Here is a 115,343-nt window from a genome sequence, read left to right as displayed (position 1 = left end):
GTATTTTTCCATCATGGACTGGCACAATCCAGATTGGCGCTATGATCTGAAAACAAAGGAAGACAGTGTTGCATTTGAACGTTTTAAATTATTTACGAAAAAACAGCTAACGGAATTGCTTCAACAGTATCCGCAAACAAAAGGACTTTGGTTTGATGGTACATGGGATAACAGCTGGAAAAAAAGTGGTGCATTTACAGACACACTGGAGCAATATTTAAAAACGCTGCATCCGGGATTGATCATTGGAAGTCGTTTTCGTGCAGATGAATTTGGCAACCGGCATGTGGATGCAACCGGTGTGCTGATGGGCGATTACGAGCAGGGCTGGGAAAGGAAGATTCCAAAAACTTATGCAGACGTACATGGCAATGACTGGGATTGTGTGATGACCATTCCGGAAAATGGCTGGGGCTACCAGAAAAAATGGCTCGGTCATTGGAAGACAACAAATGAAATATTGGAGATGACCGCACAGTGTGTTTCACTCGGCGGAAATTTTGTACTCAACTTCGGACCTAAGCCAGACGGCACTTTCAGACCGGAAGAAGTAGAGATTGCAAAAGAAGCCGGAGAGTGGATGAAGATCAATAACGCAGCGATTTACAATTGCGAATACGCCGGATGGGAGAAACAGGATTGGGGTTATTATACAAAGAAGACAAACGAAAACAAAGTGTACATGATCGTTTTCAATGTGCCGGTTTCAAGAAGTTTGAAAGTCAAACCTTCAAAGAACACATTGGTTGACAAAGCATATTTGCTGACAGCGCCGGGCAAAACTTTGTCGCTTGAGAAATTGGATTACGATGCATCATTTATTCAGTTACCTTCAGCACAGTACAAGCAACCTTTTGTGATTGTTTTGGAAACAAAAGAAGGCGGTGAAAAGAGCGACGAGCAAAAAGCAAAAACCTAAAATGAGTTGTTAGTTGATAGTTTTTAGTTGTCGGGCTTTCTGTGATACTGGCGGATAATTTCGTTCCTATCAATTACAAGAGATTCCAATAAGACTTCTAACAACTGTCAACGAACAACGAACAACTTATAAAAAAATGCAAAGAAGAAATTTCCTCAAATGGTCCTCGTTGCTGGGTTTTGGCGGCTTTATTCCGGGACAAAAAGTTTTGGCAAATGATAAAATTGATTTTGCTGCACCTGCAAAACAAAACGACAGAGAATACTGGGTATGCCTGCTGGATAAAATAGCAACGCCGGTTTTAAGCAATATGAGTAAAGGAGAGCTGAGAAAAAATATGCCGGTGGTGTATAGTCCTATTTGGGATAACAGAAACAAGCAGGTGGCATACATGGAAGCATTTGGACGTTTGATTGCAGGCATTGCTCCGTTTCTTGCCTTGCCAAATGATAACACTCCTGAAAACAAAACAAGAGAGCGTTTGCGAGAGCAAACATTGAAAAGCCTTGCGCATGCTGTGAATCCCCAAAGCCCTGACTATTTATTTTGGGGAGATGGCAAAACCGCGCAGCCGATAGTAGATGCCGCTCATATCGCACAGGCATTGCTGTATGCGCCGGATGCTTTGTGGAAGCCGTTGAGTGAAGAAACCAAACAACAGTTTATTCATGAATTTAAAGCGATACGCAGTATCAAGCCATTTAATAATAACTGGGTATTGTTTGCGGCAATGATTGAAAGCTTTTTGTTAAGCATCGGTGAAGAAATTGACGCAGCAAGAATTGATACGGCGATTGATAAGGTTAACAAATGGTATGTAGGAGACGGCTGGTATAGTGATGGCGACAAATTTCACTTTGATCACTACAACGGTTATGTAATGCATCCAATGATGGTGGAAGTATTGAAGGCGAATGTTGAAAAGGGTAGAAGACCTAAGAAAGAGTACGATGTAGCTTATAAGAGAATGCAACGTTATGCATCTTTCCAGGAGCGATACATTTCCCCGGAAGGCACCTATCTTGTTGTAGGCCGTTCTTCTACTTATCGCGTTGGAGCTTTTCAACCATTGGTAAAACTCGCGCTTGAAAATAGCCTCCCGGAAGGCATTGCGCCTGCGCAGGTGCGTTGCGCACTTACAGCGGTAATGAAAAATATGTTCATCTCTTCTACGTTTACAAAAGACGGCTGGCTAAGATTAGGATTGATTGGTGACCAGCAGGAGAATCTTGCAGATTATTATTCCAATACAGGAAGCATGTATGTAACATCGCTTGTGTTTCTTGCGTTGGGTTTGCAATCGTCGCATGAATTTTGGTCGGCGCCATTTACGGAATGGACGCAGCGAAAAGCCTGGAGTGGAAAACCGTTTCCAAAAGATTATGCAGTGGATTACTAGGTCCGCAAAGAATTTTAAAAAGCTCGCAATTTTGCGGGCTTTTTTTGTCGCCCACATTATCGTGGCAGATTTTCCAAAATAACCATATTGGAAAAGATATAACGAAATTGCTGAGCGTCCGGGCAGAGCAAAAGAAAAATTACCTTCCTGGCCACACCTACTGTTTGCAAATCCGAATTTTTATATATTTGATCCGATTTGGATTACATACTTGCCATAATAAACGGAGATGAAACTGCTTTCCGGGAGGTATTCAATGGGTACCACGAGAAGCTTTATTTCTATATTTTCACCAAAACGAAATCTGCATACCTTGCGGAAGAAGTGGTGCAGCTATCCTTTATAAAACTTTGGAAATACAGAAAATCACTCAATCCGTCTCTGGCTTTTTCCACCCAATTGTACAGAATTGCCACTACAACTTTGATCGATCTGCTTCGCAAACAAAGTCTTTCGCAGGACCTAACAGTTGGTCTTGAGAAAACAGATATTCCTTCGGACGAAGATTTTTATGCAAACAACGGTGCCAAAGAAATGCAGGCCCAGCTGCAGACAGCTATGCTAAGCTTGCCGCCGGTAAGGAGGAAGGTGTTTGAAATGAGCAGGATGGAAGGCTTGTCATACAAGGAAATAGCACAGCGGTTGTCCATTTCCACCAAAACCGTAGAACACCATATTTCAAAAGCACTAAAAGCGCTAAGAATTCATTTTCCTACACTCACACTAATTTTTCTTTGTGGCAATTCCATTTTCAGATAGGGGTAGTGAGATAAATAAACGTATAATAATGGTAAATATCCATTTAGGCAGCCATGATTACAAAGACGATGATTGACAGATTTCTTAAAGGGCAGTGCAGTAAGGACGAAGCTGCGGAAGTATTGCGACATTTCGAGCGATACCCCGACTCCGTATTCGAGCACCTAGATGAAAAAGAGTGGAACGATTTCAAGGCGCAGCAATCACTTTCTGGTGAACAAAGCGCTAAAATGTGGGACGCTGTACAAAATAAAAGCCGCAAGTCTCCATCAATAATTTATTACTTAAGAAAACCGGCCGCGGCCGCTGCTATTGTTATTGCCATAGCAGGCTCGTGGTTTTTACTTTCAAAACAAAAGGGTAGCGTAATTCAAACCGGGACGAAAAATATACAACAGGAAATTGCCCTTAAGACAACTAGCAACAGTTCTGCAAAAGAAATGCTCGTTGTGTTAAGCGATTCTACTGTTGTTGAATTGATGCCTGGAAGTTCTATTTCCTACTACGATGCTTTTTCGTCAGATAAACGAGATATAGAACTAAGCGGAGGCGCAAGTTTTTCCGTAGCAAAAGATAGTCACAGACCATTTACTGTTCACTCCGACGATATCGCCACAACTGTGCTCGGGACAAGATTTTCAGTGAAATCATTTGCGGGAGAAGACAACATCCGTGTATCATTATTTGAAGGGAAGGTTGTTGTGAAGCCCTCTGCCACAGCACCAAAGAGCGAAATGAAAGATGTTTACATGGCGCCGGGAGATATACTGCTTTACTCAAAAAATAATAGAGTTGCCACACTCAAACACAAGCCTGGTTATTTGTTGCCAAATGTTTTAGCGGTTAAACCCCACCATGGATCGCAAACCATGCAGGGCAACAACTGGTACATGTTTAACAACCAGTCGCTGGCCGAAGTATTTGATCAGCTTGAAATACTGTACAATCAAAGGATCGTTTATTCAAATGCAGATATAAAGGGCATCACCTTTATCGGCAAACTGGATAACACAGACTCTTTGGATAATATACTTTCTTCCATTGGCTTGATTAATAACCTTAAGATTGAGAAACGTGCAAATGGATATTTAATAAAAAAGAAGTAGAAAAACTCAGTACACACCACAACACCATTTACCTTATTGCTCACTACGACGGAGCTTCTTAGAAGGCCCGCTGACAGCGCCTTTGACAAGCCTGTTGAAATAGTTTGCTATTTCTCATCCTGAATGTTTTTTTCAAAATTTTCCAATATAAAATTTTCGTTAAAAAAAAATAAGACTTGATGGGGGTAGGTTGAATTATAAACGTATAAGTAATATGAAAACGCCAAAACTGATTTGTAAATCTTAATTGATTAATTATGATTGTTTGCTTTATTAACTCCAAAAAGCGATTGTCAATTTGGATGTTGACAATGCTTTGCCTGCTAACCATTTCAGCCCAATCACAACAGGTCAACTCTGTGAGGGGCCAGGTTAAAGATGAAAAAGACAACCCTATTGCCGGTGCATCTATTGTCGCGAAGAACGACAAGACCAGCTTCACTGCCGGCGCCCAGTCTGACACTTCGGGTATTTTCCAATTTTTAAAACTTCCTGCCGGCGGCCCATACACTTTTACAGTGTCTGCTATTGGCTACGAGACGCAAACGCTCTCTGGGTACATCGTTCAGCAGGATGCAAAAATGTCATTGCTTGTAAAACTTGTATCAAAAGCCACTGCGCTCGAACAAATAGTTGTAGTGGGTTATGGTACGCAAAAGAAAGTTGATTTGACGGGTGCCGTTGCTGTGGTTGACAAAGCCGATATTGTGAACAAGCCTGTGCCCAACATAATGGCATCCATGCAAGGATTGTTGCCCGGCGTACAAATCACACGCAGCAATGGTAAGCCTGGTGATGAAGGTTACGATATCCGCATTCGCGGCTTCTCTTCTGCCAATGATACCAAAGCCCTGATATTGGTAGATGGTATGGAGATGGATATGAACCTGCTTAATCCTGACGACATTGAATCTATCTCTATTCTCAAAGATGCTGCCGCTGCATCCATTTATGGTGCAAGAGCTGCAGCCGGCGTGGTGTTGGTTACTACAAAAAAAGGATCGGGAGGCAGAACAAATATCAACTTCAATTCTTACTATGGATTGAATATTACAGCGAGACAACCTCAGCGTTTAAGTTCTTGGGATGAGCAAACGCTGATCAATGAAAGCCGCGTAAATTCAGGTGCTGCGCCAGAGTTTACGGATGAACAAATTCAGTGGTTGAGAAATCGCAACTTCGATTACAGACCCAATATGAGTAACAACCCAACAGGAAGCCCTAATGCTCTTCGCTGGGATTATTACGATAACATTAACTGGGTGAAAGAAGGTATGAAGCAGCAGAGTTCAATGCAGAACTATTCACTGTCAATCAGCGGTGGAAAAAAGGAACTCAACTATTTGCTTTCCGGTGGATATTACACTCGTGAAGGTGTTATTAAATACGGCCCCGATCAAAACGACCGTTACAACCTTCGCCTGAATGTGAATGGTGAGCTGAATAAGTACATGAGCCTCTCTGTAAACGCCAGCTATGCGGGCTCTTTTATTGCAGAAAACTCTTATGGTGTAGGCAACGTGATTGAGCGTCTTTACCGCATTCGTACACGTCAACCTATTTACGTGCCTGCTGAAGATAAAACAGGATCTATTTACAACGGTGATTTGCAAGTAAACCCGATTGATCTTGAAAAGAACTCAGGTGTTACAAATAAAAATTACCAGGCGTTCACCGGGATTGGTAACCTTGCTATAAAAAATCTTGCGAAAGGCTTGGTGATTAACGTAGTCGGTTCACGTCTGATGGATAACTACGATGAACGTTCTGAAAAACGAAGTTTGTACTGGTATGGTATGACCACATCGAATGTGCGCTTCAACGCCAACGTGCCAAATAGTCTTAGCAAGAAAAAGAACAATGGCTGGCACAATAATCTACAGGCATATGCTACATACAATGCGAGCATAAAGAACGACCATCACTTTAAATTAATGGGTGGTTATTCATACGAAGAATACCGCAAAGATGAAATGTCTGCCGGCGCCAACACAATGCCTACCAACGATTTCTATAGTTTAAATTATGGCGATCTTACTACGAAAACCAATAGTGACCTTGTAGAAACATGGGCAATGGAATCATACTTCGGAAGATTCAATTATGATTTCAGAGACAAGTATTTATTTGAAGCAAACCTGCGCTATGATGGTAGTACAAGGCTTGATCCTTCCAATCGCTGGGGCGCATTTCCTTCCTTCTCTGCAGGATGGAAAATCTCCAATGAAAACTTTATGAGGAACGTTTCATTCATTGATAATCTAAAACTGCGTGCTTCATGGGGACAATTGGGAAATGGCGCTGTTCTTGGTTTGTACGATTATGTGGCATTGCTTAACAGTGGTAATAGTTTGTCATTTAATGATCAGAAAACGCCTTACTACTATCAATCTACCATGCCTTCAAAAAATAAAACATGGGAGATCGTTCAGACATCCGATGTCGGACTGGATGTGGCTTTTCTGAGAAATCGCCTGAACGTGACAGCTGACTATTATATCAAACGCAACAAAAATATGCTGGCTACTTTACAGTTGCCTTCATTGATCGGTGTTGATGTTTCAAGCAGCAATGTAGGAGAATTGAAAAGCTGGGGTTGGGAGTTTGATATCAGATGGAAAGACCAGTTTAGAAATGGTTCATACTCGATCGGTTTCAATATAGCTGATAACGAAAATGAGCTTGCAAAGTACGATGGCAAAAATTCAATAGGCAATGGTGGTGTTGTAAACCTCTTACAAGGTTACGCATTGAACACTATCTGGGGATACAAAACAGATGGATATTTCCAACAACCTGAGGACTATGCAAAATATGGTATTACCAAAACCGGACAGCCTGCAAACGTAGGTCCCGGTGATGTAAAGTACCTTGATCTGAACGGTGACAAAGTAGTAAACGCTGGCGGCGGTACTCCTCAAAATCCAGGCGACCTCGTTTATCTCGGCACTACAAATGCACGTTACACATTTGGTTTCAATCTTGGTGCAACATGGAAGAATTTTGATTTCTCCTGCTTCTTCCAAGGCGTAGGAAAACGCAACTTCCTCATTGATGCCAACACATTGAATCCATTGAATGCAAGCTCCAACATGCCATGGACGATCATGATGGACAGGTGGACGCCTGATAACAGGAATGCATTGTTCCCGCGCACTTATGCGAGCAACAACTTCAACTTTGATCCTTCTGATAAATGGGTGCAAAACGGAAGTTACATCCGTCTGAAAAATATTCAGATCGGCTACAATGTGCCTGTTAAAAGAAAGTTCTTCCAAAGCATACGTGCCTATGTTTCCGGTCAGGATTTGTGGGAGTATACGAAAGTGTTGAATGTGTTCGATCCTGAAGTGAGTAACAATGTAAATGCAAATACGTATCCTTTCTACAGAGTTGTATCATTTGGATTGAACGTTGGTTTTTAATGCTGATTCTTTTTGGAGTCAGCTGAAGAACCTTGGTTAAGCTTCGGTTGCGACGCTCCGTTCAACTGTAGAATAGGAATTGAACAATGAAAATTTTACTAAAACGATTGAAATGAAAAGAAGATTCAAACTTCAATATATCATACTGGCTTCGCTCACTTTTTTATGCGCCTGTCTTAAGAGCAAGGAGCCTGAAACTACTTTTACTGATGCGGCTTTCTGGAACACTGAAAGTGATTTAAAAGTAGCGTGTAACAGGCTATACGCTTTGCTTGAGGGTTTCAATGTAATTTCAGACGAAACAAAAACGCCGCCCACTTTCACTAATATTTTTGATAACAGAGGTGATGATGTAGTGGGTACAGCTGCTGACGCTACCAGTAACGGAAGCAGAAACATACCAAGTACAAGCGATGATTGGAGCCGTCCTTACAAAACGATCTTTACTTCAAATAATATTCTCGAAAAAGGACAGCAAGCAAACGTAACAGACGCGACAAAAAATCGCTATTTCGCAGAAGCAAAATTCTTCCGCGCTTATGCTTATTTCCAATTATTAAAAAAATACGGCGACATTCCACTTGTAATGAAGGTGCTTGATATCGGTAGTCCTGAACTAACGATGGCAAGAACACCAAGAGCAACAGTAGTAGATACTATGTATGCAGACCTTGATTTTGCTGCACAATGGCTTCCAACAAGACTTACGATGCCCGCCGCTGATTATGGCAGAGTAACAAAGGGTGCTGCATTAGCGTTTAAGGCACGCGTAGCTTTGTATGAAGGAACCCGTTCGAAATACCATAACTATGGTGATCCGAAAAAGCACCTTAACATCGCCGTAGATGCCGCAAGCAAAGTAATGGACCCGGCGCAAGGTTACGGATTGCTGGCAAGCTATGAGAACAACTTTCAGTATGCCGGAGAAGGCAACGTAAATACAGAAAACGTTTTTGTAAAAATATATGGCGCCAGCTATCTTAATACGATTGTTGTGCATGACAACTCAAGAAGAATTGAAGGAGGAAACGTAACGCCAACACGCAATCTCGTTGATAATTATTTGTGTACAGACGGCTTGCCTTGGGGCAAATCTCCGCTGACCGTATCTCCTGAAAAAAGCTACAACGATGTGTTCAGCAACAGGGATCCACGATTGAACAAAACAATATACAAGATGGGAGAGCAGTCGTACAAAGGACTTTGGCTACCTGCCGTTGGTGCACAAAGATCTGGTTATGCCTGCAAGAAAGGCTATATACAAGCAGACTGGGATAATCTTGGAAAAGCCAATGTTGACAAGCAATTGATACGCTATGCGGAAGTATTGCTCACATACGCCGAAGCCAAGTTTGAGTTGAATGATGCGATCACTGATGCAGATCTTAACGCTTCCATCAATAAGCTGCGAACAAGAGTTGGAATGCCCGCGGCAGTTAATCTTACCAATGCTTTTGTTACAGCAAACGGTTTAAATATGAGAGATGAGATAAGGAGAGAAAGAACGGTAGAACTTGCTTTGGAGGGTTTCAGATATGATGACCTGATGAGGTGGAAGCTTGCTGAAACATTATTGCCAAAAGCAATTTTAGGTGGAAGATATGCGCAAGCTGAATGGACAAGTACGCCGGTGGCAAATGTTAAAAACACATTGACAGCCGATAGTTTAATAATAGTAGAACCCGCTGGCAACAGACGTTTTGATCCAGCCAGAGATTATTTATATCCTGTGCCGCTTAATGAAATAACATTGAGTGGAGGAAGTGTGACGCAGAATCCAAACTGGAAATAATCTTCATGAACTTTAAACTGAAAAGCAATGAATTTCAAAATATCAATATTATCAACAATAACGCTTTTGCTGGCTATAGCTTCTCTTTCTTCATGCCATAAAGAAGACTATCCTAAAAGCGATCCGATATACGATAATTATTATTACATAGGCTATGAGTCGCCATATCAATATCCCTGGAACAATACAAAGGTATCTGTTGCAAAAACGCAGCCGGACCTTGTAAAATTTCCGGTGCAGTTTCACTCCGCATTTGTACGCAACTACGATGCTGTAGTGAAGTATGTTGTAAGTGTGTACGGCTATACAACACCTGCCGTTGCCGGAGTAGATTATAACATTGTAGACAAAAATGGTAACAAGATCACCGTGGCAGATACTGTTTATACAATGACATTTCCGCAGGCGAAAAATGCATACGATACGATTTACGTAAAGCTCCTGAATAATCCTGCGAGCGGCACCAGAACAGTGAACATTGATCTTATAAAAAATGTAACCGATCAGTACACCGTAGGAACTTTTAGTCAAGCCTATAGAAGGCCATTGGAGATCAAATAACTTTCCCTGGAAAACCAGCCAAAACAAAGGGTCGCTTCATTCATTTTGAAGCGACCCTTTTTGACTTTTGATTTGTATTGAGGCTATTTCACATAAAAAGGAAAATTCGCAGTAGCTACTTTGTTCTTGCCGTCACTTGCATAAATGAATAAACGATAAGCGCCTTGTGTAGCCGGAGCTTTAAATGTAATGTTGCTTTGGTTCGATTCTCCAACAACAAAATTGTCGATTGGTTTGGGACGTCCCTCAAAGTCGCCGCCCTCGCTGAGTTTGGTTGGCTCAGGCAACATTTCCCAGCGATAAGTTATTTTATTATTGTCAGGATCAAATGCAGCAACCGCAGCCTTGTAATTAGCGCCGCCCGTTAAGTATAAATAATCTACAGATTTTTTACCATCTATTTGCAATGAATAAATATGCGGTGCCCTGTTGGCAGGCCATGTTCCCGACCATAAGTATTGCATTACATCTATCACTTCCGTCTCTTCTCCTTTTTCAGTAAACAAACCATACCATGTAGGAGTGCGTTCCTGTTTTTGCCCCCATAAAAAAACATAGGAGCCGAGACATTTTTCTTTGTCGCGCCCGATTGAATATTCATATCGTGTTTTATAAACCGCAGCCTTCTCACTGCTGGTTTCTTCTATCGCAGATTTCCACGGAGTGCTCAGGCTTTCCCAATGTCCCGTTGGTCCCCATTCTGTTACCATGTAAGCACCGGCCCATCCTGTGTTGCGAATAGTTTTCGGCAAACCTGCCAAGTCGCCGTAGGTATTAATACCAAGGAAATCAAGATCGGGGCACGATGTGTTAATGAGGCCGATAACGTCCTTGTTTGCACCCGCGAGAACTGTGCAAACAGGGTGATTAGCGTCGAGTGAGTGGATCATTTTGGCGATGTCGTTCACTGCGTTCCACACTTTGGGATTTTTATAGTTAAGATTAAGCTCATTGCCAATGCCCCATGCCAACAATGCAGGATGGTCCTTGTATTTTAAAACCTCGCCACGCAATTTTTCCAACTGCTTACGTACGGCAGCCGTGTCATCATAATTAAAACCATGACGGTCTGCAGTAACGCTTAGTCCCATTAAAACAGTAAGACCATATTTTTGAGCTGAGTCCAGCACCTTTTGGCCCTTGTCGCTTCCCCATGTGCGTATCGAGTTGCCACCATAAGCTGCTATACGTTCAGGATAGGTCGACCCACCCGCGCCTTTAACAAAATAAGCTTTGCCCCCGCGCAAAAGTTGGAAGCCGTCATTGCTTTTGATGATTTCAACTTTTACAGGTTTTTGAGAAAGCGTTTGTGCGATGGATTTTATGGCAAGAGCATTTATCACACAAAAGATGGTCAGCAGAAATGGTTTCATGGAGTGAAATTTTCGGAAGTCAAATGTAAGCAACATTCCCTTCTGTCATTTTATTTATAGGTACTACTTTGATACGCCTTCAACTAATAAGCATCCATTTTACATTAACAATCGTCTAACGTCAATAAATAATTGCTAAACTAGTAATATGCAAATCATTCAAAGTATTCAAAACAGGATTTATGAAATAAGAGGCGAGCGTGTGATGCTGGATTATGATCTGGCAGTGTTATACGAAGTTGATACCAAGGTACTTAATCAAGCAGTAAAAAGAAACATAAAGCGTTTTTCGGAAGATTTTATGTTTCGGCTTAGTGTTGATGAATGGGAAAGTATGCGGTCACAAATTGTGACCGCATATTCAAACGGAACATCAAAAGTTCAGATTTTATCTTTTAACCAGGGGAAAAGAAATAGTTCTATGACTCCGTTCGCCTTTACGGAGCAGGGGATTGCTATGCTGAGCAGCGTACTGCACAGTGACAAAGCGATCAATATGAACATTGCCATCATGCGGGCCTTTGTCGAAATAAGAAAAGTCTTGTTGCAGCAAAACGACTTGAAAGAGCAGTTAAGATTGATTAAAGACAAAATAGGCGAGCACGACGCCCAACTTAACCAGATTTACGACGCACTAGAAAACATACTGGACGAAAAGGCCGCGCAACGAAAATGGGAAGATCGCGACCGGATTGGATTTAGTAGATAAAAATCGCTACAAAGCACACCTTCTAGATTTGAGGTCGCAAATTGCAGCCTCAAATTCTGGAGCTTAGCCAATATTCACACCTGCCGCATTTAATTTGATTTTCTTAATTTTGAAAAATGGCAAAGAATGTTGTGCGTTCGGTATCCGCTTTTAATAATGAGCTAAAGCTTAAAGGATTTAATGCCTTTCAGATAGGAGACGCCTGTAATACAACCGGTAGTTACAGCAGAAAAGATTTTTACAAAATTTGTCTTTCCACAGGCAAAAGCCTGATCAATTACGCGGACCGCAGCTTTGAAATGGATGGCACCATTTTGTTTTTTGGCAATCCGCACATTCCTTATTCATGGGAAACAATTTCAACGACATACGCCGGCTATGCGTGTCTTTTTTCAGAAGATTTCCTGCAACTGGCTGACAGATCTGAAAGCTTGCAGCAATCACCTTTCTTTAAACTAGGCGGAACGCCCATTTTGACCATTGATGAAGAACGGCGTGATTTTCTCAATACCATTTTCCGCAAAATGATTGAGGAGCAAAAGACAGACTACGCCTACAAAGATGAACTGATCCGCAATTATATAAACCTCATCATTCATGAGGCGCTTAAGATGCAGCCGTCAGAGAATTTCGATAAACATTCCAACGCTCTTTCGAGAGTGACATCTGTTTTTCTGGAATTACTCGAAAGACAGTTTCCCATTGAAAGCATAGAAAGGCCGCTTTCGCTGAAGTCTGCTCAGGATTATGCAAAGGCGCTTTCCCTTCATGTAAATTATCTCAATCGCGCAGTGAAGGATATTACAGGTAAATCCACCACAACCCATATTTCTGAACGCATCATCTCGGAAGCAAGGGCACTTTTGCAGCATACAGACTGGAACATTGCAGACATTGCGTATTCCCTTGGTTTTGAGTATCCTACCTACTTCAATAATTTTTTCAAGCGACTGACCGGAACCAATCCAAAGTCGTTGAGAGTGCAGGAGGTTTGAAATTCTTAATAATTGGTTTGATTGTCTTTACTCTCGGTATGTTTTGATTTCGAACTTTGTTGGCGAAAGAAATGTTCATCTTCCACAAACCGCGATGAACTTCAAAGTCGCATTAAAAACAACAACATATATGAGTACTGTACAGGTAAAAGCATACGGCACAGAAGCCGCCAAGGCATCATTAAATCAAATGGCGATTGACCGCAGAAAGCCATTGCCGCACGATGTGGAAATAGATATCCTTTATTGCGGCGTTTGTCACTCCGATTTACACACCGCAAGAAATGAATGGCACGGCACGATTTATCCTTGTGTGCCCGGACACGAGATCGTTGGAAGAATCGTGAACGTGGGCGATCATGTGCACAAATTCAAAGTAGGAGACATGGTAGGTGTTGGTTGCATTGTTGACTCATGCCGTGAGTGCCAATACTGTAAAGATGGATTGGAGCAGTTCTGCGAGCCTGGAATGACAGGTACATACAACTCGCCCGACAAGCATCTGCAAAATGTTCAAACGTACGGTGGTTACTCAGAGCGCATTGTAGTAGATGAAAACTACGTTTTAAGTATACCGGCAAATCTTGATCTTGCTGCAACTGCACCGCTTTTATGCGCTGGCATTACGACCTATTCTCCATTAAAGCATTGGAACGTTGGGCCCGGTAAAACAGTGGGCATCGTAGGCATTGGCGGTTTGGGTCACATGGGTATCAAAATCGCAAAAGCAATGGGTGCGCATGTGATAGCATTTACTACATCACAAAGTAAGTTTGAAGAAGCGCAACGCCTCGGAGCAGATGAAGTAGTGTTATCGAAAGATCCGGAACAAATGAAAAAGTACAGGGGCAAAATTCATTTTATTTTGGATGCGGTATCTGCTGAACACGACATTAACGCGTATCTTTCTTTGCTTCGTGTAGACGGCTCGCTTGCATTGGTAGGAGCTCCTGAGCAACCATTGCCAGTTGCAGCATTCAGCGTGATTGTGGGTCGTAAAAGTTTTGCCGGATCAATGATCGGCGGCATTGCAGAAACACAGGAAATGTTGGATTTTTGTGGCGAGCACAATATTGTTGCCGATATTGAAATGATCAATATAGACAGCATAAACGACGCTTACGAACGTTTGCTGAAAGGTGATGTGAAGTACCGTTTTGTTATTGATATGGCGTCATTGAAAAACAAGGCTAATTAAATACTTCAAAAATTAGAGAAATGAACATTACAAGAATAGGTTCAAAGCCTTCAGTGAAAGGGCCTGCGGACTGGTTCACCGGTTCCGTAAGAATCGACTCTTTGTTTGATCCTAATGAATCACGGCGTGCCGCCTCAGCCAGTGTTACATTTGAGCCTGGTGCAAGGACTGCATGGCATACACATCCGCTGGGCCAGACATTGATCATTACATCTGGTTGTGGATGGGTACAAAGAGAAGGCGGACCCATTGAAGAGGTGTTTCCCGGTGATATCGTTTGGTTTGAAGCAAATGAAAAACACTGGCACGGAGCTACCGCAACAAACGGCATGACACACATTGCGATCCAGGAAAGTTTGAATGGAAAAGTGGTGGAATGGATGGAACATGTAACCGACGCTCAATACACAGCAAAAGATTAACAACGCATCTACACAAGCTGTGGTCAAACTTGTAGTCAAACGAAAGAGGCTGATTCTTATGAACCGGCCTCTTTCATTTTTTATTTATTTGTTGCTTACTGGCTAAACACCTTTCTATCGTTGATCGCCTGCACGTGCCGGGCATTGTTGCCTTCCATTTTTTCAAGCGTCATGATCTGTTCTTCTGATGCCTCAATAACATGTTTCATAACGATCCACTGAACGGTTTCGGTAAATGGCGGCGTGGTTAAGGAGCCTTTGTACGTGTAGTAAGATTTGAGATTTTTATTTCTAAATTCAGCAATCAGATCGTCAAGCTTCACCTCGCCGGTGTGCAGTTCGGTTTTTCCTCCCTCTTTGTTTGGAATCTTATTTAGAAACTCTTTAACGAATTTGTTTTCAGCTCCTATTTTAAAAAGCACCGCCACCACCAGGTAATCGTTCTTGTTTGGGTTTGCTGAATCGCGTAACACATTTACGATGTGCATTTCCATGGGAAAGGTCATGCCATCTACAAGGTGTTCGGATGGTGTATGAAAGTGAAATTGTTTGGACATATAGTCTTTGCCATTCACGGTGCATTTGCTTCCTTCCTTGAATTCCAGCTCAATAGTGTGGCCAAGGTTTTCTGCAGCTTCAATATCTGAATGAAAGTTGAGTGTAATTCTTTCGTTGCCGGGATTGTCTGTTTTTGAGGAAATGATGTTAATAGGCGATTGTGCGAGATGTTCAGTATGCCTCGGCAGCGCATAGCCCTGCTCTGTTTTACCGGCAGCATCCGGTGCTTCGGCTTTTACCTCATTATCGCTTAGCAAAGTGTCGGCATGCGGATGATCAGTCGAAGCGGTCGAGTCGGGCGTTTCTTTTTTATCGTTGTGCGTATTGTTGCATGCAAACATTGTAAGCATTAACAAGTAAAACACGATTGATGGTAGATTAAGGTGCCGTGTTCGTTTCATAATAGAATTTTTGAGAAAAATTAAATTTGAATGAAAATTGAATTCTTGGATCGGTGGTTGTCCATCCATCACCGTAGTTTTTACGTTTGAGATATTGGAGTTCTATTTCCAGGAAAACGTCTTTTATGGGAGAATAGATCAGGTCCGTTATTGCATATTCTCCCTTTTTGAAAGCACTGGGTAACTGGCCATTTGAATTATCGATCTTAACGGACGAATAGCCGATCGTGCTGCTCAGTTTTTTGTTCCAGTAATGATCATAAAAACCTACAAAGCCGGTAACAGGCAGCGCAACACCCTCGATAGGATTGTTGCCCTCTTTTTTAACCCCAACATCTGACGGTGCATCTCGCACATAACTCTCAATGCCTTTTCCATAAAGCAATTGCAAGTGAATTGCGTCCTGCTTAAACAGTTTTATTTTTGAACTTAAATTAAGTCCCCAGCCAGTTCGTTTGCCACTGTAGTCAATTCCCGAAGTATCGAGGTCTTTCCATTGGAGTAACTTCAAAATACCGGCCAGTTCTACATATCCCCAGGGCCTGCCGTAGCGATATTCTGCAGTTAAATCCGGCAAACGAAATACCGGCTTAACATTCTTGAGCTCTACCATATCTGCATACACTCCTTCGTCTGCGGTTCCACCGGGTTTTTCCAATGCGATCGTCAATTTTGTATCGCCCTGTATGGGCATATAACGGACTTGAAGACTACGAATAACAGCCATCCCATTTGGTCCCCAAAGTTCCAGATCATTGGGAAAAACGTCTGTATCCACAAAAGGGCTCCACGTTTGACCAACGCCAACTTTTCCCAGCTCACCATATGCATGACGAAGATGAAAGGTGGTTTGTCCTGCATCTACACCTGACCCAAACAAATCAAATTCAAACAAAGTGCTCAACGGACCCAAAGGTGTTGGTACATAACTTTTCAATCCAAACCTCGTTTGACGCATACTGAAATAAAGTTGTCCATCAGGCCCAAATTGATTTTTGTAGGCGGGCAATTTTGTTGGTCTTGGTACATCATACCATTTAGGATCCATTTGCTTGAAATCATAAATGACATCAGTGAGAATGAAGCCATAGATTTCAAGGTTGGTATTCTTTTGAACAGCCTGTATTGCAGGCGTTTTATTTTTCGTTGAATCTGCTGAACGGGATTGCGCAATTGCCGTTATACTCAGCGGCATTAATACTGATAAATAAATTATTTTCAGTAGGAATAAGATGCACGACTGGTGCTTGCTGATGTATTTAAAACGCGCTTGCATAAGCGGCTATTATCAATTGTAAAATCGAGACTTAATTGTAGTAAGAGAGTGGCTGTTAAAGCGCTACACAGTTTTGCCACAAAATCTATTATTAATCGTTAGCCGGTTTAGTTCCGTTTGCTGCACATTGCTCAATAGAATTCAACTGTTGAATGGAGCGTCGCAACGGCCGTTCAATAGTAGCAATACTGCTTGTGGTATAAAAAAGATTTAGAACTAAATACAGCTCTGATTAATAGCACGTTCACATTTGCAATATCAACAAGCAGATGGTTGTAATGTTCATCATCAAAAAACTTTCAGGCTTGTTTATTTAAGCTTTTAGAGAAAGCCCGTAATTCATACACAAAGGCTGCTTTTAATTTTGGGGACAGCTTACCTGATATGGGATTTCGAATTTCTATACCCGGGTATCATCGGCAGAAAAACGCGTCTTTTTTGCAGGAACCTATTTTTTATTGCATTTTTTTACGGTTTTTATATATATTTAAGTACAAGTAGCCACGGCTAACATGCTTAAACCAGAACGACACGCTTTGATCCTGCATCAGGTGAATCTGCACAATAAAGTGCTTTCGACAAACCTTAGCGAATTGCTGAAGGTTTCGGAAGACACTATACGTCGCGACCTTATGGAGCTTTCGCGGGATGGAAAAGTTATCAAAGTTCATGGAGGAGCATTGTCCCGGTCGTTTCATCACAATGTAAAAGATAAAGAGGTATATGCTTTGGAAAGTAAAAGATCGATTGCCGCTAAGGCGTTGCATCTTATACGGGATGGCATGTTGATCTTTACATCAGGTGGAACAACTATACTGGAGCTGGCACGCATGCTACCGGAAGGTTTACAGGCTACGTTCGTTACAGGCAGCATACCTGCTGCCCTGGAATATATGTATCACCCAAATATAGAAGTGGTCCTGCTGGGCGGCAGAGGATCCAGGAATTCAAAAATAACCGTAGGGGGTACTGCGATCTCGGCAATCCGGCAAATAAATGCGGATTTGTGCCTGATTGGTATTAATGCGATAGACCCTTACGCAGGTATAACGGATAACGATTGGGAAATAGTGGAAGTGAAACGTGCGATGATACAACAAGCAAAAAAAACAGTGGCTTTATCTATTTCGGAAAAAGTAAATAGTAAAGATCAATTACTCATTTGCGATGCAGCTTCGATTGATGTGCTCATTACCGAACTGGATCCAAATGACGAAAGGCTTGCGGCATACAGAAGCAAAGGCGTTCAACTTTTATAAACACACAATAATTCCGAATAACACATGAGAAAACAACTGTTGACAACAGGGGTGGTTGCGCGGATGCGTATTTTACCGCAGCAGCCACCGCTATACCTGGCGCTCAAAACCTTTACTACAAACAACTACACCGCACCCTCAATTCAAATCGTCGTCACTTAAAGATATACAGTGACGAGCGTCCGACCCAGTTCATAAAGTTACTACACTGAACGTAAACAAGTACTTTAAAGAAAAATCATTCATTTAATTCGAGCCCAATCCTGTCCGTGAACTACTAATGCACGTAGTGCAGGTAAATGGGTATGCAAATTTTGTAAAAACCAAAATGTAAAAACTATGAGAAAATGGAAGTTTTTTAGTTTGATCATGTTTGCAATGTTTTACATGATCACAAACAACCTGATCGCTCAAACGGTTCCCATTACGGGAACAGTGCTTTCAGATGATGGCACACCACTCGCAGGTGTTACTGTGGTGATAGGCGGCACAAATAAGGCTGTTGCCACCGACAATGCCGGTAAATTTTCAATCACTGCAAATGCAAACGCCATGTTGCAATTCAGCTATGTAGGCTTTGCAACGCAAAAAGTAAAGGCTTCGCCCGGCATGGTGGTGCGTCTTGTAAAAGATGAAGGCCACCAAATGGAAGATGTCGTTGTAACAGCCATGGGCGTTAAAAAAGAACGTAAAGCTTTAGGTTATTCAGTAACTGACATCAATGCCGGTGAACTGATGAAGAATAAAAATACTAACCTCGTGAACTCTTTAACCGGTAAGGTGCCTGGTGTAAACATTACACAATTCAGTGGTTCTGCAGGTGCAGGCGCTTCTATCACTATTCGCGGTGGTAACTCTACATCGGATAGCAGACAGAACCAGCCATTGTTTGTTATCGATGGTATTATATACGACAACTCAACTACCGTTACTGGCAACACCGGTACTGATGGTTTATCGCGCAGCAATACTACTTACTCAAACCGTATCATGGACGTTAACCCCGAAGACATTGAAAACTTATCAGTACTGAAAGGTGCGGCCGCTGCTGCGTTGTACGGATCAAGAGCTGCTGATGGTGTGATCATCATCACTACAAAAAAAGGATCGGAAGGAAATGTGAAAGTGAATGTAAGCAGTAAGATCAGCACCTCATGGGCAAATAAACTACCGGACGCCCAAACAACTTTTGGTAACGGGTCTTACACCAGCAATGGAGTGTTTAACAATAACACTTATGCCAGCAACCCTCTTTCCGGTACAACATTGCTGATGTATAACTCATGGGGACAAAAGATTGCTACTGATTCTATATACGATAACATTGGCAGTTTCTTTCAACATGGTACTATTTATGATAATAACGTAAGTGTATCCGGTGGCTCGAAGAACGGTTCTTTTTATTTGTCTGGTTCTAACTTTAACCAAACAGGTATAGTGCCGGCTACAGGCTTTAGGAAAACTACTTTCCGTTTTAATGGCGAGCAAAAATATGGTCGTCTTACTGTAAGCGCGAATGCAGCTTACTCAAATGCCAATACAGACAGAACCCTGACTACTGCCGGTTTGTATGCCGGTGGTGGTGGTGGTGCAATGGGCGGTGTGTATAGCTTTCCGCAGGTGTTCAACATGAAGAACTATATAAATCCGGATGGAACGCAGCATCGTATTTATGCAGGGACTGTGCCTCTGGAGAATGATATTGATAACCCATACTGGATAGTCAACATGGATGATTTAACATCGCAGACAAAACGTTTCACCGGGGGAGTTAATGCCACATTTAAACTTGCAAGCTGGTGGGATGTTATTGGTCGCGTGGGTTACGACCAGTATAGCACCAATGACTATACATACATTGCTCCGGGATCTGCTGTAAGCCCGACGTATCAAAACGGACGCCTGAGCAAGAACCAGGTTAATTACACTTATGTGACAACAACTGTGATGAGTAATTTCCATAAATCATTTGGCGATTTTGATACACACCTGATGTTGGGAACGACTTCAGAAAAAACAGATGTGGCGAATCAGAATCACTGGGGCTATAATTTCATTACAGCCAATTCAATCAACTTCAATAATATTGCAACAACCACTCAATTCTTCAAAGACGGAGTAACGCAGAAACGCCTGGTAGGGGCTTACGGCGAAGTTGGTTTGTCTTATAAAGATATCGCCTACATTACCGCAACAGGTCGTAACGACTGGACGTCTACCTTGCCTTTGGACAATAGGTCATATTTCTATCCATCAGTAAGTGGCTCATTTGTATTTACTTCATTGTTGCCTAAAAATTCAATTCTTTCATTTGGTAAAGTGCGTGGAAGCTGGGCGCAAGTTGGTAAAGATGCAAACCCTTACGCTACGCTTACTTACTTGAATAGCCCCATAACCATTAGTTCGTTTACCGGAGTGGGTAATCAGTACACGAGTGGTAATCCCTTGCTGCTGCCTGAAATTCAAAAGTCATGGGAAATTGGTGGTGAGTTCAGATTCTTAAATGGCCGCATTGGTTTGGACTATACCTACTATCACAGCGAAACAAGCAATCAGATTGCTCAACCACGTTTGTCTAATGCTTCCGGATATATCTTTAAGTCCATAAACTCCGGTTCTGTACTCAATACGGGAATGGAAATTTCACTTACAGGCAAGCCGGTTGTCAAAAAAGATTTTGGATGGGATGTTACACTGAACTGGTCCTACAACAAAGGCAGGCTGGGAACCTTCCTTCCCGGTGTGAGTTATTTTTATCCAACCGATGCACAGTTCGGAACTGTAAAAGCTGCTTCTGTTCCAAATGGTGGCTATTTCCTTGGAATGACCGGTACAACATGGTTACGCGAACTGGATGCGAACAAAGTTGAAATGCCAAACGGCCGCTACCAGGTGGATCCTACAAGTGGATTGTATAAAGTAAATACAACCAGCCCGGTGGTGGGTAATCGTGAACCGGACTTCATTGGCGGCCTGAACAACACATTGAGATACAAAAGATTTTTGTTGTCATTCCTTCTTGACTTCCGCAGAGGAGGAGCCGTTTATAACGGTACCGAGTATGCGATGATTACAAATGGGTTAAGTAAGCAGACTTTGCAGAACGATCGTCAATCGGTAACTGTAACCGGTGTTAACAGCCAGACAGGCACTGACTTTACCCAGACATATACAGCGGGCCAAACTTATACTATTAATGGTGTCAACTTCGCGGGCACCTATATGATCCAGCAATACTGGTTAAACTACGCTGCCAATTCAATGAATTTTATTCAGTCAGTAAACTGGCTGAAACTGCGCTCCCTGTCGTTAACGTATGATTTTGGCGGCATTATCAGGAGCAAGAAGATCATCAAAGATCTTTCGGCAACAGCAGTGGGTACCAACTTGTTTACGTGGACAAACTACAAAGGAATGGATCCTGAAGTGAGCGCAGCGGGTGGAACAGGAGGGTCTGGCTCCACTGGCATAGATTATCTCGGAGTGCCTGCAGTTGCTAGTTTCACGTTCGGAGTAAATGTTACCTTTTAACCAATGAAAAAAAGCAAATTATGAGAACCTCAAAATATATAATACTTGGTTGTCTGCTCCTCGTGGGTGCAACTTCATGTAAAAAATGGTTGGATGTAAATACAGATCCGAGCAGCCCGAATAATGAAAGTGCTGCACTTCAAAACAGGCTTCCGTGGATTGAACACTTTTATCAATACACCTCGGGTGTTTCCAATTATCGAGCCGCGGCCCAGGCAGGTGTCTACTACAGTACCAATGGTACCAGTGGAAATCAGCTCAGTACGACCTGGACGGTAAACACCGGTAACACTACGCCTTACCAGACATGGTTTGTAGAAGTGGCCTCCAATCTTAATGATCTGTATGATGCTGCAAAAAAACAAAATGCCTATCATTATATGGCCGCCGCAGATGTGTTCCATGCTCTCGGTTTTATGGAGATGCTTGATCTTTACGGTGAAATGCCTTATACACAGGCGCTCACGAAAAATCCTAGTCCCGGTTTTGATGATGGCAAAGCAATATATAACGGATGTATGGCAAAATTAAATGAAGCCATCAGTCTCTTTAATAAACCGCAGGATGCTACTGTTACAGCACTTGCCACAGGAGATTTGTGGAGTGCAGGTAATGTGGACAAATGGATAAAACTGTGTTGGGGGTTGAAAGCACGTTATATGCTTAAACTTTCAAAGAAGGCTGACCTGTATAATCCTGATTCAATTTTGTATTGTTTGTCAAAAGGTCCGCAGTCAAATGCTGACAATACCGTGGGGCCGGGCTTCAACAACAGTACCGTAGTAGACTATTTAATTAGCGATCCGGTCGTAACAAATGGCAACTTTGACTATGCTGCATTTGGTAGCACGCAACGCCTCACGCAGTATTATGTTGACAAGCTTACGAACATGCGCGGCTCCGGTGTGGTTGATCCACGGATGACTAAGATTGTGCCTGCCTCAATGGCAAATGTTAAGCTGGATGGCAGTGGCAGAATATCGTCTTATACATGGCTACGGGGCATTGGAGTGGATGTGCATGGTACAGCAACAAGACTGGTAAAAGGTGGCTCCGCTTCTATTACATCGGTTACGTATTCGACAAAGAACGATTCTATTAGATACAAGATTACCAATGCAACGGATCGTCAGAATTTTATCAACGACCAGATGGCATACGGTCGCACTTTCAGAGTAAGAAACGATACCGTGGTCGTAATTTATCCAACAGGAACTTATTATATTAATAGCCCTAACTATCTGCTTGCCGGCGATACCGTATATGTAAACCTTCGCAGCAGTGCAATTGCAACATCAGGCATCACGGCGCAAGGACCACTGGATGTTAGCTGGTATCAACAAACAGCCGCATTTAATGCTGGTGTTGTTGCTTCGACTGGATCATTCCAGGTTCGTCCGGTTTCCGATCAGGAAATTTTGACTTATCATGAAATGTGTTTCATAAAAGCCGAAGTGTATTTGCGTAAAAATGATGGGGCAAATGCTAAAACCGCATACCTCGCAGGCATTCAGGCGCACATGGATATGATGCAGGCAAAGCTGACCTCATGGCAGGCTGCAGGTTACACTGCTACCAATCCTGATATGGCTCCGATGAAAGCAAGTGATATTAGTGCATACATGACAAGTGCAGCAGTGGCACAAGGCAACCCGACAATGTCGGATGTCATGTTGCAAAAATATCTCGCAATGGGCTGTAGCATTGAGAACTGGAACGACATGCGTCGTTTCAATTATAGTGTAGGAAACGTAGGAAGCTTTGGTGTGGTGTATCCCGCATTTCAGAGAAGTCCGTTGTTCTCTGGTACTGCGCTATATACAGGTTCCGGAGCTTCAGACCCAAGGTATTGGCCACGTCGCTGGAGTTTACCAAACACACTTGAATTGAATTACAACATAACAAATGCCCTCGCACTAAATCCACACGCAACAGATCCAAACATATGGAGCATGCCTGTGTGGTGGGATTGTGCGACCGACGCAGAATACAACGGATACCTGTCGAAATAATAAACGATTTTGATATAGTGTAGAAATAAACAAGCAGCAATGGCCCGGTATAGTTCCGGGCCATTTTTTATTGAACGGATTTTAGTTACCTAAAATGTTTCGACAAATTCAGCGAGACATTTTGCTCACGCTGTCATCCCGCGCTTGTCGAAGCATTCTCAGCTATCGAAAATGTTTCTCTATCAGTTTGCCAATCTCTCCGGCAAGTGCCTGGTTGCCTTCTGGCACAGAGTTCCATACTGTGCCCATGAAAGTTTGAATTCGCCTTATAAACAAAGGAGGGCGGTTCTCAAATACTGCTTTGTAAAGATTTTCCCCCGGATTGCCAACCTTTTCGACAGATACAGGTTTTCCTTTGTACGCTACTTTAATTGTATTTGCCATAGGTAAATGTAAAGTGTTGCGCTATTGAAGTTAGAAAATGTTTTTGTTGAAGATAAGGCTTAAATTTCCAGACCGTTCATATTAATAGTATCTGTTACACAGGGGGAGGCGCTGGCAAGGTAAAAGGACGTAGAAAAATAGAGATTACGATTCGATACAGAAATTTAGAAATAGAAATTGATTCTAAATTATTTAAAGTTCCAGTAGCACAAGAGGTTAGATCCGAACCGTCCTGCACCGTCCTGCTTAGATGCAGATTGCATCAGCTTTGTGCTAAAAAATTACAGGACTAAATCAAAAGTGTATAAATGACAATTATTATATTTGAAATTAATTCTGAAGAATTGTTGAGTAATCCATCAACTTTGCAAAATTGAAAACTTGCTAATGAGAAACCTATTTCAAAGTTCGCTCCGTTCTACTGTTTATTTGAACCTTGTTTGCATTTGTATTGCAGGGTTGATTTCCTGCCAGGAAAATAGCCAGTCTGTATCTTCATCATCTACTATCGGTAATATAAAATCAACTACTCAAACTCCTGTACTTATTGAAGTAATTGATACTGCCGGCAAGGAACTACATCCTGATTCTTTGATTACCATTGGTAAAAAAAAAGAACCCTCTGTTTCAGAGGTATATCAATGGAAAAATCATCTTGTGTTGTACGGTGCAATAGATGATTTGGAGGGCGTTCAACAACGAATTCGTACGGTATATCCAAAGGCAGAGATTAAGGTGTATCAAAATCCTTTTTACAATTTTAACCGCAAGCATTGCAGCGATACAACAACAGCAAAAGAGTGGGATAATATTATTCTGACTGCTAACCTGGTAAACGATACCTCTTTACAATGTGAATATCTTGACTATCATGCCACGCAATTTGAAAAATGGCCCGAGGTTTCCAAAGGCTTTTGCAACGCCAGTTTTCAGCAATTGTTGGTATATAAAAATGGCAGGCAGTTGATGCTTGTCATCAGCATTCCGAAAGGAGCGAGTCTCGACGAATTAAATCCAAAAACGACAGAAAACAACCCGAGAGTGGATGAATGGAACCAACGGATGAAAAAATACCAGGAAGGAATTGAGGGGACGACGAAAGGGGAGACGTGGGTGTTTTTAAAACAATTAAGAATTAACAATTAAGAATTAATAGGTGCGAAATTCTTTATTGGAATGAAACACATGAATGCCGAACAGAAGGCTCATCACTCAAAACTCATCACTCAAAACTCATAGCTCATAACATGTTACAACTTGGCATACTTGGACTCGGAGAGGGCAGAAGCACGATGTCTGCGGCGCTGCATAGTAAGAAATATAAATTGAAGACCATTTGCGATGCAAAGGAAGAGCTTTGCAAACAACGTGCAAAAGAATTTGACTTTCATCAATACACCACCAATTACCAGGACATGTTGAATGATCCGGAAATTGATGTGATTGCAATTTATACCCCCGATCATTTACATGCCCAACATGTGAAGCTGGCGTTGCAACATGGTAAGCACGTAATTTGTACAAAGCCTTTTATAGACAATCTCGCAGATGCAAAAGAGTTGCTCAAACTAAGTGAGCAAACAAAGAAGAAAGTATTTGTAGGCCAGAGCTCCCGCTTTTTTGAGCCTGCAAAAAGACAAAGAAAAGATTTTGAAGCTGGATTACTTGGCGAACTGATCACCATTGAAAGTCACTACCATGCTGATCACCGTTGGTTTTTGGAAAAAAGTTGGTCGCTGCAGGAGTCATTCAAATGGTTGTATGGCGGCTTAAGTCATCCGGCAGACTTTATTCGCTGGTATCTGCCGGACATTGAAGAAGTGATGGGCTACGGCATGATCAGTAGCAACGGAAAAAAAGCCGGCTTGAAAAATGAAGACACCATGCATTTTATTTTTAAAGCTGCGGATGGACGCATAGCCCGCGTAAGTGGCGCGTACACTGGACCTACACAACCCGCACAGCGTGATAGTGGCATGAGCTGCATACTGCGCTGCACAGAAGGCGCCAGCCAGGCCGATTATCATGAATTACGCTATAGTGTAACAGACAAAACAGGTGAGGAAAAAATTGTAGTGTGGGGCGACTCAACACTCAAACATTATTTTCGTTTTGAGGGCCAAAGTCACCACGCAGGAGAGTATCAAAATTACCTCGAATACTTCGCTGATTCCATCGAACAGGATTTTGTAGCATATCCAGACATAAAAGAAGGCATTGGCACGATTGCATTATTACAGGCAATGGACCGCACGTTGAAAACAGGTCAGCCGGTAAAGATAAAGGATGTGTTGAATGAGTATGGCCTTTGATTGCTCAACGCCTAACGCTGGGAGCTGAATTTTCTGCAACTGCGTTAAGCGTTTAGGATTAGGCCACTTATCAAACTAATAAATGACAACTAACTAAAGCTTGCTGTGAATAACATTGTAGAACGCTTAACATCGCTGGATTACGCCATTGTAGTGACTTACCTGATCATCTTGATAGTGATTGGTTACAGAGCCAGTTTTGGTAAAAAGAAGAAAACAGGAGAATCGCTTTTCCTTGCAAATAAATCGCTTGATTGGCCGAGCATTGGCTTCAATATGTGGGGCACGAACGTGGGACCATCAATGTTGCTGGCGTTTGCGAGTATTGGCTACAGCACCGGTATTGTGGCGGTGAATTTCGATTGGTATGCGTTTGTGTTTTTGCTGTTGCTGGCAATGGTATTTGCGCCTCGTTATCTCTTGGCCAACGTAACCACGATGCCCGAATTTATGGGAAATCGTTATGGTGATTCTACACGTAATATTTTAGCATGGTATGCACTCATTAAAATATTGATCTCATGGCTTTCGCTTGGTTTGTTTGCCGGAGGTTTTCTGGTTAGGCAAATATTGGGTATTCCTATGTGGGAATCCGTTATCGTGTTGGTGTTATTTGCGGGTTTGTTTGCATTTGCCGGAGGCTTAAAAGCCATTGCCAAAGTGAATGTCTTCCAAATGATTTTGTTGATCTGCGTTTCACTCACACTTACAGTAATGGGTGTTTCGAAAGTAGGTGGCTTGTCAAAAGTATTTAGCAGCGTGCCGGGGCATTACTGGAATTTGATTCGTCCTGCTTCTGATCCTAAATATCCATGGTATGCAATATTATTCGGCTATCCGGTAGCAGCTGTTGCTTTCTTCTGTACAGATCAGGCGATGGTACAGTCGGTGCTGGGCGCAAGGAATTTGGAGCAGGGGCAATTGGGTGTGAACTTCATTGGCTGGCTGAAAATATTGTCGCTTCCGTTGTTCATCCTTACAGGCATTTTGTGTTTTATTTTATTTCCGCATTTGAAAGATCCTGCCGAAGCTTACATGACCATGGTTACGAATCTCTTTCCGCCAGGCATGAATGGTTTGGTGATCGTTGTGTTGATAGCGGTGTTGGTAGGAACCATCGGTTCTTCGCTTAATTCACTCAGTACAGTTTTTACAATGGATGTGTATGCAAAGAAGATCAATCCAAACGCTACAAATGAGCAAATCATAAAAGTGGGAAGAATGACCGTAATAGGAGGTTGTCTTTTTGCTATTATGATGGCCCTGGCCATTGACAGCATCAAAGGTCTGAATTTGTTTGATGTGTTTCAATCCGTACTTGGTTTCATTGCGCCGCCTTTGTCTGTGGTGTTTTTGCTTACTGTTTTCTGGCAGCGTACAACACGTAAGGCAGTGAATGTAATCCTTTCAATTGGCTCTGCTTTTAGTCTTGGCGTTGGCGTATTGTATCTGTGGGTGTTTACGCCCGATAAATATCACTTCTGGCCGCACTACTTGTTATTGTCATTCTTCATTTTTTTATTTCTCCTTATTGCAGCCATCATCATTTCGTTGCTCGATCCGTCACCGGTTGTGATGGATAAAGATGCACATGCAACACATGATCTGCCAAAACCAACCAAAAGGGTTTGGAGAGCGTGGATATTACTGATCATTACGATGGTAGTGTTGTATGTTATTTTTAACGGGCATTGATAAACTAAAACGATTTTCTTTATATTACAACCTTAACCCTAATCTCTAAACAAATGAAACCTGTTCTATTGGCTGTGGCACTTTTGTACACAGTATCGTCGTTCGCTCAAAAGAGTGATGAACTGAAATTGCCCATTACTTATGTTTCCGGCTTTGGGCCATTTGAACACGGATATGGAGGCTTGAATTTTACTGAGCCACCAGAAGGTCATCCGTTTTACAAGTCCATTAAAGCCCTTCAATATAACGGCATTCCCTCCGGCTTAAAAAACGTCAAAAAGGGTTTTATATTTATTGATGGTGAGCAATGGGTTTATCAAAACTACCGCTCAGGGTACCTTTCGAAGGAAGGATTTGAAGAATGTGTGGCGGAAAAGCAAATAAATCTTTCTCTCAGAAATTTGACCCCGGATTCTATAGCTTGTATCGTTTTGTTTGTAAAAGGTACTAACGAAAAAGGAGACGAGATACTACTGGTGGACTACAACAATAATGGCGATTTTAGCGACGAAGAACCTGTTGTTACTCCACAAACGACATCGCTTTCGAATGTGGACAGTCTTGTTAAATATTCAAAAAATGTAAGGTACCAGATTGGTAAAACAGTTTCAAAACAAATACCGTTGTTGATTTTCAAGGATGAGAGTAATTATTGTTACTGTTTTTCTCAGTATGCAGTAGCGAGTTTGAAACAAGGGGGCACTACATATAAAATCGCCATAAGTCATGGGTTTGTTAATCCGTCTTTTTGGGTTTTTCAAGCCGGCTTATACTCGGGTGGTAAGCTTGATAAAAATGCACTGGTTAAAAGAAACGAGTTTCTTAAAGTAGGCGAAAATTTTTACAGTATAACAGGAGTAAACATAAACGATGGGATGCTACTATTGAAAAAAACTCTTGTTGATGGTAAAAATATTGAAAGCTCACAGGTTGGCTATCGCGCAATACAATTTACAGGAAATGATATCTTGAGTGATAAAACTATTGCACTGGGTAACTATACTGGCAAATATGTGTTTGTTGATTTCTGGGGCAGTTGGTGCGGTCCTTGTTTGAGCCAAATTCCTGCACTGAAAGAAATGTATGCTAAGATGGATTCTTCAAAAATTGCATTCATTGGCATCGTTGGAGAGGATACTCTTCAAAAAGCCAGGAGAGCAATTCTAGAGAAAGAAATACCTTGGCCCAATATCTTATCTGATAAGGAAAATTTAATTGTCGAAAAGTATCACAACCTCGCATACCCCACAGGTATATTAATTGGTCCCGATGGTAAAATAGTTGCAACTGACTTGTGGTCCTATACACTTAAACTAAAACTAAAAGAGGTGGGTCTGTTGAATTAGAGGAAAACTTTTTCTTTTGCTGTTCAGGATGCTCGTTGGAACATCCTGAATAGCAAAAAGACAGTATAAAATATTACGAAGCCAATCTCCTCGTCCTCTCACGCATCAATTGAATTGCTTGTTCTCGCGAGTCAAACATCCCATTAATGTTTACAAGATTGTCGGCAAGTTTGTTGTACTGTTTCGTCATCAAATAAAAGAAGACGTGCAAATAGTGGATGCCGTCAAATACAATCGCTTTCTTTTCTGCAAATTCGTCTTTGCGTTTCCAAAACTCATTCGGCATTTCGGTATAGTGCATGCCCGGGCGAAGGTGATGAATAATGTGATAACCGTCGTTCCAGCAAATATGGTTGTATTTGGTATTGATACAATTGATGGAGTTGGTAAAAATATCGTCAGGATTTGTATGATCAATAAACGAATGTTGCGTCCAGTTTCCCAGCATCATTACGAAACGTGCAAATGCCAGTGGGATCACAAAAACAACCAGCGCCGCTTTTAGATTTACAAAGCACATGCCTATGCAAAACAAAATATACAACCATTCACCAAACGTGAATCTTGTATACAATGTTTTTCTTTTGCGTACATACAAGTATTGAAAAGTTTCTTTGAAGCCCAACAAAATAAAATTTGAAAAATAAGCTAGAAAACTTCGAAAACTATCCCGCTGATAAAACATCGTGCTGCTGGAATCTTCTTCTGTATTATTTTCGACGTGGTGCATGCCAAGGTGATGGCTAAAGTATCCTTCCGGTGCGTGACCAAAAAAAGGACATACGAGCCAGGTGATATAAAAATGAAATTTGCTTTGGTAGGATGTTTTGAATGTTTTGCGATGACAAAGGCAATGAAACATCAAGCCAAACCGGCCCTTAAAATAAAATTGGGAAATGTAAAAATAACCGGCGGCAACCAGCCACCACGCCCAACCCGTCAGCACATTGGTGAATAACAAAATAGCAATTGGAGCTACTGTAAGATGTATTAGCGTCAACAAATGAATAAAAGGAAGGTCACGTTTGTCATTCATAAATCTGAGCCAGAATCCATCGTATGCAGTTTCCTCATAAGCATGATCGTAAATAGGGTCGGTAACGGCCTGTAATAGCTTCATTATTATTTTTTAGGATTGAACAATTATCTAGTGTGAAAGGAGAAGGCGTTTGTGAATGGTGTAAGATAAGCTTAATAATTGTCATCTGAACACGCCCAATGTTAAAAGAATGATTTAGTCTGTTAAAGTCATGGACGTGATTGAAATTCCTGTTATTCGCCGTTTGTGATGTCTTGCGGAACAGGATAGCGGCTTTTACTTCGTTGTTTCAGCGCCCATTTGTTTTCCTAACTTTTCATACTCAACATCATTTGGTTCCCACAATTCTATTTTGTTGTTCTCCGGGTCAAGAATATGCACGAATTTTCCGTATGCCGCCGTTTCAATAGTGTCCGTAATTGTAACGCCGTTTTTCCTCAATTCTTCTAAAAGCGCCGTCAAATTTTCCACTCTGTAATTGATCATGAACTCCTTTGTAGAAGGCTCGAAGTATTTCGTTGTTTCCTTAAAAGGGCTCCATTGCGTAAAGCCTTTCTTTGTGCTGTCTGCGCCCTGATGCCATTCAAACACAGCGCCATATTGGTTTGTGTTCAGTCCAAGATTTGTTTTGTACCATTCTCTTATTTTCTTAGGATCTTTGCACTTGAAAAAAATGCCACCGATGCCTGTCGCTTTTTTTATAGCCGCTGGCTTATCCGGTTGCTTTGAAATGATTGTCTTGAAAGCGAAACCAAAACAAAATGATGTCGCCATAATCAAAATCAACAATGGTGTCTTTTTCATTTGTTTGCCTGCATTTATTTACGCAATATTTTTTCCATCGTCTTGCCCTTTGCCAGTTCATCGATCAGCTTATCTAAATAGCGAACCTGCTGCATCAGTCTGTCTTCAATTTCTTCTACACGATAACCGCATATCACACCGGTAATTTTTGATGCATTTGGATTCAATTTTGCTTTGGCAAAAAAGGTTTCAAAATCAGTTTTGTTGTCAATGATCTTTTGCAAAGCTTTTTCATCATATCCCGTTAGCCAGAATATAATGTGATCAACTTCTTCCTTTGTTCTGCCTTTTCTTTCCGCTTTGTTTATGTAGAGCGGGTAAACGCTGGCGAAAGACATTTTATATACCCGAGTATTGTCCATGGTTTTTTAGTTGAAAATTGAAAATTGAAAGTTGAAAATGAAAGTTAAGAGTTGAACAATAATTGAAAATTGAAAGTTGAAAATGAAGTTTTTTGAAAAACTCTGTTGTTATTTTACTTGGCATACAATGAATGTCTATTTGATCAAAACAAACTTCCAGCTAAAGCATTTTCAACTTTCAATTTCCAATTCACTCAATTGCCTCAATGCCCTCTTCCTTCGCCCTCTGCACGCCCTCCTTCATCGCTTTTAGTTGCTCAGGAGAATGTCCCTGCCAAATGGTAACTTCTCCCACCACTTTAAACGGGTGTTGGGATCGGTACGACTTTGTTGGATTGCCAGGGAATTTTTTATCAGTTAAATTCGGATCATCTTCGATAGGACCTGTTGCTTCTACCAAATATATTCTTCCACGTTCGTTGCCGGCAGCCAACTCTGCTCCCCAAACGGCAGCGTCCAGCGTTGCTGAAAGATAAATGTATTTTGCTTTTTTCTGTTGCCCGAAATTCGAGTTAAAATTAATATCGATCAGGTCGCCAATTTTAAGGTCTGCCTTTGTGCCGTGGAAATATGTTTGGGTAAAAGGCGTATGACCTGCCTGCGCTGGTTTTACTTCATTTTTATTATCCATGTCATTATTTTATTTGTTGATTTTTTCGGCAGGTGGCAGATTTCAGTAACTGCAAAAATAGCCAATTAACTTAAGCTTGTCGGTTACCAACTAACAGCTTTTTTTATGGGAATTGTATTACACACTTGCTGCCGGCGCGGCCTAGCACGCACAATGTAGAGTTTGCCTGTGTTGCCGTCTTTTGCCCATTCTATGTCCATTGATTTTCCATAGTGTTCGCATATAATGCTTGCCCATTTTGCAAGCATTGCTATTTCATCATCGGTTAATATGTAGTTTGGAAATTCGGGAAGTACAGGTTCGGCGACAAATACTTCCTTGTCCACTTGAGAAGGTTGTTCTTTTTTTCTGCCCGATCGTTTTCTAAGAATAGGATTTTTGCCAAGCTCCAATGCGGGTTTAAAAACGAGGTAATGATCAGGCCGCGTCATTTTTACAATGTCTTTGCAAAATCCTTTTACAGCGCTTACGTCAAGCATGTCGCCGGTACCATCCAGCTCAATGATCATCCCGGAAGCGCCGCAGCGTGACTGTACCATTTTTTGAACACCGACCGAGAAGAATAATTTTGCGTGCGTAAAATGATTGTCTTCCCTGTATTTTATGGCACGGTCTGTATAAAGTGAAGCGAAACATTTTTTGATGGAATCGAGCAGAGTGTCTGCATCGTCAATATTCAGAAAGCTTTCATGCAAACCCACAAAGCTTGCGAGCGGAAGATTTTCTGCCGATGCACTGCTGCGCACAGCAACGCTTACCTGTTCACCTTCACTATGGCACAATTCGTCGTAAGCTTCTCTTATGGCCACTATCATATAATAGGGGATCGTGCCTGCGAGGATCATAGCCCTTGCTGCTGCACCAATTTCTTTCAGGTTAGAAAAGGTCTCGCGGTCCAACTGATGCATTAGTTCGTGCAATCGCTGATGCAATACATTGGCGGTCAGGAAATGTTCGAATGCAAACGAGGTGACAGCAAAACCATCCGGCACATTTATGCCCAGAGGTGAAAGTTTTGAGTACATATCGCCAAGTATTGCATTCTTGCCTCCCACAGAAATTATATCGCAGGCGTGGATGTCGCCAAGCTTCCGGGTATATGCACTGTTAACCATGGTAGTGTTTTTTAGTGGACGGCCATTACAGGCACGTGAGTATGAAGCACCAGGTTTTGTGAATGGCTGTGTCCGAACAGATCTCTCAATAGGTTGTATTTCCTGGGAATTACAATCATGAGGTCTATTTTATTTTTTTCAGCAAATTCCGTCAGGCATTCTTCAACATGTTCACCGTGCAGGACATGATATTTAGAGCAAGTCCCTTTTAGTACGTTCTTCAGCCATTCAAACTCTTTTTCATAGCGTAGTGTGTTAGGGTCGTGGTCATGTTTTGCAATATGCACCACTTGCAATTGCGCATGCAGATCGGTAACCAGCGTTTTTATGTAGGTGAGAGGAAGTGTAGAAATCGCGTCCTTGCAGTCACAGGCGAGCGCCACTTTGCGAATGTTGGAAAACTTCACAGTAGGTGGCACAACGATTAAGGGCCATGCAAGCTGTCTTAATGCAGATATTGCTTTTCCGGCAAATAAAAATTTCTCAAACGCATTGGCGCTTTCCGCTCCGATTATGACGATATAAGGTTTAGCGGCATTGCAGTAATCGTTTATTTCAGAAACGGCGTCGCCAATCCTCATATCTGTTTCTACACAGAGTAATCCACCGGTTTCATCTATAATACTTTCTTTAAGCCTCGCCAGCTCGATTTCTGCGTCAGATTGCATTTCGATAAGATCAAAAATGGGGGATGGCACCTCGCTGAAAGAAAGTGGTATGGAGGCTACATGCAGAATCGATAGTTTCATTTGCAGGAATAGAGCCAGTTCTGTAGCATAGTCCACGGCATTCTGAGAAATAGGTGTAAAGTCTGTAGTGACAACAATTGTTTTCATATGCTTTCCTTTTTCTATTACAAAACGTTAGAGATATCAGCTACTTGAACAAAGTATCCGTATTTGTTTTCAACACCAGGGCCGGGGGGTAAAGAAGGTTGTTGAAACCTGATACGAAAATATCAAATGGAATAGCCGGATCAAATGACCATTGTCACAGGAAAATATGATTTGAGAGAGGATTGTGAGCACGCAGATGACGTTGATTGAACTGATTTCATCTGCGTGCTCACTAAAATAAACGTCAACAATACAATTAAAATGTTTATTTTAACATTGGTCACTTTAATACTATTAGCTTCCATGAAACGATTACTTTGTCTTCTTTTTCTTTATTCATCCGCATTTGCTCAAACAGCCACGATTAAAGTAGATCTCCGGAAAGAACTCGGCGACATGAAACCCGTATGGGCCTGGTTTGGCTATGATGAGCCGAACTACTCATACATGAAAGATGGTAAGAAATTGCTTTCAGAAATTGCTGCGTTAAGCCCGGTGCCTGTGTATGTAAGGGCGCATAATCTGCTTACTAGTGGAAACGGAGATGCCGCATTGAAATGGGGTTCTACGAATATTTATACGGAAGATTCACTGGGAAGACCTGTTTACTATTGGAAAATTGTAGACAGCATTTTCGATACCTACGTGCAAAGAGGCATGAAGCCATTGGCACAAATCGGTTTCATGCCTGAAGCGCTGTCCGTAAAGCCGCAGCCATACAGGCATTACTGGAAACCCGGTGATCCATATAAGGACATTATAACCGGCTGGGCATATCCCCCAAAAGATTATCATAAGTGGGCAGATCTTGTGTACGCATGGGTAACGCATTGTGTATCGCGCTATGGACAAAAGGAAGTAGAGAGTTGGTATTGGGAACTTTGGAACGAGCCGAACGGCGATTATTGGAAAGGCACCATGGATGAATTTTTTAAGTTGTATGATTATACCGTAGAGGCATTCAAAAAAGCATTACCAAATGGGAAGATCGGTGGCATCAACGTTGCCGGAACAAGAAGCGCAGGAGCGCAAAAATGGTTGAGTGCATTTGTAGCGCATTGCTTCGAAGGAAAAAATTATGTTACAGGAAAAATCGGAACTCCTGTTGATGCAATATTGTTTCATGCAAAAGGGGCGCCCCGTCTTGTTAATGGGCACGTTGTGATGGATATGAGACCGCAACTGCGCGATATAGAAACGGGTTTCAAATTCGTTGCGTCAGATCCGCGGATAAAAGATCTTCCCATCATCATCGGTGAATCTGATCCCGAAGGTTGCGCTGCGTGTGGAATGGCGACAAACCCTGAAAATGCATATCGCAACGGAACAATGTATTCGAGCTATACTGCCGCTTCGTTTGCACGCGAATATCTTTTAGCGGATCAATACAAAGTGAACTTTAAAGGCGCTGTTTCATGGTCGTTTGAATTTGAGGACCAGCCGTGGTTTTACGGTTTTCGCGACCTCGCAACCAATGGTGTAGATAAGCCGGTGTTGAATGTATTCAGGATGTTTGGAAAGATGAAGGGAAAACGAGTTACTGTTGAATCTACACGTATGTATGAATTGCGAAACGTCGTGGACTCGAGTGTTCGCAGCTCAACGGATATCGGCGCTATAGCCTCAGCAGATAAAAAGTCTGCTGCAATTATGGTTTGGAACTATCATGATGTTGACAGTACTGACAACGGAGAACTTATTACAATTCTTTTAGACGGTCTGGAAAGCAAACGCGTTGAAATTTCGGAATATAGAATTGACAGCGAACACAGCAATTCTTATGAGGCCTGGAAAAAAATGGGCTCTCCGCAGAATCCTACGACGACACAAATTGACGAACTACAAAAAGCCGGCCAATTGCAAAAGGCCAGAGATTTTGTAATCGAAAAAAAGTCAAAGTCTCCCCTGGAAACAAAAATCACACTGCCTCGACAGGGTGTTTCTTTGATTTGTTTGAAATGGTAAGCGTTCCAATTCCTAACTTCCAATTTCTAATTCCTAACTTCACACCATGCCTATCAAACGAAGCGAGCACCTCGTGCGCCTTTCACGCGAGCATCATTCAGGACTTTTGTTTTGTTGGAAAATAAGACAGGGACTAAAGAAGAATGTCGACACAGAACGTATCAGGAAATATGTTGGATATTTCTGGCAAAACGATCTCGAAGAACATTTTCGTGAGGAGGAAAATATCCTGTTTGCGTTAAAGAGCGACGATGATAAAGTTAAAAAAGCATTGCATGAACATGTGCAAATAAAAGCGTTGATTGATTCAATAACTGAGAGTAATTCGCCGGAAGCAAGCCAATTAACAAGTCTTGCAGACGCAATTGATAACCACATCCGATTCGAGGAAAGAGAATTGTTTCCCTATCTTGAAACGAGTTTTACACCGGAGCAACTGCTGAAAATGGGAGAGCAGCTGAATGCCGGGCCCTCGTCTGTTGATAACTATGAGGATGTATTTTGGTAGTGCACCACTTCAGTGACTTTCGCACATCGTACTTTGCAGATGACGCTCATCCCGCTCAACGTTTTTTCAAAAACATATCAGCTGTTTTTAATTCAGACCTGGTTGAATGAGGATCGGCAATTGCCAGCAGCTGTTTGTAATATTTAGTTGCATTTGCATGATCTGCAAGTAACTCAGCGCTTCTTCCTGCACGAAAGAGGCTGTTGAATCGATTGGGTGATTTTTTTAGCACCAAAATATATTGCCCGAATGCTGCATCATATTGATGTGTTTCAAACAACATATCCGCATATAGCTCCCTTGCGGGCAAAACTTCTCCTGGTGTTACCGGTGACTTCGAAACGCTGTCTTCCTGGCTGGCGGCTGCTTCCATGAGCGATAAGGCTTGAGTATGTTCTTTATTTGTGAAAGCGATCCATGCTTTACCGGCATTCATTTGTATTTCGACCTGTCTCGCTTTGTAAGTGTCGTTTTGCTTAACGAGACCTGCATGCAGCGCCTCCAATGTTGTCAATTCAGTTTCGGCTGCGTGAACATTGCCGGTATGTACAAGCCCCAAAAGTTTTCCGAAATGTACAATCGCTTCCTGCCACGGATAGTTTTCCCATGGTGCATTTGCGGGCTGAAGAGCCAGCTGTGCTGCGGCTTTCCAGTCTTTGTTTTCGAGCGCTACGCGACATGGCACCGCGGCGAAAGTATAGACTCCTTTAAAGTTAGAAGGCGATACTTCTTTGATCGTCGATAGATATTGTAGTTGTTTTTCTGCTGCACTATTATCGCCCTTTTGCAAATACGCATACACTAAATAATCGATTCCGTGCAGCTCCTCATCCCAATGGCCTTTTAGTCCTGCTGCCTGTGCGTAGCATTGCGCCGCTTCTACAGAGCGTGTATTCATTCGAATGCTTTCATCCCATAATCCAAGCCTCGTAAAAATGTGTGACGGCATATGCAAGGCATGGGCAGAAGAAGGTGCCACGTCTGCATATCTTCGGGCGGCATTTAGTGCAAGATGGGCAATACCGGGATAATCGTAAGTATGAATAATGTAGTGAACAATGCCCGGATGATTTGGCGCCACAGCATACAGGCTGTCTAATATTTTTCCCGCCTTTATTTGATGAGTATATGACTTGTCCGTCGGAGCTGAAGAAGCATCCAGCGATAGTGCATAGAAAATTGCGGCCTCTCTGTCATCAGGGTATGCCTGGTGCAACTGCTGCATCGCATCTTCAAAACGAACTGCGCGGCTATGTGGATCAGTGGCACTCCAGTCTTTATAATACAGAGCGATTGCGTTGATAAAAGCGGTTTCTTTTGGTGATCGTTGTTTGATAGAATTGGCTATCTCTATGGCTTTCGAACCTTTCTTAAGATTGGCTTCTGTTGGAGGTTCCCATAGAGGATGAAAATTGCACATTGCCACGCCCCAATATGCCATTGCACAACCGGGAGATTCATCAATTATTTTTGCAAATGCCTTTTCCGCATCATCGTATTCGAAGGAATGAAGCAGTGCAACAGCTGTGTTGAAATCTTCCTGAACATTTTTGCTGGCAGTGATGCGAAAGTCTACTGTTCCGAATTCTTTGTCAGGCGGACCACAAGCAATAATTTGTCCCCGTTTCAACTGCAACTCATCAAGCATTTTTGCGGATGGCGTTGTATGATCTGCGCATGCCATCAGCAGTACAGCCTGAACCAAAAGACACACATATTCTTTGGTGTTATTCATTATAGACGATTAAACAATGCTACGGCAATGTAAGAAAAACAGGTTGCTTTGTCAATGCTTATCTCTTTTCCACTAAAAACGTCATCTCCCTGAGCCATGCTTCAAACAATGTTGTCCATTGCTCAACTGAGCCGGGATTGTTGTGTAGTATAATGGCGTGGGCTCCTTGTGGAAATATATGTATGGATGCAGGTACTTGTTTATCGAGCAATGCTTCGTAAAACAACAAACTGTTTTTCACAGGAACAGCATTGTCGTTGTATGCATGCACCATGAATACGGGCGGACAGGTGGACGTTACTTGCAGGTAAGTAGAATATTGTTCGATGCGAGCCTTTGAGGTATCTGTGCCTAAAAGATTGTTGCGGCTGCCCTTGTGTGCATATTTTCCAAGATCGATAACGGGAGACAGGAGCATGGCGAAGTTGGGCCTCGAAGAAACTTTATCCAGCGAATCGCCAATGTTCGCGATTTCTTTTTCTGTCACGGCAGTGAGCGATGCAAGATGGCCGCCTGCAGATGTTCCCTGTATACCGATTTTATTTGGTTGAAAGTTCCACTTTACTGCATTTGCTCTGATAATCTTCATTGCACGTTGTGCGTCGATTAATGGTCCCGTTTCTCTTTGAACAAGATCAGGAGAGTTGGGTAGTCTATAGTTAAGCACGAATGCAGTAACGCCAATAGAGTTGAACCATTTTGCGAGTTGCCATCCACTTGTAATGTAGGCCAGTCTTTCATAGCCGCCACCGGGACAAATCAACACTGCAGCGCCTCTGTTCTCTTGTGAAGATGGAAAGAATGCATACATTCCCGGATTGCCTACTCTGTATATTCTTTCATTGGCTATGCTGTCTGTAAGGCGTATGCCCTTTGTGTTGGGCATTTTGCCTGTCGGCCATAAAGGAATGAATTCCTGCGCCTGCGCGAAAAGCGAGAAAAATAGTGCTATTGAAAAAAGTGTTTTTTGCATAGAAGTAAAAAGTCAAAAGTAAAAAAGTTTTGAAAACCGTTTTGACTGAATAGCTGGAGCGCCCTTGCCGTGATTGCGAGACCGGGGGAGAACGCATTTTTCAAGAACAGGAGTAATGTTGAAAATCGACGAGCGGTCGAAGCAATCCCCGCCGGAGTTCAGGAGATTGCCTCGGCCGATCACCGATATTTTGAGTTTGTTTTTGTAACGCAGATTTTTTTTCTCCGCAGGCCTCGCAATGACGTTGCGACATTTACTTTATCGTTCTGTCATTGAATTATTCAACAACTCAGTTATTCAGTCATTTGCCCTTCCCCGGCCATTCAAATGGTTTCGACTCAAACTTGTACCAGCTTATTTCTATGTTGAAATTTTTATCGTTGATGCCGAGAATATTTTCCAATGTATACTCTTTACTTTCTTTGTCAGTCAACTGATGCGTCCACGCAGATCTTGTTGACGGACTGTAGCCTTCTCCGCTGTTGTTATACTCTGCATAGAAAACAGTCTTTTCATTTTGTGGATTGTCCCAATTGTGCCAGCCCTGGGGTGCTATAGCTTTTGGCAAAGAGCAATTCATGAAGACGGTTTTAGCATTTGCCCGCCATGGTCTGCCAAGCAGTAATTTCTTCACCGAAGTGTCTGCTGTTATTTTACAATTCAAAAATACATAACCAAACTTTTTTCCTTTGGTTGTACTTGCAGCGGTGATGAATGAGTTGGCCTTGCAACGAATAGTACAGTTTGTGAACACTGCTGTGGCAGGGCCAAATATGAAATCAGTCGTGCCTTCAATGTAGCAGTCTGTAAATAGTTGTCGCGACATTTCACCACCGGTAAAAATAGTGTCCTGGTTGCCAAGAAAGCGGCAGTTTTTAAACACTACCTGGTCTGCATCTACGTGCAGGGCAACGGCTTGTCCGACAGGTCCTGCAGCGTTTGCGAATGTAATGTTCTCTGCAATGAATCTGTTACCAGAGATTTTTGCAGTATACGAAGTAAAGGTTGTGTTTTTTCCTCTTCCTGAATAGTCATTGAAGGTGATAATGGTGCTGTCTGCGCTCTGCCCGATGAAATGCACATCTGTATTGGTATTGGGTAAATCTATCTTTTCATTGTACACACCATTTTTTATGTAAAGTACAATCGGCATTAAAGGATACACCCGCATGGCGTCAATGGCATCCTGGATGTATTTGAAATCTCCGGAACCATCTTTCGCTACAGTGAAGACGTATTTGTATTGCTGCGGATTGGCGGTTTGCGCGAAAATGTTGGTGAAAAAACAAAATGTAAAAAGAACGCTAAGGGAAAAGATCTTGAAATTCATCTGGCTGTTATTTATTCGTAAAAACTTTTTGCAAAAATCCGTCGATATAATTTACCATGGGCGTGAACCATGGATTGAATATCGGAAATGAATGCGGTGCATTATCAAATGTATGTACTTCTGAATAAATACCGTTGTCATTCAGCACTTTAATAAAATCGTTTCTGCCTGCATGCATACGATCAACTGAGCTGTTGAGAAAAAGGGTAGGAGGCGTTCTGGTGCCAACATAACTCAATGGCGATGCGGCGTTCCACAATCCTGTGTTTTCTTTTTTGCTATAGCCAAACCAGTAAGTGCCCGCGGAAGTGCTTTTGCTGTCATCGCCTTCGCCAGTCTCGGGATGCGTGAAAGATAACGTGCCATCCATATCTACAATTGCATTCACGCTGGAATTAATTCCATCGTTGCAACCTGCTCCTTCAAACAATGGCATGTTGCCTGTAGTGCCAAGAAAAGCTGCTAACTCACCGCCTGCAGAAAAGCCTGCGATAACAATTTTAGATGTATCAACTTTGTACTTTGCGGCGTTTGTTTTTACCCATCTGATAGCTGCTTTGAGGTCATAAACTGCTGCAGGAAAAAGCGCCTCGGTTGAAAGCCTGTATTCAGGAGTGAAACAAACATATCCCTTTGCCGCAAGCGCCTGTGCCAAAGGATAATGCTGCGTTCTGTTGCCCGATCTCCAGCCTCCGCCATGAATCATGATGAATGCAATGCGATTTGTTTTTGTATCTTTTGGAACAAATGCATCAAGCGCAAGTTTACGTTTGCCGATCGTGCAATAGGTTATGTCTTTCGTAGTCTGGATGTTTTTATCATCGAATTCAGGTACCAATGAAATTTCAGGATTTCCTTTCAGGCTGTGTTTGTAAGCGCTGTAATTTGTATAGCTCGTGTCGCGAATACCGTTAACGCCTTTGAGCGATTGTGCGAATGATACTACAGCAGTAGTTGTAAGTAGTAATGTGGCAGCACTGGTTTTCAATAATTGTTTCATTGTGGCGAATTCTGTAGTTGTTATTTGCTGAATAAAGATTTATTGCACAAGTTCCGATTACACTTCGTATCGGAATCCCGATGAGAATCGAATCGGGATGCGACGCAAGAATGTTCAATTTTATTCAAATGTTGGGACCATAAATATAGAAGAAATTTGGAGATAACGAAGTTTGAAAATGCAGACAGGCACATAATCAGAGTACGAGACCTGAAGGTTTTTAAAACCTGTCAGGTCTCGTACTTGCATTTCATCACATTTTCAAATTAGCTTCTCCCGAAGAACGGACTACCGGCGATATAACGTTTGCTTTGTGAGGAAACCGGGTCGCCCGCTCTTCGGGGATGAAGAATGTTTTGTCTGTATGCGTGTCTGTTCCCGCAAATATCTACCACCGTCAAAGCAGTATTTTTTTGTCGAGGACTCGCACATTGTAATTTTCAAATTTTCAAATTGCCATATTGCCAAATTATTTGTATCCAGTGTTTTGTTTTAAGTTTGGATTTGCGGTTATTTGCTCGTTAGGAATTGGCATTAGGCCGCGATATTTTTCGGTTTGCGTTGTTTTGAATGCCCATGTGCCTGTGAAGAAATCACCAAAGCGGATCATGTCTCTTCTTCTGGAACCTTCCCACAGCAATTCTCTTGAACGTTCATCTTCGATGTTCTGAATCGTAAGGCTAGTCAAACTGCTGGCTTTACTTCTTGTTCTTACTTTATTGATGAGCGTTAATGCATCTGTAGTATTACCCAGCTTGAACAATGCTTCTGCTTTTGTAAGAAATATTTCAGAATATCTTACCATAACAAGATCGTTGTCGCCGTTATAACCTGACCATGTTGTTCCAACCGGCGTATATTTCAAAACCTTGTAGCCTTCATTATCCTGCGCACTGATGATGTCTTTTACAGGTACCAGTACGAGCTGAGTGCCATTTGCATATTTCAAAGGACTGCCATCGAGATATGTTTGCGGGCCATATTCTATCAATGTTTTTCTTACGTCCTGGTTCTCGTATCTGTCCAGCACCGCTTGCGTTGTGCTGTAACCGTTGGCCGGGGCAAACGGCAGATTGTATTTTAATTGGTCAAGTGCATTTTGTGTGTACAAGATGAACTGGTTGTTGCCAGCGGTTTTTACGGGATCAACGGTGAACGCGGAAATGATTTCCTTTGAGTTGGCTTGCAAGTTTGATTTGAAGTTGTTCAACACTTCGGTTTCTAAATCATATGCGCCGGAGCTGATTACTTTATCGCACATGTCACTTGCTTTCTGCCACTGGGGAGTGCCTGTGTAGACTTCCGCATTCAGGTACAAGATTGCCAGTATAGAGTAAATTGATTCTTTTGTAAACCTTGGATAGTAAGACGTTCTGTTCACTTTTGTAACGGAAGGAATGTCATTCACGGCAGCCAGTAATTCTGATTCTATAAACTTATAGATATCTGCTCTTGGCGTATTTGTTGGCAGGTTATTTGGGTCAATCCTTGCAACAGTTACCAATGGTATGTTTCCCCAATAATCCATGCAATAAAAATAGCCGTAGGCCCTGAGTGCCCTTGTTTCCGCGATAAGTGGTTTCATCGCATCCTGGTTGGGCGATTTTTGCAAACTTTCCAGCACGGCGTTTGCTGTTCCAATTTCCTGGAACATATATTTCCATGCTCTTGCGTTGGTTGCATTGTTTGCATCCTGCTGGTGTTTGGTTAGATCAATATTGTTTTGATCAAACCATCCTCCACTTGCTCTGCCCGGAACAATGAATTCATCAGTCATGAATTCTCCCATTCTCCATGGATCGTTTATGTCAACGTTGTACGATAACAATTGGTACACACCTGCAACGGACGACAATCCCTCTGCTTCTGTTTTGTAATAAGTATCGGGAGATAAGCTTCCATACATTTCTTCATCCAGCTTTGTGCATCCCGCAAGGCTGCTGAAGGTAGCGAAGCAAATAATGAGTTTTTTTATATTAGCGTTCATAGCAATCAAAAGTTAGTTTTAATAAAATGGCTTAGAAAGAAAGGTTTACTCCTGCGCTTATTGCTTTAGCTCTTGGATAAGCCAGGTAGTCTATACCCAATGGCGCAACACCTGTGCCTGACACTTCTGAATTTACCTCGGGATCAAGTCCTGTGTAATGTGTAAACATCAGCAAATTCGTGCCTGTAACAAATGCACGTGCATTTGAAATGAATGTTCCTTTCACAGGTATGTTGTAGCTAAGTGTTACATTATCCAATCTGCAGAATGAACCATTCTCGATCCAGCGGGAAGAATATTTCTTTGGCTGGTCACGTGCCACACCACTTGTTACCGCAATGTCCATTACGTTTCTTCCGGGTAGGTTATTTAAGTAAGCCAAATTATTCGCAGTCATATTGTACACGTCATTGCCAACAGATCCGCGGAACGTAAAGTTCAATGCAAATCTTTTGTAGGAAAGCGTGTTGGAGAATCCATAGATATAATTTGGCTGCGCATTGCCTATCACTGTATCATTTGCGCTCAATTGTTCTACGCCTCCTTTGATGCCATAAAATTGTTTGCCGTAGAAGGTTCCTAAAGGTTGGCCCGGCATGATCAATTGCGCATAAATGCCTGCAAGCCCTGCGCCTTGTATTGGTGCGATCTGGATGTTGTTTCCTTTGTACTGATCATTGGAGAGGCTCAACACTTTGTTCCTGTTGAATGAAATATTGAAACTGCTTTCCCATCTGAAGTTGTTGCCGTCAATTACAGTTCCATCCAGGGCAATTTCAACGCCTCTGTTTTGTACACTACCTACGTTGGCAAGCTGGGTGCTGACAGCAGTCGGAGAAGGTACAGGCAGCCTCAGCAAAAGGTCTGATGTCTTCTTGTTATAAAAATCAATGCTACCACGTAGTCTGTTGTTAACTATAGCGAAGTCGATACCAGCATTGAATTGCGCTGTTTGTTCCCATCTTAAATTTGGGTTCGCATATTGTTGTGGTAGTACAACTGTAACACGTTCTCCACCCACAATATAACCTGTAGTAGTTGCTCCAAGAGTTGTTACAGAGTTCAGGTTGCCAATTTCCTGGTTACCCGTAACGCCATAGCTGGCACGTACTTTCAGGTCATTGAATATTTTGGCAGGGAAAAACTTCTCACGCGAAATTCTCCATGCTACTGAACCTGAAGGGAAAGTTCCCCATTTGTTACCCTCACCAAATCTGCTTGACCCGTCTCTTCTGATAGTTCCTGTAACAAGGAAGCGATCATCATAGTTATAATTTACTCTTGCATAAAAGGAGATAAGCGTATTGCTTTGTTTGAATGTACTTACGCCCTGTATTGTTTTTGCCGCTTGCAAACTATACCATCTGAATTCATCGGACAAAAATCCTGAAGCTGAAGTTCTGTCGCCTTCATTAACGAAATACTGCCAGGAGTAACCGCCGATCGCATCCACTGTATGTTTGCCAAATACGTTATTATAGCGTAATACAGTTTCGAGCAATTTGCTATAGTCCTGCAATTTCTGCACACTTGCATAGCCGCCAAGTCCAGCGCCCAGAAGGTTTGACTTCTTGATGTAAGAATTACGATCGATGTCTTGTTTGGTATAACCTAGGTTGAGGTTGATACTTAACGGACGTAATATTTTGTAGGTCGTAGAAAGGTTTCCCAGGAACCTGCTGTTGGTAAGTTCATCAATAACATCTGTTGAAAATGAAACCGGGTTTACGCGGTACGGTGGAACGAAAGTGTAGTTGCCGTTAGAATCGTACACCGGATAAGTTGGGTTGAAAACGTATGCCTCGTAGTTCATGCTGGTGCCGGATTCGCTACCCACCGTGTTTGATACCGGCGCAGATTTTGAAAATGTTGTACCGTAGTTTACACGCATGTCAAACGTAAGCCTGTCGTTTAATGCAGAGTGGTTGATGTTAATTCTGGCATTGGCTCTTTTCAAATCTGAACCAAGCATCACTCCCTGCTGATCACCGTAGCCAAGTGATGCGCGATAAGTGGTTTTGCTGTTGCCGCCAGACATTGCCAGATTGTAGTCCTGCAAGTAAGCAGGTCTGTAAATTTCGTCTTGCCAGTTGGTATTGGCACCTTTGTCATCTAATGGTAAATTAAGATCCTTCACTGTTTTTCTGTATTGATCCGCAGATAGAACAGGCAATGTTTTCGAAACTTTGGAAACGCCGCCGGTTGCACCAAGACTTACTTTCGGGCTTCCTGCCTGACCTTTCTTTGTGGTAATAACAATTACTCCATTTGCACCGCGTGAACCATAAATTGCAGTTGCAGAGGCATCTTTCAAAACTGTTACAGATTCGATATCATCAGGATTCAACGTCATCAATGGATTGGTTGGTTCCTGGTCAAAAACATCTGTGCCATTGCCGCGGATATTTGCCTGTGCCACACCTGCAGAAGTAGAGATGGGTACTCCGTCAATTACATACAAAGGATCGTTAGAGCCAGTCAATGACGTACCTCCACGAATGCGTATGGTATTGGAGCCGCCTGGCTTTCCGCTGTTCTGCGAAATGTTTACGCCAGGCAACTTGCCTTGTATCGCTTGCTGCGGGCTGAGTACAGCGCCCTGGTTAAAATTCTTGTTAGTAACTGCAGATACAGAACCTGTCAGGTCCTTTTGTTTTTGCGTACCATAGCCAACTACCATGATCTGCTCGAGCGTAGCCGCAGTTTCTTTCATGGTAACAGATAGTGAAAACGTAGTCCCTTCTTTTACGGAATATCCTGACAGCGTTTGGCTTTCATAACCAATCATTGAAAGGTTGAAGTTATAAGGCCCGCCAGATGGTACATGCAGGAATGTAAACACGCCTGTAGTATCTGTTTTGGTGCCTGAAGTAAAATTCGTTTTTGCATTGCGGACAACAACGGATACTCCCGCAAGTGGTTCATTTTTGGCACCACGAACAATTCCCTTCACTTCTCCTGAAGCATCCTGTGCGCTTGCAAACAAAGGATGAAAAATTTGCAAAATAAATAGCAGTGGAAGAAAAGCCTTCGGTGGCTTAAGCAGTTGTAATCTCATATGGCTTTGCAGTTTAAAATGAACAAAATGATTCCCTTTAGCCGATGTCTTGCATCGACCTCACATCTCGTAAAAGATGAATGGTTTAAAATTTTAAGGTTGAATTACTTTTTTGTAATGATGAACGTGCTATCGTCCAGTTTGTTAATCGTTAGTTTGTGCAGAATTCCAATGTCTTTTAAAATTGTTTCCAGCGAGTCTGTTCTATTGTATTTTCCGGTGAAATAAATATTCCTGACATCCTGTTGCTGATATTGAATATTCACGTCAAACATTTCGGACAATTGATCAAGCACCTGCGCAAGTGTTTGATTATTGAACATGTACCATGATCCCTGGTTGTTTTGTGGTATTGACGGATTCTCTTTTTGTTCGTTCGTCATGATCTCTGCCGGTGTGCCACTTGTGTTGAGTTTGAAGCTTTTTACTTTTGTAAAATTCTTATCGTACACAAACTCCTGGCCAGGTAGCAGATACACATCTTTCTTCATTCTTTTGTTGGTCGCCTGCACCGGTTTCACAACTACCTTTCCCTCATACAATCGAACTACAATTTGACTGAGGTGTGAATAAGCAGTTACTGTAAACTCCGTACCCAATGCGGTTGTGGCAATATCGCCGCTGATTACTGTAAAGGGCTTCGCATCATCTTTCGCTACTTTGAAATAGGCTTTTCCAACCAATGTAATATCTCTCTTTGTTTGGAAAGGTTCTTCATAAGTCACTTCGCTCTTATCCGCCAGTGTGATCGAAGAACCATCCATCAGTTGCAGCACTTCTTCATGTCCGGTTTTGTTCATCCTATGCTGTACAACTGGTGAGTTATTATTGTTCCTGATGTTATCTTTTTGTGCGACAGTCGGTTTACTGTCGTTGTTATTGCCTGTTAAAAATTTGATGCCGATTCCCGCGAGTGCGATAAGCAACGCCGCTACAGCAACACGTTGTACGATCTTTCTTTTATACCACGGCAACACGATGACCGGTGTTTCAATGCCTGTTTCTGCCTGCACATTGTTCCAAATGATCTCTTTAAGTCTTTGTTCGTTCTCAATATCCGGGAAAACAGTGTCTGTGGACTCCAGTCTTGTCATATATTCCTCCATCAACCGACGCTCTGCGTCGGTGGCGGTACCTGTCAAATATTTGTCAACCAGTTGTATAAAATGTTCTTTGATCATGCGCTTCAATATATAAGTACCAAAATGAAAACGGTACCCTACGGAAAATGGAAAATATTTTTAAACTTTTTTTCGACCGCTATTTTGCAAGGCTGATTACCAGCACCATCATCAGTAAAATATGTTTGTTTTCCTGTAGTACCTGGCGGAAGTGTTTCAGGCAGAGTGTCATTTTTTTCTCTACGGTTTTCTCGGAAATGTTTAATTGCAGGGCTATTTGTTTGTAGGTCATTTGTTCTTCCCGGCTCATCTGGAAAATGAGTCTGCAATCTTCGGGAAGGGTATCTAGTATGTCTTTCAGCAAAGACTCCTGTTCTTTAAATAATAACGGATTTTCGTAAACGATGTTGGCGGTAATGTTAACCAGACGGCTGTAAAACTGCTCGTCCGCCTTTTGTTTTTTTATCGCCTTTAGTATTTGAAAACGAACGGCCTGGTGCAGGTATGCATTTAAAGCCTGGATATCAGCTTCCGTATTTCGCTGCCACAGGGCAATGAAAACTTCCTGAACGGCATCCTGGGCCACAGACTCGTTTTTGATGATATTGTAAGCCGACCAATACAGGCTGTTCCAATACCGGTTGTAGATTTCGGCAAAGGCATCCTTGTTCGCTTCCCTAAGAAACGCAAGCAGTTGCTGGTCAGTCAGAGCGGAATACTTCATCTCAAAAAAGCAATCGTTTTATCAAATATAAATAATTGCAGGCACCATGTAAAGAGGATTAGGCCCGTTTATATTTCAAACTCAATAATAACAAGAAATGAAATGCCGCAAATGATTGTCCTTCATTCTTTTGAAAATATTTTTTACGGTAGCTTCTTTTTTATCGCTTTAATTGTCACATTTACAATTTATTTTGATTATCAGTTGGTAACGTTTTATTTTTAGGAGCAAAATAATTTCTTTAGGAAAATTAACACCAAACGAATCGGAACAACGCTAAGCTTATGAAAAATGTTCTTACGGTATTTTTTGCCGCTGCCTTGACGGTATGTTTTTCGGGCACGCGGGCGCAGGAAAAGCAAATTCAATATTTGTCAGGCACTGCCAATAATCACACAGTAACATGGGATTTCTGCTGCACAGGCGGAAGGAACAGCAGTAAGTGGACCACTATACAAGTGCCGTCCTGCTGGGAGCAGCAAGGGTTTGGCAGTTACAACTATGGAAGGGATTACAAAACCTATGGCAGCAATTTCAGGTTTGCAGACGAAAAAGGAATGTACAAATATTCTTTTACCGTGCCGAAATCATGGTCCGGCAAAGTAGTGCGGATCGTGTTTGAAGGAAGCATGACGGATACAGAAGTAAAGATCAATGGAGTGAGTGCCGGTAGTAAACATCGTGGCGCTTTCTACGAGTTCAAATATGATATCACGGATAAAATAAAAATAGGCAGCGCAAACTTATTGGAAGTTACGGTAAGCAAGATGTCTGACGACGCATCGGTAAATAATGCTGAGCGATTAGCAGACTACTGGGTATTTGGCGGCATTTTTAGGCCCGTGTATTTAGAGGCAGTTGAGCAGCAACACATCGATCGCATGGCTATAGATGCAAAAGCAAATGGCGATTTGACCATGCAGGTTTTTACCAAAAATATTAAGAAGGCAAATAAGATTGTTGCAGACATTGTCGATAAAAAAGGAAATAAAGTAGCGACCGTTACAAAAACAATTTCTCCTAACGACACCACTACACTTTTGCAAACCAAAGTAAAATCTCCTTTAACGTGGACAAGTGAAACACCGGAATTATACAGCGTAAATTTTTATTTAAAAGAAGGCGATAAGACAGTCTTTCACGCAAAAGAAAAATTTGGATTCAGAACCATTGAGGTGCGGCACGGTGATGGTATTTACATAAATGGTGTACAAGTAAAAATGAAAGGCGTAAACCGCCATTGCTGGTGGCCGGAAACCGCACGCACATTGAATGACAGTATTCAATTAATGGACGTTCGGCTACTCAAAGATATGAACATGAATGCCGTTCGTTGCTCGCATTATCCTCCCGATAAAAGATTTCTTGAATTGTGTGACTCACTTGGATTGTATGTGTTAGATGAACTGGCCGGATGGCAAAAAGCATACAGCACAAAAGTGGGGGAGCCGCTTGTAAGAGAGATGGTTGTAAGGGATGTTAATCATCCTTCCATTATTTTCTGGGACAACGGTAATGAAGGCGGAACCAACAAAGAACTCGATGATGACTTTGATAAGTGGGATGTTTCGCATCGTCCTGTTATTCATCCGCATCACAGGCCGGGCAATCAATTCAATGGTATTGATTGTAATCACTACGAAGATTATTACAGTACGAAAAATATTTTGAATGACAGCCTCATCTACATGCCAACTGAATTCCTGCATTCACAGGATGATGGTGGTGGAGGTGCAGCTATGGATGATTTCTGGGAGCTGCACTGGCACGCAAAAAGAAGCGGTGGTGGTTTTATTTGGGCAATGCTCGACGAAGGCGTTGTTCGTACAGACATGAACAACATTATTGATGCGAACGGACTCAACGCAAATGATGGCATCCTGGGACCTCACAGGGAAAAAGAAGGAAGCTTCTATGCATTGAAAGAAATCTTTTGCCCGGTACACCTGGAAATGAAAAACATTCCCGACAATTTCAATGGCAATATTGAAGTGGAGAACCGTTATCATTTTACCAATCTCAATGAATGCAAGTATCAATGGGCTCTCGTGAATTTTGCGAAGCCATTCGATTTGCAATCACGCGGCTACCAGGTTGCAAAGCAGGGTGTGGCAACCGTTCCATCTATTTTGCCACTGCAAAAAGGAAACATAGCATTGAATCTTCCTGCAGACTTTAAACAATATGAGGGATTGGTGCTTCGTATAACTGATAGGTTCGGCAATGTGTTGAATGAATGGACGTGGAAATTGAAATCCAACAGCCAGATGTCGCCGGCGTTTATTTCTGCAAGCGACAAGGCTGCATTCTTTATACAAACTGATTCAGTGATAACACTGAAAGGCGGAGACGTTACTGTGGAGATAGATACTAAGACAGGACTGTTGAAGAAAGTGACGAATAGCAAAGCATCGGCTCTTTCATTCAACAACGGACCAGTAATGGTACAGGGTAAAGGAACGCTTACAGGAGTGAAAGTATATCAAGACGGAACCAATAGCATTGCTGAATTCAAGTATGATGGCGATATACAATCAGTAAAATGGAAAATGAGTGGTAGTGGCTGGTTGACACTTGATTACACTTATTCGCTGAAGGGAAAATATGATTTTGCAGGGATAAGTTTCTCTTATCCTGAAAATTATGTGCTGGGAACAAGATGGCTGGGTAAGGGCCCTTACAGGCAGTGGAAGAATAGAATGAAAGGCACGCCGGTAAACGTTTGGCAGAATTTTTATAACAATACGCAAACCTCTTACTCGCCGCTCGTATATCCTGAGTTTAAAGGATACTATGGCGATATTTCATGGATGGAATTCAACACCATCGAAGGACGTTTTTATGTGGCCAGCCAGGAAGAAAATTTGTTTGTACGTCTCTTTGATTTTTACGGAATCACCGGGCCGGAATTTTATCCAAAGCTTCCTGTTGGCAATATTTCATTTTTGGATTGCATTCCTCCAATCGGTACCAAGCTGGCAACCAACATTACTAAGAACGCAGCAGTATATGGCCCTCAGAGCGAATTGACAGAGATTAACAAACCGGTTACACGAACACTTTATTTTTATTTTGGTTTGCCATCTATTTCTAAAAGCAACGAAAATTATAGCAGGCCATCAGTTGATAATGTTTTTTAAACGACGATTTAATTGCAATGAAAAAAATATTAACCTTTCCCTTATTACTAATAGCGTCTTTAATTGTGAATGCACAAGCACCCTCATGGGTAAGTGAAGTTGGGTGCAAGAAAATTGATGTTGCTGATAAAGAATACAGCGTTGCGAAATATGGTGCGAAACCCGGCTCTGCAAGCAGTGTTGCAAAGCAGGTGCAAAAAGCCATTGATGCCTGTTCGAAAGCAGGCGGCGGTAAAGTTTTTTTTCCTGCCGGTACATATGTGATGGGAGCGATCTTTCTCAAGTCAAATGTTCAATTGGTTATCGGCAAGGATGTTTTAATACTCGGCAGCGAATCGCTCACTGATTATCCTGACATAGATACAAGGGTTGCAGGTATCGAAATGAAATGGCCCGCAGCACTAATTAATGTTATTGACGCAAAAAATGCTTCTGTAACAGGAAACGGGGTGATTGATGCAAGAGGAAAATTCAACTGGGATCTTTACTGGAAGATGCGCAAAGAATACGATGCAAAAGACTTAAGATGGATCGTTGATTACGATGTGAAAAGAGTTCGCACTATTCTTATACAAAATTCAGATAACGTAGCCGTAAAAGGCCTGACGTTAAAGAGTGCAGGATTTTGGACCGTGCAGATTTTGTATTCGCAGTACGTGACAGCAAGCGGGCTTGTAATTAAAAACAATGAAAACGGTAGCGGCCCTAGTACAGACGGCATCGATGTTGACTCCTCTTCATGGGTGTTGATCGATGATTGTGATATAGATTGCAATGATGATAATTTTTGTTTGAAGGCCGGTAGAGATTGGGATGGGTTGCGTGTTAACAAACCGACTGAGTATGTAGTGATACAAAACAGCATTGCCCGTCGCGGCGCGGGATTGATTACGTTGGGCAGTGAAACGTCCGGGGGAATAAGGCACATATATGCCACCAACTTAAAAGCAAAGCATACTGATAACGGGTTGCGTATTAAATCAGCCACAACACGCGGCGGTACGATAGAAGATATTTATTTTGACAACATTGTGATGGATTCGATCAATAATGCTTTTCAATTTAATCTCAACTGGTTCCCTGCTTATAGTTATTCAACTTTGCCAAAGGGTTATTCTTCCGATTCTATTCCGTCGCATTGGAAGGCTATGTTGCAACACGTAGAGCCGGCAGAGAAAGGAATTCCGCATGCAAAGGATATTTATGTGAAAAATGTGACTGTAACCAATGCAAAGAAAGTGTTTGACGTAACGGGGCTGCCAACTTCAATGTTGAGTAATTTCCGGTATGAAAATACTTCTGTGGCGGCGAATGAGCTTGGTCGCCTAGAGTATGTTGCGTCATGGGATATACAGGGATTAAAAATTTCGATCGATAGCCCGCTTAAAGTTGAAAATAAAGTGCACAGCATTGAGGAAAAAGAAAGGCTTCAATAGAAAATAATGAACGCTGAATTATTTAAAGTTTACATCAGACTAATCAAATAAAAGCCACTTAAATTATTCATGAAAAGATTACTTGCCACTTCCTTCCTTCTCGTTGCGGTCTCTGCAATGGCAATGAGCCAGAGTAAAAAGATTATTGTTTCCCCGGATGGGAAAGGAAACTATAAAACAGTTCAGGAAGCCATAAACGCAGTGCCGGATATGAGTAATTCGGAAACGATTATCTACATTAAAAATGGTGTGTACAAAGAAAAGCTTCGACTGCCTGAAACAAAAATGAAAGTGCATTTTATAGGTGAAAGCGTTGACAAAACAATCTTAACCTACGATGATTATGCTTCTAAAAAAGATAGTTCCGGCCAGGGAATTGGAACATCCGGTTCTTCCAGCTTTTTTGTTTTTGGAAATGATTTCACTGCTGAAAACATCACGTTCGAAAACTCTTCTGGTCCGGTTGGGCAGGCCGTTGCAGTAAGAGTAACCGGCGATCGTGCGAAGTTTATTAACTGCCGTTTTCTCGGTTTTCAGGATACGCTCTACACGCATGGCGACAATAGCCGTCAGTATTATTACAAATGTTATATAGAGGGTACCGTTGATTTTATTTTTGGCGCTGCTACTGCAGTGTTTGATAGCTGTACTTTATATGCGAAGAACGCTGGCTACTATACCGCGGCTTCAACACCGGAAGGTAGAAAGTTTGGTTACGTTTTTCTCAATTGTAAACTAACCGGCAATGCTGCTAACGGCACTTTCATGCTTGGGCGGCCGTGGCGCCCTTTTGCAAAAGTTGTTTACCTCAATTGCTTTTTGGATGAACAGGTAAAACCAGAAGGCTGGGATTATTGGGGTAAAATTGAAAATCAAAAGACGGCGTTCTATGCGGAGTATAAAAGTTATGGTCCAGGTTCTGCTCCTGATAAACGGGTAGGGTGGTCTCATCAGCTTACTTCAGAAGAAGCCAGCCAATATACTGTTTCAAATATTTTGGGAGATTGGAAATTTTGAGTTTTGATTTGTGTACGATGAACTCATTTCTCAAGGTCCAACTTTTACATCCTTAACGCTGTCAGTAGTAATCATTTTGGTAATGATTCTGGCATATGGTTTTCCATTGGCCGCGTTTATTCGCTTGATGTAGATATTTCCTATAGGATCCTCATTTGAGTAGATTGACCAGGATATCATTTTGTCTATTTGATCGTAAGCTAAACTCATGTTTTTAACCGATCGGATTTTGAATTGAACTGAGTCTGTCAATGCCGCCGTGAGCGCCTGATCACAAGTGATGATTTGCAATTCGCCCTGCGTTAAAAAATGAATTTGACCTTCATCCAGCAGCTTACCGTTTTTCAGGATATCAAGCCTGAATAAAAATGGAGTGCCGTTGATTGCCTTTGTTTCAAATAGTATCGCGTAGAATGTGTAGACAGGATTGGAATCTTTGTCGTAAATCGGAAAAAGACGTCTGTTGCTAGAAGGTGTCAGGTTGCTTGTATCATACAATCTAACCTCCTTGATTTTTAAGACAGAGAAAAAATACGCTGAACTGAGATTGATGATTTCGTTCTTCATGTTCAGCAATGTTGAATCAGGAATGTTGTGGATGTTAAATCTCCTCAAACTTTTAAAATGAAATTCTTCATAAGAAGCAAATAGTTTGTCATACAATAATACTTTGTCGCAGGGAGATTGCGCCTTTGCAAGTGTAGCAAGAATTGCAAGGGTTAAGATGAAGATAGCTCTCATAAGATTTTAAAAGTCGCGAAAATAGACACTGTAACCGGAGTTCAGTTGTTTGTTCGATGATATAACCTAAAAATAATATTGAGCTGTTATTTTGCTCAAAGGCATCAAGTATTCTCTTGACTGAGTTTTATGTACCCGAGAATATCGCAGATGAACAGTGCGATGCCTCCACAACCACCCAATGCAAAAAAAGCGAGTATTAAGTACTCAAAATCCATGTAATCAGTCAGGAAAAATTTTTTAGGATCATTGGAGTCATACGTCACCGACACTTGTTGGTAGAGATTTTTTTTGTATGATCTGACTTTGTTCAAATCGCTTGAAGCATACAAGGTGGGCGAATCCGCAATAGTCTCTCCTGTTTTGGTCGTAAATTCGATAACAGGTTTTTTGTATCCATCACTGTCCGAGCGGTATTCTATTATAGTGCCTGTAGTTTCGATGCCATTTTGTTTAATTGCTTAAAAAAAAGCCTGGCATGTATTGCCACATATAATAAAAGTGAACCGATAAGGAAAAAGCAGAATACCGGCTTGACAAACGCTGATATGCCAAAAGCTACCATAATAAGTACTGAATACTTTTTAATTTGGTGCATGGTTTTAATAGGGGTTGTTTAAGATAACAATACTATAAAAAAGAATCTATTGCAAGTGAATTTTTATTACATAGTTTTAAAGTGTGGATGATTAGTTGACAGTGAAGGGAAACATATTTGATGGCATTAACTATTTTTTGTTCATGGAAAATCGCAGAGAGTTTATAAAGAAAGCAGGCCTTCTGTCGGGTCTTATGGGTATGAATACTTTGATACCCGCCGCAGTGCAAAGAGCATTGGCAATAGAGGCCGCTCCCGGCACTACATGGAAAGATGCAGAACACGTTGTGATACTGATGCAGGAAAACAGATCGTTTGATCACACCTACGGTACGCTTCGCGGCGTGCGGGGATACAATGATCCCCGCGCTATCAGGCTTGCCAACAATAATCCCGTGTGGCTACAATCTAACAGTGCCGGTAATACGTACGCGCCTTTCAGACTTGATTTAAAAAATACAAAGGCGACATGGATGAGTTCGCTGCCGCATTCTTGGAACAACCAGATAAATGCCCGCAACGATGGTAAGTATGATCAATGGTTGAATGTAAAGAAAAATGGGATTAAAGAATATTCCGACATGCCTTTAACGCTGGGCTATTACACACGCGAAGACATTCCTTTCTATTACGCATTGGCAGACGGATTTACGGTGTGTGACCAACACTTTTGCTCATCACTTACGGGTACCAGCCCAAACAGGTTATACTTTTGGGCAGGCACGATAAGAGCTGAGCAAAATGAGGATTCAAGAGCGCTTGTATGGAACGATGATATGGATTTTGAAACACTAAACTTCCGCACATTTCCTGAGTTGCTGGAAGACAACAATGTGTCGTGGAAATTCTATCAGAATGAAGTAGCCGTCAATGTTGGATTTGAAGGACATGAAGAAGCATGGTTGTCCAATTTCGGCGATAATCCGTTGGAATATTTTTCGCAGTATAATGTCAAACTGCATGAAAAACATCTTGCGTATCTGAAAAAAGTGACAGATACTTTTCCAAAGCAAATCGCGGACCTGCAAACCCAACTTGCAAGTTTAAGTGCTGTTGATGTTGCAGCCAAAAAGTTGCAAAAAACTATCGAGAACAAACAGCGGACATTGAAACAATGTACGACAGAGCTCGAAGTAAAAAATCACGAGATGCTCGGTAAACTTTCTCCAAGAGAAAAAGCGCTTCAACAGAAGGCGTTTACGACCAATACGAATGATCCGCATTATCATTCACTCGAATCTGTAACATATAGTGACAATGGTGTTGAAAGAACGATGCAGGTTCCGAAAGGAGACTTGTTGTATCAATTCAGGGAAGATGTAAAGCGTGGCAACTTGCCGATGGTTTCATGGATCGCGGCACCGGAGCATTTATCAGATCATCCGTCATCTGCATGGTATGGTGCATGGTATGTTTCGGAGGTAATGGATATTCTAACACAAAATCCTGAAGTTTGGAAGAAGACAATTTTCATTCTTACTTACGATGAGAATGACGGCTACTTCGATCACGTGCCGCCGTTTGTAGCGCCGCATTCCGACAGACCTGAAACTGGAATGGCATCGAGAGGTATGGACACGAAAGTTGAATTTGTTACAAAGAAGCAATTAACTGCAAGGAATGGATTTCCCGAGCCAGCCAATCGCGAAAGTGCTATAGGATTGGGTTACAGAGTACCACTTGTAATAGCGTCGCCGTGGACAAGAGGTGGCTATGTGAACTCAGAAGTTTTCGATCATACTTCCACGATACAATTTCTAGAAAAATTTGTCAAAGCGAAAAGCGGAAAAGACATTCATGAAAGCAATATCAGCGATTGGAGAAGAACTGTTTGCGGTGATTTGACATCCGTCTTCAGACCTTCCAACACAAACGATTCGCCCGGTATTGATTACGTTGTAATGCGTCCATTTCTTGAACAGGTTTACAATGCACAATTTAAAAAACTGCCTGACAGTTTTAAATCGTTAACTGCAGAAGAAATTAAAGCAATTCAAAAAGATCCTCACGCTTCCGAATATATGCCTAAGCAGGAGAAGGGCGTAAAACCCGCTAGTGCATTAAATTACGAATTGTATGCAGATGGTTATTTAAATGCTGCAAGGGATGCGTTTGTTATGCAATTGAAGGCCGGTAACCAGGCGTTTGGTGCCGATGCGCTGGGCTCCCCATTCAATGTTTACAGACCCGGAAAAGATTTGCAGACATGGGCCTTTGCCGTTAAAGCTGCTGATCAATTGGAACGGAACTGGTCATTAAAAGATTTTGAAAATGGCAAATATCATTTGTGTGTATATGGGCCCAACGGATTCTTCAGGGAATTTAAAGGCTCCGCAAATGATCCCGCGATTGCTGTAGAATGTCGTTATGAAAAATCAGGCAATAAAAACAAGCTTACAGGAAACATTGCACTGATATTAAACAATACTTCTCAAACGCCTTATAAAATAAGGATCACAGACAATGCTTATAAAACGGCTGACATTGAAAAAACTGTACAGCCAAAAGGTAAGCTCATTTTACCCATCGAGTTATCCAAACAACACGGTTGGTATGATTTCTCTGTAACAGTTGAAGGTGATGAAATATTTGAAAAAAGATATGCAGGGAAAGTAGAGACTGGAGTAGCGGGTTTTACCGATCCGTTTATGGGAGGGGAGGTTTAGGGAATTGAAAATTGAAAGTTGAAAAAGAAGGAACGACCGCGTGAAAGACTCTAGCCGGGCAGGCAGATTTTTAGAAGATCCGACAAATCTTATGCAGGTCGTCATTGCGAGCCCCGGCATTTATCATTGTTTGATGCTTTTAAAACTTTATGCATTAAAACGAACGGGGCGAAGCAATCTTCTTGTCTGAGATTGCTTCGCCCCGCCTGTTGTTTGAGTATTTTGCTTTTTATCATTCAATAATTCATTCTCCACTGGGGCTCGCAATGACGCGCTGCCTTGTTTGCCCCATCTATCCATTCATCTACTTCTGGTCGAATCAAAAAAAATATGACGATCATGAAAAGCTGCCTGTCCGACTAGAATCATTCAGGCGGCCTTTCTATATTAATCTCACTTTCAATTTCAATTAAATCAACTCTTCCGCCAGGCCAAAAGAAAGTGTCATGCCTGCGCCACCTGTAGCATTTACAATGGTTACGCCATCTTCAGGGGAATGAACAAACTCTGTGGCCCCATTTGTCATCTTCGCATACTGACCGTTCCACGATTGAATGCGTTCCCATGATTTGAAGCGTGCAAATGTTTTAAGATAGTCAAGCACCCAAATATTAAGTTGCTCGCGATCGAATGGATCGTGGGCAAGGCCGTATTCATGCGTGTCTCCAACAGTAAGTGCCCCTTCTTCGTTTTGTGACACCATTACGTGAATGCCCCACTGAATGTATTCGGGAAATTCCGCTGCATATCTTTTTTTCAAAGCATCAAGCGATGGAGCAGACTTGAATGCAGAGTAGTGTGTAAGCGTTAATCCTCCGCACAAGGAAGGTCCAATGCGCCACTTGCCGGGCTGGGCAGCGAGTCGCATCATTTGCAATTTGCATTTGGTAATAGGTACTGACTGAAAAACTTCGGGATATAAGGTTTCAAAATCTGCGCCGCTGCACACAAATATTTTGTCAGCCTGCCATTCTTTATTACCTGCAAAAATTGTTGGATAGTTAATGCGGGTAATGGCGGTGTTCCAAAAGAATTCTACATTATATTTTTCTGCAAGATAGCTGGCGACCTGCGCCACTGCTTGTCTTGACTCGATGATGATCTCGCTTGAACTCCATAATGCCCCTTTCAATCCTTGCGGATTCACTGCTTCCGATTTGGCGATAGCCTCAGAGGCGTTGATCATTTCGCAATTGCGATAGAGCTTTGCAGTTGCTGTAAATTCTTCCATCACCTGCAATTCGTCAGCATGGTAAGCAAGATGCAATGAGCCGTTTTCATGGTGCCATATATCGGCTTCCTTGCACAGTTCGCGCCATATTTCACTTGAGCGTATTGCTCTTTCATACAGTTTACCCTCGGGCTGACCAATGGGCCACAACATTCCGAAGTTGCGGATAGACGCGCCAATCGCCATCTCATTGCGTTCAAATATTTTTACTGAATAACCCTTTAGGGAAAGAGCTCTTGCTGTAGCAAGGCCAACGATTCCGGCTCCTATAACGATTGCAGTTTGCTGCATATGGAGAGTTGATTTTGTGCAGCAATACTAAACGATTGGCTATAGAAAGTAAACTTTGGTGTATTAAACAATTAATAATTTCAATCAATTAAGAATTAAGAATTAAGAATTAAAAATTAAGAATTCTTTGTGCGGAGCATGTACTGTTAGAGCGGCTTTCAAAAATGATAAAGAAAAGCCTCATTCATATTTTGAAACGGCCTTCGATAACGAATTTTTCGACTGATGAATTCTTAATTCTTAATTGCGAATTCTTAATTAACGTTAGTCTTGTTTTTCAAAAAAGTACACCACCAACATCGTCGCAGTTGTTTTTCCAAGATTGAGTGGCGTGTGCATAAGCCGTCCATCAAACAACATGGAGTCGCCGGTTTCTACGATGATGTTTTCTTTTTCAAACTGGTATTCCACTTTTCCTGCGATTACATATTTATATTCAAAGGCTTCCGTTTGCACCATTGGTCTGTTGGCACCGGGTTGCAGTTCCAGCAATACAATATCAACCGTTGTGTTTTTTATATGCTTTGAAAAAATACGGTGGTAGTCGAAACCGATTGCTTGTTCCTTTTCAAAATGCTCGTATTCATTGCGACGCTTTATTAATACGGGTGCATCACGTTGTGGTGAAATGCTTTTGAAGAATGCGTTCATGTCAACATCCAGCGCTTTGATAATGTCTATCAGTACCATCAATGAGGGAATGGTGCGACTGTTTTCTATTTGTGAAATCAATCCTTTGGTTACTTGTGCGTTGTTGGCAAGTTCCTGAACAGTGATGCCTCTTTCTTTTCGCAACTCTTTAATACGCTGGCTAATGCTCAGTAAAATATCTTCTTTCATGTCGGTAAGTCTCTGTAAATATGATAGATAACGTAGTGCAAAGGAACATACAACAACGCTATTATCGAAATTTCAATGTTTTGTATGTGTAAACTTTTGCCTCGTTTTACTGCATAGAAGTTTATTTGAATTAAACAAAATGATTTGTAACGACTTGAAAGTTTAGCAGCGCTTAACTAATCGGTAATGCATTGTATACAATAACTTAACATTGGATATCTAGATTTGATAAGTTGAAGAAAACCAACGATCAAAATGCAACTGTTTCATGTGAGCGAGGAGGCTGGTATAAAGACTTTTAAGCCGCGTCCTTCGCCTTCTAAGTTGGACAGCATTACGGGAAACGTTGTGTTTGCGATCTCAGATACGATGCTGCATAATTACTTGTTGCCGAGGGATTGCCCGAGAGTATGTTTTTATAAAACAACAGAATCAACAAGTGAAGACGCAGAACGATTTTTAGGAAATACAACTGCATCATATGTAGTTGCAGTAGAATCGGGCTGGTGGAAAAAGATTAAAGAAACGTCTCTCTATTGTTACGAGTTTCCATCTGAAGATTTTGTACTGCTCGATATTTGTGCGGGCTATTATATTTCAAATAAAGAAACTGAACCTAAAGCAGTTGCTGCGATTGAAGATCCCGTGTCGGCGATAACAGAGCGCAATGTTGAGCTGCGGTTCGTGCCAGATCTTTGGACATTACATGATGCGGTCCTTCGGTACGCATTGAACTTTTCAATGATTAGGATGAGGAATGCGAAAAGCAGATGATTTGCTACTGCAACTATAGTTAACGGTCGGATAACATTGGATACCTAGTTTTGTCACACCCAACTACTGTTTCATGATTAGTGTAATTGTACTGATTTGTATTATCGTTCAAACTGCTATAAGCATTTACCTGCTTAATGTTAGCGGCGTAAAAGACGATTTTGATAAAAATATTTACAAATTGCTTTTCATTTTACTCTGCCACCTGAGTATAAAATGTTTTATCCTGGCGGTAATGAAAAATGAATTTTTGTATGGCAAGATTGCGAGTGGCTTTGGACTTTGCTATGGGCCTTTGCTGTATATAACTGCATTGTCGTTTACAGGAAAAAAGGTTTCTGCGAAACAATCTTCCATGCATTTTTTCCCCTTCTTATTATTCTCCATTTTTTATCTCTCGCTAATGATTGGGCGTTCATTAAACGTGGTAAGCCCGGAGTTTATTATTACTTACACAACTTATTATAAGTGGTTGGTGACAGCGTCATTGATAAGTTATCCGGTTGCGACAATCAGGCATTTGAATGTCCGTGGTGCAAGTTTGGATGCGAATAAGAAGTCATTGCTTAACAGTATAGCCTACATTTTAGCCTTTGGTATTTTGTTTGGCATCTTCCTTATTATCTTACATACATTCGAGCTGCGAAGTACTGATCTTGACATTCGTATAGCTCCATACATTTGTTTTGCACTCATTCCTATAGCCATATTGAAATATAAGCTCGCTCAGAGGTTTAGCGTAGCTGTGCCGGAAAAACAAGATACAGAGCCAGTTGTAGAAAAACAACCACAAGCTGAAGTCGCTGAAAAACTACCGGAAAAACGCTATCTTAAATCAGCGCTTGATGAAAAGATGATGGATGAGTACGAGGTGAAATTGATAAAGTATATGTTGCAAAGCAAAGTATATTTAGATACAGAACTTTCGCTCGACGACCTGGCACACAAAATAAAAATTCCTAAGCATCACATTACCCAACTTCTAAATGACAGGCTTCTCAAAAATTTCTACTCTTTTATAAATGAATATCGGATAGAAGAGGCTATGCAAAAACTCCGCGATCCCGATGTGGATGTAAACATGCTCTCACTTGCATTTGATTGTGGCTTCAATTCAAAATCGTCCTTCAACACTTACTTCAAAAAGATCACCGGAGTAACACCTTCCGCTTACAGAAAGAAAATGTTGGTTTGTGCTTAGCGCTAAAAGCTGAAATCCTGGCGCTTAACGCTAAATGCTAAACGCGGCTTCATGTGTGGCATTCCTAATTTAGAAGGGAACAGCTTGTTAGTTAATGCAGGTTTTTATAGCCGCGGCCAAGGCGTTTCGCGTGTTTCAGATACTCTTTCATGCCTTAACAATCCCTTAAAATTTCGATAACAATACGTAAATATTGCAATTGATTGATAAGTAATTGGTTGCGATTTTAAAATGTATTTCCCGCTCGGGAACTACAAAAATAGTACCGCCCACGTGGCACATTCGAGTACGGTTTGTATTCGTACAACATTTGTGTTACGATAGTCTTCACGACTTTTTTATCTCATAAAACACCCAATTAAAATGAAATCAAAATTGACTCGCTTGTACACTGTAAGCCTGTTGATGATCTCCGGCCTGCTGGTGAATGTTTGTGCATTCGCGCAAATAAGAACTGTATCGGGAAAAGTATTAGGTGAGAACGGAGCTCCTGTAAGTTCGGCTACTGTTAACGTAAAGGGAACGCAAATATCTGCCGTTGCCGACGAATACGGTATCTACCACATTAAAGTTCCGGCTGGTGACGCCACACTTGTATTTTCTTACGTGGGATACAATCCTTTCGAAGAAACAGTGGGTCAAACAAATGAACACAATATTACTCTTCACGAAAATAAAACGCAGTTGAACGAAATCGTTGTGACTGCTCTTGGCGTTAAAAAAGAGGCAAAAAGAATCGGCTACTCTACACAAGAAGTTAAGGGCGCTGACCTGGTGAAAGCCCGCGAACCAAACGCGATCAACTCTTTAACAGGTAAAGTTGCCGGTCTTACCGTTGGTGCATCAGCAGAGATGCTTGGCCGTCCGCAGGTTGTATTGCGCGGTAGTACAGATTTGTTATTTGTTGTCGATGGTGTACCGGTAAACTCAGATACATGGAACATGAGTGCAGATGATATCGAAAGCTATACCGTGTTGAAAGGCGCAAACGCCGCGGCATTGTATGGTTTCAGAGGACAGAACGGAGCCATTTTGGTGACTACAAAAAAAGGCAGTAAAGATAGAAGGGGATATACAGTAGAGTTTAATTCAAGCACCATGTTTGAAAAAGGTTACACAGCGTTGCCTAAAAATCAAACAGAATATGGTTATGGTAACAACTACAAGTATGCATATGGTAATGATCTGTATGATCTTGATGGTTCTTATCGCCGTTCAAACATCTGGGGCCCTCGCTTTGAAGGTCAGCCGGTAAAACAATATGACAGCCCGATTGATCCAACCTCAGGACAGCGCACAGGCACTCCATGGATCGCTCGCGGTGTGAATAATTTTGAAAACTTCATGGAGACAGGCTTGCTGTCAACCAATAACATCGCTGTATCTGCATCTGGTGATAAATATGATCTGCGTATGTCATATTCTCACACTTACCAAAAAGGGATGGCGCCAAACACAAAGTTGAACATCGATAACCTGAACATCAACGCTGGTTATAATTTTTCACAAAAATTGCGCATGGAAGCCAATCTTAACTTCAACGCACAATACACACCAAACATTCCCGATGTAAGCTATGGTCCAAACAGTTATCCTTACATGTTTAAAGTGTACGGTTCTGCAAGCTGGGCATCGGATGATATGAAAGATTACTGGAAAGGTCCAACCGGCAGACCAGGATTGGTACAGTATTACGCAGAGTATGGTCGTGAAAACAATCCTTACTTTGTTGCGCACGAATGGTTGCACGGTCACTACAAAACTGATGTGTACGGTTATCTGAAATTTACTTACAAGGTCAATAAAGATCTTAACATCAGCCTTCGTTCACAGGTGACTACCTGGAACCAGTTGCGCACAGAGAAAGTGCCGCCATCCACCAATCTGAACGCTTACTACAGCGGTTATTATTTTCAAAAAGTTGGTACGCTTTACAACATATGGAACGGAGACTATCGTGAAGATAACCGCATGTTGATTGAAAACAACACCGACCTGCTAGCGACCTACAACAAAAATCTTGGTAAAGGTTTTAACCTGACAGCAGTGGGCGGATCAAGCATCAGAACATTCAGATACAATTCTGACTGGCTTTCCACTTATCAGTTGAATTTTGCCAACGTATACAATTTGTCTAACTCCAAAAACCCCATCAAAGCTTATACATTCGGTTCAAACATGCAAGTGATAAGCGGTTACGCGTCTGTTGATCTTTGTTATAAAAATTATATCAACGTTTCTGCAACCGGCCGTGTAGATAAAACATCCACTTTGCCTGAAGGGCAGCAAACAATTTTCTATCCTTCAGTGGGTGTAAGCTCTGTTATATCTGACTACACAAAGCTTCCTGAAGCTATTTCCTTCCTGAAGATCCGTGGTTCTTACGCTGACGTAAAAGGTGGCTTGACAAACTCTACAATTGGTTCGTCTTACAACGCTTTAACAACATCTGTTGGAAACCCGCAAACGCTTAACAGTGGCTTGCTTGGATATGGATCAGAATTGTACACTTCATATGATGGTCCTTCATACACCAATCAGATGGCGTACAATGGCGCAAGCTACTACAACAACACGCAGGCCGTTACTTACTCAAATACGCTGGCAAACAAGAGCCTGCAGAGCTTCGATATCAAATCATACGAAACAGGTTTGGATATTAAATTCCTGAAAAACAGACTGGGACTCGATTTCACATACTTTAGAACAATCAACGGTCCTTTGATCTATCCTTTGCCCGTGGCCTCTTCTACAGGTTATTATTCGCACAACGTAAATGGTATTACTTCTCAAAAAGATGGTTTTGAAGTTGCATTAATCGGCAATCCCATCAGAACAAAAGATTTCTCATGGGATGTCATGGTGAACTGGTCAACTTATAAAGAAAAACTGAGAGACATTTATCAGAATGAGAAAACAGTAACGATCAACGATCACAACTACCACATTGGCGACAGATTGGATGCATTCTATGGTTACAAAGTTTTTCGCGCTCCTGATGGACAGCCGATCTATAACTCAAGTGGCTTGCTGCTTGAACCTAAAACTGGCACAGATAACAAGCAACTTCTTGGTTACGCAAACCCTGACTATGTGTTTGGTATCAATAACCGTTTTAACTACAAAAATTTCTCTTTCAGTTTTCAGTTTGATGGCCGTGTAGGTGGTAAAATATACGACTACGTATTTGCGCAGTCAATGAACTCTGGTAATGCACTTGATTTGGTACAAGGCGATTATGGCACTGCACGTTTGAACGAATGGAAAAGTACAAGCCTGAGCACTGTTGATGCAAAACCTGCCTACGTAGGTAAAGGTGTTGTTATTACTTCAGGTACACCAGTATATGAAAATGGCGCGATCACTAATTTGGATCAATTAAAGTTTGAAGCAAACAAAACTCCGGTAACTGTTCAGAACTATGTACAAAACAGCTTGTATGCAAAATTTGATGAGCCGTTTTTGATCAGTCGTTCTTATCTGAAATTAAGAGAGGTAGTGTTGGGTTATACTTTCCCGGCTGACAAGTTCCATGGCAAATTCCTGAAAGGTGCTTCCGTTTCACTGGTGGGAAGAAACCTGCTGTACTTCGCCGAGCGGAAGGACATTGATCTTGATCAGTATGCATCAGGATTCAACATCTCTGACAGATCGCTGAACAGCAAAACTGGTTTGCAATCAACAACAGCACGTCGTTTTGGATTTAATGTAAACTTATCCTTCTAGCAATTGAATAGAATTTTTAGAATCGATTTAAATAAAGTAGCAATGAAAAAGTTTCAATATATAGTCGCTTTTTTTGCGCTTGTCGTATCGATGAGTGCATGCCAGAAAGGCAACCTGGAAAACAATCCGAATGTAGCAAGTTCAAACTCATTAGTGTCGCCTTCGCTCATTCTCAACCGCACATTGTTTGGTGTGTACCAGGGCGGTGGCGTGGTAGATGCAAGAGCTAACAGCGTGTTTGAAGGCCCATGGGATCAAACAATGAGATGGAACCAGTACACTGTTTCTAACCTAAGTTATTATCGTGGAAACAACTCATACAACTGGGCAAATACAGCAACAGCTTATGACATGTTGAAGTATGTTTCAAAAATGGAAGCACAGGCTGCAACGCAGTTCGGTACAGCAAACAACGTATATGGCGCTCTGGGTAAATTCCTGCGTGCATATTGTTTTATCTGGCTTACGCAAAGAGTAGGAGATATTCCTATGACGCAGGCCGGTAATGAAAATAATCTTACTCCAGCGTATGATTTACAGCATGATGTTTACAAGAACAGTCTTGCGTTGCTGGATTCTGCGAACACTATGTTTGGTGGTTTGATTACCTCATCAAATGCCAACACAACTATTGATGGCGATATTTATGCTCTTACTGTATCGCAATGGCAAAAGGTTGTAAATACTTACAAATTACGTGTATTGATCAGTCTCAGCAAACGTGCGGACGATAATGCTGATCTGAACATTAAAACACAGTTTGCAACGATCCTCGGCAATCCAGCAAAGTATCCTGTAATGACAGGCAATACGGACAACCTGGCTTTTAAGTTCAACTCTTCATACAACCAGTATCCACGCACTCCGTCGGAGCCATACAACTTGTATGAAAATATCGGTAACACTTATTTGAACACTACAACAGCAACAAAAGATCCACGCACGTTTGTGATCGCAACACCTGCGCCTGCGCAACTTGCGGGTGGTAAAACAGTAAGTGATTTTACAGCTTATGTTGGTGCTGATATTTCGAAAGCACAATCTGACTTAAACGTAGCTTCTAACGCGGGAGCTTATTCTTTCGTAAACTACAAAAGATACTTTGCTTCACTAACAGGTCCTGAGCCATACATTATGATGGGTTATCCTGAGATGTGTTTCAACATTGCGGAAGCGATCAACAGAGGTTGGGTGACTGGTGCGGATGCTGCTACATGGTACAATAACGGTATCAATGCATCGCTTGGTTTTTATGGTTTGGCAGATGGTCAGACACTTACGATTGGTGATCTTGCAGGTAAAACATTAGGAACAGTTACTGTTAAATTCAGTGACTTTCTTACAAACCCTGCTGTTGTTTACAAAGGCAATAACAACGATGGTCTTACTCAAATTCTGAATCAGAAATATGTTGCGATGTTTGAAAACTCAGGCATTGAAGCATTCTATAATTTCAGAAGAACAGGTTTGCCGGTATTTGCACAGAATGGTCCTGGTATCAATGGTTCAGGCGTTATTCCTCGTCGCTGGCAGTATCCAACTGATGAGAAAGTATACAATGAAGCTAATTGTACCAGTGCAATTCAAAAGCAATTTGGCGGATCGGATGATCTGAACAAAGACATGTGGCTTACTAAATAATTTTAAAATTTGAAGATTTGAAGATTTGAAAATTATTAAAGTCAATCATTCTTTACCTATACCAGGCACCATGATGCTGCCGGCGTAGCATACAGTAATGATAAACTGAATGAATTTTCAAATTTTCAAAATCAAAAAGTCTAATTAAATGAAACGGATTTCCTTCTTATCATTAATCATATTCCCGCTTTTAACTTTTGCACAAATAGCGGATAGTTCTAAAAGAGAAGTGAAGCTGCAGGGTGCAATTAACTTTCGCGACATCGGTGGCTACACAACCAACGATGGTAAACACGTGAAGTGGGGAAAATTGTATCGTTCGGCTGCGCTGAATAAATTGTCTGAACAAGATCTGCAAACATTAGCGAAGCTGAGCATCAGTTACGATCTTGATTTCAGAGGTCCATATGAAGTAGCGACCGCTCCCGACCGCATTCCCACAACTACAAGAAGAATTTCTTTGCCCGCCGGAAGTGAAACCATTGGCGATTCTGCCAGCATGAGAAAGATGATGCAGGCAAATTCACTGACTGAATTTTACAGCGACCTTACACCGTTTACCGCGAGGTATAAACCAATGTTTGATCAAATGTTTGTTGTTGCCCCTGACAGTGCCCTGCTGTTTCATTGCAGCGCAGGTAAGGATAGAACAGGTATTGCTGCTGCCTTGATTCTCTATGCTTTAGGTGTAAACGAAGAAACGATCATGGCAGATTATACGGCTACAAATTATTACCGCCGCAGCGAAAATGAAAAGGCGATGCAAATGATGACCGCTGCTTATAAAATGCCGGAAGAAAGAGCAAAGAAGATGATGGCCGCAGATCCGGCTTATTTGCAAGCAACTTTCAATAGTATCAAAACAACATATGGCAGCATTGATAATTACCTTGCAAAAGAAATGGGCTTGACTAAGTCTAAGTTGAAGAAATTACAATCAATGTATGTTGAATAATGTGAGTTATCAAGACGGCGAGCGTAAAGCTAGTGCTGTGACAACATCTTTAAAGGACGGAGTTCGAATAAGAGCGGTGGAGGAAAAAGATTACGGGGCAGTTGTTGAATTGCTTGCGGAGCTTGACTATCCAGATAATTCTGTTGCCTCTTTTGCAAAACGGTATGCATCATATTCCGAACACGAAGGTATTGCCTTTGTATACGAAAAACACGACGAGGTTATTGGATTCATTGCCTTTGCACGATTTCCATTATTTCACTGTGACGGGTTTGCAGGAAGAATCACGGCGCTTTGCGTGAAGCAGAATCATCGTTCTGCCGGTATTGGCAGGGAGTTGATCCAATTCATAGAAGAGTTGGCCCGGAACACTGGGTGTGCTGTTTTGGAAGTAACCACGAAGCTTAGCAGACTGCAAACGCACAAGTTCTATTTGCAAAACGGTTTTATGGAAACTCACAAGAGATACAACAAAAAGAGTTGTTAGTTGTTAGGCTGATGTTTGCATATTGATGCCTTGCAACTAACAACTCAATAAAAATCTTGAACACTGCATGAACACCACATCTCAAAATTTGAAGCAACAAATTAATCTGCACAAACTGCGTTCGTTATTACAAAACATTGATCCAAGAATAAAAGAGAAAAAGATTGACAATGTGTTTATGTATAAGCTAAGCACGAAGATTATTTGTGTTTTTAACCAGTATCTTGACAGCACCTGCATTGCGTTTCCTGCAAGACAGTACGCAAAAAGCATGCAGCGCACATTTGATTTTTCCGAAAGAGATGCTGTTGATTGGAACCAGATCCGAGAGTTGGTTTTAATGCAATTGATTGAGCAATAAAAAGTAAAAGTAAAAAGTTAGGACATCTTATAATTTTCAACTTTCAACTTTCAATTCTCATTTCCCTCCGCTTAACTATTCCGTAATAAATCCTTAACGCTTCTGGGTGTTTACAAATAGTAAACAGTGTTTAGTTTTACAAAACACAACGTGCAGATTAACTACCACTACTATTGTACATAAACACAACCTATGCCTATAAAGTCCTTGCAGAAATTATCTCAACATCCCGTGTGGGCACTGGTTGCAGCTTTTGGAGCTTATTTCTGCATGTATGGTTTTCGAAAACAATACACTGCCGCCACCTATAGTGATGTTGTATATTGGGGGATAGACTATAAATTCCTGCTGATCATTTCACAAACACTCGGTTACATGTTGGCTAAGTGGATCGGTATAAAAGTCGTTGCTGAAATAAAACCTTCACAGCGGATAAAAGTATTGATTGGTCTTATATTCTTCGCTGAATTAACATTATTGCTTTTTGGCATTGTGCCGCGGCCATGGAACATTGTGTGCTTATTATTGAACGGACTGCCGCTTGGCGTTGTCTTCGGTTTAGTATTGGGTTTTCTGGAAGGAAGGCGGCATTCGGAAGCAATGATAGCGGGTCTTTGCGCCAGTTTTATTGTTGCTGATGGCGCTTCGAAATCCGTTGGGAATATGCTGCTCCATTGGAGCGTTCCTGAGAGTTGGATGCCATTTGCCACAGGCGCTTTCTTCATGGTGCCGATGGCAATGTTTGTTGCAATGTTGAATATTGTGCCCGCTCCTTCAACTGCAGACATAACGAGCCGTTCGGAAAGAACACCCATGTCGGCTCAGGCAAGAAAGGCGTTCTTTCTAAAATATGCACCAGGTATTTCCGGCATTACGATAGTGTATTTGTTTGTTACCATATTGCGTAGTATCCGTGCGGACTTCGCTTCGGAACTTTGGCGGGATCTGGGTTTTAAACAAACGCCTGAAATTTTTACGCAATCAGAATTGCTCGTGTCGCTTGGTGTAGTAATTGTCAGCGGCTTTGCGGTGCTGATCAAAAATCATTACAAAGCATTTCGATTTGCACTGATGACGTGTGTTTTTGGATTTGCCATTTTGCTGATTGCCATAAACGGCGTGGGCCATGGCATGGGAAATTTTGTGTTCATGGTGCTGGCAGGTCTCGGTGTGTACATTCCTTATGTTGCCATCCATACTACAATATTCGAAAGGCTTATCGCGATTACAAAAGAATGTGCCAATATCGGCTTTCTGATGTATGTGGTAGATGCTGTAGGATACACGGGCTACATCTTGCTGATGTTGCTGAGATATCTTGCTCCTCCGGATAGTTCCATACTGTCGCTGTTCTTGCGCATTTGCGTCTACATCGGCATTTCAGGAGGGCTACTGGTGTTATTCTGTAACTGGTATTTTAAAATGAAATTGAAAGAAAATGAATCAGGACTTACTCAGTTTTCCACCCGGTAAAGTCGCAGTGTTTAATGGTCACGGACAACCATTTTCAATTAGCACGCATGATGTGCCTTTCATTAAGACGGGTGAAGTGCTTGTGAAGACACTGTACACAACCCTTTGTGGGAGCGATATACATACTTATTGCGGTAGAAGGCAAGAGCCTCCTAATGTCGTGCTCGGCCATGAGGTTGTAGGCGAAATTGCCTGGATCGATCCGCAACATTCCGGCAAAGATATCAATGGTGCGGCTATACAACCGGGCGATAGAATCACGTGGTCGATTTTTTCAGTGCCACCGGGTATTGTGCCGCCACATCCGGATATGCCGCAGAAGAGTGAGCAGCTTTTCAAATACGGACATGCGTTGGCGAAAGAAGATGATGTGTTTAACGGTGGTTTGGCAGACTACTGCGTGTTGCGTGCAAATACCGCGATCATAAAAATCTCCAATGATGTTCCGCTTAAAGTTGCTGCGACCATCAATTGCGCACACGCCACGGTAATGGGTGCTTTGCGAATTGCAGGAAAAATTGAGAACAGGAAAGTGCTCGTTTTGGGGGCCGGAATGCTTGGCCTGGCTTGTTTGGCAATGTGTAAAGAAGCGGGTGCTTCGTGGATCGGACTTGTTGATCGTGACAATGGGAGATTGCAATGGGGCGAGAAATTTGGCGCAAGCAAATCATATCACTTAGATGAAAAAACAGAAGAAAATGAACTGCCCTGGCCGGAAGCTGATATTGTTTTCGATATGAGCGGCAGTCCTCGTGCGATGGAGATGGGGATGGATTCTTTGGCTTTGGGTGGCGCTGCAATATGGATTGGCGCTGTGTTTCCTGATGCTCCTGTAAAAGTGGATGCGCAGAAAGTTGTTAGGAAATTATTGCAGATACGCGGTTTGCATAATTACAATTACGATGATCTTGTTAAGGCAACGGAGTTTATCGAAAGGAGCCATAGCAAGTATCCTTTCGCTGAGTTGGTTGAAAAAGAATACAATATCGAAGCAGTTGAAGACGCATTTGCATTTGCAAGTGAACAAAAGCCCGTGCGTGTAGGAGTAAGGGTGAATGCGGGCTTATAGAAATAGTATCAACAAATTTTTAAACGAACATAAATAATAGCTCATGATCAGAATGGTTGTTTTTGATATGGCAGGTACCACTGTGAACGAAGATAACATTGTGTATAAAACGTTGCAGAAAGCGATCAGCGAGAAGGGATATGATTTTTCGTTAGATAAAGTATTGGCACAGGGTGCAGGTAAAGAAAAGCTGGAGGCGATAAAAAGTATATTAGCAGCTTATGCACAAAACCATGATGAAATATTGGCCGGTGAGATTTATGGTCGATTCATGGTAATGTTGGAAGAAGCATACGGTACACATAAAGTATTTCCCCAGCAAAATGCAGATCAGTTGTTTCAGTCACTTAGAGAGAAAAATATTTTAGTGGTGTTGAATACAGGCTACAGTAATGAGACAGCCGTTTCGCTTATTGAAAAAATTGGATGGAAAGAAGGAGAAGATTTCGATGGATTGATCACTGCGACAGATGTGCAAAACAACAGACCCAATCCTGATATGATTTTGCTGGCAATGCAGAAATTCAATATTGCAGACGCAGAGGAAGTGGTAAAAGTTGGAGATTCTATTATTGATATTGAAGAGGGACGCAACGCTGGATGCTCAATGAATATTGGCATTACAACCGGCGCACACACTTACGATCAGTTGCTGACAGCCAATCCTGATTACATCATTGATGATTTGCTTGACCTGTTGCCAATTCTTGAAATGAATATTGAGATGCAGATGTAACAGTCTCATTTTTGTTTCTTGTTGAATAGTAAGCCGTGGACAACATTGTCTGCGGCTTTTTTGATTTTATAAAAGCAATAAGAGAGAACGCAGATTTTCATGATTTTTATGATTTGAAATCAGAGGGCGTCATAAAATTTCAAACCATACAATCTTAATAAATCATGAAAATCTGCGTTCTGTGTTTTTTAATTTTGGATCAACTGAATATATTTTACTTCAAAGTAACTTCCCGGATTGCCGCTTCCAACAACGTTTCCAAGAAATCCTAAAGACACCGATTGTGGTGACGTAAGGGTAAAATTGAAGCTTTTTGATTCTGTTACATTTGGTGATGTAGCGCCTACAGTAGCTCCATTAAACATCGCAGCATAGCCAAGGGCGCTTGAAAGATTCGCCAGTGATGGTATGCCGGTGTTGCCTGCTGCCGCAATACAATAAACAGATGAGTTCGATTGTATCTCAGAATAGTAGTTGAATGTAACGGTGTAATTCCCCGCGGGCAATGGTGCAGATGTTACCTGGTAAACTTTTCCGTCAACTACCGGCGTGTTACCCCATGTTTCCCATGTAATCAGTCCTGCAGACTGCCATGAAGCATGCTGGTAACCACCGAACGTGCCACCGCCTTTGTTCAAGGCACCTGCGTTTGATACCCACGGTGCATTCAGAGTTCCGAATCTGCCGTCACTACCAAGTGTGCCTTTAAAGTCTGGGCCATAGTTAGACAGATATACTTTCGTTACATCTGCTTTTACGCTGTGGTCCTGGTAAGCTGTATAAAATGTATCGATGGCTGTTGCGTTTGGCAAATATGCTGTTCTGTAAGAAAATGTTGAACCTACTTTAATGTTAGGCAAGCTGCTTGTTAGGTTAGTAGGTTGAGAATACACGATGGTATCATGTAACTTATTCGAAACATCCGAAAATTTGATCTGCATGTATTGCACACCCGCATCGGCACTTACATCAGCCCATGTGATCTTTGCTGAACCATCAGTTTGCAAAGATGCATCTGCAACTCCACGGTTCACAATAGAAGCCTGGTAATTTGCACCGTAAACGTTCGCCGTTACAAACACCGGAACAGAAGAGTGCCCGGCACTGTCGTAGGTTCTTACTTCAAAGCTCTGTGTTCCCTCTTCAAGGTTTGGAATAATTGTTTTTGCAGTGTCTACACCAGAAGTTCTTTTTACTACCACCTCCATTGAATCGAGTCCGCTTTTTGTGAAAACTCTGTACTTCACAATGTTTGGATCAGAAGTAAACAGACCATTTAACTGCGCACGGTATCTGCCGGAGAAGATTTTTACCGAGTCCATTTTGCCCGTGTAAGTAATGCCGCCGCCAGACATATATTTTGACTTGTAGTTATCTATTTTAGTGCACGCCGCCATCCAGATCGCTACGATGGTGATGACAGTTACCATTGCTAAATTTCTTTTCATTGTTCTTAATTTTTTTATGTTAAGCGTATTATCAGGATTTGAATTTTATTATTTATCACAGAGATAAAATTCAAATCCTTCATAATGCCGATGGATCAAACAAATAGACCAATAAGACGCAGTCGAAATTGGTCTATATTGTTTGACCAATCGGTATAACTATTTTCCCCACAGCGTCAACTCTGCAATGGTTAGGAAGTAGCTTCCCTGCCAGTTTGATAATTGACGGATGCGTATGTAGCGGTAATCTTTCAAACCCGTTGGGAAATCAAACTGCCAGCCATTGTATGCAGCTTGCTGGTCAGCAGTTGTTTCTATCTGGTAGCCCGAACCTGAAGGCTTCGTAACGTGATACGTGTCGATCTTTGTCCATGATGATCCTGGTTGGTTTGTAGCAGATACCGGATCGGTAAGGTCGGGACTATTTGAACCCCAAACTTCAAAATCTTTTGGATTACCTCTCACGTAATAATAGTTACCTACTTCCTTGTAAGGATTGATCTGGAAACGGCTGAACGTATGTACAGCACCGAGATCAATCGTTACCATTTGCGGCGTGATGGAACTTTCTACTGTAAAGTAAGTAGAAGGCCAGCCAGGATGATAGTTGCCATCGTACATGTAGTACGGCCATGTGTAACCACCGTTGTTCAACACGGTAGCATCATGAGGCAATACAAGCGTAGCGAATTTGCTTTTATCCAACTGCTGCTCGAACAATGGAGTAAGTGTTAAAAACAATGTGTCAGAATAGTGGAACCATCTGTCTCTTACAGCAAATGCATATTTTCTTTCAACAGAAGGTTGGTTCCTGATAGTAGCAGTGATAACAGTATCTGCACTGTAAACGTTGTCCATGCCGGTCGTTTGTCCCCAATTGCCTTTGCCTGTAGTATCAACCATTGGGATGATCGCAAGGTTGTCGCTTGTTGGGTTGTGGGCTTTAATAGTAAAACCACCGAATGTAATGTTCACTTCTAAGGAGCGACGTGCAAGAATATAGCCCGGCGTCAACGGATTAACAGTAACGTTAACCGGTGCAGAAGAAACTTCGCTGGAGTTTACCGAATACAGCTTGATGGTGTGTGCCAGTGTATCACCAAAACCATCAACAGTAAGATTGTTGGCATAGCGTGACGCGATCACCTGCGCTGCAACGCCCGGTGAAGTTTCATACACTGCTTTCACGTACTGCAGGTCTTTGTCTGACGGTAATGAATAAGTGATGCTGGCCTTGCCATTCTGGTTAACCACTTTAACGTTGGCAACAGTGCCCGGTGCATTTGAGTTGCTGACAATCGGGGAATTTAAAGTCTCCTGTTTGCAACCAAATGCAAGTAAAGAAAATGATAGAATATATAAATTTAGTTTACCCATTTTGAAAGATTTATTAGTTAGCGATAGCTTTAACTTTTACCAGTTTGGATTCTGTACCAGGTTTGGATTATTCAACAGGTCGTTGTCTTTCAACGGAAACAAATAATCACGTGGTGCAACAAATTTTCTTGAGTAGAAAGTTAACTCGCGATAGAACAGGTCCGAAGTTTTTGCTGTTCTGTCCCATCCGGTAACATTACCTGAAAGCTCTGTTGCCGCTGTTTTCCAGCGGATCAGATCCCAGTAGCGTTGTCCTTCAAAACACAATTCAATCGCACGTTCTCTTTGAATGATAGAGCGCATACCTGCTTTGGTTGTGTACTTGGTTGGGTTGTTACTGTAAGCTGACCATGCATCTTGCACAGATTTTAGACCACCTCTTGCTCTGACAAGATTTACATATTGGTAAACGTCGGCAGTTGGAGTCTCGTTTGCTTCATTCAATGCTTCTGCATACATCAGATACAAGTCGGCCAATCTGATAATAGGGTATGGGTAAGGTGTGTACAAACGTGTGTTCCAATCGAATTTCCAGTTAAGGATCTTCTTCATGTACATTGTAGTGATTGGAATAGGGGAGTTTTGTCCAAACTCACCTGCATGACAAAACAGGTAGAATGTGTTTTCATCAGAATGAGAAGGACTGTTTGCCATATACCAGATACATCTGTCGAACCCGATGTTGGCATAGAAGCGTGGCTCTCTGTCGAAATTCAGTCTGGCAGTTGCTTCACCTTCTTTGACATTGAATCTTTCAGCGTGCGAAGCAATGCGAAGTGCTGAGTAGTTAGAGAAGTCAAGTGTTTTGTCTTCATCAATAGGTACACCGTTTTTGGTGTAGAACATTTTAGCCATTTTAAGTGTTGGGCCCATCAAAGCGTTACCATAAGTGATACCGTTATTTTGAATGTATGTTCTGTCGTACGCTGCACCGCCTATAGCCTGGAAGAACGAGTTAAGGCCCATTCCACTGTGTGTTAATCCCCATACAAGCTCTGAGTTCCATGGATCGCTCACCGCATTGCGTATGCTCATCTGCGTTATAGTAGTGTCGGTAAGTACACTGCCGGCCGGAGTTGTGAAGGTGTACAATTTAATGCCTTGCCCTGTGCTTGCATCAATTGCTGCTTTACATGCATCTGCTGCTCTTTTCCATTTGTCGGCGCTGTATGTAGTATTGAATAGTTTTTCGCCGCCTTTGTTTTGCATGCTTGCAAAGTCTGAGTTGCCGTTAAACAACGGACTTGCAGCATAGACAAGCAATCTAGCTTTCAGGCCCATAGCGATAGGCTTAGTAATTCTTCCCAGCTCGGATGCCTGGTTAAGAATAGAAGATGGCAGGTGAACAGCCGCTGTATCCAGCAGATTAGCTATGTAGTTAACAACGCTGTCAACCGGTTGTCTTTTAACCTGTGTTTCACTCAACGGGGCACTGATCGGGATGTTTTTGTCAACAACAGGAATGGGGCCGTATGACCTGAAAAGAATGAAGTGATAAAAGGCTTTCAGGAACTGCGCCTCAGCGATCCATCTTTCTCTTGTGTCTATATCAAGGTCAGGAACTTTACTCAGGTCTTCAATGTTCTCCAGGAAAACATTACAATCCCTGATTGCTCTGAACATGCCGTGTCCGTTACTGTTCAAGGCTCCATCTCTCGTACCGTCCCAATAGTTACAGATAGGATCAGAAGTGTTTTGTCCACCTCTTGGCATTTGTGCAACGTTGGTAGAACGGATGTGGATCTCATTGTCTTCGATCCAGGTTTCATCGCTCGCCGTTATGCCCGGGTTATAAGTTGGATCTTCATCATTTGGCAGATACGAGTAGCATGTAAATAAATATTTCTCTGCCTCTGTTTTAGATGCAAATGCGTTATCGATTGTTGCTACGTTATCAGGCACCACATTCAGGAATCCCTTGTTGCAGGAGGTTGTCGACAACAATACGACAAGTCCCGTCGCCAGAATGCCGCGTAACCGCATTGACGTTTTCATGATCCTGAAAAATGAATATCTTTTATTTTTATTGAAACTGTATTTCATGAATTAGTTGTTTGAAGTTTTAGAATCCGAATAGCATACCTACGTTTACAACTTTTTGAATTGGATAACCTAAGCCTGAAGAACCCATTTCAGGATCCCATGTTTTGAAATGACTGAACGTTAACAGGTTGATTCCATTCACATAAATTCTTGCATTTGCAAAATGTATCTTTCTAAGAGTAGCCGCAGAAAGGTTGTAGCCAAGCTCCATAGATTTCAAACGCATAAACGCGCCGTTCCTTAACCACCATGAAGATGCGTAGTTGTTGTTGTAAGTAGGGGAACCACCAACCACATCGCTGTTGATATTCAGGCGGGGCCACAATGCGTAAGCGTTTCTGTTGTCTTCTGACCAATGATTTTCGGCAATTGCATTCAACAAACCATGTTGGTTGTAGAATGGAGAAATAGCTATCGGATCTACCATGAATGCTACACGGTCTGTACCTTGGAAGAAAGCACTGAAATCAAAGTTTTTATAACCCAGTGAAAAACCAAAGCCATATTGGATTTCAGGAACACTTGGGAAACCAAGTGGAACATAATCTGCTACACTTATTTTACCATCGCCATTGATATCTCTGTATTTGATATCACCGGCAAGTACACGGCCGAACTGAGTAGGAGAGTTGCCTACTTCCTTGTCATCACTGAACAATCTTTCTGCAATAAGGCCATACATCTGAGCAACAGAGTTGCCAACATGTGAAAGATTGATATTATTTTCTGCATAGGCAGGTTCTTCGTTTACGAGCACTTTACTTTTTGCATAAGTAAATGTTCCTCTTACCTGCGCCCACCAGTATCTTGAAATTGTTTTGTGATAATCAAGTGCGATATCAACACCCTGGCTCTCTGCTTGCCCCACGTTTGCAGATGGCGTTGCCTGCAAACCCATAGTAGAAGGAATTGTGGTTCTTGACATCAAGATGTTGGAACGTTTTTGGTGGTATGCATCAACAGTTACTTTGATGTCATCCAGCAAAGTCAGGTCCATACCGATGTTCAGCTGTTTTGATTTTTCCCATGTGATGTCAGGGTTTGCGTAACGATTGGTATAAACAGTGTTTCTGCTTGAGTTGAAGTTAGTACCAAAGCCACCTGCAACAGCACCATTTAAACCAACTTCAGACAGGTAGAAGAATCTGTCTTCCGCTTTACCAATCTGATCATTACCCACCAAACCGTAAGTAAATCTGAATTTCAGGTTGTTGGCTACTTTCTGTAATGGCTCCCAGAATTTTTCATTAGACACGACCCAGCCTCCACCTACAGAAGGGAAGAAACCAAATCGGTGGTTCTCTGCAAATCTTTCGGAACCGTTGTAACCGAAGTCAAATTCTAATAGGTATCTGTTGTCATATCCATAAGTCATACGACCGGAAACACCAGCGTTTCTCGAAGGCAATGAAAGTTGTAATGTAGATGCGTTACCAGTAACATAGTTGCGCATTGTTCCGATGAACATGGCACCAACAGCATGTTTATCGTTGAAAGTGCGGTTGTAGTTAATAGCCGCTTCTCCGTAAAAAGTACTGTTCAATGTTTTGTCGCCCGGCGCATAAGTCAGGTATTCTGTTGGCGCAGGGAAAGGATTACCTGCACTACCGTCGTTGATAAGATATATTCCTGCAAGTTTTCCGTCAACAAGATCAGACGCATAATAGTACGGACTAACCTGTCTGTTTACTGAAAATGTTGAGTAACGGGTTGTGTAAGCCATCGCTCTTGCAGACAAGCCATTTGTAACGAAATTCAGGTTTTGTTTCAAACTCAACTGAGCGGTCATTGTGCTTGTGTTGGTTGCTTGAAATCCTGAAAGTGATTGAGCATAAGGGTTTGTGTACAGTGTGTTGGCAGATCCCGGAATTACAGCGTTACCAAACAAAGGATGGTTCGCATACGAAATATAGCTTTGTGGATAAACAGCCGGGAAAGCCACGGGGTTGCTATAAATAGCGTTGTGGTAAACGGTTGCACCGCCGCTAAGTGTATTTCCGTATTCATCTCTTCCCGGAACGGGGCCATTGTAATCGTCAAACTGTCCTTTAAGGCTCACCAAAGCTTCAGTTGTTTTGGTCAGGCTCAAAGTAACGTTCGATAGTATCGAATACGTTTGAAGTTTAATGTTGTTATCAAATCCGTTTAAGGAGCTGTTTCTAATGTTACCGTTGTCGCGGTTGTAACTCAACGCCAGGTAGTATTTCGCTTTTTCTCCGCCACCGCCGATGTTCACATTCGCTCTCTGGTTGGTAGTAACCGGTTTGATCAATTGGTTTACCCAGTCATTGCTTGGATACAACAAAGCATCGTCGCCTGCAGCAGTGTGGTCAATTTTGTTTTGGCTGTACAAAACGGCACCCAGAGGGTTTCTTGTTAGCACGGCCTCATTGGCAAGATTCATGTAGGAAACGTTGTCTGCCAGGTCTACGCTTTGAGTGTTAGAAGAAAAGGAATTTTCCAAACGAATGTTGAATTGCATTTTGCCAGACTGGCCAACTTTAGTCGTCACAAGGATTACACCGTTCGCACCACGGGCTCCATATACGGAAGTTGCAGTCGCATCTTTCAAGATGGAAAACCCGGAGATGTTATCCGGCTGCAATCTTGCAAGGTCCGTAGTGCTGGACTCGATACCGTCGATGAGGATAAGCGGATTCACTTTTCCCGAACCAAAGGTTCCGAGACCGCGAATAAAGAAGTTGGCATTATCGCCGCCCGGTTCACCCGTTGTTTGAAAAGAGATCATCCCGGAGATCCTGCCTGCAAGCATCGTTGTCAGGTTACTCGTAGGTCCTTTTATTTCTTTCGGGCTGATGGAGGTAACAGAGCTCACAACCGTAGCTTTTTTCTGTGTACCGTATCCAACTACCACTACGTCGGTTAGTTTGTTGTCCTTCGCTTTAAGAACAACGTTCAGGATACTGTTACCCTGAATATCAATTTCCTGTGTTTCAAATCCTACGGAAGAAACGATCAACGTTCCGTTAGCGGGAGCTTTAATGGAGTAGTTACCTTTTTCGTCAGATTGGGTACTTCTCTGAGGATTCGTTTTAAGCACAATCGTTGCGGAAGGGATCGCGGCTGAGTCGGAACGGATCTTTCCTCTCACCGTAATCTCATTCTCCTGGGAATAGCATCGGGATGCAATTCCGACAAGGATGCAAATAAGTAATGGTAACAAGCCATTGTTTAATAGCTGCTTTCTGGTCATAAGCATTCTGCGTTTTAGTTTAAAGTCAATAATGTTAGTTGGGAAATTCAGTACTTGAAGTATGGAGTAGATGAAGGGTCATGTACTGCTTTGGAAAATGTTGTGGCTTCATGGCAATCGTTTTTTTGGCAAGACAAACTTGAAATATTTGTTAAAGATGCTACATGGACAAAATGATAATTTTGGGGGGACAAATTGCCAAACACCCGTTAATACTGGATTCGATTTAGTCATTCATAAGGTTTTTATATTTTTGGGGCCGCAATTTAAGTGTAAAAATGACCTTTAATATTAAAAATATTACCGGATGGCGAAAATGTCAGTTTTGGCTGGTTTTTTGTCAAAATGACAATTAATTGATATTTATAAGCTGAGTAACTGAATAACTGAATAAACTGAGTAAGCTGAATAAATTGAAGTGAAAGATTAAACACGAGCCTCGGTTATTCAGTTACTCAGTTATTCAACCATTACGTGTCATTTTTACAATAAAAATTTGGTTTTTCCACCTTAGCTGCATTTTCTCCCCCTTTAAATATGAATTTTCCCCCCGAATAGATATTTTAGCAACACTAATTTTGAATAAGTACTGTAACTAATATTGTGGAGTCGGTGTTGTTGGGATAGCTGAATAAAGAACCAAAAGTACAAGTGTGCGACGCAACGATGGTCAATAGCACTACAACTGCCTGGTTCACAGATAACATTCTTAATTCAACATTGACCGCAAAATGTAAAACCCAAGTTGCCATAAGATGAAATATTTGTTCCGCTCTCTTTTGCTATTGATTTTTCCTTCCATGATTTTTGCTCAGTCAACCTCTAAAAAAAAGGTGACAGCTTCAGGTTCCAAAAAAAATTACCAAGGCTATCTTTTCGCATATTTTACGGGTAATAAAAAAAGTGAAGAAGCCATCCGGTTTGCGATCAGCATGGATGGTTATCATTACCGCGCTCTGAATAACAATGAGCCAATTGTTGCGTCAGAGAAAATTAGTTCGACAGGCGGTGTTCGTGATCCGCATATTTTACGCGGTGCCGACGGTAAAACTTTTTACATGGTGGCAACCGATATGGTGTCGGCGCTTGGCTGGAATTCCAACAGGGCCATGGTGCTATTGAAGTCAACCGACTTGATTAACTGGACCTCCAGTGTGGTGAATATTCAAAAACGTTTTCCGGGAAATGACAGCCTGTTAAGGGTTTGGGCACCGCAAACAATTTATGATGCCGCAACAGGTAAGTACATGGTTTATTTTTCGTTGAAAAATGGAAATCAGCCCGATAAGATTTATTACGCGTATGCAAATAAAGACTTCACAGATTTAGAAACAACACCAGTGCAGTTGTTTTATAGCCCCGATAACGCCGCTTGCATTGACGGAGACATTGAAGAAAAAGACAGTAAATATTACCTGTTCTTTAAAACAGAAGACAGACAACCCGGGATTAAAGTGGCTGTTTCAAGTAAGCTGACAGGAGGTTACACGATGCAAAGTGATAATTATGTGCAGCAAACAAAATCCCCGGTAGAAGGAGCGGGCACATTTAAATTAAATGATGGCAGTGGTTATGTGTTGATGTATGACATGTACACAAGCGGTAGATATCAGTTTACCAAAACAACAGATTTCAAAAACTTCTCGGTGATTGATCAGGATATCACAATGAATTTTCATCCGCGTCACGGAACGGTAATGCCTGTTACAACAGAAGAAATGAAACGTCTTACAACGCAGTGGATGAGTTATGATGCAGCGATTACCAATGTTACGAACGCCAAAATAAAAAAGATCAACATCGTTTTAGATACGGCGACTAAAACATTGACGCTACCTGTACTGCCGGGAACGGACCTGAAGAATTTTGATCCTGGTTTTGTTACATTCCCGGGTGTAAAAATTACTTCTAAGACGCGTGATTTTTCCGCAGGCAGTGTTCGCAGCACTGTAACTATTGCAGGCAAAGGCACTCAGAGTTATACTGTGAATGCGGTGGAAAATCACAACCCTGCAATCGCAGGTTTGTATGCTGATCCTGATATTATTTATGCGGAGAAAACCGGCAAGTTTTATATGTATCCAACTAGCGATGGATTTAGCGGATGGTCGGGTTCCTATTTTAAAGCATTCTCTTCACCAGATCTTGTGAATTGGAAAGATGAGGGTGTTATTTTACAGTTGGGAAAAGATGTTAGCTGGGCAAAATCAAAGGCATGGGCACCTTGTATCATTGAAAGAAAGATCAACGGGCAATACAAATACTTTTATTACTTCTGTGCGGAAACAAAGATTGGTGTGGCTGTGAGCGATAATCCAACAGGGCCTTTTGTAGATCTTGGCCAACCTTTGATCAGCAAACGTCCTGATGTGATCACTCGCGGCGGTGGACAGATAATCGATCCGGATGTTTTCCAGGATCCGCAAAGTGGAAAATTTTATTTGTACTGGGGAAATGGTTACATGGCTGCAGCAGAGTTGAACGATGATATGGTTTCTATCAAAACAGAAACAATAAAACAGTTTACGCCGGATAGTACATATTGCGAAGGTTCGCACGTTTTTTACAGAAACGGGATCTACTATTTTCTATGGTCGCAGAACGATACGCGTGATCCCAACTACCGTGTGCGTTATGGCATGTCCACATCGCCGATGGGCCCAATGAAAATTCCGGCGAACAATTTTGTAGTCGTTAGAAATGATGCGCTTGGCATTTACGGAACTGGCCACAACTCAACAATACAAGTGCCGGGGAAAGACGAATGGTATCTGGTGTATCATCGATTCAATTATCCTAACGGTATAAAAATGGGTGGCGAAGCGGGTTATAACAGAGAAGTGTGTATTGACAAAATGGAGTTCAATGCAGATGGAACGATAAAACCGGTTGCGCCAACGCATGAAGGGATTAAGCCTGTGCATGTGAAGTGAGCACGCAGATGACGCAGATTGGACTGATTTTCACTGATTTTTTGTTCGTCTGTTTATCATTAAGACTATATGACAAAGCCTGTGCATTTAAATGTGTACAGGCTTTGTCATGCATTTAAGATTCAATGTCGTTCATTAAGAATAATTTCCTTAAACGAGATTGCTTCGATCCATTTCCGTACACTTCAGGAATAGGTTCCTTTTACAATCTCCATCCTCCGCAGGGTCTCGCAATGACGGTGCTGCCATTTTGAGCTTTACCCAACAACCTGTTACCAAAGAATTCGAGAATCGGCGCGTCATTGCGAGCCCCTGCGGAGAATGAATGGTTGAATTATATCAAGTAAAATAAACAAACAAGAAACGGGCGAAGCAATCTCACTCAGAAGATGTGTCCTTAAGGAAACGACATTGATATAAGATTTGCAAATTCGTTTGTTAGTCAATAATGTATTTTCGCATTTAAAAAGAAAAATAATCCGTAGTCGAAAACATGCGAACATTCATATCTTTTCTGTTGATCATTTTCACATTCAATGTTTCCGCGCAAACTTTAAAAGGTAAAGTGGTTAAAGTGAGTGATGGTGATACGATCACAATACTTGACAGTTTACATCTTCAAATTAAGATACGGTTGTATGGTATTGATTGTCCCGAAAAGAAGCAGGACTATGGAACTGTAGCCAAAAAGTTTACCGCAGATAAATGTTTCTCTAAATTGATCATCGTGGAGTCGAAAGGCAAGGATAAATACGGTAGAACGCTCGGTATTGTTATTTTACCAGATAGAAGCCAGCTTAATTTATTGCTGCTCGAAAGTGGACTGGCGTGGCATTATAAGGCTTTCGATAAGTCGAAAAGGTATGCAGATGCTGAGGTTAAAGCAAAGAAACAAAAACAAGGCTTATGGGCCGTTAAACATCCAGTTGCACCGTGGGAGTTTAGGAAGGAGAAAAAGGCCATTGCGACCGTAGAGACGCATTGAATGCGTCTCTACGGTCGCAAGTAGAATGTGTAAGTTTTTATTCAGCGTTCGTTCCTTTATGTTGCAGTGTTTGGGTGCAGCGGAGACGCGTTCAACATGTCTCTACATACTGTCATCCCAATCTTTTATAACGAACGATTTAATGATACCTTCCAACACAAAAGGATCTTCAGCAACGAATGCTTCAGCAGCTTCATGTGTTGTAAATATTGCAAGGTTGCCACCTCTGTCTGCGAAAGGCCCGATACCCAGGACTTCGCCTCTTTCAACATATTTATCTACGATTGCTTTGTGTCTCGGGTAAACCGATAAGATGGTTGCCATCGTTGCGCCGGAGCCTTCGCCGATTACTATGGTTTTCATTTTTTAAGTTGTTAGTTGTTTGTTGTTAGTCGGGGTAGAGACGTATTGAATGCGTCTCCGTTACACGCTGAATGCGTCTCCGTTACACGCTGAATGAATGTTAGTTACTACACGTTTCTGCTCTAATGTTGCAGTGTGTTGGTGCAAGGTAGACGCGTTCAACGCGTCTCTACTTCCCCACCTTATTGTTCAAAATCGTTTCCAGTTTTTTCAACTTGCTCGTCCAGAATTTATCGAAGTAGTTAATGAAATCCTGCAACTCATTAAACCCATCCTGCTTTAATGTGCAATAGCGTTCGCGGCCAATATCTGTAATGGAAATAAAGCCTGCATTGTACATGATCTTTATATGCTTTGAAACGGCGGGGCGGCTCATGTCGAAGTTTTCTGCCAAAGCATTTATTGTCATGCTTTCATTTGAAAGCAGATGCAACATTTGCCGGCGGCTGGGGTCAGCAATTACCTGGAAAACATCTAGTGCTGGAGCGGTCATTGAGTGATGGTATTTATTGATTCTTCAAAGCGTTTTAAGCAATGCTTCCATCCGCTATCGTGCGCAATTATGTCTTCCAAAACAGTAAATCCGTTGTGTTGTAAATGAAGTTCTGTTCCGTTGTCTTTGGGTACAAGTGTCCAGTCAACTTTGGAATTGAAATTCCTTCCCTTATCCATCGTACTGCCGTTCCAGGAGTAAGAAAGCTTCGTGTAAGGATTTACAGTTAATACTTCGCAATCGACAACGCCTGCATACGTGCTATCTGCTTTTGGCACAAATGTAAATTGAAACTTGTAACCTACAATTGGCTGAAAGTTTGATTTCATAAGCCATTGCTCAATGAGTTCGGGCTTTGTAAGATATTCCCAAACTTCTTCCGGGGATTGTTTAAAGAACCACGATTGTTTTATTTCTTTTTCCATAATGAGTAACTTTAAGGTTACGTAAAGTTATATGTAACTTTTGAGTTACGCAAGTTTTTAACAAAAAAAAGCCGCCGGAGTTAGCCGGCAGCTTTTTAGGAAGTTGAGAGTTGAGAAAAATGTAATCGATAAAGATATGCCAGTCAGCTTTAGGCGTCGAACCTTCAACTTTAAACCACTCGCAACTAATCATCGTCATCTTTCATCTCGCTTTGTTTTATAAACGCCGCTCTGCTTGGGCCCGGAGTTTCAGCGTGCTCACCTTTAATGCTTTTCCAGAGAATATCATTCAATACCAGATCAGGTATTTTGTCTTCTTTGCTCCAATCCAGTTTGTCGCTCATTTCCGCTAATTTATTCTGGGCAACGTTCTTGTCATTCAAGTTAATATTGGCTGGCAAATGCGTAAACGGAGTAAGGTCCGCCTGGGTTGTAAAGCAGCGGAACATAGGCGTTGCAGCCGCATCGTACTGTGTCATTGGCGGCATGCCAAGAATTAATTCAATTGTGCGAATCATACCTGTTGTCGAGTACATTGTATGATCAACAAAATGTCTTTTTACCAAGCCACCTGCAACATATGCAGTGCTTCTGTGTGCATCCACGTGATCAGGTCCGTTTTGTGCATCGTCTTCCAAAATGAATACAACACTCTCTTTCCAGGCAGGGCTTTTGCTCAGGTGTTCTATGAACATGCCAACAGCAAGATCGTTGTCTGCCACGTGTGCGAACGGAGTTGGTTTGCCTTTACGCACGCCTTCTGTATGATCGTTTCCAAAACGCATGGTACAAAGTTGCGGCAATGCATTGGCTGCTACCAGTGAATCAAAATCATGCTCCCACTGGTAATATCTTACAGTATCACGAACACTAAGATCCCAGCCTGTGTAAGGCGCAATGTGTCCCTTCAACACTGGTATGTTTGCTTTGCCATCGTCAGCAAATTCACCATAGGTTCTAAAGCTTACGTTATTACGCTTGCAATGATCCCAGATAAAACCTGCTTTACCATTTGCTATTTCTCTTTTGCCTTCGCCGCTGTAAGTGCCGCCACGACCGCCATAGCTTGTTGGCCATGTTTTTTCAAGGAAGTCAGTTGCATATGCACCCATGCTCCAGTTGTGGCCATCAGCACTTACTTCTGCATCTACATAAAAATTATCAAGCAATACAAACTCATTCACAAGTTTGTGAAGATTAGGGGTAACATGCTCGCCAAATAAAACAAGACCTGGGTCGCCGTTACCATTTTTTACATCACCTAAAACCTGATCGTATGTACGGTTTTCTTTTACAATGTAGAATACGTGCTTGATAGGTGAAGCTTCTCCAACCTTCATTGGTACAGGGTTTCCGGCTTCTCCCTGTGCATTCAGTTCTTTATCTTTTGAATAAGGTGTGTTATTGTAAACCTGTTGTGAGTAAGCGCTTAGTTGTTCTGCATTCGGCTCGTCTATAATGCTCAATGTGCCTTTAAATAAACCTGCGATGTACTGCACAGGAACGGTTGTTTCGTTGTCGCTTTTCTGATAGTTTACCGCTTGTTTTTTTGCAACAGGGTTAGGACCGTGTGGATTCGCCATGGAGGATAATCCTTTACCGTTGGTTACATATATTTTTTTGCCTACAACTTTCACATTGGTAGGGTACCAGCCAACAGGTATAAAACCTTTTGAACTGCTTTTGCCCGGAGTGGATACGTCGTAAACTGAAAGACAGTTGTTATCGGCATTAGCAATGTACAGTGTCTTTTCATCTTCAGATAATGCAACGGCATTACTGGTAGAACCGCTTGGTGCATTGGGATACAAAGCTGCATTTAGTGTTTCGATCACTTTTGCCTGTGCAACATCTATAACAGATACGGAGTTGTCGTTTGCATTCGCCACATATAGATACTTCTCTTTTTTTGATAAGTAGATTTCATTTGGATTGTCGCCTACGGCAATCTCACTTCTGATATTTTTTGCAGCAACATCGTAATACAGGATCTTATCCCCACCCCAAAGGCTTATGTACAAAGTCTTTTTATCATCGCTTAATAAACATGTGTATGCTTCTGCACCAAGATTGAATTTCTCTGTGACTTTTTTTGAAGTAAGATCAACAATGTAAAGGCTGTTGTCTTCTTTTGTTACCACGTATAGAATATCGTTCTTGTCGTCAACAGCGATACCTGCCGGGGAAATTTTCACCGGCCATTTTTCACCCAGCGCTATTGAGTCCTCAAGTTTCAGCTTGTTGTTCCTGATCGCATATTGCATAATCCAGTTATCGTTACCTCCAGATGCGTACAGCATTTTATCATTGTTCGAAAATGTTAAACCGTACCATGACTTTGGAATAACAACATCATCAAGTATTTTTTGTTTGGCAGCATCGATCAGTTGAATCGATTGTGTGCTCTGACCGTTATTGGTAACAGCGAGAAATTTTTTGTTTTTACTTACTGCAAGGTTCAAAGGAAGATCTCCCAGTGTGATTGCATTGTTACCGGCAGGAGTGAGGCTCCAGCCATTTGGTAATTTTATTTGTCTGTAAACAGCAGCTTCATCGGATTGTGCGAAAACGGAAGTTGCCAAACACAAACCCGCTACCAATAGAGTACATCGCATAAAAGAAATTTTGGCAAAAATAACGTTCTGATAAAGGGTAGTATGTTATCAAAATATGAACGATTCGAGTGTGGTAAGTATAATTTGAAGGTTTCGTAGTAGGTCGTTGGAGAAGGTGAAATTGTTCGATAGTTTTTTAACCACAGAGTTGAAGGAGATTTTTTTCACGGAGGAAAGGAGGAGATACTTCGAAAGTAATTGCGAGTTATCAGCATATCAGGGAATAAGAGGAACTAAAACTTCTTTCTCTCCATTCTCTCAAAACCAGTTAATTTTTCCCAGGCGATCCGCTGTTGCTCTGTGAAAAAAACTCCTTTGCTCCGTGGTTAAAATTCTCTCTACGAAATCATCTTTGTATAATTGGTTTCATAGTCCTCAGCATAGATCTCTTTATACTTCGAGGCAAATTTTTCGAAAGCTTCCTTTGCAAGCGTATGGCGGCCGAGCGATACAAGGCTCTTACATTTCAACTGCAATGCATTTTCGTTCAATTCATCAAACGCAAAAATGGCGTTGCAAATATTGATCACTCTTTCTGCATTGTCTGGCAAAGAAAGATATTGACAGTATTTCAGTAACGCATCTATCGTAAGACTTGATATCTCTGATTTAAAGCTGTCTGCCCATTGATAAGAAGTTTGCGGAAGAAAAGGACCCCGCTGTACAATCGCGATCAGTTCATTGATGCTCTTGTTGTCAAGCGTGCGCTCAGCAAACAATTGAAGGAAGTGGTCAAGATCGATATACAGCTTATCTCTGTCAAATGTTAGTTTCCAGTAACCAAATTCTTTTTGCAAAGTACAGTCCTCAATTTTTTCAAGAATGCTTTTGAGCTTTGCAATATTCACCGACCTGTTGTTGATCGCATCTTTCGTGTCCTTTGTGTGCCACAATATTTCGATCAGTTTTTCCGGCGATACACCTTTGTTGTATTTTAAAGAATGAATGCACAATAATAGAAACAACTCTTTCAACAACGGCGTAAACAATCTTGTGATATTTTCGCCGTTACTCGCTACCACTTCAAAATTTCCGAAGAGGTAAATGTGTGCGCCGGCTCTGTTTTGTTGTTCATTCGTGATATCCTCATATTCATTAGTAATCACGGGAATGGCTGGAGTTGGGACGGGAGTGGCCGGGGCCGGATTGACAGTTGTCGTTGTCGTTGGCATCGCCGTTTCCACAGGCGCGGGTCTTCTTTCAACAGGTTGCGCAATAGTTTTTCTTCTAAATAATCTCAGTTTGTAAACAACGAAAGCAATGACAAGCAAACCAATTGCAGCCAACACAACAATATATTTTTTCGAGGTATTTGCCGGTGCCGCAACCTCAGGCGTTGCAATGCCGCTCGGGGGGAAATTGATGCTGTATATTTTTACGTCGGTAACATTGGCATCTTTATCTGTATACAAAGTCACGGCCAGCATTACTTTGGAAGCGTCACAATAATATACATTGGCCATCGACTTAACATCAACGAATGTGAAGGGAAATGAAGAGCCGATCAGCTCATACTCCGGTTTTTCCAGCGAACCCTTTATCAGTTGTAATTGCGTGTTGCGCTGATCCTTTGGATTGATCAGTGCATAGTAATGTTTGCCGTCCTTGTCAATTACCATTGAGTTGGAAAACACGAATGGCTCCGCAGGTTCTTTAAGTGTATAAATCTTTTTGAATGTAGATGTCTTTACATCATACATTGTCAGATCATAGTAAAATTGGGGATTAAGCAACTGGTCGCCGTCTTTGCTTCCATAGCCACCGAGAATATATGCCGTGTCGCCGTTTGACGTAGAGCCAAGTGCACAAAGGTATCTTGGGTTGAAATGTTCGCCGGCAGTTTTTACCGTATCCCATTTTTTTGTAGCAAGATGATAGCGCTGTACAAGATTCTTGTATCTCAACTGACCATAACCTGCCATGAAATACAATGAACTGTCATGGCGCGAAAAGAATTTGTTCACCTGCCAGTAGGCTGTAAGGGGAGCGGCGTTAAAATTTTTTTCCCAATGTTGAGTCTGCGCATCATATGCCGCAATGTCGTGTTCATCAGGATAAAAATTGTACAGATGATCGCTGAATGGATTATAGATCGTTTGGCTTCCCGGCAGCAAATCATGCTTTTCAGAAAGATGCACCGCTGTCAGCGCCGAAGTTTTTGCAGAGTATATATATATGGAGTCCTGCCCCGTTATATACACCAGTTCATGCACAGGATCAAAACCTGCGCTCACCCAGCTTTTGAAGCTACGATTGCTCCTCAGTTGCCAGCTTGAATGTTTCGGCTTTAGCCAATGCTCATTCTGTACTATTGCTTTTTTTCCGGAAATGCTATCCAAAGCCTGGTTGCCGGATGATTCATTCAGTGGCCAGAAAGATTTTTCCCGGTCATCCACATTCAATGCGATATTTCTCAATCGCATGGGAATAACATCGGACGATTTGAAGTAAGGATCTGTAGTTGCGCCAAAGTATAAGTTGAAACAATTTTCCTTAAATGAAACTTTGCTGGTTTGTACAAGTTTGTAATCGCAGTACAGTGCAATGGTTTGATGGGTAAAGTCGAGTAATAAGTGAAATTTTACCCACCGGTTCACTACGTCGCCATAAAGCATCGGCACACTTATATTAGTATATGCATCTCCAAAAACGATGGTAAAACTTTTTTTGGCCTCGTCATATAGCATGTCGAGGTTTTGCTTTTTATCGTTCACCAGCCGGAAAGCATAACCAAAATTGTCTGTGATGCCGGGCGTAAAACTCAGTTCAAATGAGAGATCGAGCTTTTGAGAAACGCAAACGGGTTTGTCTGGCGTAATATTTAAAGATGTCCTTTTTTCGGGGTCGGCATCGCGACTCGCAAATTGAAGGCCATATTGTGCGAATGAAGCAGAAGATAGAGAGAGCAGTATAAGTAATGATAGAACAGCGGGATACAGGAAACTCCTTCTGAGCAGATCATTAATGGCAAGCCGGCTATTCATTTATAAAAATCTGATTTTCATTTTATTTCCAATGAAACAACCTGGTCGTTTCATATTGGCAATAATAAGAGTTTACAATTTGCCTGTTCCACAAAACAAATGAAAAAATGGTTACTGTTTAAATGTACAGTAATTGCCGTATTTAGTTAAGACCCACATCCGGAGCGATGTAAATTCTTGCCAATTACTTTATTAGTTAGTGTAGAAACGCAAGCGATCTTCTTATACGAGTTCAAATTCTCAAAAGCCATTTGGTCAGGTGTTGCAATTTAGCATATTCAATTAAATTTTCTACCTCTTGTTATTAGTTTTTGACTTGAAGAACAAAAAATAATGAAACTGCAGCTAAAGTTTTTCCCAAAAACATACTTTTAAAAACTTAATAAGCGAAATGAACTATCATTAATGTTTTATTAATGCAATATTAGATTGAGGATCATACTTTTAGCCCATTAGGTTTTCTTCAATTCCAAAACTATTATTTATGCGATTGCGATTAAAACTGCCATTCCTGATGGCCCTCTTAATTTTCTTAAGCCTCCTTTCTTATGGTCAGTCAGTACCAATAAAAGGTAAAATTATTGACGACAAAAATGTTCCGCTGGCGAATGCAAGTATCCTTATAAAAGGTACCAGAATTGGAGCCGCTACTAAGGACGACGGATCATTTCAATTAAATATTAATGCGGTTGGCAAAACAACCCTGGCCGTAACGATGACCGGCTATCTTTCCAAAGAAGTAGAAGTAGACGCAAAGACAGGATATATACAAATAGCACTCACGGCGAGCGCCTCCACAATGGACGCCGTCGTGATCTCTGCCCTGGGTCAAACGCGGAAGGCAAGATCTGTTCCTTACTCGAGCCAGTCGGTTGATCCGAACAACATGACCGAAGCAAGGGATATCAACTTGTCTAATACCCTTGCCGGTAAAGTAGCAGGTTTGCAAGTGACGGGTACCGGACAGCCGGGCAGCTCATCACGCTTAATACTGCGCGGGGAAAATTCACTTACCGGAAGCAACCAGCCGATATGGGTGGTAGATGGCGTGATCATTTCTAACAAGACAGGTGAAAATGGCAACCTTGACTACGGTAACGCGGCACAGGATCTTAACCCGGATGACATTGAATCCATGGAAGTGTTGAAAGGGCCAAACGCAGCAGCGCTTTATGGATCGCAGGCCGCGAATGGCGCCATCCTCATCACTACTAAAAAAGGAAAAATAGGTGACAAGAATTTCGGGGTGTCATTAAATCAAAACTATCAGACCTACACAGTTACCGAGTGGCCGGATTACCAAAATGTATATGGTGAAGGTTCCAATGGACGATTCGCACAAGGTGGAGATAAGATAATTCCCGGGACCAACGCCGTTAACATGGGATCGATCAACATGCAAAGCTGGGGTATGCCAATGCTGGGGCAGCCGTACAATACTTATGATGGCAAACCGCACGGTTATTGGCCGCAGGCAAATAACGTGAAGGACTTCTACCAGTCGCCTTACGTCAATACAACAAATATTGCGATCAATAAATCTGACCAGGTATCGACATTCCGTTTGTCATACGGCTTTACAAAAAGCAATGACGTGGTGGACAACATCAACCTGAAAACGAAGCACAACCTTTCTTTTTATGCTTCGCGGAAATTAAATTCAAAAGTAACGGCGGATGCGAAGGTGATGTACACCAATGATAAAACAAAGAACAGGATGACGAGAAACCTGACACCAGGCAACCCTCTTGTGTTATTTGTTTATCAGCCACGCAGTATCGACATGGCAAGTTTGTATCCTTATAAAGATGCTGATGGAAATGCACTGATTTTTACAGGAAGCAATGGCCAGCAATTATTGTCGGACACAGAAAACCCTTACTGGTCAATATATGAGAACGAAAACGCAGATGCACACAATCGTTTCATTGGAAGTACTTCATTGAATGTTGACATCTTCAGTTGGCTGAAAGCAAGAGCGTTGATCGCAGGTGATTTGAATTTCGGTGAATATTATATATACAATGAGTTAGGTGGAAAGAAAACGCCAACGGGCAGCTACACCAACAACATGAGCTCCGATCAAAGCTGGAACTATGAGGGACAATTGATCTACAACAAAAGGATTAATTCCGACTTTAACATCAATGGCGTGGTAGGGGTAAACTATAACAATTTTAATGGACGTTCTCGCACTGCTTCTGTCGGTTCTTTGCTGGTGCATGATATGCCGGCGATCAGCAACTCGAAGATTGCGCCTTCTGCATCTGAGTTCTGGGGAAGAAGAAAATCTGCATCTGTGTATGGTTCTGCAACATTGGGTTTCAGAGATTATTTGTTCCTCGATGTTACAGGAAGAAACGAATGGTCATCCACATTGCCGAAAGGGAAAAATGATTTCTTCTATCCTTCAGTAGGTGGTAGCTTTTTGTTCTCTCATTTCATTCGCAGAAATGATATCCTCTCATCCGGTAAGTTCAGAGCTTCATGGGCGAAAGTGGGCGGAAGTCCGAATGTCTACCAGTTGCTTGAAACATACAACCTTGGTGGTTTCTATGTAAACAATCCTTATCTCGTGTACACGGATCAAAAGAAAAATCCTGATCTGAAACCGGAGCAAACTGTTTCGAGAGAGTTGGGTCTTGATCTCGCATTTTTCAACAACAGAATTACATTAAATGCTACGGTGTACAAATCAAACACGACCAACCAGATCCTTACTGTGAACACGCCGAAAGAAACAGGTTTCAATACCCGCGTACTCAATGCCGGTGAAATTCAAAACAAAGGGATCGAGTTAACATTGGGCGCAACTCCTGTGAGAACAAAGAAGTTCCAATGGAATGTGATGGCGAACTTTTCTAAAAATGATAACCTTGTTAAATCCCTTGTGCCAGGTGTGAACAGTGTTAACCTCGGCTCGAATCTTGGCGTGACAGTGTATGCTGAAGTGGGTCGTCCTTATGGAACCATGAGAGGTAATGCGCCATACAAGGTAGGTGACACGATCATCGTAGGTTCTAATGGTCGTACAATCGCAGACCCCAATGTACTCGCAGGAAACTTCAGACCAAAATGGCTGGGGTCTTTAAGCAACAGTTTCAGATACGGTGCATTTGATGCATCTGTTATGGTAACCGTGAAATACGGTGGTAGCCTTTACTCTGCGACTTACGGAAGAGCAATGTTTCAGGGTACGACCGTGCAAAGTTTGGCAGGAAGAGATGAGTGGTTAATGAGCCAAACTATTTTAGGTGAGAACGATAACGAAAGAAAAAATATTGGACAGACAGTAGGTACAACCGTTACACGTTACGCAGACTCTGCACGTGTAAAAGGATTGCGCTACCCGAACGCGTACATGGCAAAAGTGGATGCAAGAGGAAATCAAATGCTTGATAAAAACGGCAGGCTTATTCCGGGAGATCCTTTGCCTGCATGGATCTATCCTCAACTTGTAAATGGTAATGACAAAGTAACGAACGATGTGCCATCTCTTACTTATGACGCAACTTCCATCAGAATAAGCGAGGTAATAGTTGGTTATACATTCCCTAAGAAGCTCATTTCAAAAATCAAAATGCAGAATGCACGCATCGCATTTGTGGGAAGAAACCTGTGGCAGATCTACAAAAACACTCCACTGGGTATCGATCCTGAAGCGGCAGCAAACTCAGGCAATGCGCAGGGTATAGAGGCCGGAGGCTCATTCCCTTATGCATCATGGGGCTTCGATCTTAAATTATCATTCTAAAAAAGTTTCAACGGGAGCACTAAAAAACACAAAGATGAAAAAGATATTTTATATAGCGGTCATCGCAGGCTCCATGTTCTCTGCCTGCTCTAAAATGACAGATATCAATACCGACCCGACGCAGTTTACAAAAGTAATGCCGGAAGGTTCCATGAATACAGCGATCAAAGCAACACCTTCCATACTCGCACAATATCCTGTAAACAAATATTGGGAGTATGCCAACTGGGTATCACTAACCGGAAGATATGATTGTGCAGATGTAATGTGGCAAACATCTTACGTAACCATTCTGAACAATCTTCAGCAAATACTTAATAATTACGGCAATGATACAGCATTCAACAATAGAGTGCAGATTGCAAGGATTTATAAGGCTTACATACAATCCATACTGGTAGGGGCTTACGGGCCGATTGCTGCCAGCCAGGCAAACGATCCGAACCGTATGAGTTCCATCATGTACGACAAAGAAGATACCGTGTATGCCAATCTTCTAAACACATTGAAAGATGCGTCTGCGAAAATGAACATTGCAAAAATAACAGATAAACTTCCGTACGATGTGATCTACAACGGCGATCTGTTGAAGTGGAAGAAATTTGCGAACAGCCTTCGTTTGAAAATAGCACTTCGTAGTCAGCTATTGCTTGGCAGTACAGCGTTGAATGCCGTGAAAGAAGTAATGGCAGATGAAACAAACCTCATCGGTTCCGAAGCAGACGCGGCGAAGATCCAGTTTGACAACACTACCAACGGTAACCAGAATCCTTATTACATTGGTTATTCGGGCAAGGCTAATGTAACTGCACCCACAGGAATTTCTTTTCCAAAGATGAGTGATTACATGCTTGACTTCCTTCGTTCTTACAAAGATCCAAGGATCAATGTGTACTTTGACTCTGTAGCAAAAGCAACTGATCGATACATACTTACAGATACGCTTGCAAGTACTGCAGATGATTCATTAAGAATTGTAACTTATCCGATTCCACATTGGGGCATTCCAAAATCCACTGCAAAATTATCGGGATGGACAGCAGGATTGGCGAACCAGGTTGATCCGATAGGCAATGCCAATACATTCTCCAACGTAACGACAAAAGTTTGGAGCGATCCTTTGCGCCCGATGGTGATCATGGGTTTTGCAGAAACATTGTTTCTGAAAGCCGAAGCAGCGCAACTTGGTCTTGGAGGTTCTCAAACTCCCGATGCATATTATAATGCAGGCATCGATGCCAACTTTGTTTCATGGGGTTTAACGTTGGCTCAGGCGAGTACTTACAAACAAGTAGATGGTGTAAAATGGGGTACGAGCTCTGTGGGTAAAACTTTCAGAAACTACATTGGTATTACGAATGCAGACATTCCAAATGGTGACATCAACAAAATATATGCACAGGCATGGATGAATTATTTTCCTGATGGCGGCTTTGATGCATGGTGCATGATACGCAGAACATGGTCGTTGAATTTTCCTCCGCACACCAATCCTGCATCTCCCGGAGCATTGTATTCAGATGTGCCGTTCCGCATGTTCTATCCGGCAAACCTGGTATCATTAAATCCTGATGGATATGCAGATGCCATGACGCAGCTGGGCCTTGTGGGAACAACTTCCGAGGCGATCAACAACACTGTTGCATTGAAGTTTATGAAGCCGCACGTAACCATTAACTGGAACGATGTGCCTGCGCAATATGATTATTCACTCGTACAAAAATGGTACGGCAAAACAATACAAGAGTTAAGTGCCGCAGCAAAAGCAAGCGGGTTCACTTACACAGTTGTTTCAAGCTATAAACCATAAGTACTATAATTTAGAAAAGTATGCAAACAAAATATTTTCGCCTCTCAATAATTGCGATAGCGTTGTTAGCCTTCATCGGTTGTGTGAAGAAAAGTGATGCGCCTACGGCAGCCGATAATTTCCTGAACTACCAGATCAATGAAATTCCGGTAACGAACGATTACACGGTAGGAGCCATGTACTACTACTTCGGCGCGTTCAATGTGAACGTACCGGATACGCCAACATTAGGCAGATACAGCATGCCTTCGGGCGTGGTGCCACCAGATGTAATGTCAGGTCACATTGACCAGGCAAATAGCGCTGGTATTGATTACTTCCTGTTCTCTATAAGATCATTCAGTCGTGACTACAACAACTTTAAAATTGATTCAAATGTAGTGCGGTCATTTCTGAAAGCCAATACTGCAAACAAAATGAAACTGGCATTGGCTTATAACTGGCAATCTGGTACATACGGGCTTTCTACGACCACACCATTGGAGAATGATAAAGTAAAACTTGAGCAATTTTTCCAGGACATCTTAAAGCTTGTGCCTTACATGCAGGATGCCAACTACATGAAAGTAAACGGTAAAACTTTACTGTACATCTACAACGCACAGGTTCTCTATTCAAACGATAATGCAACTATATATACAACGCTAAGACAACGTCTAAACGATGTAGGTGTGCAGTTATACATTGTTGGCCAACAGGACAGATGGACGCCGCCTGCACGTTATCCTTTCCGTTTCCAAAAATGCGTAGATGCTATGGTACATCAGTCTTTCAGTACAAACATCAGCGATTGGGACAGGTTCTACCTGCTTCCGCAAATGATGAACGAGAACTGGAAATATTCTGTTCAATACTGGCAGGATAATAATTGGGGTGTAAGCTATGTGCCTTGCGTATCACCAGGTTGGAACCAAAAAATTACACAACCTACCACACTCCAGCCTCTCTATGGAAGAAGCGATACATGCAGACTTTACAAACAACTGTGTAACGTAGCAAAGATGAATGCAGATCAAAGCACAAGGCTTATTCTGCTTGATTCATGGAACGACTGGGCCAGTGCATCACAACTTGAATCTGCAAAAAGCTACGGCGATTTATATCTCACTACGACAAGAAAGGAGTTTAAGAAGTAGGGGAGAAAAATTAATAATTAATAATTAAGAATTAATAGGCTGCACACAACAAGCCCATTTTAACAACGACAGATGAGGCCTTCGCCCGCTGCAGCGCTATGTTGCAGCGGAAGGCTCTTGTCATGGCACGAAACCAATTCAATCAATCAAAAAGGACTTCCGTTATAAAGGCTATGACAATAAAGAAAATAAGGGCCATCACATATTTACTTGCCTGTATGGTTGTGTGCAACAGCATGCAGGCGCAAGACAACAAGAAGGTTAAGATAGAAGTTAGTAGCGATCTTGATTACATAGATCCAACCATTGGAAATGTTGGACAATTGCTGCAGCCAACAAGGCCAACGATTCAGCAACCCAACCAGATGATGAGAATGTATCCGGTTCGTGCAGATTATATTGAGGACCAGATAACAAGCTTTCCTTTGCTCATTGTTTCGCATAGACTGGGAATCGCATTCTCCCTGAAACCCACATTGGCATTGCCTAAAACGGCAGACGATTGGAAAAAGAAAATGACATTCGATCATGATCTTGAAATTACAAGGCCATGGTATTACTCGACATATCTTATCGACAACGGTATTACGGTGGAATTTGCGCCGGGTAAAAAAACAGGTATTTATCGTTTTGCATTTCCTGCAAATACGCACACGAAATGTTTGCTACTGGAACATTACAACACAGGAAGCAGCTCCTGGGATCTTATTTCAGACAATGAGATCACAGCAACTGAAACCTATCATGGCGATATAAAGATCTACATGTATGGTAGCTTCAATACAAAATGCAAAATTGATAAAGTAGACGAAACCAAATCCAGTGTTAGTTTCGGCGGCAGTGCAAACGATACCATTGAGTTGAAATATGCAGTTTCATTTGTAAGCGCAGATCAGGCGAAGAGGAATTATGAATCTGAATTGCACGGAGCTGGTTTTCAGCAACTGGCTGATGATGCACAACTGGCATGGCAAAAAGTGATTGGACAAATAAAAGTACAGGGAGGCACAACGCCACAGAAACGTTCGTTCTATACAGCGTTGTACAGATGTTATGAACGAATGGTTGATATTACCGAGGATGGAAAATATTACAGCGGATTCGATAAAAAGATACATACAACAGACAGACCCTTTTATGTAGATGACTGGACATGGGATACCTACTTGGCACACCATCCTTTGCGGGCAATTCTTAACCCTTCCATGGAAGAAGATATGCTCAATTCCTACGTAAAAATGTATGAGCAAAGTGGCTGGATGCCAACATTTCCGGTGCTTTTCGGCGACCATGCTTGTATGAATGGTTTTCATTCATCTGTAATGTTTCTCGACGATGTGCGAAAAGGTTTGAAAAATTTTGACATCGAAAAAGCATATGAAGGCATGTTGAAAAACGCGACCCAGGCAACTATGCTGCCATGGCGCAACGGTCCTAAGACAGAGCTTGAAGATGTGTACTATACAAAAGGATTTTTCCCTGGATTAAAACCGGGAGAAACAGAAACAGTTGCTCTTGTGAACTCGTTTGAGAAAAGACAGGCAGTGGCTGTAACGCTCGGTGCAAGCTATGATGACTGGGCCGTGAGTGAAATGGCTGCAACACTGGGCAAAGAGAAAGATCATTCAAAATTCGCGGCAAGGGCATCGAACTATAAAACACTTTGGAACAAGCAACAGAAAATATTCTTGCCAAAAGATGCACAGGGAAATTGGATAAACATCGATCCAAAATTTGACGGCGGCAAAGGCGGCAGAGACTACTACGACGAAAACAACGGCTGGACCTACATGTGGCAGGTGCAGCATGACATCAGCGGTCTTATGAGCTTGATGGGTGGGAAAAATGAGTTTGAAAACAGACTCGATCAATTGTTCAGAGAGCCGTTGGGAAGAAGTAAAAGTGAGATGTGGTACAAGTTTCCTGATGCAACAGGTCTTGTAGGGCAGTACTCAATGGGCAACGAACCAAGCTTTCACATACCTTACTTATACAACTTTACATCGAGTCCGTGGAAGACACAGAAACGTGTTCGCTTCCTGTTAAGCACATGGTTCAAAGACAATATTTTCGGCATTCCCGGTGATGAAGATGGTGGCGGCATGTCTGCTTTCGTTGTGTTCTCATCACTTGGCTTTTATCCTGTAACGCCCGGTGTTCCTACATATATAATCGGTAGTCCTTTGTTTACGAAGTCAACAATTGATCTTCAAAACGGAAAACAATTCACTGTAATTGCAAACAATTCATCGGTTGTAAACAAATACATCCAGAGTGCAAAACTGAATGGGCAAGCCATCAACACGCCGTGGTTCACACATCAGCAATTGATGGACGGCGGTACGCTGGAATTGGAAATGGGACCCAAGCCAAACAAACGCTGGGGCACAGGTGAGAGGGCAGGATTTTAGCAACTAACAATTCAATCAACTATTTAAAACCAATGCGACAATTTAAATACATACTTGGATTTGCAATATTGTTTACTACAAGTGTGAACGCACAACATAAACATAGCAAAACCTCTGCGTTTACTTCGTACAAGGGACTTGTAATGGCGGGATATCAGGGTTGGTTCAATGCTCCTGATGACGGTGCCGGACGTGGGTGGAACCACTATGCAGCCAAAGGAAAATTTGAACCCGGCAATTGTAAGGTCGATCTCTGGCCGGCAACTGCAGAATATAAGAAAACATACAAAACTCCTTTTCGCCTTGCAGATAGCAGTGCAGCAGTATTGTTCAGTTCTTATGATGCATCCACTGTTGATCTTCACTTCAAATGGATGAAGGAGTACGGTATTGATGGCGTATTCGTACAAAGATTTGTAAGCAATGTGAAAAGCCCGGTAAGCCTGCGACATAATAACACTGTATTAGGTAATGCATTGAATGCAGCCAAAAAATATCATCGTGCTATTGCAATTATGTACGATCTCTCCGGCATGCATGAAGGAGATGCTGATGTGGTGATCAACGATTTTAAAAAACTGGTTGATAGTTTGCAACTGACTACAAGAGGTAAAAAACAAACATACCTGTATCATAATGGTAAACCTCTTGTAGCCCTTTGGGGCGTAGGTTTTCCTGGCCGTTCGTACGGGTTGAAGGATATTGAAAAGATGATGGACTTTCTGCAAAATGACAAAGAGTATGGCGGTTGTTCCATCATGCTCGGTGTGCCCACTTATTGGCGAGACCTGGATAAGGACGCAGTCAAAGACCCGCATTTGACAGAAGTAATAAAAAGGGCTGACATTGTTCATCCATGGTTTGTAGGAAGATATAATGAACAAAACTATCCCGCGTTCAAGCAACACATAGCTGGAGATGTAGAATGGTGCAAACAAAACAAAATTGACTATGCACCCGTGGTTTATCCCGGATTTAGCTGGCACAACATGTACAACAAAAGTCCCCAAAACCAGATGCCACGGAATAGAGGAGAATTCTATTGGAAGCAGATTTCAGGAGCTTTAGAAAGCGGCGCAGAAATGTTATACGTCGCAATGTTTGATGAAATAGATGAAGGCACAGCAATCTTTAAAGTGTCAAAGAATCCGCCGGTTGGTGCAAGCAGTTTTGTAACATTTGAAGACGGCGTTCCCGAAGATCATTATTTGTTTCTTACCGGTATGGCCGCAAAAATGTTGCGCAAGGAGATACCGTTTAGTGAAACGCAACCGGTACAGCAAGCAGAGAGTTTTGGTAAGAAGTAAAAAGTAAAAATTCAAAAGTCAAAATTAGGAATACCTAAGGAACACGACTGTAATAATGGAACTGACAATTTTTGAAGTAAGATGATTCTAATTTTTGGTGTTACACGTCATTGCGAGCGCAGCGATGCAATCACCTGCTCTCAACAAATGAGATTGTTTCGCTGCGCTCGCAATGACGTGCGACACGCATAAGAGGAAAAACACAGGACGTAAATGAGCTAGAAAAAAATTATTTCTCAAAAAAGAAAGATGAATAATCGAATATGAAGAGGTTGATTTTTTTTATAAACATTATTTCATTCGTTTGCATAACCCAACAATCGCAAGCGCAGGATTTGACCAAATACGTTGATCCTTATATTGGCTCAGGTGGTCATGGGCATGTATTTGTTGGTGCGAGCGTTCCTTTTGGCGCGGTACAGTTGGGTCCTTCCAATTTTTTTAAAGGATGGGATTGGTGCTCGGGTTACAATTATGGCGACAGTATCGTAACAGGCTTTGCTCACATGCATTTGAGCGGTACGGGCATTGGCGACCTTGGAGATATTTTGGTGATGCCTTATGTCGGAGAAATAAGAACTGACAAGGCAACAGAAAAAGAATATCAGAAGGGTTACGGCGCACATTATTCTCATAAAAATGAAAAGGTGCTGCCGGGTTATTATTCTGTAAAGCTTGATGGTTCCAATATTCAGGTTGAACTCGCAGCAACAGAAAGAGTAGGGTTCCATCAATATCAATTTCCGCAAAACAAAGAAGCCCATGTTATAATTGATCTTAAAGAAGGAATTAATGATCAAAGTGCTGAAACGTACATCAGAAGGGTTGATCAATACACTTTGGAAGGTTATCGTTTTTCAAAGGGATGGGCGAAGGAACAACTGATATTTTTTGCCATTCGCTCATCCGACTCGCTGGAACATTTTACAGTTTATGAAGATAGTAAACTGCTGCAAGGTGATAGCGGAAAAGGTAAAGCCATTAAGGGCTTGATCAGTTTTGATAAAGCGCCCAAGACACTCAAATTAAAAGTTGGTATTTCTCCCGTAAGCTGTGAAAATGCACTGGCAAATATCAACGCGGAAATTCCGCATTGGGACCTCGATAAAGTTGTAGCAGAAGCAAAGGCAAAATGGAACAAAGAACTTTCGAAGATGGTCATCAACACGCCGTCCGAAAAAGTTAAACGCATTTTTTACACTGCATTATTTCATACAATGATCGATCCTTCTTTGTTCAACGATCACAATGGCGATTATCGTGGTGCAGATAAGCAAGTATATAAACATGCGCAATTTGCCAACTATAGCGTGTTCTCGCTTTGGGACACGTACCGTGCCGTGCATCCATTGTACACAATCACACAACCGGAAAGAACTGCGGACATGGTGAACTCGATGCTTGCCATTTACGATCAAAAAGGTTTGTTACCGCAATGGCATTTGGAAGGTTGGGAAACAGGAACCATGGTGGGCATTGCGAGCAGGCAGGTAATTGCAGAAGCTTATTTGAAAGGTATAAAAGGATTCGATGCTGAAAGGGCTTTCAATGCAATCAAAGGAACGTCTGCATCAGATACATTGGGAATGATGTGCGTGAAAACATTTACGGCAATTCCAGCAGATAAAGAAAGACGCTCTGTTGCCAAAGGTCTTGAATACGCTATTGGAGATGGCAGCATAGCCTTAATGGCAAAAGCCTTGAGCAAACAAAACGAGTTTGAATATTTTTCTAAACGTGCATTGAACTACAAAAAATATTTCGATTCAACCACGCAATTCTTCCGGGGTAAACTTGACAATGGTGAACGGGCCCCTGATTTTAACGCACTGAAAGCCAACAATACCATTTACGCAGAAGGCAATGCCTGGCAATACCTTTGGCTCGTGCCGCAGGATGTGAAAGGATTGATATCGTTACTTGGTGGTGAACAAATGTTTAATGCCAGACTCGATACAATGTTTGCTCTGGAAACAACCGCTGATGAAAAAGGGTTGGCAGATCTCACTGGAACTATTGGCCAATATGCACATGGCAACGAGCCTAGCCACCATATCGCATATCTGTATGCCTTTGGTGGCCGCCCATGGAAAACCGCGGAAACAGTAAGGCATATCATGAAAGATATGTACCACGATCAACCTGATGGCATCATTGGAAATGAAGACTGCGGACAAATGTCTGCGTGGTATATTTTCTCTGCATTGGGCTTCTATCCTGTATTTCCGGCCGATACGAGATATGTTTTCGGCAGCCCGTTGGTGGAGCAGGCAACATTGAAACTACCTGGCGGAAAAACGTTCACCGTAAAAGCAGCAGGGGCCACAACCCAACCTTACATACAAAAAGTATTACTGAATGGAAAAGCTTATGATGCAGCATATATCGATCATGCCGCGATTATGGCGGGTGGTACGCTGGAGTTCATTATGAGTGACAAACCTGATACAGATGCGAATCACGCTTCTAAACAGAAATCTTCGCTATTAAAATAAATGAATTGGTCATGAGATTAAAAAGAATTTCGCTTGTAATGTTATTGACGACAACCTCACTGCTCTTTTTGTCAGATGCAAAAGCACAAGGCGTTTCCACGACTCCAACATCTTTTAAAAGTGCTTTCCAGACAAGGGGCCGTGGTATATGTGAAATGAATAACGGCGTGTTGAAAACAAAAGATGCGTATGCAAGTTTTGGTGATGAAAACATGAGTGATTATGAGGCAACATTTCGTGCCTGCACACCCAAAGGTGAAGAGCAAGTACAATTGTGGGCGGGCTTTAGAGAATTCAATAGAAACGACAGATATATAATTGGTCTGCGTGGCGGTTTGCAAAATACACTCTACCTGAGCAGGCTCGGTTATCTCGGCACAGATGAATTTCTTGCATTGCGCACATTAGATTTTAAACCGCAGCCCGGCACTTGGTATACCTTCCGCATACAGGTGAGTGGCAAGAGAATCCGCGTGTTTCTCAATGACGATTTATTGCCACGTATCGACATAGAAGACAAGAACAGTGTGTTGGCGCCTTCCGGAAAAATCACACTCGGTGGAGGATGGATCACCAGCCTCTATGAAGGACTTACGATAGTGCCATTACAAAAAGGAGCTTTGGATAATATGCCGAAACTGGAATATGCTGCAGCGACAAAAACAGTTGATAAAACAGCAAAGAGAAAACAGGAGCGTAGCATATACAAAGCAATTGTTGTAGATAAAATTAATGAAGGGCGAACAGTGATTTCGCTGGACGGACAATGGTTGTTTATGCCCGTAAATGAAATGGCCGATCAAAAGAAAGCCATTTCTCCGAAGGAGGACGACAAAGAATGGCACAGCATGCACGTGCCGGATTTCTGGAACCCTATTCGGATCTGGCTGCACGGCGAAACCTTTGGCCAATTTGCCAAAGGAGCTTCCGATAATTATTTTCAGGCAGAAACTGATCGATGCGAGGGCTACACATTCGACTACAAAAAAACAGCCGCGGCGTGGTATCGTCAATGGATTGAATTACCTGCTGATATAGAAGGAAAAGATGTATCGCTGCAATTTGATGCCATTTCGAAAATCGCAGAAGTCTGGATCAACGGTGTGCATGCGGGTAAGCATGTTGGAATGTTTGGCGACCTTAACATAGATGCTGCTGGTTTGTTTCACAAAGGAAAAAATCTTGTAACAGTAAAAGTCATTCGTGACTACACAAATGATATTAAAGACGAAGGCAATGTTGTTGATGTTGCAGTTAGTGTGGAAGTAACCAATAAAATGCTAAAGGACCTTGCGCATGGATTTTACAATGGAGATCCGGCTGGTATCTGGCAACCGGTGAAGCTCGTGATTACGGATCCTGTGAAGATCAGTGATGTGTACATCAAGCCGAACCTTACTGGTGCTGCGTTTGAGGTTACCGTGAAAAATTCAGGTAAGAGCGATAGTCAATTTTCATTCGTTACAAAGATTGCAGATAAGAATGGCAAGCCTCTATTCTTGGGTCTGGGGTTGGAGAAAAACATTATTCACGCAGGAGAGGAACGTACTTTCAATTACAATGTGAACAATTTGAAACCATTGTTGTGGACACCGCAAACGCCAAACCTGTATGACTTTACATTCTACATCAATGCAAATGGTAAGGTGGCGGATAGTTCTGTCATTGTTTCCGGATTTAGAACATTTGAAAGTAAAGATGGTTACTTATGGTTGAATGGCAAACGTTATTGGTTACGAGGTGGTAACCAAACGCCCTTTGCACTAGCGCCAAATGATATTGCGCTCGCTGACAAATTCTACGATCTTATGAAGGCAGGTAACATGGAAGTAACGCGAACTCACACCGCACCATTCAACGAATTGTGGATGCAGGAAGCAGACAAAAAAGGAATTGGTGTAAGCTTTGAAGGTACATGGCCGTGGCTCATGCTCGCGACTTCAATGCCCGATAAAAAACTGATCGATATGTGGGCAGATGAATTTCTTGCGATGATCAAAAAATATAGGAACCATCCTTCACTATTGTTCTGGACGGTAAACAATGAAATGAAATTCTATGACAATGATCCTGATATGGAACGTGCGAAATCGAAAATGACGATCATTTCTGATGTGGTGAAAAGAATGCGTGTAGTAGATAATACACGGCCAATTTGTTTTGATTCCAACTACAAAAGAAAAGGCAAAGCGAAGAAATTTGGTGAAACATTTTTTAGCAGTATCGATGATGGCGATATCGACGACATTCATTCCTACATCAACTGGTACGATCATACAGTGTTCAAACAATTCAACGGCGAGTTTCAAAAAGAAAACTGGTGGGAGGGTAGGCCGTTGATCAGCCAGGAAATGTCGACAGGTTATCCAAACAGTGAAACCGGCCATCCCGTGCGGTTTTACACACAGGTGCACCAAACACCGCAGTCGCTCGTGGGCGATCTTGCATATGAATACAATGATCCTGCCTATTTTTTACAGTCGCAATCATTTATCACAGGCGAGCTTGCTGAGGCATTAAGGCGAAGCAATGATAAGTCTGCAGGCATCATTCACTTTGCGCTTATTACATGGTTCCAGAATGTGTACAATGCATCAACGATAAAACCATACGGGACATACTATGCCATGCAAAGAGCGTTGCAACCGGTACTCGTAAGTGCTGAGTTGTGGGGACGTCATTTTTATGCAGGTGAACAACTACCAGTGCGAATATGCATCGTGAACGACAGGAATGAAGGGAACGCGATTGCTACGTCCGAAATGGAATGGAAGCTTGTAGCCAACGATGGAAAAGTTTTACAAAGCGGTATGCAGAAAGTTCCTGAGGTTGCATACTATGGCCGCGAGTGGGTAACGCCGACGATTAACATTGCTGCACTGCCACAAGATAGAATCAACGGAAAACTAGTATTATCGCTAAAAGAAAATGGCAGGCAAATTTCATCCAATGAATATGCGATAACATTGGCAAACAAACAGTGGAACAAAGCAAGCTTTTCTAAAAATATTTTATTAGTAGATAAAACTAATATGAAAGCTGTGTTTGATAGGTTGGGCATTACACATACATCATCAGCAACGGTGAGTGAAGCTTTACAACAGAAAGCTGACGTTTATGTATTCTCCGGTGTAAATACCAGCGACGTATCCGTACAGGATTTGCAGCGCATTAAAGAAATGAAAGCAAATGGCGCCCGATTTCTTTTGCTTAATTCAGGCTTAGCTGCGGATCTTTTTCCCGAGTATATAAAAGGTTCAATCGTGCCGACAGAGGGTGACATCGTAAACATGGAAATTCCTGAATCGCCTGTATTTAATGGAATTGAATTGATGGATCTTCGTTATTTTAATAATAATAAAAGAGAGGTTCCCACGGTTTGTAATTTGGCTTTAAAAGTAACCCGGAGCGAACATGTTGAACTATTGGCGAAACACATCAAGATTCATGGATACATTAATGGAGATATGGCCGAGCGTGCAAAATATATGCAAACCATAGAAGGAAGTACGATCGTAAAAATCAATGATAAAGGCACGGCTATCATTTCAACTATGGCCTTGGAAAAAGGAGTAACGGATCCTGTTGCCGGAAAATTACTGGTGAATATGTTGACTGATTTGGCAAAATGATTTTAATGTATCTCGCTTGTCATCCCGACGAAGGAGGGATGACAAGTGCCTTTCACCACCGGCTATGAATACCGTGTGATTGGAAGAACCTTTCTAACGAATAATACGAAAACTAGTTTTAATGAAATCTGTCAAGAATATATTGATGTTGCTAGTCTGCACGATGTTGATCGGTAACATCAACGCACAGGCTGTTAATGCATCAACGCCTGATTACACAACAGTGCCAATGCTCGATTGGGAGAAGAAATTCTCAGATTTCTCTTTTAATGTGTACAAAAAGAACGACCATGTTTTGCCTTACAGGCTTTACAAACCAGCAGTGCAAAACGGAGGGAAATATCCGCTGGTATTGTTCATGCATGGAGCCGGAGAAAGAGGCGTTGACAATCGCAAGCAGTTCCTTCGTTTTTCGTGTACGAAGTTTTGGGAAAAATATCCATGCTATGTTTTAGCACCGCAATGTCCGGAAAGAAAAGATGTAGATAACGATGCTGGCGCAGTGTGGGTATATACGCCTTTTGGTGGACAGAGCCATACAATGCAGAGAGAGCCTACATGGCCAATGCAGTTATCCATTGAATTGCTTGATAAAATCATTAAGGAGAATAACATTGATCGCGATCGCATTTACATAACGGGACTTTCAATGGGCGGCTTTGCTACATGGGAAATGTTACAGCGTCATCCGGAGTTGTTTGCTGCAGGTGTGCCTGTTTGCGGTGGTGGCGACACTGCTTTTGCGGGAAAGCTTTCGCATGTTCCGCTTTGGGTATTTCATGGCGATGCTGACAGCACCGTGCCGGTAACGCGTTCACGTGCAATGGTGCAGCAGATTGTTTCAAAAGGAGGCCATCCGCGATATACAGAATATCCCGGTGTTGGTCATGATTCATGGAGTAGAACGTACGCAGAAAACGAAGTTTGGGATTGGTTGTTTGCACAAACAAAAAAGAAAGCTTCTCCTACGAAAATTGCACCTGGTTCGCTGGAAGATAATCACATCAAATACTTTGGCCGATGGGATCAAAGCAATGCTGCCGAATATGTGAGCAGATGGGGCGGGGCTTATTTTAAAGTTGCATTCACCGGCACGAAAGTGAAATTGAAAACAGGTACGAACAAAACAAACTACTACGTCAAGATAGACAATGGTCCCTGGATCAGTTATAAGAATGTAAGCGATACAATTGATCTCACACCTACTGCGTTGTCAAAAGGAAAGCACATACTTAGTGTTGCGCAGGGCAAGGATTACAATTATGTCTTTAGTTTTCATGGATTGATTTTGGAACCTGGCGCTGTAACGTCTGATCCTCCTGTGTCTCCGTTTCTTATTGAGTTTATCGGCGACTCGATTACAGCAGGTTATACAGATGACCAGGCAAATGTTTCTGATTATGCATGGATAAGTGCAGAAAAACTTGGCGCGGAACACACTCAGATTGCTTACCCCGGCATTACGCTGGTAAGTGGATATCCTAAGGGTGGCATGGATAATCAGTACTTCAGAATGGGTTCGCCTGCATCAATTGTGAGCCCTATGTGGGAGATGAACAAATATGTTCCGGACATGATTGTGATTAATCTTGGTACAAATGATAACAATAAGCGTGTGCCGGACAGTGTGCTGCAGGCAAACTATGCAGAGTTCCTTTTCAAAATTCGCAGTCAATTTCCCAACGCACAAATATTGGTGATGCGAACATTTCTTGGCGTGAAAGCAGTGCCAACATTGGCTGCAGTGAATGTACGCATCGCTGCAGGTGATACAAAACTACATTATGTAGATACAGATGGATGGCTGACGAAGGCTAATTATGGCGATGGTTTGCACCCAAGCGTGGTGGGACAGATTAAAGCAGCGGGGTTGTTGATACCTGTGATTGAGAAATACAGGTGATTTGAAAATTTGAAAATTATTTCAGTGCAGATTTCAATAAAAGCTCTTAACTCGCTGAACTGAATACAGAAATTAGTAGAGGCTCGTGTCGCACGCAAAGCATTTTCAAATTTTCAAATCCTTAAATTTTAAAATTGTTCCGCTATTTAGTGTCCATGAGACTGAAATCATTCCGGAATTTTAACTCACAGCTTTGCGTATTGATTTTTTTTCACAATTTTATATCTCTTTAAAAAGGTGATCGCATAATGAATAAAATTTTGATAGCGCTGACTTTGTCGGTAACATGTTTAACTAACAATGTACTTGCTCAGTCAGTGAAAAAGAACGGCTGGATAGACTTTAATAAGAATGGCAAAAAAGATGTTTACGAAGATCCGGCACAACCCATTGATAAGCGTGTAAGTAATTTGCTGTCGCAAATGACAACGGAAGAAAAGACTTGCCAGCTGGCTACATTGTACGGCTATGGCGCTGTTTTGAAAGATCGTTTGCCACAAGCCGGATGGAGAGACAGTGTGTGGAAAGATGGCATCGCTAATATTGATGAACAACTTACGGGGCTGCGTAAGGACACAATGTATGCTTATCCATACTCGTCCCATGCAGGTGCCATCAATACTATACAAAAATGGTTCGTTGAGCAAACACGTTTAGGTATTCCTGTTGATTTTACCACAGAAGGTATTCGCGGTTTGAATCACATGAAGGCTACGTATTTTCCTGCGCAGATTGCACAGGCATGTACTTTCAACAAAGAGCTTGTGCATAAAATTGCACGGGTTACCGGAAGAGAAGCCAAAGCATTGGGCTACACAAATGTGTACTCGCCAATACTGGATGTAGCGTCAGATCCGCGTTGGGGAAGAATTGAAGAAACTTATGGTTGCGATCCGTTTCTTGTTGCGGAGTTAGGCAGGCAAAATATAACGGGCATACAGGAAAACAAAATTGTGTCGACTGTAAAACATTTCGCAGTGTACGGCATTCCTGTTGGTGGCCGCGATGGAGGAACCCGCACCGATCCGCATGTGGCGCCGAGAGAAATGTGGGAACTGTATCTTGAACCATTCAGAGTCGCATTTGAGGAGGCTGGAGCAATGGGTACAATGGCTTCTTATAATGATTACGATGGTGTTCCCATCATTGGCAATTATTATTTTCTTACTGATATTTTGCGTAAGCAATTTAAGTTTAAGGGATATGTAGTGAGCGACAGCCATGCATTTGAAGATCTTTGGGATAAGTATCATGTTGCGGTTGACACCGCAGATGCCGCTAAGCAGGCACTTACAGCAGGCATGAATGTGCGTACGGATTTTGCGGCACCTCGCCCGTACATTATGGGCATAAGAAGGGGAATTAAAAATGGCAGCATACCTATGAGCGTGATCGATCAACGCGTGAGCGAGGTGTTGCGTGTAAAATTTTGGTTGGGACTTTTTGATGATCCTTATGTAAAAGATACAACGCTGGCAGACGGCCTCGTGCACAACCAGGAAGCGAAAGATCTCGCTGCATTAGCGGCTAAGCAAAGTATTGTTTTGTTGAAGAATGATAACAACACATTGCCTTTGAACAAGAACAGCATAAAAACCATCGCGTTGATAGGCCCCAATGTAAAAGAAGAAAAGAGTTTGCTCTCACGCTATGGTCCGGTGCATACAAATGTTGTTACCTTTTACGATGGCATTATAAAAGCGCTTCCGTCAAACACAAAAGTCTTGTATGCAAAAGGTTGTACACACACCGACAAAAATTTTCCTGAAAGCGATATAGAAGATTTTGCTCTTACTGCAGATGAGGATGCAGCTTTGAAAGAGGCTGTTGACGCCGCTTCTGCGGCAGATGTAGTTTTGCTTGCTTTAGGAGACAATGAAAATACAATTGGTGAAACACATTCAAGACTTAACCTGAAATTGCCGGGCAGACAGGAAGAATTGGTCAAGCGTATTGCGGCATTGGGCAAGCCAACTGTGCTGGTGTTAATGGGCGGTCGCCCTGTGACAATTAATTATGCGAGTAAAAATTTACCTGCCATCATTGAGACCTGGTACCTTGGTGAATCAATGGGAGATGCTATGGCATCTGTTTTATTTGGTGATTACAATCCTGCCGGTAAATTGTGTGTGCCGTTTCCCAAACATGTAGGACAAATACCGCTTTCCTTTCCTATGAAGCCGGCGGCTGATGGAGTAGGTGATGCCAACGTGCGTGGCTTTCTTTATCCGTTTGGATTTGGGTTGAGTTATACAACATTTGCTTACAGCGATCTTAAAGTGAATGCCGATCAATACGCTTCAAAAGGCGAGGTGACAGTAACTTTCAAAATAAAAAATACCGGGAAATATGCGGGTGATGAAATCGCCCAATTGTACCTGCATGATCAGTTAAGCTCGGTTTCGACTTACGTAAGAAAGCTGCGCGGCTTTGAAAGGGTTTCCCTTCAACCCAGTGAAGAAAAATTGGTAACGATGGTTTTGCACGCAATAGATTTTTCCTTGATCAACCGTGAAATGAAACGCGTAGTTGAACCGGGATGGTTCGATATTTTGGTCGGAGCGAGTTCGGAGGATGTGCGGTTGAGTGGGAAGATTAAGCTCTAAGAATAACTGAATAAACTGAAGGGTTGAATAAAATCAGCGTCGTCATTGCGAGGCCAGAGAAATCTGAGTGCTCGAATTACAAAAGCTACATCAAAATTCGGAGGCGGCCGAAGCAATCTCACTGATAGGCCCTAAGATTGCTTCGGCAATTCCCGCTATTGCGTTATACAGCACAATATCAGACAACACGCTCGGCTTGCCTCGCAATGACGAGTGCGAGTGGTCGTCATTGCGAGACCTGCAGACAATGTGACTCGCGTTTAGTCAAGATGCTTGCACCAAGTGAATCGGTCGAAGCAATCTTCCTTACTATTGAGAGATTGCTTTGGCAATTGCCGCGATTGCGCCATACAGCACAATATCAGGCAGCATGCTCTGCTTGCCTCGCAATGACGTGTGCGTTTCGTTATCGTTTCAATGACTCAACCTTCAGTTATTGGGTTGCTCAGTTATTGAGTTATTGAGTTCTTCAGTTTATTATAAAGAAATTCCGGTACTAACGTTCTATTAATGTTTTATTACGATTTTATTAGTCTCTCAAAGCTTTCTTTGGTGGCGATATTTAATTTGTCATAGGTAGATTTTTTCGACGAGTTCGGAGTTTACCAGTGTTGGATTTTTAACCCACAATCAGCTTTGTAATGCTTGCTTTATTAAAAAGAAACAAAGGAGTTGCTTTCGCTCTGTTGACATGTTGCATGAACCTTGGTACAAAGGTCAATGCGCAGCAGCAAAATTTTCATCATGATTTTGCCCCCTCCGAAGATCGGACTACTTCGATCGAACGTCCCTTCAGGGATGATATTTGTTTGAATGGTTCCTGGAAATTTTTTCCTGAAAGAAATGTTCGCGGTTTTTCAAAAGATCAGTTACGCGATCCCGCATTGCCCAAAAGTTTTTCATGGGAAAATGTTGCGGTAAAAATTCCATCACCATGGAACATCAACAGTTTTGCGCAAGGCGGCGGCGATTTCGTGACTTATCCCAGCTATCCAAAAGATTGGGACACTGTGAGGGCCGGTTGGCTCATGCGCAAATTTGTTTACAAAACAGAATGGAAAGGTAAGCGCCTGGTATTGCATTTCGATGCTGTTGCCGGATTCACCAAAGTGATACTTAATGGAAAAAAAGTGGGAGAGAACTATGATGTCTTCCTTCCTTTTGAAGTAGATATAACTGACGAGATAAAACAGGACGGCGAAAATGAATTACTGTTGTGGGTTGCAGATGCTGATCTGCTCAACGAGCCAGGCAAGTATGGAAAAAGATTGTACGTAGGCGGCTCCTTCTGGGGGCAACACATCAATGGCATTTGGCAAGATGCATACTTACTCGTAAAGCCCGAGGTATACGTAGCTAATGCTTTCATTAAAGCGCAGGTCGATAAAGATTCTTTACAGGTTGAATATACTTTGATAAATACGACTAACGCAAAAAGAACCATCGACCTTGGTGGAACTGTTTCCCAATGGATCAATCTTGCCGGTAAAAGTATTACCGAAGCGCCTGAAGTAAAATGGACACTCGATAATAAAGAAGCGCTTTCTATTCCATCTCAAAAAGTAACGCTTGTGGCAGGTGAAAAAAAGATAGTGACACTTTCCGTTGCTGTTAAAGGTAAGCTGAAGACATGGTCGGCTGAAGCGCCTAATTTATATGGGCTCGTGACAACATTGAGCAATGGCAAAACTATCGTTGATAAACAATATGAACGCTTTGGTTGGAGACAGTTTAAAATAGAAGGCGATAAACTATACCTCAACGGACAACGCGTTGCAATGAAGGGCGATTCATGGCATTTCATGGGCATTCCTCAAATGACGCGCCGTTATGCATGGGCCTGGTACTCGATGTTGAAAGACGCTCATGCAAACGCTGTTCGTTTGCATGCACAACCTTACCCTTCGTTCTATCTTGACATGGCCGATGAAATGGGTATCTATATTCTTGACGAAACAGGATTGTGGGCAAGCGATGGCGGCCCTAAAGAAGATGCAGAAGTATATTGGACAAATGCAGCTGATCACCTGAAGCGCTTCATTCTGCGTGACCGCAATCATGCATCTGTATTTGGATGGAGTGTTTGTAATGAGAATATTCCTGTAGCTGTGTATGTGCATCACTCGCCCGATAGCCTTGTCAACAAACAGTTACAGGAGATCAATCATTGGGTGGCGATCACAAAAGAGTTGGATCCGACAAGAAACTGGATCTCCGGTGATGGTGAAACAGATCGTCCTACTGATCTGCCAACAATCATCGGTCACTATGGCGATGAAAACTCTTACAAGAACTGGTCATCAAAAGGAAAGCTGTGGGGCATCGGTGAATCAGGAATGGCTTACTATGGTACGCCAAGGCAAACGGCACAATACAATGGCAATCGCTCTTATGTTTCTCAACAGG

General features: G+C 42.0%; 77 protein-coding genes (2 of these 77 only partly in view). 46 read left to right on the top strand and 31 right to left on the bottom strand.

Annotated elements, in window-relative coordinates; all coding sequences use genetic code 11:
* The 7 genes from QJ048_RS15950 to QJ048_RS15920 all read left to right on the top strand — a co-directional run.
* On the top strand, nt 1-919 hold the 3' portion of the coding sequence (locus QJ048_RS15950) for an alpha-L-fucosidase (RefSeq protein WP_282335396.1). Its footprint begins 527 nt before the window's first position; only the last 919 of its 1,446 coding nucleotides appear in the window; the start codon falls outside the window, past its left edge; it ends in the stop codon at nt 917-919.
* A gap of 136 nt (nt 920-1,055) precedes the next feature.
* Nucleotides 1,056-2,318, top strand: a complete 1,263-nt coding sequence (locus QJ048_RS15945) for a DUF2264 domain-containing protein (RefSeq protein WP_282335395.1) — start codon at nt 1,056-1,058, stop codon at nt 2,316-2,318.
* 198 nt (nt 2,319-2,516) lie between these two features.
* A complete protein-coding gene (locus QJ048_RS15940) occupies nt 2,517-3,077 on the top strand; it encodes an RNA polymerase sigma factor (RefSeq protein ID WP_282335394.1) in 561 nt (186 codons plus the stop codon).
* Nucleotides 3,078-3,130: 53 nt separating this feature from the next.
* On the top strand, nt 3,131-4,183 hold the full coding sequence (locus QJ048_RS15935; protein WP_282335393.1) for a FecR family protein: 1,053 nt from the start codon (nt 3,131-3,133) through the stop codon (nt 4,181-4,183).
* 257 nt (nt 4,184-4,440) lie between these two features.
* A complete protein-coding gene (locus tag QJ048_RS15930; protein ID WP_282335392.1) occupies nt 4,441-7,608 on the top strand; it encodes a SusC/RagA family TonB-linked outer membrane protein in 3,168 nt (1,055 codons plus the stop codon).
* A gap of 112 nt (nt 7,609-7,720) precedes the next feature.
* A complete protein-coding gene (locus QJ048_RS15925; RefSeq protein WP_282335391.1) occupies nt 7,721-9,400 on the top strand; it encodes a RagB/SusD family nutrient uptake outer membrane protein in 1,680 nt (559 codons plus the stop codon).
* Between the two features lie 27 nt (nt 9,401-9,427).
* Entirely contained in the window at nt 9,428-9,961 is a 534-nt protein-coding gene (locus QJ048_RS15920) for a hypothetical protein (RefSeq protein ID WP_282335390.1), read from the top strand.
* 83 nt (nt 9,962-10,044) lie between these two features.
* Here QJ048_RS15920 and QJ048_RS15915 read toward each other — a convergent pair whose 3' ends face one another.
* Nucleotides 10,045-11,334 (bottom strand): glycoside hydrolase 5 family protein, encoded by a 1,290-nt coding sequence (locus tag QJ048_RS15915; protein WP_282335389.1) that lies wholly within the window; start codon nt 11,332-11,334, stop codon nt 10,045-10,047.
* 148 nt (nt 11,335-11,482) lie between these two features.
* On the opposite strand from QJ048_RS15915, the gene QJ048_RS15910 reads away from it, so the two are divergent.
* The 4 genes from QJ048_RS15910 (at nt 11,483) to QJ048_RS15895 (ending at nt 14,658) form a co-directional block, all read left to right on the top strand.
* Entirely contained in the window at nt 11,483-12,043 is a 561-nt protein-coding gene (locus QJ048_RS15910) for an ORF6N domain-containing protein (RefSeq protein ID WP_282335388.1), read from the top strand.
* A 116-nt stretch (nt 12,044-12,159) separates the two neighbouring features.
* On the top strand, nt 12,160-13,038 hold the full coding sequence (locus QJ048_RS15905; protein ID WP_282335387.1) for a helix-turn-helix domain-containing protein: 879 nt from the start codon (nt 12,160-12,162) through the stop codon (nt 13,036-13,038).
* 130 nt (nt 13,039-13,168) lie between these two features.
* On the top strand, nt 13,169-14,236 hold the full coding sequence (locus QJ048_RS15900) for an NAD(P)-dependent alcohol dehydrogenase (RefSeq protein ID WP_282335386.1): 1,068 nt from the start codon (nt 13,169-13,171) through the stop codon (nt 14,234-14,236).
* Between the two features lie 20 nt (nt 14,237-14,256).
* The gene (locus QJ048_RS15895) at nt 14,257-14,658 is read left to right on the top strand and encodes a (R)-mandelonitrile lyase (protein WP_282335385.1); all 402 of its coding nucleotides are present in this window, start codon (nt 14,257-14,259) and stop codon (nt 14,656-14,658) included.
* Nucleotides 14,659-14,753: 95 nt separating this feature from the next.
* Here QJ048_RS15895 and QJ048_RS15890 read toward each other — a convergent pair whose 3' ends face one another.
* Together QJ048_RS15890 and QJ048_RS15885 are read right to left on the bottom strand one after the other, a co-directional pair.
* Nucleotides 14,754-15,617 carry a carbonic anhydrase family protein gene (locus QJ048_RS15890; RefSeq protein ID WP_282335384.1) on the bottom strand — a complete coding sequence of 288 codons (864 nt, stop codon included), beginning with the start codon at nt 15,615-15,617 and terminating at the stop codon, nt 14,754-14,756.
* Nucleotides 15,595-16,893: a DcaP family trimeric outer membrane transporter gene (locus QJ048_RS15885; protein ID WP_282335383.1), complete on the bottom strand. Its 1,299-nt coding sequence runs from the start codon at nt 16,891-16,893 to the stop codon at nt 15,595-15,597. The genes QJ048_RS15890 and QJ048_RS15885 overlap by 23 nt, the downstream gene beginning before the upstream one ends.
* A 512-nt stretch (nt 16,894-17,405) precedes the next feature.
* On the opposite strand from QJ048_RS15885, the gene QJ048_RS15880 reads away from it, so the two are divergent.
* The 3 genes from QJ048_RS15880 to QJ048_RS15870 all read left to right on the top strand — a co-directional run bounded on the left by QJ048_RS15880 (nt 17,406) and on the right by QJ048_RS15870 (nt 23,695).
* Complete coding sequence (locus QJ048_RS15880; RefSeq protein WP_282335382.1) at nt 17,406-18,152, top strand: DeoR/GlpR family DNA-binding transcription regulator; 747 nt, start codon at nt 17,406-17,408, stop codon at nt 18,150-18,152.
* A 339-nt stretch (nt 18,153-18,491) separates the two neighbouring features.
* Nucleotides 18,492-21,683, top strand: a complete 3,192-nt coding sequence (locus QJ048_RS15875; RefSeq protein ID WP_282335381.1) for a SusC/RagA family TonB-linked outer membrane protein — start codon at nt 18,492-18,494, stop codon at nt 21,681-21,683.
* 20 nt (nt 21,684-21,703) lie between these two features.
* Complete coding sequence (locus QJ048_RS15870; RefSeq protein ID WP_282335380.1) at nt 21,704-23,695, top strand: SusD/RagB family nutrient-binding outer membrane lipoprotein; 1,992 nt, start codon at nt 21,704-21,706, stop codon at nt 23,693-23,695.
* A gap of 162 nt (nt 23,696-23,857) precedes the next feature.
* Here the strand turns inward: QJ048_RS15870 and QJ048_RS15865 are convergent, their stop codons facing one another.
* Entirely contained in the window at nt 23,858-24,079 is a 222-nt protein-coding gene (locus tag QJ048_RS15865) for a hypothetical protein (protein WP_282335379.1), read from the bottom strand.
* A gap of 387 nt (nt 24,080-24,466) precedes the next feature.
* Between QJ048_RS15865 and QJ048_RS15860 the strand changes: the two genes are divergently transcribed.
* The 4 genes from QJ048_RS15860 (at nt 24,467) to QJ048_RS15845 (ending at nt 29,432) form a co-directional block, all read left to right on the top strand.
* Entirely contained in the window at nt 24,467-25,225 is a 759-nt protein-coding gene (locus QJ048_RS15860) for an L-rhamnose mutarotase (RefSeq protein ID WP_282335378.1), read from the top strand.
* A gap of 101 nt (nt 25,226-25,326) precedes the next feature.
* A complete protein-coding gene (locus QJ048_RS15855; protein WP_282335377.1) occupies nt 25,327-26,391 on the top strand; it encodes a Gfo/Idh/MocA family protein in 1,065 nt (354 codons plus the stop codon).
* 105 nt (nt 26,392-26,496) lie between these two features.
* Nucleotides 26,497-28,086: an SLC5 family protein gene (locus tag QJ048_RS15850; protein ID WP_282335376.1), complete on the top strand. Its 1,590-nt coding sequence runs from the start codon at nt 26,497-26,499 to the stop codon at nt 28,084-28,086.
* 53 nt (nt 28,087-28,139) lie between these two features.
* Entirely contained in the window at nt 28,140-29,432 is a 1,293-nt protein-coding gene (locus tag QJ048_RS15845; protein WP_282335375.1) for a TlpA family protein disulfide reductase, read from the top strand.
* Between the two features lie 73 nt (nt 29,433-29,505).
* On the opposite strand, the gene QJ048_RS15840 is transcribed toward QJ048_RS15845, so the two are convergent.
* From QJ048_RS15840 to QJ048_RS15815, 6 genes are all read right to left on the bottom strand, one after another.
* Complete coding sequence (locus tag QJ048_RS15840) at nt 29,506-30,552, bottom strand: fatty acid desaturase family protein (RefSeq protein WP_282335374.1); 1,047 nt, start codon at nt 30,550-30,552, stop codon at nt 29,506-29,508.
* 195 nt (nt 30,553-30,747) lie between these two features.
* The gene (locus QJ048_RS15835) at nt 30,748-31,275 is read right to left on the bottom strand and encodes a VOC family protein (protein WP_282335373.1); all 528 of its coding nucleotides are present in this window, start codon (nt 31,273-31,275) and stop codon (nt 30,748-30,750) included.
* 14 nt (nt 31,276-31,289) lie between these two features.
* Nucleotides 31,290-31,637 (bottom strand): DUF2200 domain-containing protein, encoded by a 348-nt coding sequence (locus QJ048_RS15830; protein WP_282335372.1) that lies wholly within the window; start codon nt 31,635-31,637, stop codon nt 31,290-31,292.
* Nucleotides 31,638-31,827: 190 nt separating this feature from the next.
* Nucleotides 31,828-32,268: an NAD(+)--rifampin ADP-ribosyltransferase gene (gene arr / locus QJ048_RS15825; protein WP_282335371.1), complete on the bottom strand. Its 441-nt coding sequence runs from the start codon at nt 32,266-32,268 to the stop codon at nt 31,828-31,830.
* An 83-nt stretch (nt 32,269-32,351) separates the two neighbouring features.
* The gene (locus tag QJ048_RS15820; RefSeq protein ID WP_282335370.1) at nt 32,352-33,383 is read right to left on the bottom strand and encodes a PEP/pyruvate-binding domain-containing protein; all 1,032 of its coding nucleotides are present in this window, start codon (nt 33,381-33,383) and stop codon (nt 32,352-32,354) included.
* Between the two features lie 11 nt (nt 33,384-33,394).
* Nucleotides 33,395-34,219: a universal stress protein gene (locus QJ048_RS15815; RefSeq protein ID WP_282335369.1), complete on the bottom strand. Its 825-nt coding sequence runs from the start codon at nt 34,217-34,219 to the stop codon at nt 33,395-33,397.
* A gap of 303 nt (nt 34,220-34,522) precedes the next feature.
* Here QJ048_RS15815 and QJ048_RS15810 point away from each other — a divergent pair, with 303 nt between their 5' ends.
* Together QJ048_RS15810 and QJ048_RS15805 are read left to right on the top strand one after the other, a co-directional pair.
* Nucleotides 34,523-36,184 (top strand): GH39 family glycosyl hydrolase, encoded by a 1,662-nt coding sequence (locus QJ048_RS15810; protein WP_282335368.1) that lies wholly within the window; start codon nt 34,523-34,525, stop codon nt 36,182-36,184.
* 46 nt (nt 36,185-36,230) lie between these two features.
* Entirely contained in the window at nt 36,231-36,692 is a 462-nt protein-coding gene (locus QJ048_RS15805; RefSeq protein WP_282335367.1) for a hemerythrin domain-containing protein, read from the top strand.
* Nucleotides 36,693-36,747: 55 nt separating this feature from the next.
* Here QJ048_RS15805 and QJ048_RS15800 read toward each other — a convergent pair whose 3' ends face one another.
* The 8 genes from QJ048_RS15800 to QJ048_RS15765 form a co-directional block, all read right to left on the bottom strand.
* Nucleotides 36,748-38,427, bottom strand: a complete 1,680-nt coding sequence (locus QJ048_RS15800) for a tetratricopeptide repeat protein (protein ID WP_282335366.1) — start codon at nt 38,425-38,427, stop codon at nt 36,748-36,750.
* Nucleotides 38,428-38,485: 58 nt separating this feature from the next.
* On the bottom strand, nt 38,486-39,400 hold the full coding sequence (locus QJ048_RS15795; protein ID WP_282335365.1) for an alpha/beta hydrolase: 915 nt from the start codon (nt 39,398-39,400) through the stop codon (nt 38,486-38,488).
* A gap of 301 nt (nt 39,401-39,701) precedes the next feature.
* The gene (locus QJ048_RS15790; protein ID WP_282335364.1) at nt 39,702-40,730 is read right to left on the bottom strand and encodes a pectinesterase family protein; all 1,029 of its coding nucleotides are present in this window, start codon (nt 40,728-40,730) and stop codon (nt 39,702-39,704) included.
* 7 nt (nt 40,731-40,737) lie between these two features.
* Nucleotides 40,738-41,730, bottom strand: coding sequence for an alpha/beta hydrolase (locus QJ048_RS15785; RefSeq protein WP_282335363.1), 993 nt, complete (start codon nt 41,728-41,730; stop codon nt 40,738-40,740).
* 469 nt (nt 41,731-42,199) lie between these two features.
* Nucleotides 42,200-43,717, bottom strand: coding sequence for a RagB/SusD family nutrient uptake outer membrane protein (locus QJ048_RS15780; protein ID WP_282335362.1), 1,518 nt, complete (start codon nt 43,715-43,717; stop codon nt 42,200-42,202).
* 31 nt (nt 43,718-43,748) lie between these two features.
* Nucleotides 43,749-46,775: a SusC/RagA family TonB-linked outer membrane protein gene (locus tag QJ048_RS15775; RefSeq protein ID WP_282335361.1), complete on the bottom strand. Its 3,027-nt coding sequence runs from the start codon at nt 46,773-46,775 to the stop codon at nt 43,749-43,751.
* Between the two features lie 104 nt (nt 46,776-46,879).
* A complete protein-coding gene (locus tag QJ048_RS15770) occupies nt 46,880-47,956 on the bottom strand; it encodes a FecR family protein (RefSeq protein ID WP_282335360.1) in 1,077 nt (358 codons plus the stop codon).
* A gap of 79 nt (nt 47,957-48,035) precedes the next feature.
* Nucleotides 48,036-48,620 (bottom strand): RNA polymerase sigma factor, encoded by a 585-nt coding sequence (locus tag QJ048_RS15765; RefSeq protein WP_282335359.1) that lies wholly within the window; start codon nt 48,618-48,620, stop codon nt 48,036-48,038.
* Between the two features lie 284 nt (nt 48,621-48,904).
* Between QJ048_RS15765 and QJ048_RS15760 the strand changes: the two genes are divergently transcribed.
* From QJ048_RS15760 to QJ048_RS15750, 3 genes are all read left to right on the top strand, one after another.
* Nucleotides 48,905-51,760 carry a glycoside hydrolase family 2 protein gene (locus tag QJ048_RS15760; RefSeq protein ID WP_282335358.1) on the top strand — a complete coding sequence of 952 codons (2,856 nt, stop codon included), beginning with the start codon at nt 48,905-48,907 and terminating at the stop codon, nt 51,758-51,760.
* A gap of 17 nt (nt 51,761-51,777) precedes the next feature.
* On the top strand, nt 51,778-53,196 hold the full coding sequence (locus tag QJ048_RS15755; RefSeq protein WP_282335357.1) for a glycoside hydrolase family 28 protein: 1,419 nt from the start codon (nt 51,778-51,780) through the stop codon (nt 53,194-53,196).
* Nucleotides 53,197-53,265: 69 nt separating this feature from the next.
* The gene (locus QJ048_RS15750; RefSeq protein WP_282335356.1) at nt 53,266-54,213 is read left to right on the top strand and encodes a pectinesterase family protein; all 948 of its coding nucleotides are present in this window, start codon (nt 53,266-53,268) and stop codon (nt 54,211-54,213) included.
* Between the two features lie 30 nt (nt 54,214-54,243).
* Here QJ048_RS15750 and QJ048_RS15745 read toward each other — a convergent pair whose 3' ends face one another.
* On the bottom strand, nt 54,244-54,954 hold the full coding sequence (locus tag QJ048_RS15745; RefSeq protein WP_282335355.1) for a hypothetical protein: 711 nt from the start codon (nt 54,952-54,954) through the stop codon (nt 54,244-54,246).
* A gap of 741 nt (nt 54,955-55,695) precedes the next feature.
* On the opposite strand from QJ048_RS15745, the gene QJ048_RS15740 reads away from it, so the two are divergent.
* Complete coding sequence (locus tag QJ048_RS15740; RefSeq protein ID WP_282335354.1) at nt 55,696-58,218, top strand: phosphocholine-specific phospholipase C; 2,523 nt, start codon at nt 55,696-55,698, stop codon at nt 58,216-58,218.
* Nucleotides 58,219-58,627: 409 nt separating this feature from the next.
* Here the strand turns inward: QJ048_RS15740 and QJ048_RS15735 are convergent, their stop codons facing one another.
* Complete coding sequence (locus QJ048_RS15735) at nt 58,628-59,740, bottom strand: TIGR03364 family FAD-dependent oxidoreductase (RefSeq protein ID WP_282335353.1); 1,113 nt, start codon at nt 59,738-59,740, stop codon at nt 58,628-58,630.
* Between the two features lie 264 nt (nt 59,741-60,004).
* The gene (locus QJ048_RS15730; protein ID WP_282335352.1) at nt 60,005-60,580 is read right to left on the bottom strand and encodes a helix-turn-helix domain-containing protein; all 576 of its coding nucleotides are present in this window, start codon (nt 60,578-60,580) and stop codon (nt 60,005-60,007) included.
* 255 nt (nt 60,581-60,835) lie between these two features.
* Between QJ048_RS15730 and QJ048_RS15725 the strand changes: the two genes are divergently transcribed.
* From QJ048_RS15725 to QJ048_RS15680, 10 genes are all read left to right on the top strand, one after another.
* Nucleotides 60,836-61,354: a DUF6886 family protein gene (locus tag QJ048_RS15725; protein WP_282335351.1), complete on the top strand. Its 519-nt coding sequence runs from the start codon at nt 60,836-60,838 to the stop codon at nt 61,352-61,354.
* 73 nt (nt 61,355-61,427) lie between these two features.
* Nucleotides 61,428-62,555 carry a helix-turn-helix domain-containing protein gene (locus tag QJ048_RS15720; protein ID WP_282335350.1) on the top strand — a complete coding sequence of 376 codons (1,128 nt, stop codon included), beginning with the start codon at nt 61,428-61,430 and terminating at the stop codon, nt 62,553-62,555.
* A gap of 363 nt (nt 62,556-62,918) precedes the next feature.
* Complete coding sequence (locus tag QJ048_RS15715) at nt 62,919-66,281, top strand: SusC/RagA family TonB-linked outer membrane protein (RefSeq protein ID WP_282335349.1); 3,363 nt, start codon at nt 62,919-62,921, stop codon at nt 66,279-66,281.
* Between the two features lie 42 nt (nt 66,282-66,323).
* Nucleotides 66,324-67,922: a SusD/RagB family nutrient-binding outer membrane lipoprotein gene (locus tag QJ048_RS15710; protein WP_282335348.1), complete on the top strand. Its 1,599-nt coding sequence runs from the start codon at nt 66,324-66,326 to the stop codon at nt 67,920-67,922.
* A 148-nt stretch (nt 67,923-68,070) separates the two neighbouring features.
* Nucleotides 68,071-68,877 (top strand): tyrosine-protein phosphatase, encoded by an 807-nt coding sequence (locus QJ048_RS15705; protein ID WP_282335347.1) that lies wholly within the window; start codon nt 68,071-68,073, stop codon nt 68,875-68,877.
* A 37-nt stretch (nt 68,878-68,914) separates the two neighbouring features.
* Nucleotides 68,915-69,364, top strand: a complete 450-nt coding sequence (locus QJ048_RS15700) for a GNAT family N-acetyltransferase (protein WP_282335346.1) — start codon at nt 68,915-68,917, stop codon at nt 69,362-69,364.
* Nucleotides 69,365-69,431: 67 nt separating this feature from the next.
* Nucleotides 69,432-69,725 (top strand): hypothetical protein, encoded by a 294-nt coding sequence (locus tag QJ048_RS15695; RefSeq protein ID WP_282335345.1) that lies wholly within the window; start codon nt 69,432-69,434, stop codon nt 69,723-69,725.
* 192 nt (nt 69,726-69,917) lie between these two features.
* Nucleotides 69,918-71,198 (top strand): DUF5690 family protein, encoded by a 1,281-nt coding sequence (locus tag QJ048_RS15690; RefSeq protein WP_282335344.1) that lies wholly within the window; start codon nt 69,918-69,920, stop codon nt 71,196-71,198.
* The gene (locus QJ048_RS15685) at nt 71,164-72,267 is read left to right on the top strand and encodes a zinc-binding dehydrogenase (RefSeq protein ID WP_282335343.1); all 1,104 of its coding nucleotides are present in this window, start codon (nt 71,164-71,166) and stop codon (nt 72,265-72,267) included. The genes QJ048_RS15690 and QJ048_RS15685 overlap by 35 nt, the downstream gene beginning before the upstream one ends.
* Nucleotides 72,268-72,310: 43 nt before the next feature.
* Entirely contained in the window at nt 72,311-73,003 is a 693-nt protein-coding gene (locus tag QJ048_RS15680) for an HAD-IA family hydrolase (RefSeq protein WP_282335342.1), read from the top strand.
* Nucleotides 73,004-73,191: 188 nt separating this feature from the next.
* On the opposite strand, the gene QJ048_RS15675 is transcribed toward QJ048_RS15680, so the two are convergent.
* The 5 genes from QJ048_RS15675 to QJ048_RS15655 all read right to left on the bottom strand — a co-directional run bounded on the left by QJ048_RS15675 (nt 73,192) and on the right by QJ048_RS15655 (nt 81,837).
* The gene (locus tag QJ048_RS15675) at nt 73,192-74,451 is read right to left on the bottom strand and encodes a DUF4998 domain-containing protein (RefSeq protein ID WP_282335341.1); all 1,260 of its coding nucleotides are present in this window, start codon (nt 74,449-74,451) and stop codon (nt 73,192-73,194) included.
* 159 nt (nt 74,452-74,610) lie between these two features.
* The gene (locus QJ048_RS15670; RefSeq protein WP_282335340.1) at nt 74,611-75,828 is read right to left on the bottom strand and encodes a DUF5000 domain-containing lipoprotein; all 1,218 of its coding nucleotides are present in this window, start codon (nt 75,826-75,828) and stop codon (nt 74,611-74,613) included.
* Nucleotides 75,829-75,864: 36 nt separating this feature from the next.
* Nucleotides 75,865-77,871, bottom strand: coding sequence for a RagB/SusD family nutrient uptake outer membrane protein (locus tag QJ048_RS15665; protein ID WP_282335339.1), 2,007 nt, complete (start codon nt 77,869-77,871; stop codon nt 75,865-75,867).
* 19 nt (nt 77,872-77,890) lie between these two features.
* Nucleotides 77,891-81,085 carry a SusC/RagA family TonB-linked outer membrane protein gene (locus tag QJ048_RS15660; protein ID WP_282335338.1) on the bottom strand — a complete coding sequence of 1,065 codons (3,195 nt, stop codon included), beginning with the start codon at nt 81,083-81,085 and terminating at the stop codon, nt 77,891-77,893.
* A 572-nt stretch (nt 81,086-81,657) separates the two neighbouring features.
* Nucleotides 81,658-81,837, bottom strand: coding sequence for a hypothetical protein (locus tag QJ048_RS15655; RefSeq protein WP_282335337.1), 180 nt, complete (start codon nt 81,835-81,837; stop codon nt 81,658-81,660).
* Nucleotides 81,838-81,840: 3 nt separating this feature from the next.
* Here QJ048_RS15655 and QJ048_RS15650 point away from each other — a divergent pair, with 3 nt between their 5' ends.
* Nucleotides 81,841-84,018 carry a glycoside hydrolase family 43 protein gene (locus QJ048_RS15650; protein ID WP_282335336.1) on the top strand — a complete coding sequence of 726 codons (2,178 nt, stop codon included), beginning with the start codon at nt 81,841-81,843 and terminating at the stop codon, nt 84,016-84,018.
* Between the two features lie 493 nt (nt 84,019-84,511).
* Entirely contained in the window at nt 84,512-85,003 is a 492-nt protein-coding gene (locus QJ048_RS15645) for a thermonuclease family protein (RefSeq protein WP_282335335.1), read from the top strand.
* A 102-nt stretch (nt 85,004-85,105) separates the two neighbouring features.
* Here the strand turns inward: QJ048_RS15645 and QJ048_RS15640 are convergent, their stop codons facing one another.
* From QJ048_RS15640 to QJ048_RS15620, 5 genes are all read right to left on the bottom strand, one after another.
* Nucleotides 85,106-85,366, bottom strand: a complete 261-nt coding sequence (locus tag QJ048_RS15640) for a YciI family protein (RefSeq protein ID WP_282335334.1) — start codon at nt 85,364-85,366, stop codon at nt 85,106-85,108.
* A 169-nt stretch (nt 85,367-85,535) separates the two neighbouring features.
* Nucleotides 85,536-85,859 carry an ArsR/SmtB family transcription factor gene (locus QJ048_RS15635; protein ID WP_282335333.1) on the bottom strand — a complete coding sequence of 108 codons (324 nt, stop codon included), beginning with the start codon at nt 85,857-85,859 and terminating at the stop codon, nt 85,536-85,538.
* The gene (locus tag QJ048_RS15630) at nt 85,856-86,284 is read right to left on the bottom strand and encodes an SRPBCC family protein (protein WP_282335332.1); all 429 of its coding nucleotides are present in this window, start codon (nt 86,282-86,284) and stop codon (nt 85,856-85,858) included. The genes QJ048_RS15635 and QJ048_RS15630 overlap by 4 nt, the downstream gene beginning before the upstream one ends.
* Before the next feature lie 185 nt (nt 86,285-86,469).
* Complete coding sequence (locus QJ048_RS15625; protein ID WP_282335331.1) at nt 86,470-88,899, bottom strand: bifunctional YncE family protein/alkaline phosphatase family protein; 2,430 nt, start codon at nt 88,897-88,899, stop codon at nt 86,470-86,472.
* Nucleotides 88,900-89,237: 338 nt separating this feature from the next.
* A complete protein-coding gene (locus QJ048_RS15620) occupies nt 89,238-91,883 on the bottom strand; it encodes a tRNA wybutosine-synthesizing protein 4 beta-propeller domain-containing protein (RefSeq protein ID WP_282335330.1) in 2,646 nt (881 codons plus the stop codon).
* 484 nt (nt 91,884-92,367) lie between these two features.
* Here QJ048_RS15620 and QJ048_RS15615 point away from each other — a divergent pair, with 484 nt between their 5' ends.
* The 10 genes from QJ048_RS15615 to QJ048_RS15570 all read left to right on the top strand — a co-directional run.
* Complete coding sequence (locus QJ048_RS15615) at nt 92,368-95,637, top strand: SusC/RagA family TonB-linked outer membrane protein (protein WP_282335329.1); 3,270 nt, start codon at nt 92,368-92,370, stop codon at nt 95,635-95,637.
* A gap of 34 nt (nt 95,638-95,671) precedes the next feature.
* Nucleotides 95,672-97,447, top strand: coding sequence for a SusD/RagB family nutrient-binding outer membrane lipoprotein (locus tag QJ048_RS15610; protein ID WP_282335328.1), 1,776 nt, complete (start codon nt 95,672-95,674; stop codon nt 97,445-97,447).
* 20 nt (nt 97,448-97,467) lie between these two features.
* Nucleotides 97,468-98,583 (top strand): glycoside hydrolase family 99-like domain-containing protein, encoded by a 1,116-nt coding sequence (locus QJ048_RS15605; protein WP_282335327.1) that lies wholly within the window; start codon nt 97,468-97,470, stop codon nt 98,581-98,583.
* A 173-nt stretch (nt 98,584-98,756) separates the two neighbouring features.
* Nucleotides 98,757-100,994: a GH92 family glycosyl hydrolase gene (locus tag QJ048_RS15600; protein WP_282335326.1), complete on the top strand. Its 2,238-nt coding sequence runs from the start codon at nt 98,757-98,759 to the stop codon at nt 100,992-100,994.
* 32 nt (nt 100,995-101,026) lie between these two features.
* Complete coding sequence (locus tag QJ048_RS15595; RefSeq protein WP_282335325.1) at nt 101,027-102,301, top strand: glycoside hydrolase family 99 protein; 1,275 nt, start codon at nt 101,027-101,029, stop codon at nt 102,299-102,301.
* Between the two features lie 263 nt (nt 102,302-102,564).
* Nucleotides 102,565-104,796 (top strand): GH92 family glycosyl hydrolase, encoded by a 2,232-nt coding sequence (locus QJ048_RS15590; protein ID WP_282335324.1) that lies wholly within the window; start codon nt 102,565-102,567, stop codon nt 104,794-104,796.
* Between the two features lie 11 nt (nt 104,797-104,807).
* Nucleotides 104,808-108,428, top strand: coding sequence for a glycoside hydrolase family 2 TIM barrel-domain containing protein (locus tag QJ048_RS15585; protein ID WP_282335323.1), 3,621 nt, complete (start codon nt 104,808-104,810; stop codon nt 108,426-108,428).
* Nucleotides 108,429-108,549: 121 nt separating this feature from the next.
* A complete protein-coding gene (locus QJ048_RS15580; RefSeq protein ID WP_282335322.1) occupies nt 108,550-110,331 on the top strand; it encodes a GDSL-type esterase/lipase family protein in 1,782 nt (593 codons plus the stop codon).
* A 248-nt stretch (nt 110,332-110,579) separates the two neighbouring features.
* Nucleotides 110,580-112,937, top strand: coding sequence for a glycoside hydrolase family 3 N-terminal domain-containing protein (locus QJ048_RS15575; RefSeq protein WP_282335321.1), 2,358 nt, complete (start codon nt 110,580-110,582; stop codon nt 112,935-112,937).
* Nucleotides 112,938-113,578: 641 nt separating this feature from the next.
* Nucleotides 113,579-115,343 carry the 5' portion of a glycoside hydrolase family 2 protein gene (locus QJ048_RS15570; protein WP_282335320.1) on the top strand. Its footprint extends 1,508 nt past the window's final position, so the window shows 1,765 of its 3,273 coding nt (coding positions 1-1,765); its start codon is at nt 113,579-113,581; the stop codon falls past the right edge of the window.

Source organism: Pinibacter soli (assembly GCF_029961145.1).
GTDB lineage: Bacteria > Bacteroidota > Bacteroidia > Chitinophagales > Chitinophagaceae > Pinibacter > Pinibacter soli.
The sequence above is the reverse complement of the archived record's forward strand: the minus strand, read 5'-3'. Positions and strand labels throughout refer to the sequence as shown.

Excerpts from the sequence above, each read along its gene's own strand:
- QJ048_RS15945 (WP_282335395.1), top strand. The coding sequence starts at position 1,056 with ATGCAAAGAAGAAATTTCCTCAAATGGTCCTCGTTGCTGGGTTTTGGC.
- QJ048_RS15935 (WP_282335393.1), top strand. The coding sequence starts at position 3,131 with ATGATTACAAAGACGATGATTGACAGATTTCTTAAAGGGCAGTGCAGT.
- QJ048_RS15930 (WP_282335392.1), top strand. The coding sequence starts at position 4,441 with ATGATTGTTTGCTTTATTAACTCCAAAAAGCGATTGTCAATTTGGATG.
- QJ048_RS15925 (WP_282335391.1), top strand. The coding sequence starts at position 7,721 with ATGAAAAGAAGATTCAAACTTCAATATATCATACTGGCTTCGCTCACT.
- QJ048_RS15920 (WP_282335390.1), top strand. The coding sequence starts at position 9,428 with ATGAATTTCAAAATATCAATATTATCAACAATAACGCTTTTGCTGGCT.
- QJ048_RS15915 (WP_282335389.1), bottom strand. The coding sequence starts at position 11,334 with ATGAAACCATTTCTGCTGACCATCTTTTGTGTGATAAATGCTCTTGCC.
- QJ048_RS15910 (WP_282335388.1), top strand. The coding sequence starts at position 11,483 with ATGCAAATCATTCAAAGTATTCAAAACAGGATTTATGAAATAAGAGGC.
- QJ048_RS15905 (WP_282335387.1), top strand. The coding sequence starts at position 12,160 with ATGGCAAAGAATGTTGTGCGTTCGGTATCCGCTTTTAATAATGAGCTA.
- QJ048_RS15900 (WP_282335386.1), top strand. The coding sequence starts at position 13,169 with ATGAGTACTGTACAGGTAAAAGCATACGGCACAGAAGCCGCCAAGGCA.
- QJ048_RS15895 (WP_282335385.1), top strand. The coding sequence starts at position 14,257 with ATGAACATTACAAGAATAGGTTCAAAGCCTTCAGTGAAAGGGCCTGCG.
- QJ048_RS15890 (WP_282335384.1), bottom strand. The coding sequence starts at position 15,617 with ATGAAACGAACACGGCACCTTAATCTACCATCAATCGTGTTTTACTTG.
- QJ048_RS15885 (WP_282335383.1), bottom strand. The coding sequence starts at position 16,893 with ATGCAAGCGCGTTTTAAATACATCAGCAAGCACCAGTCGTGCATCTTA.
- QJ048_RS15880 (WP_282335382.1), top strand. The coding sequence starts at position 17,406 with ATGCTTAAACCAGAACGACACGCTTTGATCCTGCATCAGGTGAATCTG.
- QJ048_RS15875 (WP_282335381.1), top strand. The coding sequence starts at position 18,492 with ATGAGAAAATGGAAGTTTTTTAGTTTGATCATGTTTGCAATGTTTTAC.
- QJ048_RS15870 (WP_282335380.1), top strand. The coding sequence starts at position 21,704 with ATGAGAACCTCAAAATATATAATACTTGGTTGTCTGCTCCTCGTGGGT.
- QJ048_RS15865 (WP_282335379.1), bottom strand. The coding sequence starts at position 24,079 with ATGGCAAATACAATTAAAGTAGCGTACAAAGGAAAACCTGTATCTGTC.
- QJ048_RS15860 (WP_282335378.1), top strand. The coding sequence starts at position 24,467 with ATGAGAAACCTATTTCAAAGTTCGCTCCGTTCTACTGTTTATTTGAAC.
- QJ048_RS15855 (WP_282335377.1), top strand. The coding sequence starts at position 25,327 with ATGTTACAACTTGGCATACTTGGACTCGGAGAGGGCAGAAGCACGATG.
- QJ048_RS15845 (WP_282335375.1), top strand. The coding sequence starts at position 28,140 with ATGAAACCTGTTCTATTGGCTGTGGCACTTTTGTACACAGTATCGTCG.
- QJ048_RS15840 (WP_282335374.1), bottom strand. The coding sequence starts at position 30,552 with ATGAAGCTATTACAGGCCGTTACCGACCCTATTTACGATCATGCTTAT.
- QJ048_RS15835 (WP_282335373.1), bottom strand. The coding sequence starts at position 31,275 with ATGAAAAAGACACCATTGTTGATTTTGATTATGGCGACATCATTTTGT.
- QJ048_RS15830 (WP_282335372.1), bottom strand. The coding sequence starts at position 31,637 with ATGGACAATACTCGGGTATATAAAATGTCTTTCGCCAGCGTTTACCCG.
- arr (WP_282335371.1), bottom strand. The coding sequence starts at position 32,268 with ATGGATAATAAAAATGAAGTAAAACCAGCGCAGGCAGGTCATACGCCT.
- QJ048_RS15820 (WP_282335370.1), bottom strand. The coding sequence starts at position 33,383 with ATGGTTAACAGTGCATATACCCGGAAGCTTGGCGACATCCACGCCTGC.
- QJ048_RS15815 (WP_282335369.1), bottom strand. The coding sequence starts at position 34,219 with ATGAAAACAATTGTTGTCACTACAGACTTTACACCTATTTCTCAGAAT.
- QJ048_RS15810 (WP_282335368.1), top strand. The coding sequence starts at position 34,523 with ATGAAACGATTACTTTGTCTTCTTTTTCTTTATTCATCCGCATTTGCT.
- QJ048_RS15805 (WP_282335367.1), top strand. The coding sequence starts at position 36,231 with ATGCCTATCAAACGAAGCGAGCACCTCGTGCGCCTTTCACGCGAGCAT.
- QJ048_RS15800 (WP_282335366.1), bottom strand. The coding sequence starts at position 38,427 with ATGAATAACACCAAAGAATATGTGTGTCTTTTGGTTCAGGCTGTACTG.
- QJ048_RS15795 (WP_282335365.1), bottom strand. The coding sequence starts at position 39,400 with ATGCAAAAAACACTTTTTTCAATAGCACTATTTTTCTCGCTTTTCGCG.
- QJ048_RS15790 (WP_282335364.1), bottom strand. The coding sequence starts at position 40,730 with ATGAATTTCAAGATCTTTTCCCTTAGCGTTCTTTTTACATTTTGTTTT.
- QJ048_RS15785 (WP_282335363.1), bottom strand. The coding sequence starts at position 41,730 with ATGAAACAATTATTGAAAACCAGTGCTGCCACATTACTACTTACAACT.
- QJ048_RS15780 (WP_282335362.1), bottom strand. The coding sequence starts at position 43,717 with ATGAACGCTAATATAAAAAAACTCATTATTTGCTTCGCTACCTTCAGC.
- QJ048_RS15775 (WP_282335361.1), bottom strand. The coding sequence starts at position 46,775 with ATGAGATTACAACTGCTTAAGCCACCGAAGGCTTTTCTTCCACTGCTA.
- QJ048_RS15770 (WP_282335360.1), bottom strand. The coding sequence starts at position 47,956 with ATGATCAAAGAACATTTTATACAACTGGTTGACAAATATTTGACAGGT.
- QJ048_RS15765 (WP_282335359.1), bottom strand. The coding sequence starts at position 48,620 with ATGAAGTATTCCGCTCTGACTGACCAGCAACTGCTTGCGTTTCTTAGG.
- QJ048_RS15760 (WP_282335358.1), top strand. The coding sequence starts at position 48,905 with ATGAAAAATGTTCTTACGGTATTTTTTGCCGCTGCCTTGACGGTATGT.
- QJ048_RS15755 (WP_282335357.1), top strand. The coding sequence starts at position 51,778 with ATGAAAAAAATATTAACCTTTCCCTTATTACTAATAGCGTCTTTAATT.
- QJ048_RS15750 (WP_282335356.1), top strand. The coding sequence starts at position 53,266 with ATGAAAAGATTACTTGCCACTTCCTTCCTTCTCGTTGCGGTCTCTGCA.
- QJ048_RS15745 (WP_282335355.1), bottom strand. The coding sequence starts at position 54,954 with ATGAGAGCTATCTTCATCTTAACCCTTGCAATTCTTGCTACACTTGCA.
- QJ048_RS15740 (WP_282335354.1), top strand. The coding sequence starts at position 55,696 with ATGGAAAATCGCAGAGAGTTTATAAAGAAAGCAGGCCTTCTGTCGGGT.
- QJ048_RS15735 (WP_282335353.1), bottom strand. The coding sequence starts at position 59,740 with ATGCAGCAAACTGCAATCGTTATAGGAGCCGGAATCGTTGGCCTTGCT.
- QJ048_RS15730 (WP_282335352.1), bottom strand. The coding sequence starts at position 60,580 with ATGAAAGAAGATATTTTACTGAGCATTAGCCAGCGTATTAAAGAGTTG.
- QJ048_RS15725 (WP_282335351.1), top strand. The coding sequence starts at position 60,836 with ATGCAACTGTTTCATGTGAGCGAGGAGGCTGGTATAAAGACTTTTAAG.
- QJ048_RS15720 (WP_282335350.1), top strand. The coding sequence starts at position 61,428 with ATGATTAGTGTAATTGTACTGATTTGTATTATCGTTCAAACTGCTATA.
- QJ048_RS15715 (WP_282335349.1), top strand. The coding sequence starts at position 62,919 with ATGAAATCAAAATTGACTCGCTTGTACACTGTAAGCCTGTTGATGATC.
- QJ048_RS15710 (WP_282335348.1), top strand. The coding sequence starts at position 66,324 with ATGAAAAAGTTTCAATATATAGTCGCTTTTTTTGCGCTTGTCGTATCG.
- QJ048_RS15705 (WP_282335347.1), top strand. The coding sequence starts at position 68,071 with ATGAAACGGATTTCCTTCTTATCATTAATCATATTCCCGCTTTTAACT.
- QJ048_RS15695 (WP_282335345.1), top strand. The coding sequence starts at position 69,432 with ATGAACACCACATCTCAAAATTTGAAGCAACAAATTAATCTGCACAAA.
- QJ048_RS15690 (WP_282335344.1), top strand. The coding sequence starts at position 69,918 with ATGCCTATAAAGTCCTTGCAGAAATTATCTCAACATCCCGTGTGGGCA.
- QJ048_RS15685 (WP_282335343.1), top strand. The coding sequence starts at position 71,164 with ATGAATCAGGACTTACTCAGTTTTCCACCCGGTAAAGTCGCAGTGTTT.
- QJ048_RS15680 (WP_282335342.1), top strand. The coding sequence starts at position 72,311 with ATGATCAGAATGGTTGTTTTTGATATGGCAGGTACCACTGTGAACGAA.
- QJ048_RS15675 (WP_282335341.1), bottom strand. The coding sequence starts at position 74,451 with ATGAAAAGAAATTTAGCAATGGTAACTGTCATCACCATCGTAGCGATC.
- QJ048_RS15670 (WP_282335340.1), bottom strand. The coding sequence starts at position 75,828 with ATGGGTAAACTAAATTTATATATTCTATCATTTTCTTTACTTGCATTT.
- QJ048_RS15665 (WP_282335339.1), bottom strand. The coding sequence starts at position 77,871 with ATGAAATACAGTTTCAATAAAAATAAAAGATATTCATTTTTCAGGATC.
- QJ048_RS15660 (WP_282335338.1), bottom strand. The coding sequence starts at position 81,085 with ATGACCAGAAAGCAGCTATTAAACAATGGCTTGTTACCATTACTTATT.
- QJ048_RS15655 (WP_282335337.1), bottom strand. The coding sequence starts at position 81,837 with ATGGCAACTTGGGTTTTACATTTTGCGGTCAATGTTGAATTAAGAATG.
- QJ048_RS15650 (WP_282335336.1), top strand. The coding sequence starts at position 81,841 with ATGAAATATTTGTTCCGCTCTCTTTTGCTATTGATTTTTCCTTCCATG.
- QJ048_RS15645 (WP_282335335.1), top strand. The coding sequence starts at position 84,512 with ATGCGAACATTCATATCTTTTCTGTTGATCATTTTCACATTCAATGTT.
- QJ048_RS15640 (WP_282335334.1), bottom strand. The coding sequence starts at position 85,366 with ATGAAAACCATAGTAATCGGCGAAGGCTCCGGCGCAACGATGGCAACC.
- QJ048_RS15635 (WP_282335333.1), bottom strand. The coding sequence starts at position 85,859 with ATGACCGCTCCAGCACTAGATGTTTTCCAGGTAATTGCTGACCCCAGC.
- QJ048_RS15630 (WP_282335332.1), bottom strand. The coding sequence starts at position 86,284 with ATGGAAAAAGAAATAAAACAATCGTGGTTCTTTAAACAATCCCCGGAA.
- QJ048_RS15625 (WP_282335331.1), bottom strand. The coding sequence starts at position 88,899 with ATGCGATGTACTCTATTGGTAGCGGGTTTGTGTTTGGCAACTTCCGTT.
- QJ048_RS15620 (WP_282335330.1), bottom strand. The coding sequence starts at position 91,883 with ATGAATAGCCGGCTTGCCATTAATGATCTGCTCAGAAGGAGTTTCCTG.
- QJ048_RS15615 (WP_282335329.1), top strand. The coding sequence starts at position 92,368 with ATGCGATTGCGATTAAAACTGCCATTCCTGATGGCCCTCTTAATTTTC.
- QJ048_RS15610 (WP_282335328.1), top strand. The coding sequence starts at position 95,672 with ATGAAAAAGATATTTTATATAGCGGTCATCGCAGGCTCCATGTTCTCT.
- QJ048_RS15605 (WP_282335327.1), top strand. The coding sequence starts at position 97,468 with ATGCAAACAAAATATTTTCGCCTCTCAATAATTGCGATAGCGTTGTTA.
- QJ048_RS15600 (WP_282335326.1), top strand. The coding sequence starts at position 98,757 with ATGACAATAAAGAAAATAAGGGCCATCACATATTTACTTGCCTGTATG.
- QJ048_RS15595 (WP_282335325.1), top strand. The coding sequence starts at position 101,027 with ATGCGACAATTTAAATACATACTTGGATTTGCAATATTGTTTACTACA.
- QJ048_RS15590 (WP_282335324.1), top strand. The coding sequence starts at position 102,565 with ATGAAGAGGTTGATTTTTTTTATAAACATTATTTCATTCGTTTGCATA.
- QJ048_RS15585 (WP_282335323.1), top strand. The coding sequence starts at position 104,808 with ATGAGATTAAAAAGAATTTCGCTTGTAATGTTATTGACGACAACCTCA.
- QJ048_RS15580 (WP_282335322.1), top strand. The coding sequence starts at position 108,550 with ATGAAATCTGTCAAGAATATATTGATGTTGCTAGTCTGCACGATGTTG.
- QJ048_RS15575 (WP_282335321.1), top strand. The coding sequence starts at position 110,580 with ATGAATAAAATTTTGATAGCGCTGACTTTGTCGGTAACATGTTTAACT.